This window comes from Stenotrophomonas sp. RG-453 (assembly GCF_033843685.1).
Lineage (GTDB): Bacteria > Pseudomonadota > Gammaproteobacteria > Xanthomonadales > Xanthomonadaceae > Stenotrophomonas > Stenotrophomonas bentonitica_A.
The window spans coordinates 227,686-341,059 of record NZ_JAMYED010000006.1 but is presented as its reverse complement, the minus strand read 5'-3'; the positions used below and the strand labels follow the sequence as shown (position 1 = coordinate 341,059).

103 protein-coding genes and 1 pseudogene (2 of these 104 running past the window's edge) are annotated in these 113,374 nt (G+C 68.2%); 59 read left to right on the top strand and 45 right to left on the bottom strand.

Going from position 1 to position 113,374, the window contains the following annotated elements:
* The 3 genes from NJD74_RS13950 to NJD74_RS13940 form a co-directional block, all read right to left on the bottom strand.
* A protein-coding gene (locus NJD74_RS13950) for a hypothetical protein (RefSeq protein ID WP_070470016.1) crosses the window boundary here: on the bottom strand, window positions 1-360 show its 5' portion. Its footprint begins 147 nt before the window's first position; the window shows 360 of its 507 coding nt (coding positions 1-360); it begins with the start codon at window positions 358-360; its stop codon lies off the left edge, out of view.
* Window positions 361-484: 124 nt separating this feature from the next.
* Entirely contained in the window at window positions 485-904 is a 420-nt protein-coding gene (locus NJD74_RS13945; RefSeq protein WP_083298665.1) for an NUDIX domain-containing protein, read from the bottom strand.
* 28 nt (window positions 905-932) lie between these two features.
* Window positions 933-3,299: a S9 family peptidase gene (locus NJD74_RS13940; protein ID WP_070470012.1), complete on the bottom strand. Its 2,367-nt coding sequence runs from the start codon at window positions 3,297-3,299 to the stop codon at window positions 933-935.
* Window positions 3,300-3,618: 319 nt separating this feature from the next.
* Here NJD74_RS13940 and NJD74_RS13935 point away from each other — a divergent pair, with 319 nt between their 5' ends.
* Together NJD74_RS13935 and cydB are read left to right on the top strand one after the other, a co-directional pair.
* Window positions 3,619-5,016, top strand: a complete 1,398-nt coding sequence (locus tag NJD74_RS13935; RefSeq protein ID WP_070470011.1) for a cytochrome ubiquinol oxidase subunit I — start codon at window positions 3,619-3,621, stop codon at window positions 5,014-5,016.
* A 1-nt stretch (window position 5,017) separates the two neighbouring features.
* A complete protein-coding gene (cydB, locus tag NJD74_RS13930; RefSeq protein WP_019185501.1) occupies window positions 5,018-6,031 on the top strand; it encodes a cytochrome d ubiquinol oxidase subunit II in 1,014 nt (337 codons plus the stop codon).
* Between the two features lie 192 nt (window positions 6,032-6,223).
* On the opposite strand, the gene NJD74_RS13925 is transcribed toward cydB, so the two are convergent.
* A complete protein-coding gene (locus NJD74_RS13925; protein WP_070470009.1) occupies window positions 6,224-7,246 on the bottom strand; it encodes a pteridine-dependent deoxygenase in 1,023 nt (340 codons plus the stop codon).
* 126 nt (window positions 7,247-7,372) lie between these two features.
* On the opposite strand from NJD74_RS13925, the gene NJD74_RS13920 reads away from it, so the two are divergent.
* From NJD74_RS13920 to NJD74_RS13820, 21 genes are all read left to right on the top strand, one after another.
* The gene (locus tag NJD74_RS13920; protein WP_070426212.1) at window positions 7,373-8,107 is read left to right on the top strand and encodes a beta-ketoacyl synthase chain length factor; all 735 of its coding nucleotides are present in this window, start codon (window positions 7,373-7,375) and stop codon (window positions 8,105-8,107) included.
* Complete coding sequence (locus NJD74_RS13915) at window positions 8,100-8,903, top strand: lysophospholipid acyltransferase family protein (protein WP_019185498.1); 804 nt, start codon at window positions 8,100-8,102, stop codon at window positions 8,901-8,903. Before NJD74_RS13920 ends, NJD74_RS13915 begins: the two co-directional genes overlap by 8 nt.
* Window positions 8,890-9,150: a phosphopantetheine-binding protein gene (locus tag NJD74_RS13910; protein WP_019185497.1), complete on the top strand. Its 261-nt coding sequence runs from the start codon at window positions 8,890-8,892 to the stop codon at window positions 9,148-9,150. Before NJD74_RS13915 ends, NJD74_RS13910 begins: the two co-directional genes overlap by 14 nt.
* A 20-nt stretch (window positions 9,151-9,170) precedes the next feature.
* Entirely contained in the window at window positions 9,171-9,428 is a 258-nt protein-coding gene (locus tag NJD74_RS13905; protein ID WP_019185496.1) for an acyl carrier protein, read from the top strand.
* A gap of 22 nt (window positions 9,429-9,450) precedes the next feature.
* Entirely contained in the window at window positions 9,451-10,002 is a 552-nt protein-coding gene (locus NJD74_RS13900) for a membrane protein (RefSeq protein WP_019185495.1), read from the top strand.
* A complete protein-coding gene (locus tag NJD74_RS13895) occupies window positions 9,995-11,680 on the top strand; it encodes an AMP-binding protein (protein ID WP_319624373.1) in 1,686 nt (561 codons plus the stop codon). Before NJD74_RS13900 ends, NJD74_RS13895 begins: the two co-directional genes overlap by 8 nt.
* A complete protein-coding gene (locus NJD74_RS13890) occupies window positions 11,673-12,458 on the top strand; it encodes a glycosyltransferase family 2 protein (RefSeq protein ID WP_070470007.1) in 786 nt (261 codons plus the stop codon). Before NJD74_RS13895 ends, NJD74_RS13890 begins: the two co-directional genes overlap by 8 nt.
* Window positions 12,455-13,402 (top strand): acyltransferase, encoded by a 948-nt coding sequence (locus NJD74_RS13885; RefSeq protein WP_319624372.1) that lies wholly within the window; start codon window positions 12,455-12,457, stop codon window positions 13,400-13,402. The genes NJD74_RS13890 and NJD74_RS13885 overlap by 4 nt, the downstream gene beginning before the upstream one ends.
* The gene (locus tag NJD74_RS13880) at window positions 13,392-14,948 is read left to right on the top strand and encodes an aromatic amino acid ammonia-lyase (RefSeq protein ID WP_070470005.1); all 1,557 of its coding nucleotides are present in this window, start codon (window positions 13,392-13,394) and stop codon (window positions 14,946-14,948) included. Before NJD74_RS13885 ends, NJD74_RS13880 begins: the two co-directional genes overlap by 11 nt.
* Window positions 14,935-15,357 carry a thioesterase family protein gene (locus NJD74_RS13875; protein WP_046272607.1) on the top strand — a complete coding sequence of 141 codons (423 nt, stop codon included), beginning with the start codon at window positions 14,935-14,937 and terminating at the stop codon, window positions 15,355-15,357. Before NJD74_RS13880 ends, NJD74_RS13875 begins: the two co-directional genes overlap by 14 nt.
* Complete coding sequence (locus NJD74_RS13870) at window positions 15,354-15,974, top strand: outer membrane lipoprotein carrier protein LolA (protein WP_102788691.1); 621 nt, start codon at window positions 15,354-15,356, stop codon at window positions 15,972-15,974. Before NJD74_RS13875 ends, NJD74_RS13870 begins: the two co-directional genes overlap by 4 nt.
* Window positions 15,967-18,312: an MMPL family transporter gene (locus tag NJD74_RS13865; protein ID WP_319624371.1), complete on the top strand. Its 2,346-nt coding sequence runs from the start codon at window positions 15,967-15,969 to the stop codon at window positions 18,310-18,312. The genes NJD74_RS13870 and NJD74_RS13865 overlap by 8 nt, the downstream gene beginning before the upstream one ends.
* A gap of 42 nt (window positions 18,313-18,354) precedes the next feature.
* Window positions 18,355-19,596, top strand: coding sequence for an NAD(P)/FAD-dependent oxidoreductase (locus tag NJD74_RS13860; RefSeq protein ID WP_070469998.1), 1,242 nt, complete (start codon window positions 18,355-18,357; stop codon window positions 19,594-19,596).
* Window positions 19,584-20,135 (top strand): DUF3261 domain-containing protein, encoded by a 552-nt coding sequence (locus tag NJD74_RS13855; protein WP_070469997.1) that lies wholly within the window; start codon window positions 19,584-19,586, stop codon window positions 20,133-20,135. Before NJD74_RS13860 ends, NJD74_RS13855 begins: the two co-directional genes overlap by 13 nt.
* Window positions 20,132-21,319 carry a beta-ketoacyl-[acyl-carrier-protein] synthase family protein gene (locus NJD74_RS13850; RefSeq protein WP_070469995.1) on the top strand — a complete coding sequence of 396 codons (1,188 nt, stop codon included), beginning with the start codon at window positions 20,132-20,134 and terminating at the stop codon, window positions 21,317-21,319. Before NJD74_RS13855 ends, NJD74_RS13850 begins: the two co-directional genes overlap by 4 nt.
* Window positions 21,316-21,777, top strand: a complete 462-nt coding sequence (locus NJD74_RS13845) for a hypothetical protein (RefSeq protein WP_019185484.1) — start codon at window positions 21,316-21,318, stop codon at window positions 21,775-21,777. The genes NJD74_RS13850 and NJD74_RS13845 overlap by 4 nt, the downstream gene beginning before the upstream one ends.
* Window positions 21,774-22,505, top strand: a complete 732-nt coding sequence (gene fabG / locus NJD74_RS13840) for a 3-oxoacyl-ACP reductase FabG (protein WP_284128624.1) — start codon at window positions 21,774-21,776, stop codon at window positions 22,503-22,505. The genes NJD74_RS13845 and fabG overlap by 4 nt, the downstream gene beginning before the upstream one ends.
* On the top strand, window positions 22,505-23,746 hold the full coding sequence (locus tag NJD74_RS13835; protein ID WP_070469991.1) for a beta-ketoacyl-ACP synthase: 1,242 nt from the start codon (window positions 22,505-22,507) through the stop codon (window positions 23,744-23,746). Before fabG ends, NJD74_RS13835 begins: the two co-directional genes overlap by 1 nt.
* A 75-nt stretch (window positions 23,747-23,821) precedes the next feature.
* Window positions 23,822-24,259, top strand: a complete 438-nt coding sequence (locus tag NJD74_RS13830) for an excinuclease ATPase subunit (RefSeq protein WP_319624370.1) — start codon at window positions 23,822-23,824, stop codon at window positions 24,257-24,259.
* Between the two features lie 261 nt (window positions 24,260-24,520).
* Window positions 24,521-24,787, top strand: coding sequence for a YcgL domain-containing protein (locus NJD74_RS13825; protein ID WP_102788687.1), 267 nt, complete (start codon window positions 24,521-24,523; stop codon window positions 24,785-24,787).
* Window positions 24,780-28,115: an ankyrin repeat domain-containing protein gene (locus NJD74_RS13820; RefSeq protein WP_319624369.1), complete on the top strand. Its 3,336-nt coding sequence runs from the start codon at window positions 24,780-24,782 to the stop codon at window positions 28,113-28,115. The genes NJD74_RS13825 and NJD74_RS13820 overlap by 8 nt, the downstream gene beginning before the upstream one ends.
* A gap of 74 nt (window positions 28,116-28,189) precedes the next feature.
* Here NJD74_RS13820 and NJD74_RS13815 read toward each other — a convergent pair whose 3' ends face one another.
* Complete coding sequence (locus NJD74_RS13815) at window positions 28,190-29,995, bottom strand: monovalent cation:proton antiporter-2 (CPA2) family protein (RefSeq protein WP_319624368.1); 1,806 nt, start codon at window positions 29,993-29,995, stop codon at window positions 28,190-28,192.
* Between the two features lie 345 nt (window positions 29,996-30,340).
* Here NJD74_RS13815 and mgtE point away from each other — a divergent pair, with 345 nt between their 5' ends.
* From mgtE to NJD74_RS13800, 3 genes are read left to right on the top strand one after another with little or no spacing between them, the layout of a single operon-like run.
* The gene (gene mgtE, locus NJD74_RS13810) at window positions 30,341-31,711 is read left to right on the top strand and encodes a magnesium transporter (RefSeq protein ID WP_019185477.1); all 1,371 of its coding nucleotides are present in this window, start codon (window positions 30,341-30,343) and stop codon (window positions 31,709-31,711) included.
* 52 nt (window positions 31,712-31,763) lie between these two features.
* Complete coding sequence (locus tag NJD74_RS13805) at window positions 31,764-34,493, top strand: bifunctional acetate--CoA ligase family protein/GNAT family N-acetyltransferase (protein WP_319624367.1); 2,730 nt, start codon at window positions 31,764-31,766, stop codon at window positions 34,491-34,493.
* Window positions 34,494-34,540: 47 nt separating this feature from the next.
* Window positions 34,541-35,236 (top strand): alpha/beta hydrolase, encoded by a 696-nt coding sequence (locus tag NJD74_RS13800; protein WP_070469979.1) that lies wholly within the window; start codon window positions 34,541-34,543, stop codon window positions 35,234-35,236.
* 127 nt (window positions 35,237-35,363) lie between these two features.
* Here the strand turns inward: NJD74_RS13800 and dkgB are convergent, their stop codons facing one another.
* The gene (gene dkgB / locus NJD74_RS13795; protein ID WP_070469978.1) at window positions 35,364-36,167 is read right to left on the bottom strand and encodes a 2,5-didehydrogluconate reductase DkgB; all 804 of its coding nucleotides are present in this window, start codon (window positions 36,165-36,167) and stop codon (window positions 35,364-35,366) included.
* A 164-nt stretch (window positions 36,168-36,331) separates the two neighbouring features.
* A pseudogene (locus NJD74_RS13790) lies at window positions 36,332-37,545 on the bottom strand (MFS transporter).
* Window positions 37,546-37,672: 127 nt separating this feature from the next.
* Between NJD74_RS13790 and NJD74_RS13785 the strand changes: the two are divergent.
* Entirely contained in the window at window positions 37,673-38,575 is a 903-nt protein-coding gene (locus NJD74_RS13785) for a LysR family transcriptional regulator (RefSeq protein ID WP_019185472.1), read from the top strand.
* Window positions 38,576-38,650: 75 nt separating this feature from the next.
* Here the strand turns inward: NJD74_RS13785 and NJD74_RS13780 are convergent, their stop codons facing one another.
* A complete protein-coding gene (locus tag NJD74_RS13780; protein ID WP_319624366.1) occupies window positions 38,651-40,783 on the bottom strand; it encodes a methyl-accepting chemotaxis protein in 2,133 nt (710 codons plus the stop codon).
* Between the two features lie 181 nt (window positions 40,784-40,964).
* Between NJD74_RS13780 and NJD74_RS13775 the strand changes: the two genes are divergently transcribed.
* Together NJD74_RS13775 and NJD74_RS13770 are read left to right on the top strand one after the other, a co-directional pair.
* Window positions 40,965-41,417 (top strand): Rrf2 family transcriptional regulator, encoded by a 453-nt coding sequence (locus tag NJD74_RS13775; protein WP_319624365.1) that lies wholly within the window; start codon window positions 40,965-40,967, stop codon window positions 41,415-41,417.
* Window positions 41,407-42,315: an NAD(P)/FAD-dependent oxidoreductase gene (locus tag NJD74_RS13770; RefSeq protein WP_313209457.1), complete on the top strand. Its 909-nt coding sequence runs from the start codon at window positions 41,407-41,409 to the stop codon at window positions 42,313-42,315. Before NJD74_RS13775 ends, NJD74_RS13770 begins: the two co-directional genes overlap by 11 nt.
* A gap of 93 nt (window positions 42,316-42,408) precedes the next feature.
* Here NJD74_RS13770 and NJD74_RS13765 read toward each other — a convergent pair whose 3' ends face one another.
* On the bottom strand, window positions 42,409-43,368 hold the full coding sequence (locus tag NJD74_RS13765) for an aldo/keto reductase (RefSeq protein ID WP_319624364.1): 960 nt from the start codon (window positions 43,366-43,368) through the stop codon (window positions 42,409-42,411).
* Between the two features lie 225 nt (window positions 43,369-43,593).
* Between NJD74_RS13765 and NJD74_RS13760 the strand changes: the two genes are divergently transcribed.
* The 3 genes from NJD74_RS13760 to NJD74_RS13750 all read left to right on the top strand — a co-directional run bounded on the left by NJD74_RS13760 (window position 43,594) and on the right by NJD74_RS13750 (window position 45,333).
* A complete protein-coding gene (locus NJD74_RS13760; RefSeq protein WP_313209539.1) occupies window positions 43,594-44,403 on the top strand; it encodes a methyltransferase in 810 nt (269 codons plus the stop codon).
* A gap of 56 nt (window positions 44,404-44,459) precedes the next feature.
* On the top strand, window positions 44,460-44,720 hold the full coding sequence (locus tag NJD74_RS13755) for a hypothetical protein (protein ID WP_319624363.1): 261 nt from the start codon (window positions 44,460-44,462) through the stop codon (window positions 44,718-44,720).
* Window positions 44,721-44,790: 70 nt separating this feature from the next.
* The gene (locus NJD74_RS13750; RefSeq protein ID WP_319624379.1) at window positions 44,791-45,333 is read left to right on the top strand and encodes a pseudouridine synthase; all 543 of its coding nucleotides are present in this window, start codon (window positions 44,791-44,793) and stop codon (window positions 45,331-45,333) included.
* 56 nt (window positions 45,334-45,389) lie between these two features.
* Here the strand turns inward: NJD74_RS13750 and NJD74_RS13745 are convergent, their stop codons facing one another.
* Both NJD74_RS13745 and hrpB read right to left on the bottom strand, forming a co-directional pair.
* Window positions 45,390-45,779: a hypothetical protein gene (locus NJD74_RS13745; protein WP_019185464.1), complete on the bottom strand. Its 390-nt coding sequence runs from the start codon at window positions 45,777-45,779 to the stop codon at window positions 45,390-45,392.
* A 180-nt stretch (window positions 45,780-45,959) separates the two neighbouring features.
* Window positions 45,960-48,479: an ATP-dependent helicase HrpB gene (hrpB, locus tag NJD74_RS13740; protein ID WP_319624362.1), complete on the bottom strand. Its 2,520-nt coding sequence runs from the start codon at window positions 48,477-48,479 to the stop codon at window positions 45,960-45,962.
* A 103-nt stretch (window positions 48,480-48,582) separates the two neighbouring features.
* Here hrpB and NJD74_RS13735 point away from each other — a divergent pair, with 103 nt between their 5' ends.
* Window positions 48,583-49,380, top strand: a complete 798-nt coding sequence (locus tag NJD74_RS13735; protein ID WP_070469963.1) for a TatD family hydrolase — start codon at window positions 48,583-48,585, stop codon at window positions 49,378-49,380.
* An 80-nt stretch (window positions 49,381-49,460) separates the two neighbouring features.
* On the opposite strand, the gene NJD74_RS13730 is transcribed toward NJD74_RS13735, so the two are convergent.
* The 5 genes from NJD74_RS13730 to NJD74_RS13710 form a co-directional block, all read right to left on the bottom strand.
* Window positions 49,461-50,357 carry an epimerase gene (locus NJD74_RS13730; protein ID WP_102788671.1) on the bottom strand — a complete coding sequence of 299 codons (897 nt, stop codon included), beginning with the start codon at window positions 50,355-50,357 and terminating at the stop codon, window positions 49,461-49,463.
* Between the two features lie 5 nt (window positions 50,358-50,362).
* Window positions 50,363-51,301 (bottom strand): 2-dehydropantoate 2-reductase, encoded by a 939-nt coding sequence (gene panE / locus NJD74_RS13725; RefSeq protein WP_019185460.1) that lies wholly within the window; start codon window positions 51,299-51,301, stop codon window positions 50,363-50,365.
* Between the two features lie 66 nt (window positions 51,302-51,367).
* Window positions 51,368-52,138 (bottom strand): hypothetical protein, encoded by a 771-nt coding sequence (locus NJD74_RS13720; RefSeq protein WP_319624361.1) that lies wholly within the window; start codon window positions 52,136-52,138, stop codon window positions 51,368-51,370.
* A 219-nt stretch (window positions 52,139-52,357) separates the two neighbouring features.
* Window positions 52,358-53,158: an ABC transporter permease gene (locus tag NJD74_RS13715; protein WP_019185458.1), complete on the bottom strand. Its 801-nt coding sequence runs from the start codon at window positions 53,156-53,158 to the stop codon at window positions 52,358-52,360.
* Complete coding sequence (locus NJD74_RS13710; RefSeq protein ID WP_319624360.1) at window positions 53,155-54,114, bottom strand: ABC transporter ATP-binding protein; 960 nt, start codon at window positions 54,112-54,114, stop codon at window positions 53,155-53,157. Before NJD74_RS13710 ends, NJD74_RS13715 begins: the two co-directional genes overlap by 4 nt.
* 104 nt (window positions 54,115-54,218) lie before the next feature.
* Here NJD74_RS13710 and NJD74_RS13705 point away from each other — a divergent pair, with 104 nt between their 5' ends.
* Entirely contained in the window at window positions 54,219-54,968 is a 750-nt protein-coding gene (locus tag NJD74_RS13705) for a ferredoxin--NADP reductase (RefSeq protein ID WP_319624359.1), read from the top strand.
* A gap of 85 nt (window positions 54,969-55,053) precedes the next feature.
* Here NJD74_RS13705 and NJD74_RS13700 read toward each other — a convergent pair whose 3' ends face one another.
* Window positions 55,054-56,220 carry a lytic polysaccharide monooxygenase gene (locus tag NJD74_RS13700; RefSeq protein ID WP_319624358.1) on the bottom strand — a complete coding sequence of 389 codons (1,167 nt, stop codon included), beginning with the start codon at window positions 56,218-56,220 and terminating at the stop codon, window positions 55,054-55,056.
* Window positions 56,221-56,485: 265 nt separating this feature from the next.
* Here NJD74_RS13700 and NJD74_RS13695 point away from each other — a divergent pair, with 265 nt between their 5' ends.
* Entirely contained in the window at window positions 56,486-57,655 is a 1,170-nt protein-coding gene (locus NJD74_RS13695; protein WP_319624357.1) for a GGDEF domain-containing protein, read from the top strand.
* A 67-nt stretch (window positions 57,656-57,722) separates the two neighbouring features.
* Here NJD74_RS13695 and NJD74_RS13690 read toward each other — a convergent pair whose 3' ends face one another.
* Complete coding sequence (locus NJD74_RS13690; RefSeq protein ID WP_319624356.1) at window positions 57,723-58,034, bottom strand: hypothetical protein; 312 nt, start codon at window positions 58,032-58,034, stop codon at window positions 57,723-57,725.
* 391 nt (window positions 58,035-58,425) lie between these two features.
* Here NJD74_RS13690 and NJD74_RS13685 point away from each other — a divergent pair, with 391 nt between their 5' ends.
* From NJD74_RS13685 to NJD74_RS13670, 4 genes are all read left to right on the top strand, one after another.
* Entirely contained in the window at window positions 58,426-59,934 is a 1,509-nt protein-coding gene (locus tag NJD74_RS13685; protein ID WP_319624355.1) for an alpha/beta hydrolase, read from the top strand.
* A gap of 34 nt (window positions 59,935-59,968) precedes the next feature.
* Window positions 59,969-60,715, top strand: coding sequence for an ATP-binding cassette domain-containing protein (locus NJD74_RS13680; protein WP_319624354.1), 747 nt, complete (start codon window positions 59,969-59,971; stop codon window positions 60,713-60,715).
* Window positions 60,712-61,896 carry an ABC transporter permease gene (locus NJD74_RS13675; RefSeq protein WP_319624353.1) on the top strand — a complete coding sequence of 395 codons (1,185 nt, stop codon included), beginning with the start codon at window positions 60,712-60,714 and terminating at the stop codon, window positions 61,894-61,896. The genes NJD74_RS13680 and NJD74_RS13675 overlap by 4 nt, the downstream gene beginning before the upstream one ends.
* 120 nt (window positions 61,897-62,016) lie before the next feature.
* The gene (locus tag NJD74_RS13670) at window positions 62,017-62,406 is read left to right on the top strand and encodes a hypothetical protein (RefSeq protein ID WP_319624352.1); all 390 of its coding nucleotides are present in this window, start codon (window positions 62,017-62,019) and stop codon (window positions 62,404-62,406) included.
* A 155-nt stretch (window positions 62,407-62,561) separates the two neighbouring features.
* Here NJD74_RS13670 and NJD74_RS13665 read toward each other — a convergent pair whose 3' ends face one another.
* From NJD74_RS13665 to NJD74_RS13655, 3 genes are all read right to left on the bottom strand, one after another.
* Window positions 62,562-63,794 (bottom strand): MFS transporter, encoded by a 1,233-nt coding sequence (locus NJD74_RS13665; protein ID WP_319624351.1) that lies wholly within the window; start codon window positions 63,792-63,794, stop codon window positions 62,562-62,564.
* A gap of 229 nt (window positions 63,795-64,023) precedes the next feature.
* Window positions 64,024-65,025, bottom strand: a complete 1,002-nt coding sequence (locus NJD74_RS13660; protein ID WP_019185449.1) for an energy transducer TonB — start codon at window positions 65,023-65,025, stop codon at window positions 64,024-64,026.
* Window positions 65,026-65,211: 186 nt separating this feature from the next.
* On the bottom strand, window positions 65,212-65,847 hold the full coding sequence (locus NJD74_RS13655; RefSeq protein ID WP_102788665.1) for a TIGR00645 family protein: 636 nt from the start codon (window positions 65,845-65,847) through the stop codon (window positions 65,212-65,214).
* A 106-nt stretch (window positions 65,848-65,953) separates the two neighbouring features.
* On the opposite strand from NJD74_RS13655, the gene NJD74_RS13650 reads away from it, so the two are divergent.
* The 4 genes from NJD74_RS13650 to NJD74_RS13635 all read left to right on the top strand — a co-directional run bounded on the left by NJD74_RS13650 (window position 65,954) and on the right by NJD74_RS13635 (window position 71,469).
* Entirely contained in the window at window positions 65,954-66,643 is a 690-nt protein-coding gene (locus NJD74_RS13650) for a glutathione S-transferase N-terminal domain-containing protein (protein ID WP_319624350.1), read from the top strand.
* A 159-nt stretch (window positions 66,644-66,802) separates the two neighbouring features.
* Entirely contained in the window at window positions 66,803-69,031 is a 2,229-nt protein-coding gene (locus NJD74_RS13645) for a S9 family peptidase (protein ID WP_019185446.1), read from the top strand.
* Between the two features lie 37 nt (window positions 69,032-69,068).
* Complete coding sequence (locus tag NJD74_RS13640) at window positions 69,069-69,578, top strand: cytochrome c oxidase assembly factor Coa1 family protein (protein ID WP_319624349.1); 510 nt, start codon at window positions 69,069-69,071, stop codon at window positions 69,576-69,578.
* 79 nt (window positions 69,579-69,657) lie between these two features.
* Window positions 69,658-71,469: a DUF885 domain-containing protein gene (locus NJD74_RS13635; protein ID WP_319624348.1), complete on the top strand. Its 1,812-nt coding sequence runs from the start codon at window positions 69,658-69,660 to the stop codon at window positions 71,467-71,469.
* Between the two features lie 104 nt (window positions 71,470-71,573).
* Here NJD74_RS13635 and NJD74_RS13630 read toward each other — a convergent pair whose 3' ends face one another.
* Complete coding sequence (locus NJD74_RS13630) at window positions 71,574-72,032, bottom strand: hypothetical protein (RefSeq protein WP_019185443.1); 459 nt, start codon at window positions 72,030-72,032, stop codon at window positions 71,574-71,576.
* Between the two features lie 181 nt (window positions 72,033-72,213).
* On the opposite strand from NJD74_RS13630, the gene NJD74_RS13625 reads away from it, so the two are divergent.
* The 4 genes from NJD74_RS13625 (at window position 72,214) to NJD74_RS13610 (ending at window position 74,824) form a co-directional block, all read left to right on the top strand.
* Window positions 72,214-72,462 carry a hypothetical protein gene (locus tag NJD74_RS13625; protein ID WP_019185442.1) on the top strand — a complete coding sequence of 83 codons (249 nt, stop codon included), beginning with the start codon at window positions 72,214-72,216 and terminating at the stop codon, window positions 72,460-72,462.
* 123 nt (window positions 72,463-72,585) lie between these two features.
* A complete protein-coding gene (locus NJD74_RS13620) occupies window positions 72,586-73,503 on the top strand; it encodes a bestrophin family protein (RefSeq protein WP_019185441.1) in 918 nt (305 codons plus the stop codon).
* A gap of 27 nt (window positions 73,504-73,530) precedes the next feature.
* A complete protein-coding gene (hemB, locus tag NJD74_RS13615) occupies window positions 73,531-74,520 on the top strand; it encodes a porphobilinogen synthase (RefSeq protein WP_046273034.1) in 990 nt (329 codons plus the stop codon).
* 34 nt (window positions 74,521-74,554) lie between these two features.
* Window positions 74,555-74,824 carry an SHOCT domain-containing protein gene (locus NJD74_RS13610; RefSeq protein ID WP_319624347.1) on the top strand — a complete coding sequence of 90 codons (270 nt, stop codon included), beginning with the start codon at window positions 74,555-74,557 and terminating at the stop codon, window positions 74,822-74,824.
* A gap of 66 nt (window positions 74,825-74,890) precedes the next feature.
* On the opposite strand, the gene NJD74_RS13605 is transcribed toward NJD74_RS13610, so the two are convergent.
* Complete coding sequence (locus NJD74_RS13605; protein WP_319624346.1) at window positions 74,891-75,766, bottom strand: TolB-like protein; 876 nt, start codon at window positions 75,764-75,766, stop codon at window positions 74,891-74,893.
* A gap of 53 nt (window positions 75,767-75,819) precedes the next feature.
* On the opposite strand from NJD74_RS13605, the gene aroE reads away from it, so the two are divergent.
* The 3 genes from aroE (at window position 75,820) to dinG (ending at window position 79,282) form a co-directional block, all read left to right on the top strand.
* Window positions 75,820-76,665, top strand: coding sequence for a shikimate dehydrogenase (gene aroE, locus NJD74_RS13600; protein ID WP_019185437.1), 846 nt, complete (start codon window positions 75,820-75,822; stop codon window positions 76,663-76,665).
* A gap of 10 nt (window positions 76,666-76,675) precedes the next feature.
* Window positions 76,676-77,038, top strand: a complete 363-nt coding sequence (locus NJD74_RS13595; RefSeq protein WP_019185436.1) for a hypothetical protein — start codon at window positions 76,676-76,678, stop codon at window positions 77,036-77,038.
* A gap of 141 nt (window positions 77,039-77,179) precedes the next feature.
* Complete coding sequence (dinG, locus tag NJD74_RS13590; protein WP_313219356.1) at window positions 77,180-79,282, top strand: ATP-dependent DNA helicase DinG; 2,103 nt, start codon at window positions 77,180-77,182, stop codon at window positions 79,280-79,282.
* A 25-nt stretch (window positions 79,283-79,307) separates the two neighbouring features.
* Here dinG and NJD74_RS13585 read toward each other — a convergent pair whose 3' ends face one another.
* Window positions 79,308-79,937, bottom strand: a complete 630-nt coding sequence (locus tag NJD74_RS13585) for a hypothetical protein (protein WP_319624345.1) — start codon at window positions 79,935-79,937, stop codon at window positions 79,308-79,310.
* A gap of 81 nt (window positions 79,938-80,018) precedes the next feature.
* Window positions 80,019-81,857, bottom strand: coding sequence for a dihydroxy-acid dehydratase (ilvD, locus tag NJD74_RS13580; RefSeq protein WP_319624344.1), 1,839 nt, complete (start codon window positions 81,855-81,857; stop codon window positions 80,019-80,021).
* Window positions 81,858-82,061: 204 nt separating this feature from the next.
* Here ilvD and NJD74_RS13575 point away from each other — a divergent pair, with 204 nt between their 5' ends.
* From NJD74_RS13575 to NJD74_RS13565, 3 genes are all read left to right on the top strand, one after another.
* Window positions 82,062-82,625: a DUF1190 domain-containing protein gene (locus tag NJD74_RS13575; RefSeq protein WP_319624343.1), complete on the top strand. Its 564-nt coding sequence runs from the start codon at window positions 82,062-82,064 to the stop codon at window positions 82,623-82,625.
* Between the two features lie 3 nt (window positions 82,626-82,628).
* Window positions 82,629-83,807 carry a glutathionylspermidine synthase family protein gene (locus NJD74_RS13570; protein ID WP_019185431.1) on the top strand — a complete coding sequence of 393 codons (1,179 nt, stop codon included), beginning with the start codon at window positions 82,629-82,631 and terminating at the stop codon, window positions 83,805-83,807.
* Between the two features lie 326 nt (window positions 83,808-84,133).
* The gene (locus NJD74_RS13565; protein WP_319624342.1) at window positions 84,134-84,469 is read left to right on the top strand and encodes a hypothetical protein; all 336 of its coding nucleotides are present in this window, start codon (window positions 84,134-84,136) and stop codon (window positions 84,467-84,469) included.
* 24 nt (window positions 84,470-84,493) lie between these two features.
* Here the strand turns inward: NJD74_RS13565 and NJD74_RS13560 are convergent, their stop codons facing one another.
* The 9 genes from NJD74_RS13560 to NJD74_RS13520 all read right to left on the bottom strand — a co-directional run bounded on the left by NJD74_RS13560 (window position 84,494) and on the right by NJD74_RS13520 (window position 95,258).
* Window positions 84,494-85,792: a DUF58 domain-containing protein gene (locus NJD74_RS13560; RefSeq protein ID WP_319624341.1), complete on the bottom strand. Its 1,299-nt coding sequence runs from the start codon at window positions 85,790-85,792 to the stop codon at window positions 84,494-84,496.
* A 31-nt stretch (window positions 85,793-85,823) separates the two neighbouring features.
* Window positions 85,824-86,831, bottom strand: a complete 1,008-nt coding sequence (locus NJD74_RS13555; protein ID WP_026070135.1) for a MoxR family ATPase — start codon at window positions 86,829-86,831, stop codon at window positions 85,824-85,826.
* Window positions 86,828-88,006, bottom strand: coding sequence for a DUF4350 domain-containing protein (locus tag NJD74_RS13550; protein ID WP_319624340.1), 1,179 nt, complete (start codon window positions 88,004-88,006; stop codon window positions 86,828-86,830). The genes NJD74_RS13555 and NJD74_RS13550 overlap by 4 nt, the downstream gene beginning before the upstream one ends.
* Complete coding sequence (locus tag NJD74_RS13545) at window positions 88,003-89,679, bottom strand: DUF4129 domain-containing protein (RefSeq protein ID WP_319624339.1); 1,677 nt, start codon at window positions 89,677-89,679, stop codon at window positions 88,003-88,005. The genes NJD74_RS13550 and NJD74_RS13545 overlap by 4 nt, the downstream gene beginning before the upstream one ends.
* Window positions 89,669-90,661, bottom strand: coding sequence for a stage II sporulation protein M (locus tag NJD74_RS13540; RefSeq protein ID WP_070426168.1), 993 nt, complete (start codon window positions 90,659-90,661; stop codon window positions 89,669-89,671). Before NJD74_RS13540 ends, NJD74_RS13545 begins: the two co-directional genes overlap by 11 nt.
* A complete protein-coding gene (locus tag NJD74_RS13535; RefSeq protein WP_019185424.1) occupies window positions 90,658-91,347 on the bottom strand; it encodes an RDD family protein in 690 nt (229 codons plus the stop codon). Before NJD74_RS13535 ends, NJD74_RS13540 begins: the two co-directional genes overlap by 4 nt.
* A 153-nt stretch (window positions 91,348-91,500) precedes the next feature.
* Window positions 91,501-92,031: a gamma carbonic anhydrase family protein gene (locus NJD74_RS13530; protein WP_019185423.1), complete on the bottom strand. Its 531-nt coding sequence runs from the start codon at window positions 92,029-92,031 to the stop codon at window positions 91,501-91,503.
* A gap of 322 nt (window positions 92,032-92,353) precedes the next feature.
* On the bottom strand, window positions 92,354-94,243 hold the full coding sequence (mnmG, locus tag NJD74_RS13525; protein WP_319624338.1) for a tRNA uridine-5-carboxymethylaminomethyl(34) synthesis enzyme MnmG: 1,890 nt from the start codon (window positions 94,241-94,243) through the stop codon (window positions 92,354-92,356).
* A 490-nt stretch (window positions 94,244-94,733) separates the two neighbouring features.
* Entirely contained in the window at window positions 94,734-95,258 is a 525-nt protein-coding gene (locus tag NJD74_RS13520) for a hypothetical protein (protein ID WP_070426164.1), read from the bottom strand.
* 147 nt (window positions 95,259-95,405) lie between these two features.
* Here NJD74_RS13520 and NJD74_RS13515 point away from each other — a divergent pair, with 147 nt between their 5' ends.
* Together NJD74_RS13515 and NJD74_RS13510 are read left to right on the top strand one after the other, a co-directional pair.
* Window positions 95,406-96,365, top strand: a complete 960-nt coding sequence (locus tag NJD74_RS13515) for a pyridoxal-phosphate dependent enzyme (RefSeq protein WP_319624337.1) — start codon at window positions 95,406-95,408, stop codon at window positions 96,363-96,365.
* Window positions 96,350-96,961 (top strand): YdcF family protein, encoded by a 612-nt coding sequence (locus NJD74_RS13510; protein WP_026070106.1) that lies wholly within the window; start codon window positions 96,350-96,352, stop codon window positions 96,959-96,961. The genes NJD74_RS13515 and NJD74_RS13510 overlap by 16 nt, the downstream gene beginning before the upstream one ends.
* A 120-nt stretch (window positions 96,962-97,081) precedes the next feature.
* Here the strand turns inward: NJD74_RS13510 and bioC are convergent, their stop codons facing one another.
* The 5 genes from bioC to bioB form a co-directional block, all read right to left on the bottom strand.
* On the bottom strand, window positions 97,082-97,966 hold the full coding sequence (gene bioC / locus NJD74_RS13505; protein ID WP_070472493.1) for a malonyl-ACP O-methyltransferase BioC: 885 nt from the start codon (window positions 97,964-97,966) through the stop codon (window positions 97,082-97,084).
* A gap of 37 nt (window positions 97,967-98,003) precedes the next feature.
* Window positions 98,004-98,786, bottom strand: a complete 783-nt coding sequence (locus tag NJD74_RS13500; protein ID WP_070472490.1) for an SDR family oxidoreductase — start codon at window positions 98,784-98,786, stop codon at window positions 98,004-98,006.
* A 59-nt stretch (window positions 98,787-98,845) separates the two neighbouring features.
* Window positions 98,846-99,607, bottom strand: coding sequence for a pimeloyl-ACP methyl ester esterase BioH (gene bioH, locus NJD74_RS13495; protein WP_319624336.1), 762 nt, complete (start codon window positions 99,605-99,607; stop codon window positions 98,846-98,848).
* Between the two features lie 16 nt (window positions 99,608-99,623).
* The gene (gene bioF, locus NJD74_RS13490) at window positions 99,624-100,835 is read right to left on the bottom strand and encodes an 8-amino-7-oxononanoate synthase (protein WP_070472484.1); all 1,212 of its coding nucleotides are present in this window, start codon (window positions 100,833-100,835) and stop codon (window positions 99,624-99,626) included.
* A 62-nt stretch (window positions 100,836-100,897) separates the two neighbouring features.
* A complete protein-coding gene (bioB, locus tag NJD74_RS13485; protein WP_319624335.1) occupies window positions 100,898-101,932 on the bottom strand; it encodes a biotin synthase BioB in 1,035 nt (344 codons plus the stop codon).
* 70 nt (window positions 101,933-102,002) lie between these two features.
* On the opposite strand from bioB, the gene NJD74_RS13480 reads away from it, so the two are divergent.
* From NJD74_RS13480 to NJD74_RS13470, 3 genes are all read left to right on the top strand, one after another.
* Complete coding sequence (locus NJD74_RS13480) at window positions 102,003-102,716, top strand: ComF family protein (RefSeq protein ID WP_070426156.1); 714 nt, start codon at window positions 102,003-102,005, stop codon at window positions 102,714-102,716.
* Between the two features lie 71 nt (window positions 102,717-102,787).
* Window positions 102,788-103,348 (top strand): HdeD family acid-resistance protein, encoded by a 561-nt coding sequence (locus tag NJD74_RS13475; RefSeq protein WP_070472478.1) that lies wholly within the window; start codon window positions 102,788-102,790, stop codon window positions 103,346-103,348.
* A gap of 47 nt (window positions 103,349-103,395) precedes the next feature.
* Entirely contained in the window at window positions 103,396-103,896 is a 501-nt protein-coding gene (locus NJD74_RS13470) for a hypothetical protein (RefSeq protein ID WP_070472475.1), read from the top strand.
* 24 nt (window positions 103,897-103,920) lie between these two features.
* Here NJD74_RS13470 and NJD74_RS13465 read toward each other — a convergent pair whose 3' ends face one another.
* Genes NJD74_RS13465 through NJD74_RS13440 form a run of 6 tightly spaced genes read right to left on the bottom strand, consistent with a single transcriptional unit; the run spans window position 103,921 to window position 111,145 of the window.
* Window positions 103,921-105,726: an MFS transporter gene (locus NJD74_RS13465; RefSeq protein ID WP_102788647.1), complete on the bottom strand. Its 1,806-nt coding sequence runs from the start codon at window positions 105,724-105,726 to the stop codon at window positions 103,921-103,923.
* A 53-nt stretch (window positions 105,727-105,779) separates the two neighbouring features.
* Complete coding sequence (gene nagA, locus NJD74_RS13460) at window positions 105,780-106,895, bottom strand: N-acetylglucosamine-6-phosphate deacetylase (RefSeq protein WP_070472469.1); 1,116 nt, start codon at window positions 106,893-106,895, stop codon at window positions 105,780-105,782.
* Entirely contained in the window at window positions 106,892-107,668 is a 777-nt protein-coding gene (locus NJD74_RS13455) for a DeoR family transcriptional regulator (RefSeq protein ID WP_019185238.1), read from the bottom strand. The genes nagA and NJD74_RS13455 overlap by 4 nt, the downstream gene beginning before the upstream one ends.
* A gap of 34 nt (window positions 107,669-107,702) precedes the next feature.
* Window positions 107,703-109,031 carry a D-tagatose-bisphosphate aldolase, class II, non-catalytic subunit gene (locus tag NJD74_RS13450; RefSeq protein ID WP_070472466.1) on the bottom strand — a complete coding sequence of 443 codons (1,329 nt, stop codon included), beginning with the start codon at window positions 109,029-109,031 and terminating at the stop codon, window positions 107,703-107,705.
* Between the two features lie 23 nt (window positions 109,032-109,054).
* Complete coding sequence (locus NJD74_RS13445; RefSeq protein WP_070472464.1) at window positions 109,055-109,981, bottom strand: ROK family protein; 927 nt, start codon at window positions 109,979-109,981, stop codon at window positions 109,055-109,057.
* Window positions 109,982-109,987: 6 nt separating this feature from the next.
* On the bottom strand, window positions 109,988-111,145 hold the full coding sequence (locus NJD74_RS13440) for an SIS domain-containing protein (protein WP_102788646.1): 1,158 nt from the start codon (window positions 111,143-111,145) through the stop codon (window positions 109,988-109,990).
* Between the two features lie 333 nt (window positions 111,146-111,478).
* Between NJD74_RS13440 and NJD74_RS13435 the strand changes: the two genes are divergently transcribed.
* Window positions 111,479-113,374, top strand: partial view of a TIM-barrel domain-containing protein gene (locus NJD74_RS13435; RefSeq protein WP_319624334.1) — the 5' portion only. 1,464 nt of this gene lie beyond the right edge of the window; only the first 1,896 of its 3,360 coding nucleotides appear in the window; the start codon lies at window positions 111,479-111,481; the stop codon falls past the right edge of the window.

The window sequence follows — 113,374 nt, the reverse complement described above, 5'->3', positions numbered from 1 at the left end:
TTCGATCGACAGGGTGTCATCGGGTATCTGCGCCAGCAGGTGGCGGAACGCATCGTCCAGCAGCCACGCGGCGACCACGTTGAGCACGGCGGTGACCGCCAGCAGCACGATGAACAGTGCCCATGCCCAGCGCCAGCGACGCAGCATGCCCCAGCATGCGGCAACGCCCAAGAGGCTCGACACGCACAGCAGCACGTTGGCCAGCACCGGGTGGGTGAGCAGCCAGCGCAGCGAGCCAGGCAGCCAGTGCAGGTCCTCATCGGCCAGCAGCGCCTGTAGCGCCTCCGAGCCTGACAGGGGGATCGCAATCAGGGCCAGTACCCCCCACATCGCGGCCGTGACCAGGCAGACCAGCAGCACGGACTTGAGCAGGGGGGCGAGAAACGCAGGCGCACCCTCCCTGCTGGGGCGGGGCGTGCAGGAAGGCAATTGCGGGGGAAGCGGGGCTGACATCCGGTGTCCTGGTTGGGCAGGCCGCAGACGTCTAGGTCCCAGCCACCGCGTTCGCGGCCGCGGGCAGGATATGGTCTGCGCTCAGCGGTGCCAAGCAAACGCCATGCGGCGGGCGCAGCGGCACCCAGGCCAGTTCGGCGATTTCCGCCTGTGCGCGGGGCGAACCGGTCACCGTCACCAGATAGGCGTGGGCCCGTACGCGGTGCCCGGCTTCGTGCACCGCCCAGGCCTCGAACCGGCCCAACAGCACGGCCCTGGCAAGGTCCACCGTGACCCCGAGTTCTTCTTCCAGCTCGCGCGCCAGCGCGGCCAAGGGTGCTTCGCCGGGCTCGGGTTTGCCGCCGGGCTGGATGAAGGTGTCCGAGCCGTGCTTGCGCACCACTAGTACGCGGCCGTCGGGATCGAAAACGACCGCGGCGACGATATCGATCGTCGCCGCGGCGTGCTGCACGTCAGTGGGCACCGACGTCATCGCTGGATTACTTCAGGTTCTCTTCGAACAGCTTGAGGATGCGCTTGTACTGGTCCAGCCAGGAATCGGCACGCACATAGCCGTGGCGTTCCAGCGGGTACGGCGCGATCGACCAGTTGTCCTTGTGCAGTTCGATCAGCTTCTGGGTGAGGTTGACCGAATCCTGGAAGAACACGTTGTCATCCATCATCCCGTGCGCGATCAGCAGGTGGTCCTGCAGCCCGTCGGCGTACTCGATCGGCGACGATTTGCGGTACGCCTCCGGGTCGATGTCCGGGGTATTGAGGATGTTGGCGGTGTAGCCGTGGTTGTACTGGTGCCAGTCGACCACCGGGCGCAGCGCGGCACCGGCCTTGAACGTGCCCGGCGAGCGGAACAGCGCCATGAAGGTCATGAAGCCGCCGTAGGAGCCGCCGTAGATGCCGGCGTGGTCGCGGTCGCCCTGCTTGGTGGCCACCAGCCAGTCCAGACCGTCCTTGTAGTCTTCCAGTTCCGGGTGGCCCATGTTGCGGTAGATCGCCGTGCGCCAGTCGCGGCCGTAGCCGGCGCTGCCGCGGTAATCCATGTCCAGCACCACGTAGCCCTTCTGCACCAGCAGGTTGTGGAACATCTGCTCACGGAAGTAGGCCGGGTACTGCTGGTGCACGTTCTGCAGATAGCCGGCGCCGTGCACGAACATGGCGATCGGGTACTGCTTGCCCGGCTCGAAGGTCTCCGGTCCGTAGTACTTGGCCCAGACCACGCCCGCGCCGTGCTTGGACGGCACCTGTACCAGCTTGGGCTGGATCCACTCGCGCGCCTTGAACTCGGCCGTGCGGGTGTCGGTCAGCACCTTGGCCTGGCCACCGGCAGCGGGCACCACGGCCAGCTGGGTCGGCAGGTAGGCGCCGGAGTAACGCACCAGCAGCTGCTGGCCATCCGGGGACAGCGAGAAGTCTTCCACGCCGTTGAGCGAGGTCAGCTCACGCACCTGCTTGCTGGCGGTGTCGACCGCGCACACTTCGTAGTCGCCCGGCGACTGCTGGTTGCACAGGAAGTAGAAGCCGCGGCCGTCGGCGCTGGGCACCGGCATCGAGCTTTCCCACTTGCCGCCGGTCAGTGCCTGAGGCTTGGCCGTGCCCTGCTGGGTATACAGGTGCGAATAGCCGGATTCTTCGGACAGCAGCCACAGCGTGCGGTTGTCGTTGGACCAGCCGAAATCGTTGAAGCTCCAGTTGATCCAGGCGCTGTCGGTCAGGCGATGACGCGTCTCCAGCTTGGCGCTGGCCGGGGTCACGCTGGCGATCCAGCGGTCCTTGTTGTCGTTGGCGCGCAGCATGATCGCGGCCTGCTGGCCATCGGCGCTCCAGCGGATGCCGGGCGCGCCGGGGCCACCGAGTACTTCCACCGGGCGGTTGCCCTTCAGGGCGTCCTTGCCGGCGGCCTTGCGCAGCGCGGCCAGCGGGTCGGTGCCGATGCCCGGCAGGCCGTCCAGCGACAGCGGCTTGACCGTGCCGGCGACGGCATCGACCAGCCACAGCGCGTTCGGCTCCGGGTCGTTGCGGCCCACGCGGGTGCGGGTCTCTTCGAATTCTTCGTAACCCGATTCGGTCACGTATTTGGGCATCTTGCCGCCGCGGCCTTCATCGAAGCTCTTCGGCTTGGTGACCACGATCAGGGTGCGCGCATCGGGCGAGAGCACGCTGTCGACGATCTCCACGTCGGCGCCCAGATACACCGGGCCCGGTGCACGGGTGCCGTCGGCACGGCGCCAGCTGGCTTCCTGCGCCTTGAGCGCCTCGCGCTGGGCGCGGTCGTTGCGCAGCGTGGCCAGGGTGCGCAGCTGCTGCTCACGCAGGGTGTCGGCCTTGGGCGCATCGTCCGGGTTCTTCTCGGCCTTCAGGCTGGCCACCTGCTGCACGCCGGCGGCGGCGGTCCAATGGAACCAGTTCTGGCCGGTACGCCAGATCACGCCGCCATCGCGGGCGAAATTGACCGCGCCGGACTTTTCCGTGCTGCGGGTCAGCTGGGTCAGCGCGCCACTGCGCAGGTCACGCACGAACACATCGCCATTGCGCACGAACGCCGAGCGCTGGCGCGCGCTGTCGTAGACCGGGCTGTCCACATCCAGGGTGCCACGCTGGTCATCGCCGACCTGCGCAGCCACGCCACCGGCGACCGGCTGGCGGAAGGTATCGCGCACCGGGCTGCCGGTGCGCTTGAGCTGGTACTCGACCTGCTGGCTGTTCCAGGACCACCACGCGCTTTCGACCGGGGGGCCGATCCAGTCCGGGTCGGCCATGGCCTGCTCGATGGTGATCGGCGTCGGCGCCGCATGGGCAGCGCCGCCAAGGGCGGCGAGCAGCAGCAGGGACAAAGGCAGCGTTCTGGGCATTGCGGGCGGCACCAATGAGGAAAACCCGCCAAGCGTAGCAGCCGCAAGGGCCGCGGGAAGGGGCCACAGGTCATGGGCGTGCGCTCATGAGCGACGGCCGGTGGGTCGGGCGCTGGGCCCCCATACCCGTTCCGGCGAATGTCCTCCGGCGTCGGCCTGCGGCCGCCCCCTCCCCCTTTATTTCGCCTCCAAGGGTATGGGGGCCCAGCGCCCGACCCACCTGCGACAAAGTGAAGCAGCGCGTCACCGGGTCGCATGTGCCTTTCACGGATACAGGCCCAGACTGGTGCGGATTCCAGAAGCCAGTCGGAGGCGTCTCTTGGACGCGTTGTTGTTGTCCCGGATCCAGTTCGGGTTCGTCATCAGTTTCCACGTGCTGTTCCCGGCCTTCACGATCGGCACGGCCAGCTGGCTGGCCTTTGTCGAATCGCGCTGGCTGCGCACCGGCAATCCGGTCTGGCGCGAGCTGTATTTCTTCTGGCAGAAGATCTTCGCCGTGTCCTTCGGCATGGGCGTGGTCAGCGGCATCGTCATGGCCTTCCAGTTCGGGACCAACTGGCCGCGGCTGAGCGAGGTCGCCGGTACCGTGATCGGGCCGCTGCTCACCTATGAAGTGCTCACCGCGTTCTTCCTGGAGGCCAGCTTCCTGGGCGTGATGATGTTCGGCTGGGGCAAGGTCTCGCCGCGGCTGCATTTCTTCTCCACCTGCATGGTGGCGCTGGGCACGCTGGTCTCCACGTTCTGGATCCTGTCCTCCAACAGTTGGCTGCAGACGCCGGCCGGCTACGACATCATCGACGGCATCGTGCACCCGCAGAACTGGTGGCAAGTGGTGTTCAATCCGTCCTTCCCCTACCGCTTGGCGCACATGGCGCTGGGCTCGTTCATCACCACCTGCTTCGTGATCGGCGGCGTGGGGGCGTGGTACCTGCGCAAGGACGTGCACCGCGAGGCCGGTCGCAAGATGCTGCTGGCCGCGGTGGGCTTCGCCGCGCTGACGGTGCCGGTACAGATCTTCGTCGGCGACATGCATGGCCTGAACACGTTGAAGCACCAGCCGATGAAGATCGCGGCGGTGGAAGCGCACTGGCATTCCGAAGGCGAGGGCAAGGGCGTGCCGCTGGTGGTGTTCGCCGTGCCCAACGAGAAGGCCGAGCGCAATGACTACGAGATCGCGATTCCGCGCCTGGGCAGCCTGATCCTCACCCATTCGCTGGACGGCACCTTCGATCCGCTGACCTCGGTGCCTGCCAGCGATCGGCCGCCGGTGGTGCCGGTGTTCTTCGCGTTCCGGGTGATGGTCGGGCTGGGCACGTTGATGCTGCTGCTGGCCTGGGTCTCGGCGTTCCAGTGGTGGCGCGGCAAACTGTTGCAGTCGCGCTGGTTGATCCGCGGCTGGAACTGGATGCTGCCCAGCGGCTTCATCGCGCTGATCTCCGGCTGGTTCGTGACCGAGATGGGCCGGCAACCGTGGGTGGTCTATGGCGTGCTGCGCACGGCCGATGCAGTCGGCCCGCAGAGTGCGTGGATGACGGCGTTGTCGCTCGGTGTGTACATCGTGGGCTATGCGTTCGTGTTCGGCTGGGGCATCTGGTACCTGGTGAAGATCATCCGCACCGGTCCCAAGCCGCATGAGCCGGCACCGAAGCTGGATGCCGGCAGCCACACCCCGGCGCGGCCGCTGTCCGGTGCCGATGAACCGCTGGAGGAGCGCTGAGATGGAGATGACCACCTGGTTGCCCGTGGCATGGTTCGCGGTGATCGGCTTCGGCGTGCTGATGTACGTGGTGCTGGATGGCTTCGTGCTCGGCATCGGCATCCTGGCGCCGATGGCCGAGGATGAAGAACAGCTCGACATCATGATGAACACCGCCGCGCCGATCTGGGACGGCAACGAAACCTGGCTGGTGCTGGGCGGGGCCGGGTTGATGGCGGCCTTCCCGAAGGCGTACGCCGCGCTGCTGTCCGCGCTGTACCTGCCGGTGCTGCTGCTGGTGGTGGCGCTGGTGTTCCGCGGCGTGGCCTTCGAATTCCGCTTCAAGGCACACCGCTCGCGCAAGCTGTGGAGCGTGGCGTTCGGCCTGGGTTCGCTGCTGGCCGCGTTCGCGCAGGGCGTGATCCTTGGCGCGCTCGTGCAGGGCCTTCAGGTCGTGGATGGCCGTTACGTGGGCGGCGCCTTCAGCTGGTTCAGCCCGTTCTCGATGCTGACCGGCGCTGCCGTGGTGTTCGGTTACGCGCTGCTGGGCAGCACCTGGCTGATCCTCAAGACCGAGGGCCGCGAGCAGACCTTCGCGCGCACCTTGACCCGCCCGCTGGTGGTCGCCGTGATCGTGTTCATGGGCCTGGTCAGCGCGTGGCTGCCGTTCCTGGATTCGCGCCTGATGGCGCGCTGGTTCAGCGATGGCAACTTCTGGTGGCTCTCGCCGGTGCCGTTGCTGACCTTGGCGGTCGCCACGGCGCTGTGGCGCAGCGCGATGCACCCCAAGCGCGATCTGCCGCCGTTCCTGTTGACGCTGGGCCTGTTCGTGCTGGGCTTCATCGGCCTGGTACTGGGCATGTGGCCGTACCTGCTGCCCCCCAGCATGACGTTGTGGCAGGCGGCCGCGCCGGCCTCGTCGCTGAGCTTCAGCCTGGTCGGGCTGGTGATCCTGCTGCCGGTGATCCTGGGCTATACGGCGTGGTCGTACCGGGTGTTCCGCGGCAAGGTGCGGGCGGATGTGGGGTATCACTAAGCGGCTGGCGCTTCCCTGCTGCGCGTGGGCGAGGGCGGTCAGACCCTGCCCGGACGCGACGTAAACCCATCCATGGGGGCTCGACGGGTGCGAGCGATGGCGAAGAGCAGCCGACCGACGGTCGGCTCTACGGGCAGCACGCCACCCACGCCGACCCCGATCAGGCACGACCGGCACATCACGGCGTTCGGCTCAGCCGTGCAGTCCCTCGATCTCCACCAGCAGCTCCGCGCGGCATACCTCCGCATGCAGCACCACGAACGGCGGTGCCGTCGGCAGCGCCGCCATCTGCACCGCCACCGGGCCCATATCCTCCGCCCGGCGCACATACACCTTGAGCACCGAGCCCGAACCCAGTACCGGTGACAACGACGGCCGCTGGCCGCGCGCCGTATCCACCAGGCTCTGCAGATTCGTCAGCGTCTCGCGCAACTGCTCATCCACCGCCCCCGTGTGCTGCGACACATGGCCCACGATCGCCGCCGTCCCCGACTGCAGCAGCGGCAGGCCCGTCGCCAGCGGCGGCAGCAGCGCACGCGAAAAACTGGGCGACTGCGGCCCGTACTGGCGCGGATACCGGAACGCGCTCACCTGGCGCGGATTCTCCAGCGGCTGGCCCGGTTCACGCGCGGCCAGCCAATACACCTGCAGACGGCGCTCGCCATCGAAACGGCCGATGCAGGTCGCCGCCGGCAGCGCGGCCTCGTCCAGCTCGCGCAGGCCACGGACGCGTCCCACGCAGAAGCGCCGATAACGTTCCTGGTCACCGTCGCCCTCGGTCACGGCATCAAGATAGTTCCAGGTCCGCAGCAGGTGCGGATAGCCGCACCGCGACAGGAACGCGCTCATCCGCGCGTAGGCCTCGGCCGCAGCCGATTCGATATCGCTGTCGGTCTCCTCGATCTCCAGCACCCCGAACAGCAGGCTGTCGTTGTGCGACCAGCGCACCCCGTCGGTGACCCCGTGTTCGACCGGCGTGCCGCTGCGCCAGACCTCGATCTGCGCCGGGCCCTGTTCGGCCAGCGGCACCTGCAGCCAGCGCGGGTCGTCCAGTGTGGCGCGGGGAAGGCCGAAGCCGAACACGGCCAGTGTGCGCGGGTCGGCCAGTGCCGCCTCGCGCTGCGTGGCCGGGACGTACGCGACACGGAACAACGCGGGTCCGGAGGAAGGGGAAGCGACTGCCGGGGCCGTTGCGTTGTCGATCGTGTTGCTCATTTCAGAATGTGAATGCAGCCAGTGCCGAGAGTGTCATGATAGCGTGCGCTCCTTTCCCGGCGCCGCCACCGGTGCCAGGCGATGTCGACGGCCTTCTCCTGGTACCCATCCATCATGTTGGCGGGAATGATTGAGTTTTCTGTAATCGATTGGGCGGCGTGGGCGCCGGGCATCACCACCCACGCGCAGTGGCAGGCGTGGGCGAAGGCCCCCTGGCTGCCCACCGGTGAGGACACCCCCGCGTTGTCCGAAGTGCCCGCCATGCAGCGACGTCGCATCGAGCGGCTCGGACGCATGGCGATCCAGACCGCCTGCTGGTGCGAGCAGCCCGACGACGGTGGCCGGGTGCCGCTGGTGTTCGCCTCGCGGCACGGCGACGTGGCCCGTTCGATGGAGCTGCTCAACACCCTGAGTGCGGACCAGCCGATGTCGCCGACCGGCTTCGGCCTGTCGGTGCACAACGCGATCGCCGCGCTGTACTCGATCGCCCGCGGCCAGCGGGGCAACTATCTGGCCCTCGCGGCCGGCCGGGCCACGGTGGAAACGGCCTGCGTGGAGGCCTTCGGGCTGCTCGCCGATGGTGCGCCGGAGGTGCGGCTGGTGGTGTACGAATCGCCGCTGCCGCCGATCTATGCCGGCTTCGCCGACGAGCCCGACCCTTTCTTCGCGTGGTGCTGGCGGCTCGGGCCGGCCAGCGGCCCGGGCACCCGACTGTCGCTGGGCTGGGGTGCCGGCGGCGGGGATCGTCCCTCCGACGGTCTGCCGCATGGCCTTGAAGCGCTGCGCTTCCTGCTGGCGGGGTCGCCTTCGCTGGGCCTGGAGGCCGACGGCCAGCACTGGAGCTGGCAACGCCATGGCTGAGCGCTGGCCGGCCCGGATCAACCGTGCTTGGCGGGTGCTGGGCACGGGGCTGAGCTTTGCCGCCTTCGGGATCGGCGGGCTGGTCCTGGGCGGGATGCTGTTCCTGTCCCTGTTGCTGGTCCGCGACCCGGTCCGCCGGCGCGTGCTGGCGCGGCGCCTGGTCCAAGCCGGTTTCGCCACCCACGTCGGCCTGATGCGCCGGCTGGGGCTGATGACCTACGAGATCCGCGGGGGCGAGCGCCTGCAGCGCAACGGCCTGCTGATCCTGGCCAACCATCCGACCCTGATCGATGTGGTGCTGCTGATCGCCCAGCTGCCCAATGCCGACTGCGTGGTCAAGCAGGCCGTGGCCCGCAACCCGTTCATGCGCGGCCCGGTGCGTGCCGCCGGTTATGTCTCCAATGATGATGGGGCCGGGCTGGTGGACGACTGCATCGCCGCGGTCCAGGCCGGCGGCAACCTGGTGATCTTCCCGGAAGGGACCCGCACCGTGCCCGGGCAGCCGCTGCGCCTGCAGCGTGGCGCGGCCAACATCGCGGTGCGGGGCCGGCTGGACATCACCCCGGTGCGGATCACCTGCACCCCGCCGACCCTGACCAAGGGCCAGAAATGGTATCGTGTGCCATCACGGCGATTTCACGTTCAGCTGGAAGTCGGGGAGGATCTCCCGATCGCCCCGTTTCTGAACGAGACCGGCGATGCGCCCAGGGGGGATGCCTTGGCGGCCAGGCGTGTGACCGATCATCTTGCCCATTACTTCGACTTCGCTGGAGACCCGACCCGTGCAGGCACTTGAGCACGAGATCAAGGAATTGATCATTTCATCGCTTTCACTGGAAGACATCACTCCCGAAGACATCGATTCCGCCGCCCCCCTGTTTGTCGAGGGGCTGGGCCTGGATTCGATCGACGCGCTGGAACTTGGATTGGCCCTGCAGAAAAAGTACGGTGTCAGCCTGTCAGCCGATTCGGAAGAGACCCGTCGCCATTTCTCCAGCGTGCGTGCCCTGAGCGAGTTTGTCGCCGCACGCCAGCCGTCCTAACGGCGCGTCAGGATTTACCCATGACCAAGAACGAACTTTTCGAGCGCATCGTCAAGATCCTCAAGGACAGCTTTGAGATCGAGCCGAGCCGCATCACGCCTGCCGCGCGGCTGTACGACGACCTGGACATCGACAGCATCGACGCGGTCGACCTGATCGTGCAGCTCAAGCCGCTGCTCGGCCGCAATCTGCAACCGGAAGCCTTCAAGCAGGTGCGTACCGTGCAGGACATCGTGGATGTGGTGCACGGGCTGTTGCCCGGTCAAGCGGCCGCCTGACGGCCATCGCTGAAGACTGACCATGGTCCGGGTACGCGTCGCGGCGTTTGCGTTGCTGTCGCTGGCATACCCGCTGGTGGTGTACCTGTCGCTGGGCCGGTTCGAGCCGCGCTGGTTGTCGCTGCTGCTGTTCACCCTGGCCGCGCTGCGCGCGCTGACCACCCGCCAGGCGGTGTGGTGGGTGGCCGCGCTCGGTACCGGCGTGCTCGCCCTGGTCGCCACGGCCTTCAACCAGGCGCTGCCGCTGAAGCTGTACCCGGCGCTGGTGAATGCGGTGATGCTGGTGATCTTCGCGACCAGCCTGCGCTTCGGCCCCAGCGCGGTGGAGCGCCTGGCGCGGCTGAGCGAGCCGGACCTGCCGCCGTTCGCCGTGATCTATACCCGCCGGGTCACCTGGATCTGGTGCGGCTTCTTTGTTCTCAACGGAAGTCTGGCCCTGGCCACGGCGCTGTGGGCGTCCAACCAGGTCTGGGCGTTCTACAACGGATTGTTGGCGTACGTGATGATGGGTGCTCTGTTTGGTGGGGAATGGCTGGTCCGGCGACGGGTCAAGGCGGCGCATGCGCATGGCTGAGTGGATCGCACTGGACCGGTTGGCGCTGGTGCCGCGCCCGGGCCGCATCGTCGGCATGGCCGGCGACACCGTGGTGGACCATCCGCAGTTCCGCACGCAGGTGCTGCGCTGGCAGCAGGCCTTCGCACGCGCGCCCGGCACCGACTGGGCGCTGTATTTCGATGACACGCTCACCTTCGCCGCCGCCCTGCTGGGGGCGTGGCATGCCGGCAAGCGCGTGTTCCTCGGAGGCGACAACCTGCCGGCCACGCTGGAAGGATTGAGCCCGCGCGTGGCCGGTTTTGCGGGTGACGTGCCGGCGCGCTATGCGCCGCTGCAGCCGGATCCGGAGGTCGATCCCGCCGTCGTGCTGCAACCGCTGGATGAAGCCGCACTGGCACTGGTGGTGTTCACCTCCGGCAGCACCGGTGCGCCGAGCGCGATCGTCAAACGCATGCGCCAGCTGACCCGCGAGGTGGATGCGTTGCAGGCCGCCTTCGGCGAGCAGATGGACGGCGCGCAGGTGCAGGGCACGGTCTCGCACCAGCACATCTACGGCCTGCTGTTCCGCGTGCTGTGGCCGCTGGTGGCCGGCCGCGCGATCCAGCCGCGCCGGTTTTTCCATGAGGATCTGGTCAGCGCGCTGGGCGGCCAGCCGTCGGTGCTGGTGGCGACCCCGGCCCACCTCAAACGGTTGCCCGAACAGCTGGACTGGTCCTCGCTGGGCGGCCAGCTGCGTGCGGTGTTCTCCTCCGGTGGCCCGCTGCCGACCGAGGCGGCGCTGCAGGTCCGCGCCCTGATGGGCGTGGCCCCGACCGAGGTCTTCGGCAGCAGCGAGACCGGTGGCGTGGCCTGGCGGCGCTGGAGTGCCGCCCAGCCGCAGTGGCATCCGTTGCCGGGCGTTGCCTGGCGGATCGAGGAAGGTTGCCTGGCGGTGCGTTCGCCGCACCTGGACAACGACGACTGGTGGCTGACCCAGGACCGCGCCGTCGCCGATGACGGCCACAGCTTCCGGCTGCTCGGCCGCGCCGACCGCATCGTCAAGATCGAAGAGCGCCGCGTCTCGCTGGACGCCCTCGAACAGCAGCTGCGTGCGCACCCGGCGGTGCAGGACGTGCGCGTGCTGGTGCTGCCGGGCGCGCGCGAACAGCTGGCCGCCGTGGTGGTGCCGCAGGCGGCGGGCGCCGCGAACTGGGACGATGCACAGCGCCGCCGCCAGGCGCAGCAGCTCGGCGCGCATCTGGCCCAAAGCCACGATGCCGTGACCCGGCCGCGCCGCTGGCGTTTCATCGACGAACTGCCGCTCAACGCGCAGGGCAAGGTTACTGCCGCGGCACTGGCGGCCCTGTTCCGGCCGCTGATGCCGACCCCCGAGTGGCAGCAGCGCGATGCCACCAGCGCCTCGCTGCAGCTCGTGCTGGATCCGGACCTGGTCGCATTCGACGGGCACTTCCCGCAGGCCAGGATCCTGCCCGGCGTGGTCCAGCTGGACTGGGCGATCCACTACGGCCGCAGCGCATTCACGATGCCGCCGCAGTTCCTGCGCATGGACGCGGTCAAGTTCCAGCACGTGGCCCGCCCGGGCGACTGCCTGCAGCTGAGCCTGGGCTGGGATGCGGCCAGGTCGGCGATGAGCTTCCGCTACGTCTCCGTCCATGGCGTGCACGCCAGCGGCCGGGTGGTGTTTGGTGATGCGTGATGACTCCGGTGACGGCATGAGCAGGTCGGCCTTCGCCCCGCTGGTGGTGATCCCGGTGTACGACCACGCGCATGCGATCGGTGCGGTGGTGCAGGGCGTGCTGGCCAGTGGGCAGCCGTGCCTGCTGGTCGACGATGGCTCGCACCGGGAGTGCGCGCAGGTGCTTGATGCGCTGGCCCGCGAGCACGCACCGCAGGTGACGCTGCTGCGGCTGGCGGTGAACCAGGGCAAGGGTGGCGCGATGCTGGCCGGCTTTGCCGAAGCCGCGCGCCTGGGCTACAGCCACGTGCTGCAGATAGATGCCGACGGCCAGCACGAGACTGCCGATATCCCCCGTTTCGTCGCGCTGTCGCAGGCGCAGCCGGAGGCGGTGATCTGTGGTATCCCGCGCTATGACGCCAGCGTGCCCAAGGCGCGCCTGTACGGTCGCTACGCCACGCATATCTGGGTCTGGATCAACACGCTGTCGCTGCAGATCCGCGACTCGATGTGTGGCTTCCGCCTGTATCCACTGGCCCCGGTGATCCGCCTGATGGGCGAGGAAACCATCGGCCGGCGCATGGATTTCGACAGTGAAATCCTGGTGCGGCTGTTCTGGCGTGGGGTGAAGGTGATCAGTGTGCCGACCGCCGTTACCTATCCCAGCGACGGCGTCTCGCACTTCGATGTGTGGCGCGACAACGTGCGCATCAGCCGCATGCACGCGCGCCTGTTCGTCGGAATGCTGTGGCGCGCGCCGCGGCTGCTGTGGCAGCGCATCGCAGGGCCCGGCGCATGACCACGCCCGCCCCCGGCATTGCCCCGCACTGGGCCGACATCGGCGAGTCCACCTCGGCCGCCGGCGTGCTGTTCCTGTGCTGGGTGCACCGCTGGTTCGGCCGCTGGCCGTTCCGGCTGTGCGTGTACCCGGTGGTGCTCTGCCACTGGTTGAGCAACCGGGTCGCGCGCGAATCGTCGCTGCAGTACCTGGAGCGGCTGCAGGCCCATACCGGCGTGTTCCCCTCGGCACCCGGGCGCTGGCAGAGCCTGAAGCACTTCGCGCTGTTTGCCGACACCATGCTCGACAAGCTGCTCGGCCTGGGCGGCCGCTATCCGCCCGAGCACATCCATCTGCAGCGCGACCTGGTGCTGGACAAGATCGCGCGCCGCGAAGGCGGGCTGATCCTAACTGCGCACATCGGCTGCCTGGAGCTGTGCCAGGTATTGGCCGAGCGGGTGCCGGGCTTCCACATCACCGTGCTGGTCCACACCGCGCACGCGCAGCGCTTCAACCGCCTGATGCAGCGGCTCGATCCGCTGGCCTCGGTGGAGCTGCTGCAGGTCACCGACATGGGCCCGGCCACCGCGGTCGAGCTGCAGCGCCGGGTCGAGGCGGGTGGTTTCGTGGCCATCGTCGGCGACCGCGTGCCGCTGCGTGGCGGGCGCACCGTGCCGGCCCCGTTCCTCGGCCACACCGCGCAGTTCCCGATCGGCGCCTATGTACTGGCCGCCGCGCTGGCCTGCCCGGTCTACACCATGGCCTGCCTGCATCACGGGCGTGGCTACCAGGTGCGCTTTGAACAGTTCACCGACCGCATCGTATTGCCGCGCGGTTCGCGTGACGCCGCGCTGACCGCGCAGGCGGAACATTTCGCCCGGTGGCTGGAAGTTCAGGTCACCCAGGCACCCTTGGACTGGTTCAATTTCTTCCCCTTCTGGGATCAGGCATCTCATGGCAAGTAAGGCCGATCAGGCACCCTCCGTCCGCTTCGGCGATGCGCCGCTGACCATCGAAGACGTGGTCGCGCTGTCACAGCGCCAGGCCCAGGCCGTGGTCACCGACGATGCCGCGTTCACCGCGCGCATCCAGCGCGGCGCGGACTTCCTCGATCGCCTGCTGCGCGAAGACGGCGTCATCTACGGGGTGACCACCGGCTACGGCGATTCGTGCACGGTCAACATTCCGCCGGCGCTGGTGGCCGAACTGCCGCACCACCTGTTCACCTATCACGGCTGTGGCCTGGGGCGTTTCCTGGACCCGCAGGAAACCCGTGCCGTGATCGCCGCGCGCCTGGCTTCGCTGGTGCGCGGCATGTCCGGGGTCAGCCACCCGCTGCTGCAGGGCCTGGCCACGCTGCTGCGGCATGACGTGCTGCCGCTGATCCCGGCCGAAGGCTCGGTCGGCGCCAGCGGCGACCTCACCCCGCTGTCCTACGTGGCCGCGGTGCTTTGCGGCGAGCGCGAGGTGATGTACCAGGGGTCGCGCCGCCCGGCGGCCGAGGTGCTGGCCGAGATAGGCATGGCGCCGCTGCGGCTGCGCCCCAAGGAAGGCCTGGCGATCATGAACGGCACCGCCGTGATGACGGCGCTGGCCTGCCTGGCGTACGACCGCGCCGACTACCTGACCAGGCTGGCCACGCGCCTGACCGCCTTCAACGTGCTGGCCAGCGACGGCAACGCGCACCATTTCGATGAAATGCTGTTCGCAGCCAAGCCGCACCCGGGGCAGACCCGGATCGCCGCGCGCCTGCGCCAGGACCTGCACAGCGACCGGCCGCCGCGCAACGAACAGCGCCTGCAGGACCGGTACTCGCTGCGCTGCGCCCCGCACGTGATCGGCGTGGTGCAGGACGCCCTGCCGTTCTTCCGCCAGCTGATCGAAACCGAACTCAACAGCGCCAACGACAACCCGCTGATCGATGTCGAGGGCGAGCGCATCCTGCATGGTGGCCACTTCTACGGCGGCCACATCGCCTTCGCGATGGACGCGCTGAAGAACACCATCGCCAATCTGGCCGACCTGCTCGACCGGCAGATGGCGCTGGTGGTGGATGCACGCTTCAACCATGGCTTGCCGGCCAACCTGTCGGCCGCCACCGGTGAGCGCGCGGCGATCAACCACGGTCTGAAGGCGCTGCAGATCAGTGTCTCGGCGTGGACCGCCGAAGCGCTCAAGCAGACCATGCCGGCCTCGGTGTTCTCGCGTTCCACCGAATGCCACAACCAGGACAAGGTCAGCATGGGCACCATCGCCGCGCGCGACTGCCTGCGTGTGATCGAGCTGACCGAGCAGGTCGTGGCGGCGCTGCTGATCACCGCCCGCCAAGGCGTGGCGCTGCGTGAGCGCGTCGGCATGAAGGCCACGCTGCACGGCGATCTGGCCGCGATGTACCAGGACCTGTCCGAGCGCATCGCCCTGATCGAGGAGGATCGCGCGCTGGATGGCGAGCTGCGCGCCCTGCTGGACGATATCCGCGCACGGCGCTGGGAGCTGTATGTCCACGAATGATCTGAGCTTCGAGGTCGCGCTGTCGCCGGCCTTCCATGACTGCGATGCGATGCAGGTGGTCTGGCACGGCAACTATTTCAAGTACTTCGAGATCGCGCGTTGCGCCCTGCTGCAGCGCCATGATTACGACTACCCGCAGATGCGCGATTCCGGTTACCTGTGGCCGGTGGTCGATGCGCGGGTGAAGTACATCCGCCCGCTGCTGTACGGCCAGGCACTGCGCGTGCGCGCCACGATCACCGAGTGGGAAAACCGCCTGAAGATCGCCTATGAAATCGTGGATGCGGACAGCGGTACTACGCTGACCCGCGCCCATACCATCCAGGTCGCGGTCGACGCGGCCACCAATGAAATGCTCTACCTGTGCCCGCCGGTGCTGTGGGAGCGTCTGGGAGTGCAACCGCAATGAACCGTTTCCTGAGCATGCTGTGCGTGCTGCTGATGCTGGCCATGGTCGCCCCGGCGTTCGCCGCCACCGATGTGGAGGCAGTCAAGCAGCGCGTGGCCAAGGTCGACGTGCTGCGCGGCGAGTTCACCCAGGAGAAACAGGTCGCCGGGTTCAAGAACCCGCTGCGCTCGCAGGGTCGCTTCGTGCTGGCCCAGGACCACGGGGTGGTCTGGACCACGCTCAAGCCGTTCCCCTCCGAGGTGGTGGTCACCCGCGACCGCATCCTCAGCCGGCAAAGCGATGGCAGCAGCCGGGTGGAACTGGATGGCCGCCAGCAGCCGGCGATGCGCTCGGTCAACGCGATCATGTTCGCGTTGATGAGCGGCGATGCGCAGGCGCTGTCCGCGCAGTTCACGGTCAAGGTCGAGGTGTTGCCCGGCAATGCCTGGCGCATGCAGCTGACGCCGCGCTCGGCGATGCTCGGCAAGGTGTTTGCGCAGCTCACTCTGAGCGGTGACCGCTACGTGCGCGAGGTGCAGATCAACGAGGCCAACCAGGATGTCACCCGCATCCACTTTGCCGGCATGAGCGATACGCCGGCGGCGTTGAGCGCCGACGAGGGCCGCAAGTTTGAATGACGTGCTGACGTCCAACGGCCGCCTGCAGCGCCTCTGGCGCTGGCTGGCCATTGCCTGGCTGCTGGTGCTGATCGGCCTGGGCGTGCAGCAATGGCAGTTGTGGAAGAGCGAATCGCGGATCGATACCGACATCCTCGCGCTGTTGCCGCAGGATGCGCACGACCGCCTGCTCTCCGATGTCACCCGCCGTATCGCCGATGCCAACGCGCGCCAGATCGTGGTGTTGCTGGGCAGTACCGATGCGGCGCAGACCAAGGCGGCCGAGGCCGCATTCCGCGATGCCATCAAGGTGGAGCGGGGCGCTGCCCCGCTGCTCCAGGAAAGCGGCTCGATCGAAGGCTGGTTCGATCAGGCACGGGCGTTCTACACACCGTATCGCGACCGCCTGCTGACCAGTGCACAGCGCGAGCGGCTGCAGAACGAACCCACCGATGGCCTGGCCGAATCGGCACTGGCGGCGCTGTACGGCCCGATGGGCGCGCCGCGCCTGACCGAGTGGCGCCAGGATCCGCTCTCGCTGTGGCCGCAGTGGTGGCAGGAGCGCGCGCTGGGTTCGGGCCTGCAGATGGGCGATGACGGCCTGCTGGAAGCCGATGGAAAGCATTGGTCGATCGTGCAGTACGACACGGTCGGCTCGGCGTTCCAGCTCGATGGCGAGCGCCATATCGACCTGCTGCTGGACACCGCCGCCGAGGCCGCCATGAAGCAGGCGCCGGGTCTGGAAGTGCTGCGTGCCGGCGTCCCGCTGCATGCGGAAGCCGCGGCCGTGCAGGCCAACTGGGAGATCAATACGATCGGCTGGGGGTCGCTGGCCGCGGTACTGCTGCTGGTATGGCTGGCGTTCCGTTCGCTGCGCCCGATCCTGCTGGTGGCCGCCTCGCTGCTGATCGGCTGTGGCGTCGCGCTGGCGGTGACGGTGCTGGTGTTCGGCAAGGTGCATGTGCTGACGCTGGTGTTTGGTGCGTCACTGGTCGGTGTTGCCGAGGACTACGGCATCCACTGGTTCGCCTCGCGCCAGGCGGAGCCGGCTGACCGTCGCTGGAAGCTGCTGCGGCATCTGCTGCCGGGCCTGTGGCTGGCGTTGCTGACCAGCGCGCTGGCGTATCTCGCGCTGGGGCTGGCCCCGTTCCCGGGGCTGCGCCAGATGGCGCTGTTCTCGGTGGTGGGCCTGGCCGCCGCCTTCCTGACCGTGATCTTCTGGTTCCCGTGGCTGGATGGCGGCGAAATCCGTCGTACCCGCTTCGCCCGCTGGCTCGGCGCCACGCTGGAGCGCTGGCCGCGCCTGCATGGGCGCAAGGCGGCGATGTTCCTGGGCGTGGTGACGCTGCTCTCGGCGATCGGCATCGCGCGCCTGCAGACCAACGATGACCTGCGCAGCCTGCAGTCGTCGCCACCGGAGCTGATCGCCCAGCAGATCCGCATCAGCCAGATGCTGGGCATGCCCAGCCCGGCGCAGTTCTATCTGGTCCAGGGTGATACCGCCGAGCAGGTGCTCGAGCGCGAAGAAGCGCTGATCGACCGCCTGCGCGTGCTGGAAGCAGACAAGCAGATCGGCGGCTACCGTGCGATCAGCGACTGGCTGCCCTCGCAGCAGCGCCAACATGCCGATGCGGCCCTGACCGCCAAGGTCGAGCCGCAGGTGCTGGCACGGGTCGGTGCGGCGGTGGGTGAGCCACTGCTGCGCCCGGCCTATGCTGCGCAGGACCTGCAGGCCGACGCCTTCCTTGCCTCGCCGGCAGCCATGCCGTTCCGACATCTGTGGCTGGGCGCGGTCGGGCAGGGCGTGGCGTCGGTGGTGATGGTCGATGACCTCTCGCGTGCCGATGCGCTGGCGCTGCTGGAAGCACAGGCCAAGGGCATCGATGGCGTGCGGTGGGTGGACCGTACCGCCGATTTCTCGCAGCTGCTCAAGCATTACCGCAAGCTGATGAGCGGGCTGCTGCTGATCGGCATCGCGCTGGTGTTTGCGGTGCTGTTCTGGCGCTACCGCGGCCAGGCCTGGCGCGTGCTCGCCCCGACCCTGATCGCCGGCGCACTGACACTGGCGCTGCTGGGGCTGTTCGGCCAGCCACTGCAACTGTTCAACGTCCTCGCGCTGATGCTGCTGCTCGGCATGGGCATCGACTACGGCATCTTCCTGATCGAACACCGCGGTGATGCCAGTGCCTGGCTCGCGGTCTGCGTGGGCGCGGCCAGCACCTGGTTGTCGTTCGGCCTGCTCGGGCTGTCGGCCACGCCGGCGCTGCGCGCCTTCGGCTTGACCCTGTTGTTCGGCATCGGCCTGGTCTGGCTGATCTCGCCGCTGTTCCGCCCGCCACCGCACGACGCACCGCACTGAGCGACCGCGTTTCCCTCTCATGATCTGATCAAGGATGTATCGATGAACCCGCAGGTGGAACGTACTGAAATCCTCGTCATTGGCGCCGGCCCGGCCGGCTCCGTGGCGGCGGCGATGCTGCGCCGGCAGGGGCGCCAGGTGCTGATCCTGGAGCGCCAGGCGTTCCCGCGGTTCTCGATCGGCGAGAGCCTGCTGCCGCAGAGCATGGAATACATCGAGGCGGCCGGGCTGCTGCAGGATGTGGTGCAGGCCGGGTTCCAGTACAAGAACGGTGCGGCGTTCGTGCGCGGCGAGGCGACCACCGAGTTTGATTTCCGCGACAAGTTCTCGCCGGGATGGGGCACCACCTACCAGGTGCAGCGCGCCGACTTCGATGACGTGCTGGCGCGCGGTGCCGAGCGCATGGGCGCTACGCTGCGCTTCGGTGATGAGGTGCTGTCCGTGCAGCCCGGGCGTCCGGCGCAGGTGCAGGTGCGCCGGCCCGATGGCAGCGAGTACACCATCGAGGCCGGTTTCATTCTCGACGCCAGCGGCTTCGCCCGGTTGCTGCCGCGCCTGCTGGACCTGGAGTCGCCGTCGAATTTCCCGGTGCGCGGTGCGATCTTTTGCCATGTGCGCGACCACATTCCGGCCGGCGCGGGCTTTGATCGCAACAAGATCCTGATCACCACCCATCCCGAGCACGTGGACGTGTGGTACTGGACGATTCCGTTCTCCAACGGCTGCTGTTCGCTGGGCGTGGTGGCCGAGCCGAGCTTCTTCGCGCGCTACCCGGGCACCGATCTGGAGAAGCTGCAGGCCATCGTCGGTGAGGATCCGAACCTGGCCCGCCTGCTCGGGAACGCCGAATGGGCGGTGCTGCCGGTGCGCACCATCACCGGGTACTCGGCCAATGTCTCCTCGTTGTGGGGCGAAGGCTATGCCCTGCTCGGCAACGCCGGCGAGTTCCTCGATCCGGTGTTTTCCTCGGGGGTGACTATCGCGTTCAAATCAGCCCAGCTGGCCAGCGATTGCCTGGCCCGCGAGCACGCCGGTGAAACGGTGGACTGGGAACAGGACTTCTCGGTGCCGCTGCGCGCCGGGGTGAAAACCTTCCGGCGCTTCGTCGAGGCCTGGTACGCCGGTGGCTTCCAGAAGATCATCTACCATCCCGATCCGCAGCCGGGGGTGCGCCGAATGATCTCCTCGATCCTGGCCGGCTATGCCTGGGATACCAACAATCCGTACGTTGCCGACGCCAGCGGTCGGCGCCTGCGCGTGCTGGAGGAACTGTGCAGCGCCTGATCCTGACCCTGTTGTTGAGCCTGCTGCTGGCCGCATGCGCCAGCACCCGCATGCCCACGCCGCTGGTACAGCTGCCCGTGCTGCAGCTGGCGCCCTCGGCATTGCCGCAGGCGGTGCAGCTGCAGCAGCGCCTGCAGTTCCGCTTCGGCAGCCACGAGCGTGAGCTGGATGCCCTGCTGGAGGTGGATGCCGAACAGGTGCGGCTGGCGGTGCAGGCGATGGGCCAGACCGGCGTGCGCATGGTCTGGGACGGGCAGCATCTGGAACAGACCCGGGCCCCGTGGCTGCCGCCGCAGGTGCGCGGCGAGCGCGTGCTCGACGACCTGCAGTTCGCGTTGTGGCCCGCCGCGGCGATCCGTGCCGCGCTGCCGGACGGCTGGAGCCTGCAGGAAACCGACGGCGTGCGCAGCCTGGTCCAGGGCGGCACACCCTGGCTGGTGCGCGAGACATTGCCCGATGGTCGCGTGCGGCTGCGCAACCTGGCCGAGGGCTACGAACTGGTGATCGAATCAATGGACATGGGGCAGGGCCGAGAGTGAGCAGCAGCGCGGTCTATCTGAACGAGCTGGGCGTGATCTGCGCACTGGGGGCCGACCGCGCCCAGGTGCGCGAGGGCCTGTTCGCGGCGCAGCCCGGCGGGCTGCACGACAACGACACCATCCTGCCCGGCCGCACGCTGGCGCTGGGCGAAGTGCAGGCGCCGCTGCCGGACCTGGCCGACCTGCCGGTCGCCCTGCGCGGCCGCAACAACGGCCTGCTGGACGCTGCGCTCGGCCAGATCCGCGAGGCCGTCGATGCCGCCGTCGCCCGTTTTGGTGCCGAGCGCGTGGCGGTGATCATCGGTACCAGCACCTCGGGCATCGGCGAGTCGGAGCACGCACTGCGCACCTATCACCGCGATGGCGTGTGGCCGGCGGATTTCCATTACGCCCAGCAGGAAATGGGCACCGCCGCGCGCTTCGTGCGTGAGCGGATCGGCAGCACCGGCCCGGCCTGGACGATCTCCACCGCGTGCTCGTCCAGCGCCAAGGCGCTGATGTCGGCCGCACGCCTGCTGCGCGCCGGCGTGGTCGATGCGGTGGTCGCCGGCGGGGCGGACTCGATGTGCCGCTTCACCGTGGCCGGGTTCAGCGCGCTGGAGTCGGTCTCGGCGGTGCGCTGCAATCCCTTCTCGGTAAACCGCAGCGGCATCAACATCGGCGAAGGCGCCGCGCTGTTCCTGATGACCCGCGAGCCGGGCCCGGTGCGCCTGTCCGGCTGGGGCGAATCGTCCGATGCCCACCACATGTCCGCGCCGGATCCGCAGGGACGTGGCGCGATCGATGCCATGCAGCAGGCCCTGGACCGGGCCGGGCTGGCGCCGGCGCAGATCGACTACGTGAACCTGCATGGCACCGCCACCGGTCACAACGATGCGATGGAAAGCCAGGCGGTCGCCGCGGTGCTGGGCACGCAGGTGCCGGCCAGCTCGACCAAGCCTCTGACCGGGCACACGCTCGGCGCCTCGGGCGCGATCGAAGCGGCGCTGTGCTGGATGACCCTGGCCGACAACCCGGACCAGCAGCTGCCCACCCACTGGTGGGACGGGCAGCCCGATGACGCCTTGCCGGCACTGGCGCTGGTGGCGCCCGGGACGCGTGCCGCGCAGCCGCTGCAGCACGTGCTCAGCCATTCGTTCGCCTTCGGCGGCAGCAACGCCGTGCTGGCCCTGGCGCGAGGATGAGCATGCCGCTGCCCGATGACATCGATGCGGTGCTGCCGCACCGCGACAGCATGCGCCTGATCCACCGCGTGGTGGCCTGGCAGGACGAGTCCATCGCCGTTGAGGTGGACGTGCCTGCGCAGGGGCTGTTCTGCACGCCTGATGGCGTGCCCGCCTGGGTCGGGGTGGAGTACATGGCGCAGGCGATCGCCGCCTGGGCCGGGTGCCGCGCACGCCACGCCGGCCGCGCGCCGTCGATCGGCTTCCTGCTTGGCACCCGCCGGTACACCGCCCACCAGCCGTTCTTTGCCGCCGGCAGCTGCCTGCGGGTGGAGGCGAACTGCGAGTTGTTGGGCGAGAATGGCCTGGGCATGTTCGCCTGCCGGATCCTGGCGGGCGATATCGAAATGGCGGTTGCCAACGTCTCCGTGTTTGAACCCACGGACGCGATGGCCTATCTGGAGAGTGGAGAGGCATGACAGGGAATCTGACCGTGCTGGTGACCGGCGCCAGCCGGGGCATCGGCCGTGCCGTGGCGCTGCGTTGCGCGCGCGACGGCTTCGATGTGGTGGTGCATTGCCGCAGCCGCATCGAGGAAGCACAGGCCGTGGTGGCCGAGATCCAGGCGCTGGGCCGACAGGCCCGGGTGCTCATGTTCGACGTCAGCGACCGCGATGCCGCGCGTACCGCGCTGGAAGCGGACATCGACGCGCACGGCACGTATTACGGGGTGGTCTGCAATGCCGGCATCGCCCGCGATGGCGCCTTCCCGGCGATGCCGGCCGAGGATTGGGATGCGGTCATCCACACCAACCTGGACAGCTTCTACAACGTGCTGCACCCGCTGGTGATGCCGCTGGTGCGCCGGCGCAAGCCCGGCCGCATCGTCACCTTGTCCTCGGTCTCCGGCCTGGTCGGCAACCGCGGCCAGACCAACTACAGCGCGGCCAAGGCCGGCATCATCGGCGCCACCAAGGCGCTGGCGCTGGAGCTGGCCAGCCGCGCGATCACGGTCAACTGCGTGGCCCCCGGGCTGATCGAGACCGAGATGGTCAATGAAGAAGTGGTCGAGCACGCGCTCAAGCTGATCCCGGCCAACCGCCTGGGCCAGCCGGAGGAGGTCGCTGCCGCGGTCTCGTTCCTGCTCTCCGAATCGGCCGGCTACATCACCCGCCAGGTGATCTCGGTGAACGGAGGGATGGTCTGATGGCCCGCCCCGATCGTCGCGTGGTGGTCACCGGCGCGGCTGCCATCAGCCCGCTCGGGCAGGACTGGGCGAGCATCCGTGCGCGCCTGCAGGCCAGGACCAATGCGGTGCGCTACATCCCCGAATGGGAGGTCTTCGATGGCCTCAACACCCGCCTGGCCGCACCGGCCGAAGATTTCGAGCTGCCGTCCAACTACAACCGCAAGACCACCCGCAGCATGGGCAAGGTGGCGGTGATGTCGGTGCGTGCCACCGAGCTGGCGCTGGAGGCGGCCGGCCTGCTCGGCCATCCGGTGCTTCGCAGTGGCATGGCCGGCGTGGCCTACGGCTCGTCCTCGGGCAGCCACGAGGCCACCGCCGAGTTCGGCCGGATGCTGCATGAGCACACCACCGAAGGCATCAGCGCCACCACCTACCTGAAGATGATGAGCCACACCTCGCCGGTGAACATCGGCGTGTTCTTCGGCTTGTCCGGGCGGGTCTACACCACCTCCAGCGCCTGCACCTCGGGCAGCCAGGGCGTGGGCTCGGGCTATGAAGCGATCCGCAGCGGCAAGCAGACCGTGATGGTCACCGGCGGTGCCGAGCAGCTCGACGCCACCGCCGCCGCCGTGTTCGACACCCTGTTCGCCACCAGCGTGCGCAACGATGCGCCGCAGACCACGCCCAGTCCGTTCGATGCCCACCGCGACGGCCTGGTGCTGGGCGAGGGCGCCTGCACGCTGATCCTGGAAGAGCTGGAGCATGCCCAGGCCCGCGGCGCCACGATCCTGGCCGAAGTGGTCGGCTACGGCACCAACAGCGACGGCCAGCACGTCACCCAGCCCAGCGCCGGGACCATGGCGCAGGCCATGCGGCTGGCGCTGGAGGATGCCGACCTGGCTGCCGACCGGATCGGTTACGTCAACGCGCACGGCACCGCCACCGAGCATGGCGACATCGCCGAAACCCAGGCCACCCACCAGGTGTTCGGCCCCGGCGTGCCGATCAGCTCGCTCAAGAGTTATGTGGGTCACATGCTCGGTGCCTGCGGCGCGTTCGAGGCCTGGCTGAGCATCGAGATGATGCGCGAGGGCTGGTTCGCCCCCACCCTGAACCTGCACGAGGTCGATCCCCGCTGCGGTGCGCTGGATTACATCCATGGCGACGGCCGTGCCTTGCAGACCGACTACGTCATGAGCAACAACTTCGCCTTCGGCGGCATCAACACCTCGTTGATCTTCCGCCGCTGGCAGGATTGACCGCAGTTTCCGGCCCGCGTCGCGGGCCGGCCGTTCCGTAGACCCCTCGCATCCCCCCAACAAGGAGAAAGTTGAATGCGTCGTTTTGCCCTGATCGCCGCCACCGCGCTGCTCGCCCTGGCCAGTACCGCCCAGGCCCGCGAAACCCGTGTCGAGCAGTCGCTGCATGAGCTGGTCAATTCCGCTGAAGCCCGCAACGTGGGCATCGACGGCAGCGTGAAGTTCTATCTGGCCGGTGAAAAGGTCAGCGTAGTGGAACGCCTGGGCGAGGACGTGACCAACAAGAAGACCAACGCCGCCAACAAGAGCGATGCCGAAGCCTGCCGCTGGGTGGCGCTGTCGGCGCTGCGCGCGCTGCAGGATGGGGCAAAGTCGCGCGGTGCCAATGCCGTGGTCGACCTCGTCAGCTACTACAAGAAGAACGAGTTCAAGAGCACCGCCAACTACGAATGCTACGCGGGCGCGATCCTGGCCGGAGTGGCGCTGAAGGGCACCTACGCCAAGGTGAAGTGAGCCCCCGGGCCACCGTCCCTGCCGGGGCGGTGGTCCATGCAGCGGCCAACGCAGGTACCGGCGGCATCGCCGCAGCGACGCATTCATCACAGCGGCATCGGCAGACTGCAGCGGCGCCCAGCTGAACGACATCACGACATTGATGAACCTGATGCTGTCGCGTGACGGAAAACCGACGGTAGACAGTGCACGTGGCTTTCACCTGTGCCGGCTTTCCTCCACAATCATTGTCATTCACTACCCTGGGCAACGCCCTGCGGCATGCAAGCCTACGTCTATAAAAGCCAACGCAAGCAGGACAGCTTCGTCTATCTCGCCGTTCGTGATGACTTCTCGGTCATCCCTGACGCGGTAAAGGCCTCGCTGGCGCCGTTCCAGTTCGTTCTCGAAGTGGCCCTGACTCCCGACCGTCGCCTCGCCCAGGTCGATGCCGCACAAGTGCGCCAGAACCTGACCAAGCGTGGATTCCATCTGCAGTTGCCGCCGCCTCCGTTGGCGCCGGTCAGGTTCCCGCGACGCAATGATTGAATCCCAACGCCCCCGCGCCGTCGCATCTGCTGCCGCCCTCGGTGCGCTGCTGGCCCTGGCTGCGGCCATCGGCGGCGTGCCCGGTGCCGTGTGCGCCGCATTGGCCCAGCCGGCGTTCGCGCTGGCGGTCTCGTGGTGGCGCCGCACCCGCTCGCTGCAGCCGCTGCCGCAGGTGGTCCGTCAGGATGCGCCTGCGCTGCTGGCGCTGTGGGGGCTGGGCCCGCTGCTGCTGACCCTGCTGGTGGCCTGGCCGCTGAGTGCCCTGCACGACAGCGGCAGCCTGGCCGCCGTGCTCGGCGTGAGCGTGGCAGTCAGCGCCGCGCTGCTCGGGGTCTGGCGGACCTGGCCGCTGTGGAATGACGTGGAACGCAGCGAAGGCAGCCTGGCCCGTCACTGGCAGACCCTGGCCGGACGCGACCTGACCGCCTGGCGCGGGCTGGCCGTTGCTGCGCTGGTGGTGCTGGTGTGCGCGCTGGTGGTGCTGCCGGCGTGGCCGGGCCTGGTTTCGGCGGCGCTGCACTGGCCGATCGCCGCTGCAGTGGTACTGCTGTCCCCGCTGGCGCACGTGCTGCTGCAGGCGATTGCCCCCGCATCGACCCTGAGCGCACCGGTACCGGCCGAGACCCGCGGTGACCGCGATGATCTGTTCGCCGACGCGTACGCCGAGCCCAAACCGCTGGAATCGATCAGCCTGCACGAACAGCAGCCGGCGCTGTATGACGCGGCGCGCAGCGGCCGGGTCGACCGTGCCCTGCAGTTGCTGCAGGCCGGCGCCGACCCGCACGGGCTGCCCGATCCAGCCTGGCGCGACCAGCGCAGCCTGGCCGTGCTGGCCGCGGTGCTGCCCGACCTGCGCCTGCTGCGCGAACTGATCGCGCGCGGCGTGGGCGTCAATGCCCCGCACCGTGGCATGACCCCGCTGCTGGCTGCTACCCGCGACAGTTGGCACGGTCGCCCCGAGGCGGTGATGACCCTGCTCGCCAATGGCGCCGACCCGCGCGCGGTGGACAGCGAGGGCAACACGCCGCTGCATCACGCGGCGCGCAGTTCCGATCCCGGTGTCGCCGCGCTGCTGCGCGATGCCGCCGCCGAAGTGGACGCGCTCAATGACGACGGCTGGTCGCCGCTGGCCGTGGCCTGCCAGGTCGGCAACTGGCGGCTGGCCAAGTTCCTGCTCGAACGCGGGGCCAAGACCGAGCCGGCCGAGGGCACGCCCGTGCTGCTGGCCGCGGCCGGCACTGAAGAAGACGACCCGGCCGGTGTGCAGCTGCTGCTCAAGCACAAGGCCCGCGCCGATGCGCGCGACCGCCAGCGCCGCAGTGCACTGCACGAAGCCGCGCTGGCCGGCCATGTCGACATCATCGACGTGCTGCTGGCCGCCGGCGCCAACCTGGAAGCACGCGATGCACTGGCGCGCACGCCGTGGCTGGAGGCCGCGCGCGGTGGCCGGGCCGGCGTGGTCGAACACCTGCTGCCGCACCATCCCGACCTTAACGCGGTGGATGGCGAAGGCCGCAACGCGGTGCTGCTGGCCTGCATGGCCGACAACGTCTCGCCGCTGCTGGTGCGCCGCCTGCGCGACCTCGGCATCGCCGCCGACGTGGCCGATCCGCAGGGCCGACGCGCGGTGGACATCGCCGCCGGTGCCGGGCGCTGGGCCATCGTGTCGCTGCTGGATCCGTCCTATCCGCTGCCCTCGGCGGTCAGCGATGGGCTGGTGATGTCCGGTGACAGCGATGCGGCTCCTGCGTCGCTGCCGGACCGCCCGCCACTGGAACTGCTGCGCGAAGCACTGAGCTTCGGCAACGTCGAGGGCATGGCGGCCCTGGCCCGCCTGTGCGCGCCCGAAGAACTCGGTGCGCTGCTGCACGATGCCGAACTGGCCCTGGACCCGCAGGCGCTGGACTGGCTGCTCGCGCATGGCGCGGCCCCGGAAGTGCTCGATGCCTGCGGTGATACCCCGATGTTCGCGCTGCTGGCGCGGGGCATCGACGCGGTGCCGGCCCTGCAGGTGCTGCTGCGCCGTGGCGTGTCCCCGGCCGGTCGCGGTGGCCTGGCGCGTCTGCTGAGCGCCTGCGCCCAGCACGACCACGCCTCACGCGGGCTGGAACAGCTTGCCCTTGAACTGCTGGAACGCGGCGCGGATCCGTTCGCGCCATCGCCGGCCGGCGATCCGCCGCTGTCGCTGGCCGTGCGGCTGGGCTGGCTGCGGCTGCAGCAGGCGCTGCTCACTCAAGGCGTGGACCGCGAAGCGCGCGACAGCCATGGCATGACCGCCCTGCATCTGGCCACGGCGCTCGCGCGCGAAGGCTCGATCAAACTGCTGGTGCAACAGGGCGCCTCACCCGAAGCCCGCGCCGCCGACGGCCAGACCCCGCTGGGCGTGGCATTGTCGATCGGCCGCCGCGACCTCGCCGACTGGCTGGACTGGCGGGTGTGGCCGTTGCCGCGCCGCGCGTTGCGCGACGGTGACCTGCCGGCCGCTGCGATGGCCGGCGATGCCGATGCCGTGCGTCGCCTGGTCGACCTGGGGTTCGGGGTCGATGCCGTCGACGCCCAGGGCTGCACCGCGCTGCTGCGCGCCGCTGGTGGCGGTCACCTGGCCGTGGTGGATCTGCTGCTGACCCGCGGTGCCAACCCGCAGCATGCCGCCGCCAGTGGCGCCACGCCGCTTTCGGCGGCAGTCAGCATGCGCCAGGTGGACATCGTCTCGGCGCTGCTCGATGCCGGTGCCGAACTCGAATACCGCCTGCCGGGCGGCGTCACCGTGCTGATGCTGGCCTCCGCGCTGGGCCTGCCGGACATCGTCTCGCGCCTGCTCACCGCCGGTGCCAACGTGCACGCCGGCGATGCCCAGCAACTGGGTCCGCTGCACTGCGCGGCGCTGTACGGCTTCAGCGCGCGGGACCGTGCGCGTCTGCTCGCCCTGCTCGACACCCTGCTGCTGGCCGGTGCCGAACCGGACCAGGCCGCCGCCGGCTCGGTCACGCCGTTGCTGCTGCTGCTCGGCGCACGCGCCGAGCCGGGCACCGCCTGCGACGAGCAGATCGTGCTCGCTGCGGTGGAGCGTCTGCTGGACGAAGAGGTCTCGCTGGACGTGCGTGATCCGCGCGGCTTCGGTCCACTGCATCTGGCGGCGCTGCACGGCCTGCCGCTGCTGGTGCAGCGCCTGCTGCGTGCCGGTGCCGATCCGGATGTACGCGACGCGCTCAACCGCAGCCCGCGCGAGATCGCGGTGATGCGCGGCTTCATCGACGTCGCTGGCGAATTCGAACCGCTGGTGCCGGGCGTCTCCTCGATGGCCCGGTTCCTGCGCGATAACGGCTGACTCCGCGGCGGGTAGTGCCGGCCGCTGGCCGGCAGCGGATCAATGATGCACGCGACGGTGCATCCGCAGGTTCATCAATGCTGCGGACGGTCGTCCGCGCCCTTCCCATCACTCTCCGCATCCGCCTCGAACAGATGCATCAGGTCCGCACGCGCATCGCGCGAGGTCTGGATCACCGCCGCTTCGTCGTCGTAGACCAGGTACTGATCGCGCAGGAGTTTTTCGTCGTGCTCGCGGAAGCGCTGCACATGGCTGCGTGCGGTCTCCACCGACATGCCCAGCGCGATCAGCATCCGTTCGCTCAGTTCCAGGCTGGTGCCGAACACCTCGCGGAACGGCTCGGCGGACATGTCCATCAGCCGCCACGCATGCTGGCGGTTGCGTGCGCGCACCAGCACCACCGCATCCGGATACATGCGCCGGATCAGCCGCGTGGCCCGCATGTTGGCGTCCGGATCATCCAGCGTGACCACGTACACGCGGATGTGTTCGCCACCTGCGGCGCGCAGCATCTCCGGTCGGGTCGGGTCGCCGTAATAGAGTTTGTTGCCGAACCGGCGCAGGTCCGAGACCGTGTCCGGGTTCGACTCCAGCGCCACGAAGGGAATCTTCTGCGCGGTCAGCAGGCGCGCCACCACCTGGCCGAAGCGGCCCATGCCGGCGATCATCACTTGCGGCTGTACATCGTTGATGTCGACCTTGTCAGCAGGCTGGACGGGGGCCTTGGGTCCCTCGTCGCGACCCAGCAGGCGGATCAGGACGATCATCAGCAGCGGTGTGATCGCCATCGACAGACCCACGATCGCCACCAGCCGATCATGGTTGGCGCTGCCCAGCAGATGCGCGCGCTGCGCCTCGTTGAACACCACGAAGGCGAACTCGCCGCCCAGCCACAGCACGCTGCCCAGCAGTACCGCATGGCGGGTACGCAGCTTGGCCAGCTTGCCGATCCCGAACAGCAGGCCGAACTTCACCACCAGCAGGATCGCCACGCCGGCGGCGATCATCATCGGCTCGGCGATGATGCGGTCCAGGTCGATGCCCATGCCCACCGCGATGAAGAACAGGCCGAGCAGCAGGCCCTTGAACGGCTCGATCTGCGATTCCAGTTCGTGCCGGAATTCCGAATCGGACAACAGCACGCCGGCCAGGAACGCGCCGAGGCTGGGGCTCAGGCCGGCCTCCTGCATGAACCACGCGGTGCCCAGCACCACCAGCAGCGCAGTGGCGGTGAATACTTCGGGGCTGCGTGTACGCGCGATGATGTTGAACAGCCGGCGCAGCACCGGCCGCCCGCACAGGATCACCACGGCCAGCGCGCCGAGGGCGATCGCCACGTCATTCCACTGCAGGGTGTCGTTGCGCGCGCCGCCCAGCAGCGGAATCGCGGCCAGCAACGGGATCGCGATCAGGTCCTGGAACAGCAGGATCGCAAACCCGAGCCGCCCGTAATCGCTGTTGATCGCCTTGTGCTCGGACAGCAGCTGCAGGCCGACCGCCGTGGAGGACAGCGCCAGCGCGATGCCGACGATCAACGCACTCTTCCACTGGAAATGATCGAGCATCAGCAGGCTGCCGAGCACGAGGGCGCTGAGCGCCACCTGCAGCGCGCCGGCCCCGAACACCGAGCGGCGCATCACCTTCAGGCGGGCGGGGGACAACTCCAGCCCGATCACGAACAGCAGCATCACCACGCCGATCTCGGCGGCGCTGAGGATGCGGTCGGCGTCCTGCACGAAGCCCAGCCCATCGGGGCCGAGCACCACGCCGGCGGCGAGGTAGCCGAGCACCGCGCCCAGGCCGAGCTTCTTGAACACCGGCACGGCGATCACCGCGGCCAGCAGCAGCACCAGGGCCAGCTCGAGCGCGCCGCTATGCATGGGGGAACCTGCTCATGGGATCGTGTGCCGTGCGGGTGGAAAGCCTCCCCGGGGCAGCCGGGGCCCGTGGCCGGGGCCACGCGCCATTATGCGGCCGCGATGCCGGCCGAAGGCCACTGTTACCCGAACGGCGCGCTCCCCAAGGGTTGACCTGCGTCACACCCGGGTCCAGACTGCCCGCCGCTGCTGGCGTCCGCCGTCGGCAGTAAACCCATCCGGAGTCCCCAACCCATGTCCAGCGACAGTAGAAGTCGACCTTGCTCGACGCCAGCGATGGCGACCGCCTGACACGGGTCGGTTCGCCAGCGTTGGCGTCGCGCAATGCGATACCCACAGGCGAATACGATGAACCAGAAAGACCTGCTGCGCCCGGTGGCCGATGCCGCCTCCTTGAGCGCACCCCTCGATAATTTCAACACCGCCGATGCGGTGGAATTCCTCAACACGCTGAGCCTGTCGCGCGCCGCCGATACGCTGGCCGCGCTGCCGTTGCCGCGCGCGGTGAAGATGCTCGAGCAGCCCGAGCTCAACCGCGGTGGCGATCTGGTGGCGGCCATGCCGGTCGCCCGCGCCGCCGCCCTGCTCGGCCTGATGGCCGATGACCGCGCCACCGATATCGTCCACGAGCTGGACGAGGACGAGCGCGCGCGTCTGATCCCGCTGCTCAGCCCCGAGGCCCGCAAGGCGATCCAGCAGCTGCTCAGCTACCCGGCCCACACCGCCGGCGCCCTGATGACCACCGAGTTCGTCAGCGTGCCCTCGGACTGGACGGTGGGCCGCACCCTGCAGCACATCCGCGAGGTGGAGCGCACCCGCGAGACCGTCTACGCGATCTACGTGCTGGACCCGCATACCCGTGCGCTGGTGCAGGTCGTCACCATGCGCCGGTTGATCACCGGGCTGCCCGAGGAGCCCATCCTCGACGTCGCCCAGGTCAATCCGCCGGTGACGGTGGATGTGCAGCTGGACCAGGAAGAAGTCGCGCAGCTGATCCGCCGCCACGACCTGCTCGCGATCCCGGTGGTGGATGCGCAGCACCATGTGCTGGGCATCGTCACGGTGGACGACATCCTCGATGCCCTGATCGAAGAATCCACCGAGGACGTGCACAAGTTCGGCGGCATGGAAGCACTGGAAAAACCGTACATGCAGATCGGCTTCTTCGAGATGCTGCGCAAGCGTGCCGGCTGGCTGAGCGTGCTGTTCCTGGGTGAGATGCTGACCGCCAGCGCGATGCAGCACTACGAAGACGAGCTGGCGCGCGCGGTGGTGCTGACGCTGTTCATCCCGCTGATCATGAGCTCGGGCGGCAACTCCGGCTCGCAGGCGACCTCGCTGCTGATCCGCAGCCTGGCCCTGCGCGAGCTGCGCCTGCGCGACTGGTGGAAGGTGGCGCTGCGCGAGGTGCCGACCGGCATCACCCTGGGCGCGATCCTGGGCGTGCTGGCGATCATCCGCATCGTCTCCTGGCAGCTGCTGGGCCTGCACGACTACGGCGATCACTGGCAGCTGCTGGCACTGACCATCGGCGCGGCCCTGGTCGGCATCGTCACCTTCGGCTCGCTGTCCGGCTCGATGCTGCCCTTCATCCTCAAGCGGCTGGGCTTCGACCCGGCCAGCGCCTCGGCCCCGTTCGTGGCCACGCTGGTGGACGTCACCGGCCTGGTCATCTACTTCAGCATCGCCGCGATGATCCTGCGCGGCACCCTGCTTTAACAGGGACGGGGGTGGTTAATAACCACCCCCGTCCCTGTTACTGTCTGGTCGCATGAGCACCTACCACCTGCAAGCCGTCTTCCGCCCGCAGTCGGTCGCCGTGATCGGCGGCAGCCCGCGTGAACGCTCCGCCGGCCGGGCGGTGATGCGCAACCTGCGCGGCACCGGCTTCCCCGGCAAGGTGGCCTGGATCAATCCGCGGTACAGCGAGATCGACGGCATCCGCACCGTGAAGCGGCTCAAGGACCTGGATTGGGTGCCCGAGCTGGTGGTGATCACCGCCCCGGCCAGCATCGTGCCGCAGGTGGTGGCCACCGCCGCCGAGCGCGGCGTCAGCGCGGCGATTATCCTCACTGCCAACCTGGGCGAGGGCCCGAGCTCGCTGGCCGCACAGGTGGAAGCGGCGGCACGGCCCAAGGGCCTGCGCATACTCGGCCCGCACTGCCTGGGCGTGATCGCCCCGCACGCGCGCTTGAACGCCAGCATCGCCGCGCATTTCCCGCAGGCCGGCGATCTGGCCCTGATCTCCGAATCCAGCGCGATCGCCGCGGCCCTGGTGGAGTGGGGCGTGGCACGCTCGGTCGGTTTTTCCGCCGTGGTCTCGCTGGGTGACACCCTCGATGTCGACTTCGGCGATCTGCTCGACTACTTCGCCACCGATTACCGCACCCGCGCGATCCTGCTCTACGTCGAGCACATCCGTGACGCGCGCAAGTTCATGTCGGCCGCGCGCGCCGCGGCGCGTGCCAAGCCGGTGGTGGTGGTCAAGTCCGGCCGTCATATCCGCATCAATCCCGATGCCGATACCCACGTACAGGCGCTGGCCAGTGCCGATGCGGTGTATGGCGCGGCGTTCAACCGCGCCGGCCTGCTGCGCGTCAGCGCGCTGGACGAACTGTTCACCGCGGCCGAAACGCTGGGCCGGCTCGGCACCTTTCCCGGGCGACGGCTGGCGATCCTGAGCAACGGCGGCGGGGTAGGGCGGCTGGCGGTGGATCAGCTGCTGGCCCTGCGCGGCAGCCTGGCCGAGCTGTCGCCGGCCACCGTCGCCCAGCTCGATGCGGTGCTGCCGCAGGGCTGGTCGCGCAGCAATCCGGTCGACATCGTGGTCGATGCCGACGGCGACCGCTACGCTGCGGCGATCGAAGCGCTGATGTCCGATACCGAGAACGACGCGGTACTGGTGGTCAACGTGCCGACCGCGTTCACCTCCTCGGCCGATGCCGCGCAGGCGCTGACCCGTACGCTGGGCCTGCGCCCGCGCCATCACCGCGACAAGCCGGTGTTCGCGGTGTGGCTGGGCAACGACGACCGCGCCACCGCCACGCTCAATGCCGCACGTGTGCCGACCTACCCGACCGAAGCCGAGGCCGTGCGCGGCTTCCAGCACCTGGTGCGCTACCGTGACGCGCAGGCCGCGTTGATGGAAACTCCGCCCAGCCTGCCCGAGGATTTCGTGGTCGATACCGCCGGCGCCCGCGCGCTGGTGGAGGCGGCGCTCGCCGCCGGCCAACAGTGGTTGGACCCGATCGCTACCCACCAGCTGCTGAGCGCCTATGGCATTCCGTCCGCACCGGTGATGCAGGCACGGGATGCGCACGAGGCGATGGACCTGGCCCAGCCGCTGCTGGAGCAGGGCGCCACGGTCGCGATCAAGGTGTTCTCGGCCGACATTCCGCACAAGTCCGATGTGGACGGGGTGCGCTTGAACCTCAGCACCCTGCAGTCGGTGCATGCGGCGGCCACCTCGATCATCGCGCGCGCGCACGAGAAGCGACCCGATGCGCGCATCGATGGCGTGCTGGTGCAGCCGACCATCGTGCGGCCCAAGGCGCGCGAGCTGATTGCCGGCATCGCCGATGACCCGACGTTCGGCCCGGTGATCGTGTTCGGTCGCGGCGGCACCGCGGTCGAAGTGATCGACGACAAGGCGATCGCCCTGCCGCCGCTGGACTTGCGCCTGTCGCATGAACTGATCGGCCGCACGCGGGTCTCACGCATCCTCAAGGCGTACCGCGATGTCCCGGCCGCCGACGAACGTGCAGTCGCGCTGATCCTGGTCAAGCTTGCCCAGCTTGCCGCCGACATTCCCGAGATCCGCACGCTCGACATCAATCCGCTGCTGGCTGACCGCGACGGCGTGATCGCACTCGATGCGCGCGTGGCGATCGAACCCTCGCGCAAACTGCACAAGGGCCGCGGCCATCCGCGCTTCGCGGTATTTCCGTACCCGAAGGAGTGGGAGCGCACCATTACCCTGTCCGACGGCGCGCCGGCGTTCGTACGTCCGGTCCGCCCCGAGGACGACGCGCTGTTCCGCGCGTTCTTCGCCCGCGTGACCGACGACGACCTGCGCCTGCGCTTCTTCCAGTCGGTGAAGCATTTCAGCCACGAGTTCATCGCACGCCTGACCCAGCTCGACTACGCGCGCTCCATCGCGCTGGTGGCGATCGACCCGCGCAGCGGCGACATGCTCGGCGCGGTGCGGCTGCACGCCGATGCGGACTACGACCGCGGCGAGTACGGCATCCTGATCCGCTCCGACCTCAAGGGCCACGGCATCGGCTGGCGGCTGATGGCGATCATGATCGAGTACGCCCAGTGGCTCGGCCTGAACATCATTGAAGGCCAGGTGCTGCGCGAAAACAGCACCATGCTGGCGATGTGCCAGAGCCTGGGCTTCAAGACGCGACTGGACCCGGACGATTCCACGGTGATGGTGGTGACCCTGCCTGTGCAGGACGTGCAGGTGCCGCAGGCGCCCGATCCTGCAACGCACTGAGCCGATCGCGGTACGACGTGTGCACGTTGGCGGAGCGACAATACGGCATGACCGATCGCCTCCCCCTGCTGCTGCTCCCCGGCCTGCTCAATGACGCTGAACTCTGGCGTGCGCAGATTGCCGACCTGTCCGATATCGCCGACTGCATCGTCGGCGACCAGACCCGTGGCGAGACGATGCAGGCGGTGGTCGATGACGTGCTGGCCCAGGCACCGGCGCGTTTCGCCCTGGCCGGTTTCTCGCTGGGTGGGTTCGTGGCGCAGGCGATCCTGCGCACCGCGCCGGAACGCGTTCTGCGGCTGGCCCTGATCGATACCTCGATCCATGCCGACTCGCCCGAGCGTGCCAGGCGACGCCAGACCCAGCAGGCCAGCGTGCGCCTGCCCGGAAAATTCCACGGCTTCGGCGATGCGTTGATGCGCAGCTACATCGACGCCTCGCGGCTGGATGACGATGTGCTGGTGCAGCGCATACGCGACATGACCGCGCGGCTGGGTGCGGAGGTGTTCCTGCGCCAGAGCGCCCTGGATCGGGTGGATGGCCACGACGTGCTGGCCGGGTACCGCGATCCACTGTTGATCGTGTGTGGTGCGAACGACCGCATCACCCCGCTGGCGATCAGCGAGGAGATGCATGCGCTGGTGCCGCACTCGCACCTGGTGGTGCTGCCCGACTGCGGGCATCTGGCCCCGATGGAGAAGCCGGACGAGGTCAGCGCCGCAATGCGGGACTGGTTGCGGTGATACCGGCCAGCGGCCGGCGCTTCCCGATGATGCCCACGTCGTTGATCAGGCGCTGGCTCTTCCGGTAGGTGCCGACCGTTGGTCGGCACGCACCACCCACGCCCGACCAACCCTCGGACCCTGCCGATCAATCCCAGGCTGGCGCGATCGCTTCCGGATTGGCCAGGCGATGCCCGCGATCCAGCGTGGCGATCTGCGCCATGTCCTCATTGCTCAAACGCAGGTCGGCCGCGAGCAGATTGCCGGCCAGGTTGTCGCGCTTGGTCGAGGACGGAATCACCGCAAAGCCCTGCTGCAACGCCCACGCCAGCGCGACCTGGGCCGGGGTGGCCTGGTGACGCTCGGCGATGGCCTGGATGACCGGGTCCTTGAGTACTTCGCCGTAGGCCAGGCTCATGTATGCGGTGACATGGATGCCCTGGTCCTTCAGGAACGCGATCATCGCGCGGTTCTGCAGGTACGGGTGGACTTCGATCTGGTTGGTGGCAATCGCCCCGGCCCCCAGGATCTCGATGGCCTGGCGGGTCTGGGCGATGGTGAAGTTGGAGATGCCGATCTGCCGGGTCAGGCCCTGCGACTTCGCCTCGGCCAATGCACCCAGATACTCGGCCATCGGCACGGCATCCTTCGGCGACGGCCAGTGGATCAGGGTCAGCTCGACATGGTCGGTGCGCAGCTTGCGCAGGCTCTCGCGCAGGCTGTCCAGCAGCGCGTCGTGGTGGAAGTTGGCGATCCAGATCTTGGTGGTGATGAACAGCTCATCGCGGGCCACGCCGGATTCGGCGATGGCCTGGCCGACCTCGGCCTCGTTCTCGTAGATCTGCGCGGTATCGATGGCGCGGTAGCCGACGTCCAGCGCGTTGCGCACCGAATCGATGACGGTCTGGCCTTTCAGGCGGAACGTGCCGAGACCGAATGCGGGAATGCTCATGGAAACTCCTTCATGGGGTGAGGTGCAGGCTACGCCGTGCACCGTAAAGCGACGGTAGAGCCGACCGTGGGTCGGCTGTGGTTGCATGGAACGAATCGTTGGTCGTCTGTCAGGTAGAGCCGACCGTTGGTCGGCTGCGGTCACGGGTCCGCGACCGGAATCCCTCAATGCGCACTCACGGCGATGCCTTCGGCACGGTCGGCCACCCCATCGCGGCGGTCCAGGCGCCGCTCAACGCGGTCAGGCCGAAGGCGCCCATCACCACCAGCGCGCCCAGCCACGGGGTGTGCATCAGGCCGAAGTGATCGACCACCAGGCCACCCAGCGAAGCACCGAGCGCGATGCCGATGTTGAAGGCGGCGATGTTCAGGCCCGACGCCACGTCGGCGGCCTGCGGGGCGAAACGCTGTGCCTGCTTGACCACGTACACCTGCAGCCCCGGCACGTTGCCGAACGCCACCGCGCCCAGCGCCAGGACGGTCAGCAGCACCAGCCAGGTGTTGTAGGCGGTGAAGGTGAGCACGAACAGCACGGCCGCGAGCAGGGCGAAGATCAGCTTCAGTGCCGGGATCGGACCGCGGCGGTCGGCCAGGCGGCCGCCCCACAGGTTGCCGATCGCCACCGACACGCCATAGACCAGCAGCACGCCGCTGACCGCATTGGCCGAGAAACTGGTGACGTCCTGCAGGATCGACGCCAGGTAGGTGAACGACAGGAAGGTGCCGCCGTAGCCGAGCGCGGTGATCGCATACACCAGCAGCAGGCGCGGCTGCGCCAGCACCGACAGCTGCTGGCCGAAGGTCGCCGGCGCGCTGCGCTGCAGGTTGCGTGGCACGAACAGCAGGCTGCCGACTAGCGCGATCACGCCCAGCGCGGCCACCGCCAGGAAGGTCGCACGCCAGCCCAGGTGCTGGCCGATGAAGGTGCCCAGCGGCACGCCGGTGACCAGGGCCACGGTGAGGCCGGTGAACATGATCGCGATCGCGCTGGCCGCTTTCTCCTTGGGCACGACCGAGGTGGCGATGATCGAGCCGATCGAGAAGAACACGCCGTGCGCCAGGCCGGTGAGCACGCGCGCGACGATCAGCGAGCCATAGCCCGGCGCCATCCAGGCGATCACGTTGCCGAGCGTGAACAGCAGCATCAGCGCGACCAGCAGGGTCTTGCGCGGCACCCGGCCGGTCAGCGCGGTGAGCACCGGGGCACCGACCGCCACGCCCAGTGCGTACAGCGACACCAGCAGGCCGGCCGAGGGCAGGGTGACGCCGAGGTCGGCGGCGATCGTCGGAATCAGGCCGACGATGACGAATTCAGTCGTGCCGATGGCGTACGCACCCAGCGTCAGCGCCAACAAGGCCAAAGGGATACCACGGGACATGGACGGATACCGGTGGGGAGTGAGGCTGCGCAGTCTGCGCGCCGCACTCTTGCGGAAAAAGCGGCCTTCACGCCAATCACTGTTGCTTCATGGTCAATAATGGGCGGTCTCCCGCCGTGTCACCGCCATGAAAACCACCCTTGATGAAATGCAGGCCTTCATCGCCGTGATCGACAGCGGGTCGATCACCGCTGCCGCCGAACAGCTGGGCCAGACCACCTCCGGTGTGAGCCGGGCGCTTGGCCGGCTGGAGGAGAAACTCGGTACCACGTTGTTGACCCGCACTACCCGTCGTCTGCAGCTGACCGAGGAGGGCGACGCTTTCCTGGCCCAGGCACGCGCGATCGTGGCCTCGGTGGAGGCGGCCGAAGAGCAGATCGCCGCACGCCGTGAGCGACCGGCCGGGCGCCTGCGCGTGGATGCGGCGATGCCGTTCGTCCTGCACGTGATCGCCCCACTGGTGGCCAGCTACCGCGCGCGCTATCCCGAGGTGGCGCTGGAGCTCAACAGCAGCGAGCGCTACATCGATCTGCTGGAGCGGCGCACCGATGTGGCGATCCGGATCGGGCCGCTGGCCGATTCCACCCTGCACGCGCGGCCGCTGGCCCACAGCCGGCTGCGCGTGATGGCCAGCCCGGCATATCTGGCGCAGCACGGTACCCCGCGCGACGTGGCGGCGCTGGCGGGGCACACCCTGCTCGGCTTCAACGAGCCTGACTCGCTCAATCACTGGCCGCTGCCCGGGGCGACCGACGCGCTGCTGCACGTGCGCCCGGCGGTGGCGGTCTCCAGCGGCGAAACGCTGCGCCGGCTGGCGCTGGAAGGGGTCGGGATCGTCAGCCTGTCTGATTTCATGACCCACCGCGACCGCGAGGCCGGCGCCCTGGTGCAGGTGCTGCCGGATATCACCGTGGAGGTCCGCCAGCCGATCCACGCCGTGTACTACCGCAACACGGCGGTCTCGGCGCGGATCAGCTCCTTCCTCGATCACCTGGCGCAGGCCATGGTCGGCACGCCCTACGTCCGGTAGTGCCGGCCGCTGGCCGGCTCCCCCGCGATGCCCACTGCGTGCGGTTGCCGGCCAGCGGCCGGCACGACGGCTGCATTACGCCGCCCGCGCCAATCCGCCCATCGCACCGCGCCCGGCATCCAGCACGAACACATCCACCGCCGCGTTCAGGGCCAGCGCCTGGTCTTCCATGCTGCGCGCCGCCGCCGAAGCTTCTTCCACCAGCGCTGCGTTCTGCTGCGTGGTCTCGTCCATCTGCACCACGGTCTGGTTGACCTGCTCGATCCCGGCGGACTGTTCCTGCGAGGCGGCTGCGATGTCGGCCATGATGTCGGTGACGCGCTGCACACTGCCGACGATCTCGCCCATGGTCTGCCCGGCCTGCTGCACCAGTGCGGCGCCGCTGTCGACATCGGTGACGGATTGATCGATCAGCCCCTTGATCTCCTTGGCCGCGCTGGCCGAGCGCTGCGCCAGCGTGCGCACTTCGCTGGCGACCACCGCAAAGCCGCGGCCCTGCTCGCCGGCGCGCGCCGCTTCCACCGCAGCGTTGAGCGCAAGGATGTTCGTCTGGAACGCGATGCCGTCGATGACGGTGATGATCTCGGCGATCTGCCGCGACGAGGCCTGGATCGCCCCCATCGTGGTGACCACCTGGCCGACCACCTCACCGCCTTGCGAAGCGACCGAGGCGGCGTTGATCGAAAGCTGGTTGGCCTGGCGCGCATGCTCGGCGTTCTGGCGCACGGTGGAGGTGAGTTCCTCCATCGAGGCGGCGGTTTCTTCCAGGTTGGCGGCCTGCTGTTCGGTGCGGCGCGACAGGTCGCTGTTGCCCGCGGCGATCTCGCCGGCGGCGGTCTGGATCGACTGCGCGGCGTGCTTGATGTCGCCAACGATGGTGGTCAGCTGACCGGTGGTACGCGCCATGTCATCTCGCATGCGCGCGAACACCCCGTGGAAGTCGCCGTGCATGCGCGCGCTCAGATCACCTCCGGCGATCGCCTGCAGCACGCGCGACACTTCGCCCAGATCCTGCTCGGTGGTCTGCATCAGGCGGTTGAGCCCGCCGACCATCTCGCCGAAGTCGTGCTGGTAGCGTGCCTCATCGCCGCGCTGGCTGAAATCGCCCACGGCCGCTGCCGCCGCCAATCGTTTGATCTCGGCATTGATGGCACCGAGGTTGGCCTTGGCGGTATCCAGCGCCTGGGTGATCACCGCCTTCTCGCCGGGCAGGCGTTCCATGTCCACCGATAGATCACCGACCGCGTAGTGGCCCATGATCTCGATCGCCCGCAGCTTCACCTGGATGTGGTTGGCGACCAGGGTGTTGGTGTCGCTGACCATCTGCCCATAGCCGCCCGGGAATGCCGTGGCGTCCATGCGGTAGCTGATCTCACCGGCGTCGTGGCGCTGCGCCATCGTCGCCTGCGCGGCCAGCACGCCCTTCAGGGTCTGGGTAACCTCGCGCATCGCGGTGCCAAGGCGACCGATCTCATCGCCGCTGCGCACCACCACCACATGCTCCAGATCGCCGCGTGCCACCGCGCGGGCTGCGGCTTCGACCGCGACCACCGGGGCGATCACCGCGCGCCGCAGCCACAGGGTGAGCACGGCCAGCAGCACCAGCGCCGCCAGCGCCGTGACCATGGCCGAGGCGACCAGCGCGGCGCGGGCGCGCTCGGCCGTTGCACCGGTCTCGTACTCGGCTCGTTCGCTGGCGCGCGCGGCCAAGGCATCCAGCGTGGCGCCCACGGCGCGGTCGGCGCCGCGCACCAGCGCGTCGCCGGCCTGGGTGTCATAGCCACTGGCCGCGAACGCCTCCAGCGCGCCGCGGTAGCGGGCCTCCAATGCGCGGTGCTCGGCCAGGAACCGGTTGGCCAGCGTGCGTGTCTGTTCATCGCGGCTGGTCGCCAGCGTGCCGGCGAGGGCTTCAATGCGGCGTCCTTCCGCATCGAACGCCGCCAGGTGGCGCTCGCGCAGCGCTTCATCGGCGCCGCGGATCAACACGTTCTTCCACTCCTGCACCTGCAGCCGGAACTCGCGCTGCAGCAGCTCGGCCTGCGCTTTGCGGGCGACCTCGACCGGCACCTCGGCCGACAGGTTCCGCCAGGCCGATCCCAGCCCGGCCAGGGCCGCCAGCACGATGATGACCAAGCCGAGCGACAGCGCGCCCAGCAGTTTGAATTGAAGACTCAGGGCGCGTGGACGCGCCGGTGCGGAGGACGTCATGGGAAATGAAAAGTGGGGAAGGGCAATGCGGTATCGGTCTGCCTAAAGCAAGCTGAAGTGCGACGCCAATCACGGTTACCGTTCCATTAAACGTTGTGACGATGGCGTGTAGATTAATTTTGGTCGCATATGGAACGAAACAGGACTGGACACGCAAATAATATGTAACTAATGTAGTTACATGAAATCCAGCAACCAGTTCTCAGACGCCTTGCACGTGATGGCCTATCTGGTCGGCCAGGACGGTCCGCGCACCTCCGAGCAGCTCGCCACCTGCCTGCCGACCCATCCCGTGGTGATCCGCCGTCTGCTGTCGGCCCTGAACAAAGGCGGCCTGGTGACTACCGTGCGTGGCCACGGGGGCGGCGCCCAACTCGCCCGGGAGCCGGCGCAGATCACCCTGCACGACGTGTATGTCGCCATCGGTGCGCCCGCCCTGCTGCACACCGGCGCGCGCGAGACCGGGCGCGGCTGCCCGGTGCAGCGCGTGGTCAACGAGGCGCTGGACGACAGTTACCGCCAGGCCCAGGCGCTGCTCGAGGCCCGCCTGCGTGACACCACCCTGGCCACGCTGGGCGAGGAATTCGCCCGCCACCTGGCCCACCATGCTGCAGGAGTTCCCCATGAGGTTTGATGCGATTGTCGTCGGCGGCAGCTTCGCCGGCCTGTCCGCTGCCCTGATCCTGGCGCGTGCGCGCCGCGAGATCCTGGTGATCGACAGCGGCCTGCCCCGCAACCGCTTCGCCGCCCATTCCCAGGGCGTGCTGGGCCAGGATGGCATCGCCGGTGCCGAGCTGCTGCGCAACGCCAAGGCGCAGCTGTTGGACTACCCGACGGTGCGCTGGGTCAACGATACGGTCAGCACGGCCGAGCCGACCGTGGATGGTTTCGTGGTCGGCACCGCGAACGGTGACACCTGGGCCACGCGCAAGCTGCTGCTGGCCACCGGCATCGCCGATGAACTGCCCGAACTGCCCGGCCTGGCCGAGCGCTGGGGCCACAGCGTGGTGCACTGCCCGTACTGCCATGGCTATGAAATCGGCGGCGGCGCGATCGGCCTGCTGGGCGGGCATGAGAAATCCGCGACGATGGCCGCGTTGCTCGCGGACTGGGGCAACGTCACCCTGTTCGCGCACGGCATGACACTGGCACCGGAAGAACGCGCTGCCCTGCAGCACCGCGGGGTCAGCATCGAGCACGAGGCCGTGATCGGTCTCGAAGGCGAGGCACCGGCGCTGAGCGCTGCCGTGCTCGCCGATGGCCGCCGGGTTGAACTGCGCGCGCTGTTCGTCACCGCGCGCCAGCACATGGCGACACCCCTGGTGGAACAGCTGGGCTGCGTGCTGGAGAACAGCCCGATCGGCGTGCTGGTCCAGGTCGACCCGGGCAAGCAGACCAGCGTGCCCGGCATCTACGCCGCAGGCGATGCAACGCTGGTCGGCAACATCAGCCTGGCCAGTGCCGAAGGCGTGCGCGCCGGCGTCAGCCTGCACCACGCGCTGGTCGCCGAAGACAGCCGGGCCAGCCGATAAGGCGAGGGCGCTCGGCCGGGCCGGAAACCGAGCGCCCACCCCACACGGAAACAGCCGCCCTGCGGCGGCTGTCCGTCATACATGGCGGTGGGCTCAGGCCTGTTCGCCGCTCGCCGCATCCAGCTGCTGCACATCCTGCGCCGACAGCGCGACCTTCGCGGCGGCCAGCACATCGTGCAACTGCTCGACACTGGTGGCGCTGACGATCGGCGCGGTGATGCCTGGACGGGCGATCAACCACGCGATCGCGATCTGCGACGGGCTCACGCCATGCGTGCTGGCGATGTCGTCCAGTGCGCCCAGGATGCGCAGGCCACGCGGATTGACGTACTTGTCCACCACGCTCTGGCCGCGCGCGCTGCTCTTGCCCGCATCGGCGGCACTGCGGTACTTGCCGCTGAGGAAGCCGCTGGCCAGCGAGTAGTAGCTGATCACGCCGAGCTGCGCTTCGCGCACTACCGCTTCCAGCCCGGCTTCGTAACCGGCGCGGTCGTACAGGTTGTACTCCGGCTGCAGCGTTTCATAGCGCGGCAGTTTGTAGTCGGCCGAGACCCTCAAGGCATCGCGCAGGCGCTCGGCGCTGTAGTTGGAGGCACCGATCGCGCGCACCTTGCCCTGTTCGATCAGGCGACCGAAGGCGGCCAGCGTGGATTCCAGCGGGGTGGATTCATCATCTTCGTGCGCCTGGTACAGATCGATCACGTCGGTCTGCAGGCGGCGCAGCGAATCCTCCACGGCGGCGGTGATGTTGTCGGCCGACAGGCCCGGGTGTTCGGACCACTTGGCCACCTTGGTCGCCAGCACCACCTTGTCACGCTTGCCGCTGTGCTTGAACCAGCGGCCCAGAATGGTTTCCGACTCGCCCCCCTGGTTACCGGGCACCCATGCCGAATAGACATCGGCAGTATCGACCAGGTTGAAGCCGGCCTCGACGAAGGCATCGAGCAGGGCGAAGGAGGTCTTCTCGTCCGCACTCCAGCCGAAGACATTGCCGCCGAAGGCGATGGGGGCGACATGGAGGCCGGAACGACCGAGTTCGCGCGTAGCAGTCATGGGTGATGTTCTCCCTGGGAATCGTTTCCACAGGATACGGCCGGGGGGGTGACAGCGTTGCGGCAGCAGGCACAAAACAGTGTTCTGGATTGCTGCGTCGCACTAACGCTTTGTGAACACCTGTGCACGCTTGGCTGCTAGTCTCGCCGCATCCCGTTACTGGAAGCCCCGCCGATGAAAGCCCGTTCGTTGACCTGTGCCTGCCTGTTCACTGTCTCCACCCTGATGCTTGCCGCGCCCGCGATGGCGATCAAGCCCGCCGGCCCGAACGCGCAGGTCGCGATCACCCCGGCCGTGCAGAAGGCCGTGCAGGACAATCGCCGCGATCCGGCCAACGTCAAACGCGATGCCTACCGCCATCCGGCGCAGACGCTGTCGTTCTTCGGTGTCGCGCCGGGCCAGACCGTCATCGAAGTCACTCCGGGCAGCGGCTGGTATTCGGAAATCCTGGCGCCGCTGCTGCACGACAAGGGCCAGTACGTGGCCGCCGTGGTCGACCCGATGGCCGTGGCGGAGGGACGTGGCCGCGACTACCAGCAGCGCAGCCGCGATGGGCTGGACAAGAAATTTGCCGGCAACGCTGCCGTGTTCGGCAAAAGCCGTGTGGTGGCTTACGACCCGAAGGCTCCGGTGTTCGGCCCGGCCAACTCGGCGGACGTGGTGCTGACCTTCCGCAACGTGCACAACTGGCGCAGCAGCGGCCAGGCTGAAGGCATGTTCAAGGGCTTCTTCTCGGTGCTCAAGCCGGGCGGCGTGCTCGGCGTGGTGGAGCACCGCGCCAAGGCCGATGTGCCAGCCGACGACAAGACCGGTTATGTCGGCCAGCAGCAGGTGATCGCGATGGCCAAGGCCGCCGGTTTCGAACTGGCCGGCAGCAGCGAGATCAACACCAACCCGCGCGACACCAAGGATTATCCGAACGGCGTGTGGACGCTGCCGCCGACCAACCAGCATGACGCGGCAGATGAAGCCAAGTACCAGGCGATCGGCGAAAGCGACCGCATGACGCTGCGCTTCGTGAAGCCCGGCAAGTAACACACCGCGCGCGGGCTATGGCCCGCGCGTTCCAGGGAAGGTAGAGGAAAGCACTTTTGAAGAAGCTGCTGTTGATCGCGTTGGCGGTGTTCACGCTGATCAAGATCGTTGATTTCGTGTTCTACGGCCGCAACGGCTACGACCTGATGGGGGCCGCCGGTTTCGGGCTCCTGCTCGCCGGTGCAGCCCTGGACGGGCGTCGCGCGTTCAATGCGCCCGCCACCGGGTCCCGGGCACGGCAAGCCCGCATCGCCACTGTCTGCGGCGTGGTGCTGGTGCTGGTCTACTTCCTGCTCAAAATGAAGATCATCGGATAACGTTCGCCGCGGATCGCGGCGTCGGCGTGGGGATGGGACAATGGACCACCCCACCGCCGCTGTCGCCCCGATGCTGATCGCCTTCAACAAACCGTTCAATGTGCTGTGCCAGTTCACCGACCGCAGCCAGCCGCCGCGCGCGACGCTGGCCGGTTTCGGTCTGCCACCGGCGGTGTATGCCGCCGGGCGGTTGGATTACGACAGCGAAGGCCTGCTGCTGCTCACCGACGATGGCGGCCTGGCCCACCAGTTGACCGATCCGCGGCACAAGGCCGACAAGACCTACTGGGTGCAGGTGGAAGGCACGGTGACCGACGAGCAGGTCCAGGCGTTGCGCCGAGGCGTGCTGCTCAACGATGGCCCCACATTGCCGGCCGGTGTCGAGCGCTTGGAGCCCGCACCTGTACTGTGGCCACGCATGCCGTCGGTCCGCTTCCGCAAGACGGTGCCCGACGCGTGGCTGGCGATCACGCTGCGCGAGGGCCGTAACCGGCAGGTTCGGCGGATGACCGCAGCGGTCGGCCTGCCGACGCTGCGCTTGGTCCGGGTTTCCATGGGCGCGCATGCGATCGGCGATCTGCAACCTGGGCAATGGCGGGAGATCGGACAATAAAAAACCGCCGGCTGAGGCCGGCGGTTTCCGTGCGGATCCGGTGAAGCGTCAGCCGATCAGGCGTCGCTGCCGATATCGCTGGTTTCATCCACCACGGTGTCGTTGCGGCGGTTGCGGGCGCTGATGCGCTGCGCCTGGCCGTTCACCACGCCGCCGTTGGCGAGCTTCTTCTTCTGCTGCTTGCGGTACAGCGCGTAGCCCAGCAGGCCGACGCCGACAGCGGCGGCGGCGATGGTCACGGCCGGATTGCGGCGCACCACCTTGGCGGCGACCTTGCTGCCGGTCTTGACTGCGCCCAGCGCCGCGCCGGTCTTGATCCAGTCGGTGGCCTGCGGGCCGAAGTGGCGCAGGTTGCTGCCGGCATGCTTGAGGCCGTCACCAGCGGTGCTGGCGATGTCCAGGGCGCGCTCGAGGGCGCGGTCGGTAATCACGGTCAATCTGCTCATGGGGGGTCCTTTGCCTCGGTTCTGATCCAGTGTCGCGCGATGGCCGTGTACGCGGTGTTATCCGCCGGAGACGGCCAGGTCATGACTGTAGCGTCTCGGTGCAGCCCGGTCAGCGGGGCGTGTGGTGCCGGTCAGGTAGCAGCCATGAATGGGGGCAACGCGATGGCGGCGGAGGCGCGCTCACGTCCCGCGTGGCTTGGCTCGGTGTGTGGCCGTGGCCGTCCACGGATCATCCGGCCACGGATGCTTGGGATAGCGGCCCTTCATTTCCTTCTTCACTTCGGCATAGGTGTTCGCCCAGAAATTGCGCAGGTCCTGGGTGACCTGCAGCGGCCGGCCGCCTGGGGAAAGCAGATGCAGCGTCAGCGGGATGCGGCCATCTGCGATGCGCGGGGTGTCGCTCAGGCCGAACAGTTCCTGCAGCTTGACCGCCAGCACCGGTGCCTGCGGCGTGACGCCATCGGCATCGAGCGCATAATGGATCGGGCGCTCCATCCCGGAAGGCACGGTGATGCGCACCGGGGCATGGCGATCGATCAGCTGGCGTTGCGCCCACGGCAGCGGTGATTTCAGCGCTTCACCCAAGGTGGATTCGTCGAGCGCGTCCAGGCGGGTCCTGCCGTTGAATGCGGGGGTCAGCCAGGTCGGCAGCGTCGCCAACAGCGCTGCGTCGGAGACATCCGGCAGTTCCAGCTCCGGCATCCATGCCCGCACCGCCAGTACACGTGCCTGCCACTGGCGCAGCCCCTCGGTCCACGGCAACGCATCCAGCCCAAGTTCGGCAACCGCTTCAGTCAGTGCCTGCGCGGCGTGTGCAGGATCCACGCGGCCGGCCGAGCGGCTGTCCAGCACGATGCGGTCGAAGCGGGTTTCCCGTCGCGCGACCAAGGCACGCTTTTCACCATCCCAGCGCACCACGTCTTCCTGTTTGAAGCGATCGGGAAAATCACGGCGCAGGCGGTTCTCGTCCACCGGCGCGGCGCGCAGCAGCAACGCGTCGCCTGCCTCGTAACGCAGCTCCACCGCGACCAGCCACGGTTCGCCACGCAGATCGCTGGGATCGAACAGGCGCGCGCTGCGGCCATTGGCCAGCAGATAGCGTAGCGGATCGGTCGGATGGCGGGCAGCGATCCGGTCCGGAAATGCATGGGCGAGCAGGTCACCGAGTTGATGCGCTTCGACTGAGGAAGGAGGCGCGGCATCACAGCGCAGGCGTCGCCGCCATTGTTTGCTGGCGGCATCGATGGTCGCCAGCCCGCCGCGGTTGGCATCGGGTGGCACGCGCCCCTGGCGGAACGCCGCCAGCGCACGCCACCGCGCGGCGAGTGCATCACCCCCTTGCCGCAGCGGATCGCGCGCTTCCACCAGCGCGGCCAGATCGCAGGCCAGGGCCTGTTCCACACCGGCACCTGCCGCCATCAGCATCGCCGCCAGCCGTGGATGCGTACCGAGGGTCAGCATGCGCCGGCCCAGCGGGGTCAGCGTGCCACTGTCGCTGAGCGCGCCCAGGCGCTGCAGCAGTTCACGGGCGGCGGCCAGGGCACCGGCCGGCGGTGTATCCACGAAGCGCAGGTCGTCGCTGCCCCAGGCGGCCAGTTCCAGTGCCAGCGAGGCCAGTTCCACCTGCGCGATCTCGGGCCGGCGCTGTGCCTCCAACCGCTGCGACTGCGGCCACAACCGCCACGCCCAGCCCTCGGCCACACGGCCTGCGCGGCCGGCACGCTGGTCCGCCGAGGCCTGCGCGATGTTCACCACATCCAGGCGCGCAAAGCCGCTGTTGGGGTCGTAGCGCGGCTCGCGTGCGAGACCGGCATCAATCACCACGCGCACGCCGGGCAGGGTCACCGAGGATTCGGCCACGTTGGTCGCCAGTACGACCCGGCGGCGACCGCCCGGGTCAGGCTGCAGGACCTGCGATTGCTGGTCCACCGGCAGCTCGCCGTGCAGCGGCAGCACCTGCACGGCCGGATCCAGCACGGCCGGATCCAGCACGGATTGCAGCGCTGTCTGCACGCGTGCGATTTCGCGCTGCCCGGGCAGGAACACCAGCACATCACCCGGATGCTCGGCCAGGGCCTGCTCCACCGCGCGCCGTGCCTGCGGCTCCAGCGCCTCGTCGCGACGTGCGGGAAAATGCGCGACCGTCACCGGGAAGCTGCGGCCTTCGCTGCTCAGGCGCGGCGCATCGAGGAACTGCGCCAGCCGCTCGCCATCCAGCGTGGCCGACATCACCACGATGCGCAGGTCCTCGCGCAGCTGCGACTGCACATCCAGTGCCAGTGCCAGGCCGAGATCGGCGGCCAGATGCCGCTCGTGGAATTCATCGAACAGCAGCGCCCCCACGCCCTCCAGCAGCGGGTCGTCCTGCAGCATCCGGGTCAGGATGCCTTCGGTCACCACCTCGATCCGGGTCCGCGCGGAGATCCTGTTTTCGAAACGGATGCGATAGCCGACGGTGTCCCCGACGTCTTCGCCGCGTTGCCGCGCCATGAACTGCGCGGCGCTGCGCGCGGCCACGCGACGCGGCTCCAGCATGATGATCTTCCGGCCTTCCAGCCACGGTGCATCCAGCAGCGCCAGCGGCACCTGGGTGGTCTTGCCGGCGCCGGGCGGTGCTTCCAGCACCAGCCGGGTGCCGTGCTCCAGCGTGGTCAGGATCTGCGGTAGCAGTGTGGAAATCGGGAACATCGGGGTGGTCATGCGGCAAGGATACGGGGCCCAGGCGGGGGCGGCGAGACGCGCGCGCCGGGGCATCGCGGGGAGCACGGTAGAATGCCCGGGTTCACCCGTCCTGTAGCCCCACATGCAACTGATCGATATCGGCGCCAACCTCACCCATGACTCTTTCGATCGCGACCGCGACGCCGTGCTGGCGCGTGCGCGCGAGGCCGGGGTGGTGCAGATGGTGATCACCGGGGCCAGCCGCGAGCATTCGCCGATGGCGCTGGCGCTGGCCCGCCAGCACCCGGGGTTCCTGTATGCGACCGCTGGCGTGCATCCGCACCATGCGGTGGAATACACCGACGAGTGCGACGCGGAAATGCGCGCGCTGCACGCGCATGCCGAGGTGGTGGCGGTAGGTGAGTGCGGGCTGGATTACTTCCGCGATTTCTCGCCGCGCCCGGCGCAGCACCGCGCCTTCGAGCGCCAGCTGCAGCTCGCCGCCGAAAACGGCAAGCCGCTGTTCCTGCACCAGCGCGACGCGCATGCCGATTTCATGGCGCAGATGAAGAATTTCGAGGGCAAGCTCGGCCCGGCAGTGGTGCACTGCTTCACCGGCGAGCGCCAGGAACTGTTCGATTACCTGGACCAGGACTGGTACATCGGCATCACCGGCTGGTTGTGCGATGAACGCCGTGGCGCCCACCTGCGCGAGCTGGTCAAGCACATCCCGGCCGACCGCCTGATGATCGAGACCGACGCGCCCTACCTGCTGCCGCGCACGCTCAAGCCCCTGCCGAAAGACCGTCGCAACGAGCCGATGTACCTGTCGCACATCATCGAGGAGCTGGCGCGCGACCGCGGGGAGGACGTGGAGATCACGGCCGCCCACGCGACGGCGGCTACGCGCACGTTCTTCCGGCTCCCTGACGCGGCTTGAGAAGGTAGGTACCGACCGTTGGTCGGTACGCGTGTCGGACCCCGCATGGGTACGCCGCACCCACGACCGACGGTCGTGGGCTAGCGCAGGGCAGGGCGTCCGTCGCCGTGCGCCCACGCATCGTCCAGTCCTTCGCGGTACGTGGTGAAGCGTGGCTGCCACTGCAATGCCGCGCGCGTGGCGCGGCCGTCGATGCGCTTGTTGCTGGCGTAGAAGCGGCGCAGTGAGGCGGCCACCTCGGGTGCGTCCCACGCCTGCACGACGGGCAGCGGCATTCCACTCAGCGCCGCGGCGTAGGCCACCACGTCCTGTGGCGGCGCCGGTTCGTCATCGCTCAGCAGATGCAGCGCATCGCGTGCAGGCCGCTGCATCGCAGCCTGCACGCCGCTGGCCAGGTCCGCCACGTGCAGCCGGTTGAATACCAGCCCCGGCCGCACCACCTGCCTCGCCTTGCCCTGCGCCAACTGCACCAGCGCATTGCGCCCGCGCCCATACAGGCCCGGCAGCCGGAACACTGCCGAGGCAATGCCACGCGCCTGCGCGAATGCCTGCCACTGCTGTTCCGCGCGCAGGCGCTTCAGGGCGGTCTCATCGGTCGCATCGGCGGCAGACGTTTCGTTGACCCAACCGCCATCGCGGTCGGCGTAGACCGCGGTGGAGGAGAGATAGCCGACCCAGCGCAGCGCAGGGCTGTCGCCCAGCGCATCGATGAGCAGGCGCAAGGCCGGGTCGCCGTCTGCATCCGGTGGCACGGAGCAGACGATGGCCTCGGCCGTGCGGATCGCCTCGCGCAGGCCCGCGCTGATCGGTTCGCCTGCAACCAGACGGTGGCGGAGCAGCCCATCCGCCGGCGCACTGGCGGGATCGCGTACGGTGCCGCTGCAGGCCACCCCGTTCGAGTGCAGCAGCGCGGCCAGATGCCGCCCGCCATAGCCCAGGCCCAGCACCAGCACGTGGGACGGCAGCGCGGCAGGCATGGCGCTCAGGCGCTGCGCTGCTGCTGGTAGGCCTGCAGGTGCGCATAGGCCACGGCCAGCAGCGGTGCGGCCTGGCCGGCCGCCCGTGCCCGTACCAGCATGTCGCCGACGATATGCTCGGCCTCGACCTGTTGGCCGGCCTCCAGATCGCGCAGCATCGACGCCTTCAACGCCGAGCCGGACTGGGTGGTCGCGGCCAGTGCGATCTCCCGCGCCTTGGCCGGGATCGGCTCGCCGGCCGCCTCGGCCACCGCCAGGCATTCCTCGTACAGGCCCCGCACGATCGCCGCACCGTCATCGGTGGCCACGATCGTGCCGACATCGGCGCGCATCAGGCAGGTCGCCGCCGCCAGCGTGGTCAGGAAGGTGTACTTGATCCACTGCTCCTGCCCGATCGCATCGGTGGCGACGTGGTCCACGCCCGCCTGCACGCAGGCCGCCGCCAGCGCCAGCACGCGCGCGCTGCTGCCGGTGCCGTCGCGCTCGCCGAAGGTCAGCTTGGCCGCCGGCGCCAGATGCACCACCGCGCCGTCGCTGGCCTTGGTCGCGCTGATGAAGCACAGTCCGCCCAGCACGGCGTCGCGGCCGAAGCGTGCGTCGAGATCGGCGTAATGCCGCAGCCCGTTGAGGATCGGCAGCACCGTGGTACGCGGGCCCATCGCCGGGGCGATCGCCTCGATCGAGCTGGCCAGGTCGTAGGCCTTGCAGCTCAGGATCACCAGGTCGAAGGGCTCAGCGCTCGCCAGCGCAGGCAGCGCCTCGGCGGTGACGTGCTTGACCGGGAAGGTCGCATCGCCCAGCGGGCTGCGGATCACCAGCCCTTCGCCCGCCAGCTGGGCCGCACGCGCCGGGCGGACGAGGAAGGTGACGTCCACGCCGGCCTGGGCCAGGCGACCACCGAAGTACCCGCCGGTCCCGCCGGCGCCGAGGATCAGGATGCGCATGACAATCTCACTGCTGATGGATGGCTCAATAACCAATTGTGCCGAATTCACTGCACCGATCGAATGCTAAACCCTGAAATCTTCCGTGTACCCAAGCAACAGTGTGGTGCGAAGCCGTAGAACGTCGCTTAGCGCGGACCATGCCTCTGTTGACCCCTGTGAACCATAGACCGCCTGCAGGTCGCTGATCAGCTCAAGGATATCGTCGCTCGCCAGCAGGTCGTCCCGCTGGAACCCCAACCAGGACGCGCCAATCCCAATCAGCCGATAGCTGTATCTGTCGCGGAGATGCCTGGTCAGCGCATGGTTCTGGAAGATGTTCCAATCTGCCTCAAAGTAGCCGTTGGGTAGTGCGGCAATCAGCAGATCCTCTCTCATGACAGGCACGCGCTGAATGCACACCACTTCGTCAAGAATCGAATCGGGATCGTCATTGACTTCGCTCAGCGCCCAAATGTCCTGATCCGAGCAGCGTAGGGATACGGTCAGTGCCGACCACTCGACGCGATGCTCAGAGGACTCAAGCCGTTCAATCACATGCGTCAGCACAGTGCATCGTGCAGCCAAGGCCTCTGCGGGTGATGACATATCCTCGCCAACATCGGCATCCAGGGCGATGCGCTCGTCGTCCGACGAGGCGTGCATGCTTGTGTAGCAACATTGGTTCAGGTCGTCGAGCGTGCAAAGAAATCGATCCGATGGAAAGGCCGCACGCTGCTCATCCAGGCAGCCGAGAATTTCCTGCATGCGTGGAAATGGGCTTAAAACCATATGGCTGAATGCGTCAATTGGTCCGTCGGACACAGCTTGATCCAGAGGAATCTGAACAATCTTCATAGTCGGTGTGGCCGAAAAACACATTGATTCTGCGAAGGTCTCTCGCAAGGTTCAGGCGGTCGGCCCAATTCTTGGGTGGGAGGGTGTTGTTACGATGCACCAGGTACCGTCCGGCGTCGAATGTAATCGCCCTCACAAAGCAAAAGGCCCCGGCGAATCCGCCGAGGCCCAGTGCCGACCGGGAATCCCCGATCCATCACAGATACTACGCGCGCAGCATCAGCTGCGCATCCCCACGCCCCGCTTCAGCAGCCACAGCGCCAGCGCCGTCAGCGCCACCACGAAGCCGATCATCAGCGCGTAGGCCACCCACAGCGGCACATCGCTGGTGCCCAGCAGGCCGTAGCGGAACGCGTTGACCATGTAGAAGATCGGATTGGCATGCGTGGCCGCTTCGGCCCAGGTCGGCAGCAGCTTCACCGAATAGAACACGCCGCCCAGGTAGGTCAGCGGGGTCAGGATGAAGGTCGGCACGATCGCCACGTCATCGAACTTCTTGGCGTACACCGCGTTGATGAAGCCGGCCAGCGAGAAGATCGTCGCGCCCAGCAGCACCGTGGTCAGCGTCACCAGCGGGTGCGGGATGCGCACCGGGGTGAAGAACATGGCGATGATCAACACGATCACGCCGACCATCAGGCCGCGCAGCACCGCGCCGGACACATAGCCCCACAGGATCACCCAGTTGGGCATCGGGCTGACCAGCAGCTCTTCCACGTGGCGGCCGAACTTGGCGCCGAAGAACGACGAGCTGATGTTGCCGTAGCTGTTCTGGATCACGCTCATCATCACCAGGCCCGGCACGATGAACTGCATGTAGCTGTAGCCGCCCATCTCGCCCACGCGCGAGCCGATCAGGCCGCCGAAGATCAGGAAGTACAGGGTCATGGTGATCGCCGGCGGCACCAGGGTCTGGCCCCAGATGCGCAGGATGCGCGCCACTTCGCGGCGCACGATGGTCATCAGTGCGATGCGGTTGCGCTGGCCGTCGGTCAGGACCGGCGTCGGGGTGCTGCTCATGCCACATTCTCCTGGTTGCCGGTGAGGCGCACGAACAGCTCCTCCAGGCGGTTGCTCTTGGTGCGCATCGAACGCACGCGGATGCCAGCGGCGTTCAAGGCGTCGAACACACGGTTGAGGTCCATCGCGCGCGGCATGTCCACGTCCAGCGTGTGGCTGTCGGTGGCGATCAGGATCGCGCCTTCGATCTCCGGCAGCTGGGCCGGCAGGCTGCCGTCGATGTCGAACAGGAAGCCCTCCACGTCCAGCTTGGCCAGCAGTTCGCGCATCGGGCCCTGGGTGACGATCTGGCCGTGGTTGATGATGGCCAGGTTCCGGCACAGGTGCTCGGCTTCTTCCAGGTAATGCGTGGTGAGGATGATCGTGGTGCCGGCGGCGTTGATCTCCTTGAGCACGCGCCACATGTCGCGGCGGATTTCGATGTCCACCCCGGCGGTCGGTTCATCCAGGATCAGCAGGCGCGGGCGGGTCATCATCGCGCGGGCGATCATCAGGCGGCGCTTCATGCCGCCGGACAGGGTGCGGCTCATCACCTGCGCCTTGTCCCACAGGTGGGCGCGCTTGAGTTCTTCTTCGGCCATCTTCTCGGCCTCGGCACACGCCACGCCATAGAAGCCGGCGTAGTTGACCAGGATGTCGAAGGGCTTTTCGAACAGGTTGAAGTTGATTTCCTGGGGGACCAGGCCGATCAGGCGCATGGTGGCGCTGCGGTGGCGCACCAGGTCGCTGCCGAAGACCTCGACCTGGCCTTCGCTGAGGTTCACCAGCGAGCTGATGATGCCGATCAGGGTCGACTTGCCGGCGCCGTTGGGGCCCAGCAGGGCGAAGAAGTCGCCCGGGGCCACGTCCAGCGAGACGCCCTTCAGCGCCTGGGTGCCGTTGTCATAGGTTTTGCGGAGGTCACGCACCCGCAGGGCGGGCACGGCGGTGGGCGCGGGAGTGTTCTGGGAAGCCAAGCTCTTGCCTTCGCGCCTATGGGCTGGCGCTGGATAGGGGCGGGGAGCGGCTATTATAGAAGACCCCGAGGGCTTGCCCCGGCTACACACTGTCCCGAAAAGTCGTGCCTGCTCAATTCCCCCTCAAATTGGTCGACCGGCGCATGCTGGCGCCCACCATCGGCCATTACCAGTTCCTGCGTGATGACGGCCAGCCGCTGGATTTCCAGCCCGGCCAGTTCATCCAGGTCCATTTCGAGTACGCCGACGGCACCGCTACCAAGCGCAGCTATTCACTGGCGACCATTCATGATCACGCCCTCGGCGCAGGCGATGCGGTCGATATCGCGGTCAGTTTCGTCCCCGGCGGTGCAGCCACGGCCCTGTTCGAGGGCCTGGACATCGGCGGCCACGTTAGTGCCAGCGGCCCGTTCGGACGGTTCTGCCTGCAGCCGGGCGACCACAATGCGCGTTACCTGCTGATCGCCACCGGCACCGGGGTCACCCCATACAGGTCGATGCTGCCGCTGCTGGCGACCGCGATGGCCGAGCGCGGGGTGGAGGTGGTCCTGCTGCAGGGCGCCCGCACGCCGGCGGAACTGCTCTACAGCGAGGACTTCTATGCTTTCGCGGCCGCCCATCCGGGTTTCCGCTACGTGCCGTGCCTGTCCCGCGAGCTGCCGGAGAACCCGCATCCGGATGTGCGTCACGGCTACGTGCAGCAGCACCTGGCCGAGTTCGCCCCGAGCGCGGCCACCGACATCGCCTACCTGTGTGGCAACCCGGACATGGTCGATGCCACCTTCGAGGCGCTGAAAGACGCCGGGCTCCCCACGCCGCAGGTGCGGCGCGAGAAGTACGTCAGCAGCAAATGACCGCGCTGGCCGCCGCATCGCATGGCGCGGGGGCCCAACGCAGCCCAGGGTGAGGGCAGTGCCCTCACCCCGTTGCCGTCCTGGCTCAGTAGGAAATCCAGGCATCGCGCCAGGCCGAGCCGGTGCCCGGGCGGTAGGCGTCCGCATTGATGTTGCACCAGGCGCCTTCCGGGAACGGACGGCAGGCATAGAGCTTGCCGTCCGTGCCCTTCACCACGGTCTGGCCCGGGATGTAGCTGCCGATGCCGGCCGGGTAGACGTGGTCGTAATCACCGACCGGCGGCGGATCGACGTCCGGCAGCCGCACATCGAGCTGGTGGCTCAGCCCGCGCTGCAGGTACACGCGGTTGGCGGTGGCCGAGGCGACCGGGGTGATCACCCCGTTGCGCATCACACCGATCCGGGCCTGGCTGGCGCTGGCGTTGACCCGGCGGGCCAGCTGCAGCGGCCACTGCGCCGCGGCGGTCTGGCCGGCGGCCAGGGTGGTCTTGACCCGCTCGGCATCGCTGCCGTTGGCCTTGAACACACGCAGTTCCAGCTCACTGCCGACCGGCAGGTCACCACGGGCGGTCAGCGCGCCGGCATCCAGCCAGACCGGCGGGATGCCGCCGCCGCCCTCGAACTTCACGTCCATGCAGGTGTAGAAGGCTTCCTGCGAATCCGACCGCTGCCAGGTGTTGTAGATGATGTGCGGGCCGGTGCGCTTGGGCAGCGGGCAGTCCAGCTTGTAGGTGCCATCGGCCGACAGCGGCGTGTTGCCCAGGGTGCAGAACGCTTCCAGGTCGCCCCAGCGCAGTGCGGTACCCGGCTGCCAGCCCTCGCGGGTGACGTAGAACTTCCATTCGCGGGTGGCGTGCGGGGCCGGCGCCTTGAACTCGAAGGTGTAGCGGCCGTTGGCATCGCCGTGGATCGGGGTGGCCTGCCAGTCGTCGCGGGCAAGGTCCAGGCCGCGGAAGGTCGGGTTGTTGCCGCTGCACAGCTTGCCATCGGGCACCACGGCCTGGTGGTTGCCGTTGGCGGCGGCCTGGTTGATGCCCATCCAGTCGTAGAACGCCTGCGGGCCGGCAACCGCCTTGGCGGCGGCGCAGGCCGGGTTGGTCGGGTTCTCGGGATTGCCCTGGAAGCAGGTATAGACGCGGCTCTGCGGGGTGACCATGGTGCCGTGTGCCAAGGCGGCGCCGGAGACGGTCAGGCCGCCCAGGGCGAGCGACAGCGCCAGCAGCATGTGGGGATGACGAGGGTGGTGGGACATGTGGATTCCATGAAAAAGGGCAGGCGTACTCCGGCCCGCGGCAGTGCGGACGCGTGACCACGGTTTCCAGGCAGGGGGCGGAAGCAGCCGGGTCAGTCTCCGGACGCGAGGGGCAGACCGGAATGCAACGAATCTGAAAATTAGCGGGCGTCTGCGCGCTGCGTCCGGCAGACCGTCGCACGTGTGCACCCGCCAGTGTCGGGCCGGGCAGCGCCACGGCGCGACGGGCGGTAAGATGCGCCGCGCCACTCCAGTCGATAGACCGATGCCCCTGGATTTCCCCACCATCGCCGTGCTCGGCTTCCTGCTGTGCCTGGGCATCGCCATGGGCTTTTCACTGCTGTTGCTGGTGCTGCGGCGGCAGCCAGCGCTGCGCCTGTGGACGGCCAGCCTATGGCTGTTGTCGGTCAGCCTCACCCTGATCGCGCTGCGGCCCCACCTGCCGCCGATCTCCAGCATCCTGGCCAGCAATGCCGCGGTGGCGTTGTCCGGCGTGTTGATGCTGTATGGCGTCGCCCGCCATCTGGGCCATCGCCTGCCGGCCTGGAAGCCGGTGGCGCTGTCGATCATCTATCTGGGCGCGATCGCATTTTTTCTACTGGTCCACCCCAGCCTGGTCATCCGGCTGGATGTCTTCAGCGTGTTCGCGGTGCTGCTCAACGGTTGGATGACGTGGATGCTCCTGCGCCATGCGCCGCCTGCCCAGCGCACCAGTTGCCGGTTGGCGGCGGCCGTGTTCGGCGCGCAGACGCTGCTGTATCTGGTCCGGCTGTTTCTGCCGGTGGCGCCGGATGCGGGCGAGGACATCATGCGTGCCGGTTCGCCGGTATTCGCCACGTATCTGGCCGGCCTGATCCTGGAGCTTGCCCGGTGTTTCGCCTTGGTGCTGCTGCTGGTGGAACGGATGCTGGTCGATCTGCAGCGGCTGGCGCGCACCGACGTATTGACCGGCCTGCTTAACCGCGGTGCCGTGCTCGCCGATGGGGCGAACCTCTTGCAGGCGGTGCGCCGCACGCCGCGGCCGCTGGCCCTTCTGCTGTTGGACGTGGACCACTTCAAGCAGATCAATGATCGCTGGGGACACCTTGCGGGCGATGCGGTGCTGCGGCACGTTGCTGATGTGCTGGCCGGCTGCGTGGTCGACCGTGAGCATCTGCTCGGCCGCTACGGCGGCGAGGAGTTCGTTCTGTTGTTGCCGGACACGGACGCCGCGCAGGCGCTGCAGTGCGCAGACCGCATCCGGGGTGCGCTGCGCGGATCACCGGCCCGCGTGGACGGCATCCAGGTAGCGGTGACCGCCAGCATCGGCTTGGTCATTGATGCCGGCCGCGAGGATATGGCGCGTCTGCTGGGTGATGCCGATACCGCGCTGTACCGCGCCAAGGCCGAGGGCCGCGATCGCACCATCAGCGCAGCGGCGGTGCCGATCACCTGAGCCCGCGCCACTGATATCGCGGCGCGGGCGTGGGTGACAGGTAGGTCCCCGGTGGAGCGCAGAGGACTCAGCAGTTGGTGCCGAGCCGACCCGAGCAGTTCTTCAGACGGCCCAGTTCCCACTTGTCGCTTACGGTGACGCCGCTGGTGATCCATTGGCCGTTGAAGGGGCAGTTGGCGGTGACGCTGCAACCGTCCGCTCCCACCGGAATGATCGACTGGGCCGCACAGCGCTGGCTGGAGGTGGCCGGTGAGATGTTCCAGTAGGCCCGGCATTCCTGGGCGGTGGCGCGCGCGGATTCCTGTGGCGCGGCCGAGGTGATCGGGCTGGCAAAGAGCGTGGCCAGCACCAAGGGCAGAGCAAGCATCATCTTTTTCATCATCGATGTCCTGTTTGGAGACGGTCTGCAGCGCGCTCCTGCCGGCGTGCGCAGTGCACGCAGCTGACCGCGCCTGCAGGGCGGACTATCCGAAGCGGCTTGCCTGCACAACAAGCCAACGCCAGCCCAGAATGACGCGGATGCGGCGAACTGTGATCCGTGGAATCGCGGCGCCTTCGGCACGGTCACAGTTTCATGTGACAGATCGACTGCCCGTTGCCGGTTGTGCGATGGCCGCCAGCACCGAAGCGGTGGCAAACACGACACTTTGCGCAGCCCAAGTGCCGGAGCCGGATCCTGAGAGGGGCACTGCGAACCCGTCGCTGGTCACATCCGCACCGGGCAGTCGTCATGGCATGCTGAGACCCTTCACTCCAGGACGAGATCGACCATGCGACTTCCCTGCCGTCCCCTGGCCACCGCAGCGGTTCTGCTGCTGTCGGCCTGCCAGGCTGCCCCGGAGGCGACGCCCAAAGCGGCAGAGCGCCTGTACGGGACGCTGGCCTTCCAGCCCTGCACCCTCACCAGCGCACAGGCCAGCGCGAATGTCGAAGCCCAGTGCGCCACGCTGCAGGTGCCGGAGAACCCGGCGGCACCGGACGGTCGCAAGATCGGTTTGAACATCGCCTGGCTGGGCGCCGGCAATGATGGCGCGGGCAAAGGCGACCCCGTCTTCTTCCTCGCCGGTGGCCCGGGCCAGGCCGCAACCGAGGTTGCCGGACCGGTCAACATGGCACTTCGCGACGTGCGCAAGCAGCGCGATATCTTCCTGATCGACCAGCGCGGTACCGGCAAGTCCAATCCGCTTACCTGCCTGGATGCACAGGGCAAGGAACTGCCGCTGGACGAGAACGCGGCACCCAGCACCACACTGATCGAAGACTATGCCCGCCAGTGCGCGCAGTCGCTGACCGGCCGTGCCGACACCCCCTTCTACACCACCACCGAAGCCATCGCTGATCTGGATACGGTGCGCAAGGCACTGGGCGTGGACAAGGTCAACCTGGTTGGTGGTTCCTACGGCACCCGCGTGGCGCAGCAGTATGCCGCGCGCTATCCACAGCACACCCGCACGGTCGTGATCGATGGCGTGGTGCCCAACGATCTGGTGGTCGGCGGTGATTTCGCCAACACGTTTGAAGATGCAATCACCCTGCAGTCGGCGCAGTGCCGCCAGGATCCGGTCTGCGCCAAACGCTTCCCGGTGGATACCCGCACCCAGCTGCGCAACGTCATGGCGACCCTGGCCAAGGCGCCGGTGGAGGTCGACTACCGCAACCCGGGCACCGGTCAGGCAGAGCATGGCGTGCTGACCGCCGATTCGGTTACCGCCCTGGCTTTCATGTTCTCGTACATGCCCGAGCTGTCCTCGCTGCTGCCGGTGATGCTGGATGAAGCTGCACAAGGACGCTACGCGCCGCTGATGTCGCTGAGCAAGATGGCCAGCCGCACCCTCGGCGTACAGATGAACCGTGGCATGCAATGGTCGGTGCAGTGCGCCGAGGATGCCGACCGCTATCAGGAAAGTGCGCAGGGTGACCGCGTGCTGGGCCCGGAAGTGGCGCGCATGTTCTTCGCGGCGTGCCCGGCGTGGAACGCCGGTTCGCGGCCGAAGGATTTCACCACGCCGTTCGCTTCGTCGCTGCCGGTGCTGCTGCTGTCGGGCCAGTTCGATCCGGTCACGCCGCCGCGCTATGCCGAGCAGGTCGTCAAGCAGCTGCCGAACGGGCGACACCTCCTGGCCAAGGGTCAGGGCCACGGCACGATCAACGCCGGCTGCATGCCGCGCATCCTCGGTCAGTTCATCGACACCGCCGATGCCAAGTCGCTCGATGCCACCTGCCTGGACACCCTCAGCCCGGTGCCGGCGTTCACCTCGTTCAACGGATGGGCCCCATGAACCGTTCCTCCCACCGCACCGGGGAGGTGCGCGCATGATCGTCGCCGAGAACCTGCATAAAGCGTTCAAGACCAAGACCGGCCTGATCCACGCCGTCCAGAACGTCGGCTTCCAGGCCGAAGACGGCCGCATCACCGGCCTGCTCGGGCCGAACGGTGCCGGCAAGACCACCACCATGCGCATGCTGTACACGCTGATGAAGCCCGACCAGGGCCGCGTGCTGGTGGATGGCATCGACGCGGCGGTAGACCCGATCGCCGTGCGCCGCCAGTTGGCGGTGCTCCCCGATGCCCGTGGTGTCTACAAGCGCCTGACCGCGCGCGAGAACATCGCCTACTTCGGCCAGCTGCACGGCCTGAGTGCCGCGCGGATCCGCGAGCGCACCAAGGTGTTGTCCACGGCGCTGGAGATGGAGGACATCCTCGACCGCCAGACCGAAGGCTTCTCGCAGGGCCAGCGCACCAAGACCGCGATCGCCCGCGCCCTGGTGCACGACCCGCGCAACGTGATCCTGGATGAGCCCACCAACGGGCTGGACGTGATGACCACGCGCGCGCTGCGCGGCTTCCTGCGCGGGCTGCGCGACGAGGGGCGCTGCGTGATCTTCTCCAGCCACATCATGCAGGAGGTGGCCGCACTGTGCGACCACGTGGTGATCATCGCGCAGGGCACGGTGATGGCCGCCGGCAGCGCCCATGAGCTGCGCGCACAGACCGGGGAAAGCAACCTGGAAGATGCCTTCGTCAAGGCGATCGGTACCGAAGAAGGATTGCACGCATGAGTTCGTTCGCCACGCTGTTGACCGTGATGCGCAAGGAACTGCGCGATCTCTCCCGCGACCGCCGCACCCTCGCGCTGACCCTGCTGCTGGGACCGCTGCTGTATCCCGTGCTGATTCTCGGCATGAGCAAGCTGGCCGAAAGCCGGGTCAAGACGCAGATCGAGCAGCCGCTGGAAATACCGATGATCGGCGGCGAGCATGCCCCCAATCTGGTGCGTTTCCTGGCATCGCAGGGTCTCAATGCGACCGAGGCACCGAAGGACCTCACCGAAGCGATCCGAAGCCAGCGCATTGATGTGGCGCTGCGCATCAGCCCGGACTTCGGCAAGGACTGGGCCGACGGCCGCCCGGCGCTGGTGGAGATCATCAAGGACAGCACCCGCCGCGCTGCCGATATTCCCAGCAGCCGTCTGGAAGCGGCATTGGGTGGCTACAGCCAGCAGGTCGGTGCCCTGCGCCTGCTGGCGCGCGGGATCGATGCACAGGTGGCGCGCCCGCTGGACGTCGCCGCACAGGACCTCGCGACCGCCGAAGCCAAGCGCGGGATGATGCTCTCGGTGCTGTTGCCGATTCTGCTCACCATCACCTCGTTCCTGGGCGGTGCCTACCTGGTGATGGATACCACGGCCGGCGAACGTGAGCGGCAATCGCTGGAGCCGCTGCTCGCCACCCCCGCACCGCGCAGCGCGATCGTCAGCGGCAAGATCGCTGCGGCCTGCGCCGTGGGTGTCGCATCGCTGCTGCTGACCCTGGCGGCCTTCAAGATCAGCGCGCAGCTATCCTCCGGCGGGGTAGGCCGGCAGCTCAACATGGGCTTCCTGCCGATGCTGCAGATGCTGCTGATCATGCTGCCGATGCTGTTCATCGGTACCTCGCTGCTGACCTTCCTGTCGGCGGCGGCCAAGAGCATGAAAGAAGCCCAGAGCCACATGACCTGGCTGATGCTGCTGCCGATGCTGCCGGGTTACGCGCTGATGGTGTACCCGATCAAGAGTGAGCTGTGGCAGTTTGCGGTGCCGTTCCTGGCGCAGAACCAGATGCTGCTGAAGATCATCCGCCACGAAACGATCAGCCCGCAGATGTGGGCGGTGTATCTGGGCGCGGGCTTCGGTCTGGCGGCGCTGTTCTGGTATGCCGCGGTGCGCCGCTACCATCAGGAACGGTTGGCGATTTCGGGCTGACGGCAGGCGGGCAGGACGCCTAAAGGCGTTCTGCCTGATGAGGTTGAAGGCGACAGGATCGCGTTGACATGCGTTGCCAGAATTAATGAGACTGAGCTGGAGATCCAGTGAGTTCAAAAAATGCGAGACATAAAGGCCGGAAGAGATATCCGGGTTCAAGGTGATCTGAACGTAACTTCGAATCGCGTCACGCGAATATGCGACCTTGACGACGACGGTCTCATCGCCGAGAAGGTGCATCGCAAAGAACTTCTCGCGGAGGAGACAAGATCGAAGTGGAAGCGCATTTCATTCGCGTGGCTCGGTTTTGTAGTGATCATCATTGCCGTCGCAATGTACCTTCGCTTTACCGGAAAGCCCGAGCTGGGAAATCTTGTTCTCTCCGTTGGAGGGGTGGTAGCTACCCTTTCATCATTGAAGTACATGGTCACGCCCAACGAGTTTGAGGCTCGACAACAGGCGACACTCAAGGAGATCAAGACAATGCTCCGGGAGAGACGGGTCGAGTAGAGCTTCACCACCGATTGGCATCACCCTTGGCACCAGTAAGTGGGAGACAGTTCATCAAGGACAAGGCCCGGACTTCTCCGGGCCTTTCGCCATCCAGCGTAACGTCATGCCGCGATGAACCGCTTCCCTGCACGAAGAGGAGCGCGGGGCTCCGCTCAGGGGTCAGGACGTTCCGCTCGATCCGGCGAGACAAAATAGATCCAACAGGTAATCAGGCAGGCCGTGGCGGAGAACGCCATGACCGAGACGTAGCTCCAGCGGATGGAGATGTACGGCGCTGCCGCACCCAGCAGAAGATAGGTCGCCAGGATCAACACGCTGGAGGCGGCATTTCCGGCTGCTTGAACACGCCCCTGCATGGCGGGGTCGGTCAGCTCCTGGGCAGCCGTTGTCACCACCGGCCAGGTGGCCAGTCCACCCCCGATGAGGAAGTACAGGAGCAGGGCACTGACGAAGGACTCCGCCATCGCGAACAGCGCAAAACAGATGGTCATCGCCAACGTGGCCATGACCAGTGCCGTACCGTAGCCCCAACGTTGCGCCGAGGCCGGAAGAATCAACGCGCCCACCACAACGCCCAGGGACAGTGCCGCTTCGATGGCACCAAACTCGCCGGCGCTGAGATTCAGGACCACCTTGGCGAACGGGGCCAGCAGAATACTCGTCGTCATCAACGTGACGTACATCAGCGCCTGCACGCTGTACATGAGCAGCAGGCGACGATGGCTGAGGAGATAGCGCAGCCCCTGCACAAATGCGGCGTGCCGCGTCACGTCACGGGTCGGGCTGATCCCGGCGTCATCGCCCAGCCTGACGCCGATCAGGCACATCAACGCCAATCCAAAGAGGCCCGCAGTCACCACCAGCACCACGGGAAGCGGCGCCAGCATCAGCAGCGCTCCGCTGACCGGCATGCCGATGATGAAGCCGATTTCGAAGGCCACATCCACCGCTGCATTGGCGTCCAACAGATGCTTGGCAGGCACGAGGTCGCGCACCATCGCCAGCAGCGCCGGTGTATAGAGCGCGGCGCAGGTCCCCATGCAGAAACCGAGCACAAGCAGCGCGGGTATACCGGGGTAGCGTGCATAAATGACTGCGGCCACCAGCAGCACCACGATCCGCACGGCCTTGGTGATCATGACCACGTACCGTCGATCGTATCGATCCACCCATGCACCAATGGCCGGTGCGAAGATGAGCGAGGGAATCCAGTAGCAGGTCATCAGCCATGCCAGTGCGGACACCGAGGCCTGTTGACCCACGACCATCCAGGACATGGCAAGCAGGATCATGCCTGCGCCGATGTTGGCAAGCAGGCAGCTCAGCACCACGCGCCGCACCGAAGGGATCTTCAGCAGCTCAAGGCGCCGGGCCAAGTGACTCACGTGGGTGGCCTGTGGGCTGCCGCGGCGTGTATGGCCCCGGTTTTTTCAAGAACAGCGATGTCCATGCGAGGACATGCTGCTACAGATTGTTCACGCCGTTAAGAGGCATTGCTGACAGCCTCTCTGAACAACATGTCGTGAGCCATGAGCGGAAGGCAATACTGCGCGCGGTGTAAAGCAAAAGGCCCGGATCACTCCGGGCCTTTCGTCCTCCCACCTTACGCTGCGATCAACCGCCTTCCGGCGCGAAGGCAAGCGTGCGGCGCGTGGTGACCGGGGCGCCGACCGGCTCGAACTTCCAACGCTTGACGGCGTTGAGCGCTTCGCGGTCGAACACGCGCGCCGGGGTGGCGCGCAGCACGCGGGCGGCGGTCACCGAACCGTCGGTGCCGACGGTGAGCTCGACCAGCACTTCGCCGGAGGTGCCCGAACGCAGCGCGTCGGCCGGGTAACGCGGGGCCGGGGTGCTGACCGGGCGCAGGCTCGGCGCCGCGGCGGCCTGGCGGGTGGCCGCGGCCTGCTGGGCGGCGGCCTGCTGCTGGCGCTGTTCGGCCTCGCGGCGGGCGGTGGCCTGACGCTCGGCATCCTGGCGGTCGGTGTCGCGGCGCGCGGCTTCCTGCTGCGCGGCGATCTGCCGCGCGGCCTCGGCTTCGGTGCTCTGCTGCTGTGCCAGGCGCTGCTGTTCAACCAGCTGCTTGGCGCGGGTCTCGGCGTCTTTCTTGACCTTGTCGGTCTCTTCCTGGGTGCGCTTGAGCGCAGTCTGCATGCTGCCGCTGATGCCTTGTTTCAGGCGCGGCAGTGCGGGGGCGGCCGGGTCAACCTTTTCGATCAGCGCAACCAGGCGCTGGGTTTCGGCGAAATCCTCGCGGCCCAGGTTCTGCTCGGCGGCGATCAGGGTATAGGGCAGCAGATCGGTCAGCGCGCTTTTGACCGAGGCGTCATCCGGGGTCTTGTCGCGCAGCGCCAGGTAGTACTCGATGGCGTTGTCGCCGGCCGGGGCGTACATGCGGTTTTCGCGCAGGGCCTTGCTGGCCAGCTCACGCAGTTCCTCGGTACCCAGCGACTGGACCTTGGCCGAGACCGCCGGTGCGGCCGGCGCAGCAGTGGGGGTGGCGGGTGCCGCAGGCGCGGCCGGTGCGGTGTCGTCCTTGCCCGAGCAGGCGGACAGGGCGACCAGCAGGATCATCGGCGCGAACAGGCGCGCCGGGCCATGAGTCTTGACGTGCGACATCCAACTCCCCTTTGAAGACGACGATACGTAGGGCCTGATGCGGTCAGGCCGACCGAAGGCCATGGACGTTTCCCGACGTCCATGGCGGACCCGCAGGTGTGCAATCTAGCATCACCCCGCCCGGCCCGGGGGCCAGGCGGTCAGGACAGGGGCATCCTCACCGATGCCGCCGCTGCCGGGCAAGTGTCAGTGCGACAGCGTCTTGCTCGGCGTGCCGTTCATCAGCTTGTCGGTGTAGGCGATGCCGATTGCCGAGAGGATGAAGGCGGCATGGATGATGGTCTGCCACATCACCCCGGTCGAGGTCATGGCCGAGCACTTGAAAGCTACGGCGGCCGTGGGGCCGGCGGCTGCAACTGCGGCCGAAACGGCTTGCAAGTAAGCGTCGCTGTTGCACGACGGCAGCCCATCCAGATTGCCCGCCGCAATGAACGTCTTCAGCAGGTGGATCGAGGAGATACCGATGATCGACAGCGCCAGCTTCACCTTCAGCACGCTCGCGTTGACGTGGCTCAGCCATTCCGGCTGGTCGGGGTGGTTTTCCAGGCGCAGGCGCGATACGAAGGTCTCATAGCCGCCCACGATCACCATCACCAGCAGGTTGGAGATCATCACCACGTCGATCAGGCCCAGCACCAGCAGCATGATCTCCTGCTCGCCCATGGTGTTGGCCTTGTGCAGCAGGTGCCACAACTCCTTGCCGAACAGGAACACATAAACGCATTGGGCCAGGATCAGGCCCAGGTACAGCGGCAGCTGCAGCCAGCGCGAGGCGAAGATCAGGGAGGACAGGGGACTGATGGGAGTCTGGGTCGAGCTCATGCTGGGATGCTGCGTTGCGGGGACGGCGCAGCGTAACGGTCCGGCTTGACCCTGCCAAGCCGAATGACGGACTAGACTCGGTATTCCCAATCCGCGAGCCGTCGCCATGATCGACCTGTACTACTGGCCCACCCCGAATGGCCACAAAGTCACGCTGATGCTGGAGGAGACCGGCCTGCCATACCGGATCCAGCCGGTGAACATCGGCGCCGGGGACCAGTTCACGCCCGCCTTCCTGGCGATCTCGCCCAACAACAAGATGCCAGCGCTGGTCGACCACCAGCCCACCGACGGCGGCGCCCCGCAGAGCGTGTTCGAGTCCGGCGCGATCCTGCTGTACCTGGCCGAGAAGGCCGGCCGCTTTCTGCCGGCCGACAGCCGCGGCCGGGTGGCGGTGCTGGAATGGCTGTTCTGGCAGATGGCCGGGCTGGGCCCGATGAGCGGCCAGATGGGCCATTTCAACGTCTACGCGCCCGAAAAGATTCCCTATGCGATCGAGCGCTACGACAACGAAGTGCGCCGCCTGCACGGCGTGATGGACAAGCGCCTGGCGCAGACCGCCTATCTCGGCGGTGAGGCGTACAGCATCGCCGACATGGCCAGCTACCCCTGGATCGGGGCCTACGACAAGCTTCCGGTCGATTTCAGCGCCTTCCCGAACCTCAAGCGCTGGCATGACGTGATCGCTGCGCGCCCGGCCACCCAGCGGGCCTACGCCCTGCGCGAGAAGGTGAACCCGCAGGCCGGCAAGCCACTCAGCGAAGAAGAGCGCAAGCACCTGTTCGGCCAGCGCTGAGCAGCGGCGTAGTGCCGGCCGCTGGCCGGCTCCCCGGAACACTCGGCGCGGCCGGATGCCCGCCATCTCCGGCACGACCGGAACGGTTTTGGTTAGGATGAAGCGTTCCCCGGGCCGCCGCGGTGGCCGGGGACTGCCCAGACGCTGCCGGAATCCTTCATGCGCCACCTGTTTGCTTCGCTCGCCCTGATGCTCGCCTCGACCTCGATCGCCCACGCTGAAAAACTGACCCTGGATGCCATCACCGGCCCGCTGCCGTTGTCCGGCCCGACCCTGATGAAGCCCAAGGTGGCCCCGGATGGCTCGCAGGTCAGCTTCCTGCGCGGCAAGGATGCGGATCGCAACCAGCTGGACCTGTGGGCGTACGACATCGCCAGTGGGCAGACCCATCTGCTGGTCGATTCCAAGGTGGTGCTGCCGGGCGAAGAGACCCTGAGCGATGCCGAGAAGGCCCGCCGCGAGCGCCAGCGCATCGCCGCGATGACCGGCATCGTCGATTACCAGTGGTCACCGGATGCACGCACCCTGCTGTTCCCGCTCGGCGGCGAGCTGTACCTGTACGACCTGAGCAAGCAGGGCAAGGCCGCGGTGCGCCAGCTCACCCACGGCGAAGGCTTCGCCACCGATGCCAAGCTCTCGCCGAAGGGCGGCTTCGTCAGCTTCGTGCGCGCCCGCAACCTGTGGGTGATCGACCTGGCCAGCGGCCAGCAGATCCAGCTCACCGGCGATGGCAGCGACACCATCGGCAACGGCGTGGCCGAGTTCGTGGCCGATGAGGAAATGGACCGCCACACCGGCTACTGGTGGGCGCCGGACGACTCGGCGATCGCCTTCGCCCGCATCGATGAGTCCCCGGTGCCGGTGCAGAAGCGCTACGAGATGTATGCCGACCGCACCGAGATGATCGAGCAGCGCTACCCGGCCGCCGGCGACCACAACGTCACCGTGAAGCTGGCGGTGATCGCGCCGCGCCGGAACGCCGCGCCGCGCTGGATCGACCTGGGCCGCAACCCCGACATCTATCTGGCCCGCGTCGATTGGCGCGACCCGAAACACCTGACCTTCCAGCGCCAGTCGCGCGACCAGAAGACACTCGAACTGGTCCAGACCGAGCTGGCCAGCGGCCAGCAGCGCACGCTGGTGACCGAGACCTCGCCGACCTGGGTGCCGCTGCACAACAGCCTGCGCTTCCTCAAGCAGGGCGGTTTTGTGTGGTCGTCCGAGCGCAGTGGCTTCGAGCACCTGTACCGCATCTCCGACGACGGCAAGACCGTCACCCCGCTGACCGCCGGCACCTGGCCGGTGGACGAACTGCTCGCCGTGGACGAAGACGCCGGCAAGGTCTACTTCCGCGCCGGCATGGACAGCCCGCGCGAAAGCCAGCTGTATGCCGTGTCGCTGCAGGGTGGCACGCCGCAGCGCCTCTCACAGGCACCGGGCATGCACACCGCCAGCTTCGCGCGCAACGCCAGCGTCTACGTGGACAGCTGGTCCAACACCACCACGCCGCCGCAGATCGCACTGCACCGTGCCAACGGCGAGAAGATCGCGACCCTGGTCGAGAACAATCTTGACGACCCGGCGCATCCGTACGCGCGCTATCTCGATGCGCAGCGCCCGGTAGAGTTCGGCACCCTGACCGCCGCCGATGGCAGGACCGAACTGCACTACAGCCTGATCAAACCGACCGGTTTCGATCCGGCCAAGCGCTACCCGGTGGTGGTGTACGTCTACGGCGGCCCGGCCTCGCAGACGGTCACCAACAGCTGGCCCGGCCGTGGCGATCATCTGTTCAACCAGTACCTGGCGCAGCAGGGCTACGTGGTGTTCTCGCTGGACAACCGTGGCACCCCGCGTCGCGGCCGCGATTTCGGTGGCGCGCTGTATGGCGTGCAGGGCACGGTGGAAGTGGCCGACCAGCTGCGCGGCGTGGCCTGGCTGAAGCAGCAGGCCTGGGTCGACCCGGCGCGCATCGGCGTGCAGGGCTGGTCCAACGGCGGTTACATGACCCTGATGCTGCTGGCCAAGGCCTCCGACAGCTACGCCTGCGGCGTGGCCGGTGCACCGGTGACCGACTGGGGCCTGTATGACACCCACTACACCGAGCGCTACATGAACCTGCCGGGCAACAACCCGAAGGGCTACGAAGAAGCGCGCGTGCTGGCGCACATCGACGGCCTGCGCTCGCGCCTGCTGCTGATCCACGGCATGGCCGATGACAACGTGCTGTTCACCAACTCCACCGTGTTGATGAGCGCTCTGCAGAAGCGCGGCCAGCCGTTCGAGCTGATGACCTATCCGGGCGCCAAACATGGTTTGTCGGGCAGCAATGCGCTGCACCGCTACCGTCTTGCCGAGGACTTCCTGGGGCGCTGCCTGGCGCCCTGATCCCGCTCCTGCCACCGGCCCGACAAGGAGTTTGCCGATGACATTGCCGCCCGCGCTTCCTGGTTCGACCGTACCCACCGGCTGGTGGCGTCGCCACTGGCGCTGGGCGATGCCGGTGGCGGTGGTGGTCGGTATGGCGGCGGCAGCGGGCGCGGTAGGGTTCGCGCTGTCCCAGTGGGCGTACTGGAGCAAGTCCAGCACGCCCTACCAGGAAGCCATGCGCCGCGCGCGCTGCAACATCGAACTGGTGGCGGCCCTGGGTGAGCCGCTGCGCGATGGCTACCTGCCGGCCGGCTCGATGCATTCCAACGGGCAGAGCCAGTTCGTGATCGCGGTGTCCGGCCCGCAGGGCAACGGCCGCATCTTCCTCAATGCCAAGCGCGCCGGCGAGCACTGGGATTACCCGATGCTGTACGTGGTGACCGACGGCAAGGAGGCGATCGATCTGGCCGCCCTGGACGACCTCGAAGCCGCGGACAGTTGCGCGCTCGAAGAGTGCCGGGCGAAGGGGGACTGCCCGCCGGCACCGGAGGCCTTGCAGATCTGAGCGGCGCATGACCTCCGGCCAATTGCCCCGGACCCGCCAAGTGCGTAGGGTCGCAGGCATCCTGCCCTGGAGTTCCTGCATGAAGCCGCTTGTCCTCGCCGTTGCGCTTGCGCTGTCCGTTCCCGCCGTGCTGTCGGCTCCCCCGGCCTTGGCCGCAGCAACAGCCGCCAAGCCCGCCGCCTCGCCGGCCTGGGTGACCCGCAGCAATCAGCTGGCGCAGATCCTGCTGGATGCGCAGGGCCCGTTCCAGCCGGAAGAAACCGGCTTCTTCGGCGTGCCGGGCTACGACGACAAGGTGGCCGACTTCGGCCCGGACAACGGCGCCCGCTACCGCGCGGCGATGGCCAAGTCGCGCAGCGAGCTGCAGGCCAAGCTCGCCACCGAGCGCGATCCCAACGTCCGCCAGGACCTTGCGATCATGATCGCCGCCGCCGACCAGAACATCGAAGGCAGCGAACTCAACGAGAAGTACCTGCTGCCGTGGAGCGATACCCCGCAGACCGTGTTCAGCGGCCTCAATCTGCTGCTGTCCGACCAGGTGCCCGCCGAACGCCGCGCCAAGGCGCTGGACCGCCTGAAGGCCTACGCCGGGCTTGCCCCGGGCACGCAGCCGGTGACCACGCTGTCGCGCCAGCGCTACGAAGAGCGCCTGGGCGACAAGAGCCTGCTGCAGCCGACGAAGATCGAAGTCGAGCAGTCGCTGGCCAATGTGGATACCTACATCAGCGGCATCGAGCAGTTGTTCGGCAAGTACAAGGTCGCCGGTGCCGAGCAGGCGCTGCAGACCATCGCCAGCCAGCTGCGCGAGTACCGCGACTGGACGCGCCACGAAGTGCTGCCCAAGGCCCGCACCGATGCGCGCCTGCCCGAGCCGCTGTATGCGTACCAGCTCAAGCGCGTGGGCATCGACATCGCGCCGGCGCTGCTGATGCAGCGGGCCCAGCTGGAATTCATGGAAACCCGCTCGGCGATGCGCCAGCTGGCACCGCTGGTGGTGCAGGCCAAGGGCCTGAAGGTCACCGACACCACCGACCCGGTAGCGGTGGTGCGTGCGCTCAAGGGCGACAAGATTCCTGACGACCAGCTTGAGCACCACTACCGTGGCGTGATCGATGCGATCGACCCGATCATCCGCAAGGAAAAGATCGTCGATGTGCCGCAGCGCCCGATGCAGATGCGGCTGGGCTCGGCTGCCGAAAGTGCCGCCTCGCCGGCCCCGCATTTCCTGCCGGCCCCGCTGGTCGGCAACACCGGGCAGCAGGGCACCTTCGTGCTGCCGCTGGGCAATCCGGCCGCCGGCGACAAGGCCGCGCAGTACGACGATTTCAACTTCGGCTCGGCCGCCTGGACGCTGAGCGCGCATGAAGGCCGCCCGGGCCACGAGCTGCAGTTCACCGCGATGGTCGAGCGCGGCATCTCGCTGGCGCGCACCATGTTCGCCTTCAACTCGGTCAACGTGGAAGGCTGGGCGTTGTATGCCGAAGCGGAGATGGTGCCGTACGAGCCGCTGGACGGGCAGCTGATCGCGCTGCAGTTCCGCCTGCTGCGTGCCGCGCGCGCAATGCTGGACCCGATGCTCAACCTGGGCCAGATCGACCGTGCCAACGCCGAGCGCGTGCTGATCGACGAAGTCGGCCTGTCCAAGGCGATGGCCACCCAGGAACTGGACCGCTACATGGTGCGCATGCCCGGCCAGGCCGGCAGCTACTTCTACGGTTACACCCGCATCCTTGAGCTGCGCATGCAGACCGAGCTGGCGCTGGGCGATCGCTTCGACCGGCTGGCGTTCAACAACTTCCTGCTGGACCAGGGCCTGCTGCCGCCGGACCAGCTGGCCAAGGCAGTGAACGAGGTGTTCGTGCCGAAGTACAACAGCGCGGCCAAGCGCTGACACGGTTCCGGTAGGTGCGGGGCGTTTCCCGGTAGGCACCGACCGTTGGTCGGTGCGCTGGCCCGGCCGCCACGACCAACGGTCGTGGCCTACCGCGGCGCCGGTTAGCGCTGCGGCGTGATCGTCTGCGTGGGCAGGCGCGGCGCCGGCGGCGGGTTGGGTACCCAGATGGCCACGCCGGCCGCGCGCTTCTGCGTGGTCGGGATGCCGATGCCGACGCCACCGCCCACGTGCGAGCCATAGCTGCCCGCACCGACGGACATGCCCACCGGCGAACCGCTGGAGCCGACGCCCATCAGGATCACGCCATTGGCACCGAGGGCGGCCGCTTCACGCTTGAGCCGCATCACGGCCGCATCGGTCTGGCCCTGCGTGCCGAAGCCGACCGCACTGGCCGATTCGAGCTGGGCGATTTCCTGTGAGCCGGCCGGCGGCGTGGAGTAGATCTGGACCGTGGCCGGATCGACCGGCGCACGTGCCTGGCCGAGCATGACCTTGGAGGTGCTGGCACAGCCAGCGCTGAGCAGCGCCAGGCCCAGCAATGCGGCGCATCGGATGTTCATGGCGTTACCCCTGTGTGTGATGGCTGGGATGATCGGCGCTGGCGACTGAATCGGTGCCAACCCCTGCCAGTGCACCCTAGCACCGCCGCGGTGAGGCCCCCGCCAACGGCGTCTCGCTGCCGCTTGCGCCTGCGCCCGGAACCGCTATGGTGGGCCACGCATTCACCTCAAGGAGCCGGGCATGGGATTGATCAGTCTGTTGTGGGGCATCGTGGCGCTGCTCTGGATGATTGTGGCCCTGATCCCGCTGCTGGGCTGGGGCAACTGGTTCCTGATCCCGTTCGCCGCCGTGGGCGCGGTCATCGCCGCCATCGGCATCCTGTTCACCCACGCCAGCAAGCGCGGCCGGGCCTGGACCGGGCTGGTGCTCAACGGCATCGTGGTGGTGGTCGGCATCGTCCGGCTCGGGCTGGGCGGCGGCATCATCTGAGCCGTGCGGGTGCGACCGACCGTCGCAGCTCACGGGCGCCCGGCACCATCGGCGTAGAATGACCGGCTGCCGCATCCGGCTCCGCCGGCGGTCCACGCCCGTCCGGGCGCTCTCCCTGCACCGATGATCATTCGTCCTCGTCCCCACGGTTGGCAACTGCTCTACATCCTGCGCGGCTCCATCGTTCCGGCGGTGGCCCCGAAAGTCGTGGCGATCCTGCTGCTGTCCATTGCCGTCGCCGCCCTGGCCGAGCTGTGGCACCCGCCGGGCATCGAGCGCGTCTCGGTAGCGCCGTTCACGCTGCTGGGCCTGGTGCTGTCGATCTTCCTCAGCTTCCGCAACAACGCCTGTTTCGAGCGCTGGTGGGAAGGCCGCAAGCTGTGGGGCCAGCTGATCTATGAATCGCGCAGCCTGGCGCGGCTGTGCCAGGCCGTGCTGGTCGACGATGCGGCGCTGCGTGACCGCGTGTGCCGGCTGTGCATCGGCTTCGCGCATGCCCTGGCCGCCCGCCTGCGCGGCCGCGACGTGGCGTTGGCGGCGCTGCCGTGGGTGGCCGAGGCCGACCGCGTGCGTTTCGGCCAGCGCCGCAATGTGCCGGATCAACTGCTGGCGATGATCGCCTCCGATCTGGCCCAGGCGCTGCGCGCCGGTCAGCTCGATCCCTACCTGTACACCCAGTTCGAAACACGCCTGCATGCGCTCTCCAGCATCCAGGCCGGTTGCGAGCGCATCCTGACCACCCCGCTGCCGTTCGCCTACACGCTGCTGCTGCACCGCTGCGCGTGGCTGTTCTGCGTGCTGCTGCCGTTCGGCCTGGCCAGCTCGCTGGGCTGGGCCACGCCGGTGGTCTCGGCCGTGTTGGCGTATGCGTTCTTCGGCCTGGACCAGCTTGGCGAGGAGATGGAAGAGCCGTTCGGGCTGGAATCCAACGACCTGCCGCTGGATGCGATGGTGCGCACCATCGAAATCGATCTGCTCGACAGCCTGGGCGTCCAGCCGCTGCCCGAGCCCCTGCAACCGCGGCAGTACCTGCTGCAGTAATTCCTGCCTTCCGTTCCGGAGCACCTCATGGCACACCCCGACTATCGCCCCCGCCGCATGCGTCACGACGAGTTCTCGCGCCGCCTCATGCGCGAAAACACCCTGACCACCGACGACCTGATCTATCCGGTGTTCGTGCACGAGCTGGCCGGCCGCGCGCCGATCGCCTCGATGCCGGGCGTGGAACGGCTCTCGATCGACGAGCTGCTCAAGGTGGCCGAAGAGGCGCTGGAACTGGGCATCCCGGTGATCGACCTGTTCCCGGTGATCGATCCGGCCGGCAAGAGTCTGGACGCGGCGGCGGCGTGGGACGGGAACGGGCTGGCGCAGCGCGCCGTGCGTGCACTCAAGTCGCGCTTCCCCGAGCTGGGCGTGATGACCGATGTCGCGCTGGATCCGTACACCACGCATGGTCAGGACGGCATCATCGATGACGCCGGCTACGTGCTCAACGACATCACGGTCGAGGCGCTGGTCAAGCAGTCGCTCTCGCATGCAGACGCCGGTGTGGACATCATTTCGCCCTCGGACATGATGGACGGCCGCATCGGTGCGATCCGCCGCGCGCTGGATGCCGCGGGCCACGTCAACGTGCGCATCATGGCCTACTCGGCCAAGTACGCCTCGGCGTTCTACGGTCCGTTCCGCGATGCGGTGGGCAGCTCGGCCGGCCTCGGCAAGGCGGACAAGAAGACCTACCAGATGGACCCGGCCAACGGCGATGAGGCCATGCGCGAGATCGCGCTGGACCTGGAAGAAGGTGCGGACATGGTCATGGTCAAGCCGGGCATGCCCTACCTGGACCTGGTGCGCCGGGTGAAGCAGCAGTTCGGCGTGCCGACCTTCGCGTATCAGGTCAGTGGCGAGTACGCGATGATGAAGGCGGCCTTCGCCAATGGCTGGCTGGACGAGCGGGCGTGCGTGATGGAGTCGCTGATCGGCTTCAAGCGTGCCGGCGCCGATGGCGTGCTGACCTATTTCGCCCCGCAGGTGGCGCGTTGGCTGCGCGAACGCTGACAATACGCGCCCACCCCGATACAGGACGACGATGATGCAGACGATGGGATGGCTACAGTGGGTGACCTGGACGGCTGGCGTGCTGGCCTTTGCCGTGGTCATCGGGCTGGTGATCCGTGGCGTGCGCCGCGCCGCGCGGCAGGCGCCGGAGCAGCCCTCCGCCGCTGCCCGCATCGCCCGTGAGGCGCAGCTGTCGCCGGCATTGCAGGCGCAGCTGGCGGCGTTGAACCAGCGCAAGGATCACGGCGAGATCAGCGAAGCGCAGTACGAACAGCAACGAGCGGCGCTGCTGCAGGGCCATTGACGCGGGGCGACGCCGCCTCCACGGGTAGAGCGACGCCAAGCGTCGCTGCCCTTCGGCCCCGCAACATCAACCGCAGCCCATACCCCGCGGCGCTGCCGGCGCCTTGATCCGGTACAGATCCAGCCCGCCGGCACGCGGTGCGCGTGCCATGCCAGCCAGCACCATCTCCGTGGGCTTGGACGCGTCCACCACCGGCGCGCCGGTCTGGCCGTCGGCGGTGTTGAACGACAACGTCAACGGCACCGCCGCCTGGCGGTGATCGCAGCCCGCCAGCAGGACCTGCGAATGTCCGTCGCTCGCGCGGGTGAAGGCCAGTGCACCCTCGTTATCCAGCCAGGCCGCCCCGAGCTCGTCGGCGGCCGTGTTGAGCGGGGCGGGCAGGGCCTGCGCGGTGCCGAATCCCTCGCCCTGCACGGGCGCCAGGTACAGATCGAAGCCGCCCTGGGTGTGTTTGCCGTTGCGCGAGAACAGCAGCATGCGGCCGTCCGGGCGCAGCGCGGGGGCCCGTTCGTCCGCGCGCGTGTTGAGCGCCCCCGGCAGGGTCTGCGCGGGCCCGACGCTGCCATCGGCGGCCATCGGGGCGCGGTACAGGTCGAATCCGCCCTGGCCGCCGGGTCGGTTGGAGGCGAAGTACAGCCAGCGTCCATCATGGCTGAAGTAGGGGTCGCGCTCATCGCTGGCGCTGTTGAGCGCGAGCGGGGCAGGGTCCTGCCAGCGGCCATCGCGCAGCACCGCCTGCCACAGGTCCCAGCCGCCCTGGCCACCGGCGCGGTCGCTGGCCCACACGATGCGCTGGCCGTCCGGCGCGATCGTGGCCTGGGCTTCGTTGGCCTTGGTCGAGACCACGCCCATGCCCTCGATGCCGAATTCGGAAAGCGCCATCGCGGCGGGCGTGCAGAGTAAACTGGCGCTCAGCGCGAGCAGAGACAATGGAATGCGCATCATCGCGTCCGTTGGGGTTTGCGTTCCATTCTAGGCCCGGAGCAGGACAACCCATGACCGACCGTTACGCCGTATTCGGCCAGCCCATCGCGCATTCGCAGTCGCCGCACATCCACGCCACGTTCGGCCGGCAGGAAGGCCTGGCGCTGGACTACCGTGCGATCGAAGCGTCGCCGGCCGAATTCCTGGCAGCGCTGGAGGCCTTCGCCGCCGAGGGCGGCGTGGGCGCCAACATCACCGCGCCGCACAAGGAAGCCGCCTTCGCACTGTGCACCACGCTGACCTCGCGCGCGCGCCGCGCCGGTGCGGTCAACACGCTGCTGCGCAAGGGCGACCGCTGGCATGGCGACACCACCGATGGCATCGGCCTGGTCCGTGACCTTACCGACCGCCACGGCCTGGACCTGCGTGGCCGCCGCACCCTGCTGATCGGCGCCGGTGGCTCGGCCCGCAGCGTGGCCCCGGCCCTGCTGGATGCCGGCATCCTGGAGCTGGTGGTGGTCAACCGCACCCCGGAGCGCGCCGACGCGCTGATCGATGCGATGGGCGAGCCGGGCCGCGCGATCACCCGCTACTGGGAAGACATCCGCGAGCTGGGCGATTTCGAGTTGATCGTCAACGCCACCTCGGCCGGCCGCGACCGCACCGCGGAATTCAAGCTGCCGCTCTCGCTCGTCAACAGCATGACCACCGCCGTGGACCTCAACTACGGCGAGGCCGCGATCGCCTTCACCGCGTGGGCGCGCTCGGCCGGCTGCCGCAACATCGTCGATGGCCTGGGCATGCTGGTCGAACAGGCCGCCGAGAGCTTCCTGCAGTGGCACGCGGTGCGCCCGCAGACCGACGCGGTCTACACCGAGCTGCGGAACCGGCTGGCGCCGCTGGCCGGCGAGGACTGAGCCGGTGGACATGGACCTGCTGGTCTCGATGCTGACCATGGTGGGCGTGCGCCTGCCGGTACTGATCGCGCTGGCGGTCGCGGTGGTCTGGGTGGTGGACACCCCGCGCGGGGCGATCCGCAGTGTTGCCCTGGGCGCGCTGGGCCTGCTGGCGCTGACCACGCTGGCCGGCCTGGTGCTCAACCTGGTGCCGATGTGGATGGTGCAGCAGGGCAACTACGAAAACCTGCAGCTGATGTCCAAGCTGCTGGGCGCTGGCCACTTCGCGCTCAACCTGTTCGAGGCGCTCGCGCTGGTCCTGCTGGTCTGGGCGATGACCCGCGCGCTGCGCAGCCGCGCCGTTCCGCCCGCTGCGCCGCTGCCGCCGCGCTGAGCGGATGCAGCAGGCTGTCGCGGTCCACAGTGTTGGCGTGGGTCGCGTCACGGATATGAACCGGCGCGGAAAATGGCGCCGGTCACGACCGCCGGGTCGTGAGAAAATGGGGACCGTGATCCAGTCAGGCAGTCCTCCGGCGTGACCGAAAAAGTTGAAGCTCCCCGCGCCCTGAACGACGAGCTCAAGGCCGGCATCCGCGACGCCTACGCCAAGCTGCAGGCCAATACGCCCGGCTTCAGTACCCGGCGCTCGCAGAGCCAGATGATCGGCGTGGTGTCGCGTGCGCTCTCGCACAGCGGCGGCGTCGGCGTGGTCGAAGCACCCACCGGCGTCGGCAAGTCGCTGGGCTACCTGACCGCCGGCGTGCCGATCGCGCTGGCGACCAAGAAGAAACTGGTGATCAGCACCGGCACCGTGGCGCTGCAGTCGCAGCTGGTCGAGCGCGACATCCCCAATTTCCTCAAGGCCACCGGCATCGAAGCCACCGTGGCGCTGGCCAAGGGCCGCACCCGTTACCTGTGCACCCGCAACGCGGCCGAAGCGCATGGCGATGGCGCGCAGGAAGGCATGTTCGACGACGAACAGCCGTTGTTCGACCGGCCGTTGGCGCCGATCGAGATGGACCTGGCGCAGTCGCTGAGCAAGGCCTTCCTGGAAGGCCGCTGGAACGGTGACCTGGACAACGCGCCGGAAACGATCAGCAACACCCTGCGCTCGCGCATCACCACGCCGGCCTCCGGCTGCGCCGGGCGCAAGTGCGCCTACTCGGCGCAGTGCGCGGTGCTGCGCTCGCGCAACACCGTGCGCGAGGCGCAGATCGTGGTGACCAATCACGCGCTGCTGTTGTCGGCGCTGTCGATCGGCGAGAGCGACAACGGCCAGCCGCTGATCGCGCCGCCCTCGGACATGCTGCTGGTGCTTGATGAAGGGCATCACATCGGCAACGTCGCCATCGACCAGGGCGCGGCCAGCCTCGCGCTGGACGAAATGGCCAAGCGCACCGGCCGTCTGCAGGTGCTGATCGCCGCGTCCTACCGCGCGGTGGACAAGGACAAGCTGGGCAACCTGCTGCCCAACGAGGCGATCGAGGCCGCCGCCAAGGTCAGCAAGCAGCTCAAGGCCTTCCGCGATGTGATCGACCGCAGCTGGCGGCCGGATCCTTCCGCGCAGGAGCCGATGTGGCGCGCTCCGAATGGCCGCTTGCCGGACATCTGGATGCCGGAGATCGAGGCCATCGCCGACGACACCCGCGCGCTGTTCAACTGGGCGCACGCCGCGCTGACGCAGGTGGCCAAAGGCAAGCCCGAGGATGCCGCGCGCGAGCGTCTGCAGCGCAACCTCGGCATGGCGCTGGAGATGATCGAGCAGCAGCACAACCTGTGGACCGGCTGGCGTCGCGAGGACAAGGAGGGCCAGCCGCCGACCGCGCGCTGGATCACCCTCTCGCGCGATGGCGATCTGATTCTGCATGGCTCACCGGTCTCGGCCGCGAACGTGCTGCGCAAGCTGCTCTGGGACGAAGTGGACTCGGTGGTGATGACCTCGGCCACGCTCACCGGCGGTGGCGATTTCCAGGCGCTGGCGATCGACAACGGCATTCCGGCCGAGGCCGAGATGGTCTCGCTGGCCTCGCCGTTCGATCTGCCGAACCAAGCGCAGCTGATCGTGCCGGCATTCCCGGTCACCCCGGATGACAAGGAAGGTCACCCCAAGGAAATCGCGAAGTACCTGGTCAAGGAGCTGGACTGGGGCAAGGGCAGCATCGTGCTGTTCACCTCGCGCTGGAAAATGGAAAAGGTGGCCGAGCTGATGCCGGCCGCGCAGCGCAAGCAGGTGCTGGTGCAGGGCGAAACGGCCAAGCAGAAGATGATCGATGAGCACCTGCGGCGCACCTCGGCCGGGGAGGGCTCGGTGCTGTTCGGGCTCAATTCCTTCGGCGAGGGCCTCGATCTGCCCGGCGAAGCCTGCACCACGGTGGTGATCACCCAGGTGCCGTTCGCGGTGCCGACCGATCCGCAGACCTCCACCCTGAGCGAGTGGTTCGAAAGCCGCGGCCTGAATGCCTTCAACCTGATCGCGATCCCGCATGCGCTGCGCACGCTGACCCAGTTCTCCGGCCGGTTGATCCGCACCTCCACCGATACCGGCCGCGTGATCATCCTCGACTCGCGGCTGCTGACCCGCCGCTATGGCAAGCGCATCATCGATTCACTGCCGCCGTTCAAGCGGGTGATCGGGTAGGCCCTGGCGCTGCGGGGCCGCTGCATCAGGGGGTGTCGCGCTGGGGCGCGGCCATCGTGTCGGGATGGCGGCAACGCTGGCTCGAATACGCCTGCCGGTAGCTCTGGCCGAAGCAGCGGACAAATGCGTCGACCACATCGAGGTTGGGCGGCCAGGCGACCTGCACCACCTCCCCGTTCGGCATCGCGAAACTGAAAAATCCGTCCTTGACGTTGGTCTCCGGCGGCGCAGGCAGGGCTGCCAGCGCCGCGCGGGCGGCGACCAGAGCCGGCCGGTCCTTCTCGATGAGAGCGATGCTGGCATCCACATACGGATTCCAGCCACCGGCATCGGGTGCGGGTTTGTAGGTCTGGCGCATGAGCGCCACCGCGCGCGCATCCTGCCCAGCCTCCGCGCGCAGCTGCGCTTCATGCCAGATCATCGTGGTGTTGCCGGCGGCCTTGGGCTGTGCACGATAGGCCGCGATGAGATCGGCAGCAGCCAACTGGCAGTCGGCTATTTCCGCCATCGGCCGCCAGCCGCCCTGCAGATCCTGATCGAATTGATCCGGGGTCAAGGCCAGCATCGCGGCGCGATCAACGGTGCATTCGTCGGCAAAGGCCGGCAATGCGGCCGCCGACAAGGCCAGTATCAGCAGGGAACGCTTGCCGTGCATCGTCACATCCTTGTGCAGAGGTCTGACCGGAGTGTTTGCCCGTGCTGCACTCAGGTCAAGCCGGGAGGTCGCGCTGGCGCGTCAGTCTTCCAGCTTCGCCAAGTCCCGCACCGCACCCTTGTCGGCACTGGTGGCCAGCAACGCGTAGGCCTTCAGCGCGCCGGTGACCTTGCGCGGGCGCACCTCGCGCGGCTTCCAGCCCAGTGCATCCTGCTCGGCGCGGCGTGCGGCCAGCGTGGCGTCATCCAACAGCAGATCGATGCGCCGTGCGGGAATGTCGATGCGGATGCGGTCGCCGTTGCGCACCAGGCCAATGGTGCCGCCCGAGGCCGCTTCCGGCGAGGCATGCCCGATCGACAGGCCCGAGGTGCCGCCGGAGAAACGGCCGTCGGTGAGCAGGGCGCAGTGCTTGCCCAACCCCTTGGATTTCAGATAACTGGTCGGGTACAGCATCTCCTGCATGCCCGGGCCACCGCGCGGGCCTTCATAGCGGATCACCACCACGTCGCCGGCCACCACGTCATCGGCGAGGATGCCGGCCACGGCGGCGTCCTGGCTCTCGAACACCCGCGCGTTGCCTTCGAACACATGGATGGATTCATCCACGCCGGCGGTCTTCACCACGCAGCCATCAACGGCCAGGTTGCCACGCAGCACGGCCAGTCCACCTTCTGCGGAGTACGCATGGGCGACATCGCGTATGCAGCCTTCGGCGCGGTCCACGTCCAGCGTCGGCCAGCGCGTGGCCTGGCTGAACGCGATCTGGGTCGGGATGCCTGCCGGCCCGGCGCGGAAGAAATCGTGCACCTTCTCATCGGTGCTCACCGCGACATCCCAGCGTGCGATCGCCTCGGCCAGGGTGCGGCTGTGCACGGTCGGCACGTCGGTGTGCAGCAGGCCGCCACGCGCAAGTTCACCGAGGATGCCGAACACGCCGCCGGCGCGATGCACGTCCTCCATGTGGTACTTCGGCGTGTTCGGGGCGACCTTGCACAGCTGCGGCACACGGCGCGAGAGCGCGTCGATGGCATGCAGGTCGAAGTCCACTTCCGCCTCCTGCGCCGCCGCCAACAGGTGCAGGATGGTGTTGGTCGAGCCGCCCATCGCGATATCCAGCGTCATCGCGTTCTCGAACGCCTGGCGGGTGGCGATGCCGCGGGGCAGCGCACCGATCTCTTCGCCGCCATACCAGCGGTGGCACAGTTCCACGATCAGGCGGCCGGCACGGCGGAACAGCTGCTCGCGGTCGGCGTGCGTGGCCAGGGTGGAGCCGTTGCCCGGCAGCGACAGGCCCAGTGCCTCGGTCAGGCAGTTCATCGAGTTTGCGGTGAACATGCCCGAGCACGAGCCGCAGGTGGGGCAGGCGCTGCGCTCGTATTCGGCGACCTTCTCATCGCTGGCGCTTTCATCGGCGGCGATCACCATGGCATCGACCAGGTCCAGCTTGTGCTCGGACAGGCGCGTCTTGCCCGCTTCCATCGGCCCGCCGGAGACGAACACCACCGGGATGTTCAGGCGCAGCGCGGCCATCAGCATGCCGGGGGTGATCTTGTCGCAGTTGGAGATGCACACCAGCGCATCGGCGCAGTGTGCGTTGGCCATGTACTCCACCGAGTCGGCGATGATCTCGCGGCTGGGCAGCGAATACAGCATGCCGTCGTGGCCCATGGCGATGCCGTCATCCACCGCGATGGTGTTGAATTCCTTCGCCACGCCGCCGACCTGCTCGATCTCGCGCGCCACGAGCTGGCCCAGGTCCTTGAGGTGCACGTGGCCGGGCACGAACTGGGTGAACGAGTTGGCGACGGCGATGATCGGCTTGTGGAAGTCGCCATCGGTCATCCCGGTGGCGCGCCACAGGGCGCGTGCGCCAGCCATGTTGCGGCCGGCGGTGGAGGTGCGGGAGCGGTATTCAGGCATGGTGGCTGGCAGGATCTGGCGGGCCGTGGGGGCGCGTTTCGCCTCGATTCTGCCGAAAAATTCCGGTTGCGTTTGCAACCGTTGCCACCGGTGTTTTCCGGGCAAAACCTGAAACCGCGTTCAGCTGGGCGACTTTGCCGGTTTTGGTTGTTCGCCCCGATCAGGCATGATTGGGGAGATAACCGTACTAGGGGGCATGACGCCATGAAACGTTCCAGGACCACTGCGCTGCTGCTGATGAGCGCCGCGCCGCTGCTGTTCACCGCCTGCCAGAAGAACGAGGCCGTGCAGGTGCAGGAAGGGCTCTACACCTCGGTGCAGGCCTGTACCGAAGCCACCGGCGATCCGTCCAGCTGCCGCAATGCCTTTGCCGAAGCGCAGAAGCAGTCGGCCGATGCCGCCCCCAAGTACGCCACGCGCGAAGCCTGTGAGGCCGAGTACAACGCCGAGCAGTGCGTGGAACAGAAGACCTCCACCGGCCACTCGTTCATCGGCCCGATGATGATGGGCTTCTTCATGTCGCAGATGCTCAGCAACCGCGGAGGCGCGGGTCTGGCCCAGCAGCCGGCCGCGGCGCCGGCTTACCAGGACAAGGCCAAGGGCTGGGCCCGTCCGGGCCCGTCCACCGGTGGGATGAACACCGCCAGCGGCATCGGCGCCGGCAAGGCCGGCCTGGCCCCGGTCACCGCCACCCCGAACCGGGCGGTCACCGCCAGCCGCGGTGGCTTCGGCAACACCAGCAGCAACCGCAGCAGCGTCGGCGGCTGATCGATGCAGCGCGTGCGTATCGCCGAGCGCAGCCAGTGGCGCGCCCGGGCCGAAGAGTCGGGGTTCCGTTTCCACACCATCGATGGCCTGCCGTACTGGGATGAAACCGCGTATTACGCCTTCACCCTGCGTCAGATCGAGCAGGACATCGAAGATCCCAGCGCCGAGCTGCATGCCATGGCGATGGACCTGGTGGACGAGGTGGTGGGCAGCCAGCAGCTGATGGACCAGCTGGCGATCCCGCCGCAGTTCCGCGACTGGATCGCCGACAGCTGGCGCCGCCGCGAGCCGCACCTGTACGGGCGGCTGGATTTCGCCTACGACGGCAGCGGCCCGGCCAAGCTGTACGAGCTCAATTACGACACGCCCACCTCGCTGTTCGAAGCCTCGTTCTTCCAGTGGCAATGGCTGGAGGACCAGCGCAACCAGAACCGGTTGCCGCCGCACGCCGACCAGTTCAACGCGATCCATGAAGCACTGGTCGAACGGTTCGGTGAACTGGCCGCGCAGCTGCCGCCGCCGCTGTATTTCAGCGCGGTGGGTGCGTCGGAAGAAGACCAGGGCACGGTCGCCTATCTGCGCGACTGTGCCGCCCAGGCCGGCCTGCGCGGCGAAGCGATCGCGATCGAAGATATCGGCCTGTCCGAAGACGGGCGCTTCACCGCGCTCGACGACACCGTGATCGGCAGCCTGTTCAAGCTGTACCCGCTGGAAGACCTGATGACCGAGTCGTTCGGCCAGGCGTTGCCTGCCTCGGGCGTGCAGCTGCTGGAACCGGCCTGGAAGGCGATCCTCAGCAACAAGGGCGTGCTGCCGCTGCTATGGCAGCGCCACCGGGGCCACCCGAACCTGCTCGCCGCCGAGTTCGACGATGGCAGCGAGCTGCCGCGTGGCTGGGTGCGCAAGCCGCTGTTCTCGCGCGAGGGCGCCAACGTGGCCATGCACCTGGCCGATGGCAGCTGGCAGGAAAGCGAAGGCCCGTATACCGGCCCGGCAATCCGCCAGGCCGCGCATCCGCTTACCGCGTTCGATGGCGGGTATCCGCTGATCGGCAGCTGGGTGGTGGGCGATCAGGCCTGTGGCATGGGCATCCGCGAAGACAACAGCCGGATTACCCGCGACAGCGCCCGCTTCGTACCGCACGCGATCATCGACGAAGCGCCGACGCGCATCTACGTCTGATGGCCATGATGTACCGTCGCGAGCTGCGCGGCCGCCCGTTGGCCGGCCGGCATCTGGATGATGGGCATGGTCTGTGGCGGTACGCGGATCGGGTAGCGGTACGCTGCCACCGCTGCCAATCGCCTGGATGGGTGATCAAACAGGAGAAAGCCGCCAGCTTTCGGTGCCTGAACTGCAGCGTTGCGCTGGACGGTGGCTGCGGTTGCAGCCGCTGCGGGCCTGGCGACTGGGTGGGGCCGGTGCGTTACAGCGGCCGGCGTCCCTGTGGCTACTGTGGTCATCAGTGGGTCAGTGCCGCAGCGACACGCAAAGTGGCCTCGCCGCCCATGAAATCCCTTGCGGCGAACTGCGCCCAATGTGGTCGCAGCAGCGATGTGGCCGTCAGCGTAGTGCAGGTCCGCGGCACCGAAGCAGTTGACCCGCATTTCGGCATGTCGCTGCTGTTGGTTGAGAAAACGGCCGCCGGCGTGCTGTGGGCCTACAACACGGCTCACCTCCAGGCACTGCACGACTACGCTACTGCGTCGCTGCGCGAGAGCACCGGTATCGCCAATGGGTCAATGTTCTCGCGCCTGCCGCAGTGGATGAAACTGGCACGCAACCGCGTGCTGCTGCAGAAGGCCACCGCTCGTCTGATCGCCAAGGCCAACGCCATCCGCTAGGTACCGACCGTTGGTCGGTACGCGTTACAACAACCCGTCGCGCTTGACCGCCAGGTAACGCTCCACCAGCGCGCCGGGCAGAGCCTCGGCGGTGACATCGAGCACCATCACCCGATGGCTGCGCAGCGCATCATGCGCATCGCTGCGCTGCTGCAGGTAACGGGCGATCGCGCCGGCCTGGGCAGCGTCCTGCAGGGTTTCCACCGGCTGGGACAGCGCATCATCCAGCGCGCGTTCGCGCAGGCTGGCCACGCACACCAGGTGCTGGCGTTGCAGCAGGCGCACTGCGGCGAGCAGGTCTTCGATGTCCTCGTCACGCACGTTGGTGACCAGCATCACCAGCGAGCGCCGGCGCTGACGCAGCGACAACTCGGTGGCAGCGGCGAGGTAATCGGTGGCCACCGGCTGCGCCTGCAGATCGTAGCTGGCGCGCAGCAGGGTATCGATGGTGCCCATGCCGCGTCTGGGCGCGACCCAGCGGCTGTCGCCCCCGGCCGCAAACAGGCCCACGCCGTCGCCCTGGCGCAGCGCAAGGTAGGACACCACCAGCGCCGCGTTGAGCACATGATCGAAGTGCGACAGGCCGCCTTCGCTGGCCATCATGCGCCGGCCGGTGTCGATCATCAGCACCAGCTGCTGGTTCTTCTCGTCCTGGTACTCACGCGACACCAGCTTGCGCGCACGTGCGGTGGCCTTCCAGTCGATCTGGCGCAGGCTGTCGCCGACGCGGTACTCGCGCATCTGGTGGAAGTCGGTGCCTTCGCCGCGGCGGCGCTTGAGGTGCGCACCGACCAGGCGCGAGGCCTGTTCGGCACTGAACAAGGCGAAGCGCGTCAGCGGGGCGAAGTTCGGGTACACGCGCACCGCCAGCGAAGGCGACAGCTGCCGCCGTTGATGCCACAGCCGCCACGCGCTGTGCATGCGCAGGTGCACGCCCTCGAAGACGAAACGGCCACGCGCGGTCGGGGTCAGCCGGTACGCCACGCTGCTGGTCACCATCGGCTTGAGGGCCAGCCTGCGCGGCAGACCCTGCAGGCTCCACCCACCGGGAACCAGATCAAACACCTCCACACGCTGGTGGCGGCTCGACTCCAGACGCAGCGTGGCCTCACGCTCGACGTTCAACGCCAGCGACTCGGGCAGTTCGCGATGCACGCTGGGCGAGGGCTGGGCACGCAGGCGCAGCAGGTCCACCAGCGCAATCAGCGCCACGCCGCCACCGATCGCCCACCAGACTGCGTGCGGCCAGGCACCGAGTACCACCGGCACGCCGAGCAGGCCCCAGCCGGCCAGCAGCGCCAGCAGCAGTAGGCCCGGCCTCATGCCGCCTGCCCGCGATGGAAAACGCGCCCCCTCATTTGCGCGGTGCGTCCACCTTGGCCAGCAGCGCGGTCAAGGCATCGTCGGCGCTTTGTCCTTCGATCTGCAGTTCCGGTGCCAAGGCGATGCGGTGGCGCAGCGCCGGCCTGGCGATGTCGCGCACGTCATCGGGGGTGACGAAATCACGGCCGGACAGCACCGCCTGCGCACGCGCCGCACGCACCAGCGCGATGCTGCCGCGCGGGCCGGCACCGAGCGCGATGCCCGGCCACTGCCGCGTGGCGGCGACGATCCGCACCGCGTAGTCGATCACTTCCGGATCGACCGTGATCGCCGCGGTCGCCTGCTGCAGCGCGACCACCTCGGCCCCGCTCAGTACGCGCGGCACCTGCGAGAGATCGAAGTCGGCCGCGCTGCGGCCGGTGGTGATCGCATCGACCATGCGTTTCTCGTCTTCCAGCGCCGGGTAGTCGATCAGCACCTTGAGCAGGAAGCGGTCCAGCTGCGCTTCCGGCAGCGGGTAGGTGCCTTCCTGCTCGACCGGGTTCTGGGTGGCGAGGGTCAAGAACGGCGGGGTCAGCGCGAACGCCTTGCCTTCGATGGTGACCTGGCCTTCCTGCATCACTTCCAGCAGGGCCGACTGGGTCTTGGCCGGCGCCCGGTTGATCTCATCGGCGAGCAGCAGGTTGGTGAACACCGGGCCGCGGCGGATCTTGAAGCTCTCCGTCTTCGGGTCGTACACCGCATGGCCGCTGACATCGCTGGGCATCAGGTCCGGGGTGAACTGCACGCGGCCGTAGTCCAGCTCCAGGGCCTGGGCGAGGGCGCGCACCAGCAGGGTCTTGCCCAGCCCGGGGACGCCTTCGATCAGCACATGGCCGCCGGCCAGCAGCGCGATCAGGATCTGGTCGAGTACCTCGGGCTGGCCGATGAAGGCACGGCCCACGGCCTCGCGCACGGCATCGACGCGCTCGGACAACGGCGACGGTGAAGGCGTCACGGCAGGAGGGGACAGCGGCGGCGGAAGCGTCGGCTCGGTCATAGCAGGTTTCTCATCTGGATCAGCAGGCGGATGCGGTCGCGCAGGCCGGCGACGTCGTGGGAAGCGGGTGGGGTCAACGCGGTCTGCACGCGCTCGTGCGACCACTGCAGCAAGGTGGCGACGGCCTGCACCCGGGCCTCGCCGGTCAGCGCGGCCGCACTCGGCGAACGCCGCCGCAGGCGGGCCAGGAACGCGCGCCGGACCGCGTCGTACAGCAGCGGCGCTTTGCCGAAGCGCAGCAGGTGTTCGCCGCTGGCGCGGATGTGTTCGAGCAGGGAACGGCGTTCGGCCGGCGGCGAAGGCAGTTCGCTGCCCAGGCGCTGCGCGCGCTGCCAGAGCCAGCCGAGCAGGGCCAGCAGCAACGGCGCCCACACCGGCCAGCCGTGGTAGAACACGCGGTTCCACAACGACGGCGGGCGCGAGGCGTAGACCAGCCACATCGTGCCCTTGCCGTAGTTGGGTGAGAGCACGTAGCGGGTCAGGTCGCGATGGGCCTTGTCGTGCAGGCCGTCGATGGCGGCGTTGGCAGCGTTCTGCGCAACGGTCGGATTGGGCCGGCCCTTGCCGTCCATGAAGGCCATGTCCGCCAGCACATCGATGCGGCCCTGGCCGTGGCGCAGGCGGGCGAACACCAGATCGCCCGTGTCGCCCCACTGGCGCTCGACCGCCACGCCCTTGGGCGGTTGGACCGCGAAGCGGCGCCCGTTGCAGAACTCGACGTGCTGCGGATCATCGCGAACGTGGAACGGCTGGCAGTCGTTTCCGTAGTCCTCGCTGTCCACGCCGAGCGCGTCCAGCAGCGGACCATTGCGCGCGGTCTCCTTGCCCACCGGTGGCGTGCGCACGATCAGATGGCCGCCACGCGCCACCCAGGCCATCAGCGCGGTGGCGGCAGGCGTGGGCACTTCCGCGCTGTCCTGCAGCAGCACCAGCGTGTCGCCCGGTTGCAACGGCATCCGGGCCAGGTCCAGGCGCGGTTGCGACTGCGCGGTAAGCCCGTCCGCGCGCAGTGCCTGACCGAGCACATACAACGGGTTGTAGCTGGCTTCACCCTGCGGCGGCAGGTGCTCGAGCTGGGTCACCCGCTCGTGCGTGCGCAGGAACAGGATCGCCAGCGGCACCCCGATCACCAGCAGTACAAGGCCGACCAGCAGCCAGCGCAGACGGGTGCTCATGCGCGCCACCCGAACTGGCGCTGCAGGGTGGTGGCCAGCGCTTCGAAATCATCATCGGCCGGCAGCCGGCCGGCATACGCAGCGTACTGCCAGACCCGCACGATGCGTTCGAACAGGCGGCGGTCGGCCTCGACCGGCATCCGTCGCGAGGCCCGCAGGCACTGCGCTTCGGTGGCGCCCGGCGGCAGGCTGATCTGCGCGCGCTCGCTCATGGACTCCACGCTGGCCCGATACAGCAGCGCCAGCGCCTGCCGTGGGCGGCCCTCCTGCCACAGTGCACGCGCACGCGCGGCGGGATCGGGCGGTGCCACGTCGGGTACCCGGATCGGCTCTTCCACGACTGCCACAGCCTTGGCCCGGCGGCGCTGGCCGGAGCCACGCAGCCACGGCAGCCAGCGCGGCGCGGTGATCAGCAGCAGCACCACCAGGACGCCGACCACGGCCCACAGCGCCCACTCGGCGATCTGTGCCGGCAGCAATGGGCCCTTGTTACCGCGTTGCCGGGATGCCTTGGCGGCGGCCTCGCGTTTTGCCTTCTCGGCTTCGGCCGCCTCGCCGTCCGTGCGCTTCCACTCGGTGACCTCGCGGGTCGGGCTCTGCAGCGGGTCTTCATACGCGCGCTGCACCGCCTGACGGAAGCCGGCGGTGTCCACCGCCTCGTTGCCGAAGACGCCGACCACAGTGTTGTCCGGATCGTTGTCGAACGTCCGGGTGGGAGCGTCCGGCGCCTCGTCTTCGGCGTCTTCATCCTCAGGCGCATCGGACCCCGCGTCGGCCGCGGGCGCCAGACCGTCCTCCAGCGACGGCGCGGCAGCCGGTGCAGCCACCGCCCCCTTGCTGTTGGATGTCTGCTGGGCGTGCAGCGCCGCGCTCGGCCAGATCAGCACCAGGGCCAGCACCAGCAGCGGCGCGGCCTGCTGCAGCCGGGCGTGCAGGCGGCGGAAGGCGATCTCCAGATCCCACGCTTCCATCTGCGTGCGCCGGTCCAGGTACAGGCCGAAGCCGGCGCCGACGTAGAACGGACCGATCAACGTCGCAGCGGCCCAGAACAGCAGGTTCACGCCCAGCTGCATCCACGCCGGCATGTCCTGCTTGGCCAGCTCCCACGCCGCGCGCCAGGACTCGGACAACAGGTCCACCGGGATGAACAGGAACACCGCCGCGATGCCGCCGACCACCAGCACGATCTCGAAGACCATGCACACCAGCGTCAGCAGCAGCGCGTGACCGACCGCGCCGCCGGCGATCGCACGCCGACGCTGGCGGCGATGCGCAGCGTCCGTGCCCTCGAGCAGATTCACCGGCAGCAGCACCGGGCGCAGCGGGCTCAGGCGCCGCCAGCCGAGGTAGCCCCAGAAGCCCTGCCAGCCCCACGTGCGCTGCGCGCGCAGTGTCTGCGTGGTCGTCGAGGCATCGCCGAACACCCCGCGCGAGATCACGTACAACGCGATGCGTTCGAACAATGGCTTGAGCCACCACATCGCCAACCAGGCCCAGCCGAAGCTGTCCGTCCACCAGGCCAGCGCGTTGAGCAGCACGAACACCGGCAGCGACACGCTCACCCACGGCGCCCAGATCGCCGCGGCGTGCCGTCGCACCAGGGCCATCCCCAGCTCCATGGCCTCCCAGCCCGAGCGCGCGCGCAGCACGATGTTGAGCCGATCAATCTGCATCGGCCGCTCCGCGCCCGCCACGCCACAACCACACGAACACCGCGGTCCACAGCACCGCGGCCACGCTGTATTTGCCCCACGCCGGGATCGCGGCGATCGAGGACCAGAACGCTTCGATGAAGGCGGCCACCAGCAGCATCGCGGCAACGCCCACGCACAGCTTGGCCCCGATCACACCGCCCTCGACCAGCGCATCGATGCGCCGCCGGCGACCGGGCGCAAGCAGTTTCATGCCCAGCTGCAGCCCAGCGCCGCCGGCGATCACGATCGCGGTCAGCTCGAATGCACCATGGCCGGCCACGAAGCGCCAGAACGGATCGCCGTGGCCGATATGCTGCAGATGCCCGGCCACCGATCCGATGCCGACGCCGTTGAACAGCATCACGAACACGGTGCCGACACCGGCGATCAGCCCGAAGGCGAACGTGCGCAGGCCGATGCTGATGTTGTTCATGATGTAGTAGCCGAACATCGTCCAGTTGGTGCCGCTGTCGCGGCCCAGGTTCGGCGAGGCCGGATCGTACATGCGCTCGAACTCGGCGATGCGCGCGTTGTCCAGCAGCAGGTGGATCAGCTCGGGGCGCCACAGGATCAGCGCGAAACTGCCCACCAGCGGCACCACGAACAACGCCGCAGCGACCCACATGCTGCGGGCCTGGCTGCGCACCAGCTGCGGGAAATCGGCGAACAGGAAGGCGAGTGCGCGCTGCCACTGCGGGCGCGGGGTGCGGTACAGCAGGGTATGGCCCTGCTGCATCAGCTGCTGCAGCCGCGCCACCAGCTGCGGGCTGTAACCGCGCCGGCGCGCCAGCGCGAGCTGCTGGCACAGGCGGCGGTAACGCTGCGGGAAGTCGCCATCGTCCAGGCCCTCGTGTGCTGGCTGCCGGCGCGCCTGCCGCGGGTGCTCACCGCGCTGGGCCAGCCAGTGCTCCAGCGCCTGCCATTCGGCCTGGTAGCGGGCGACGAACTGTTCCTGCCTCATCGCCGCCCCAACAGCCAGTTGGCCATCGCATACAGGCGCAGCACGCCGACCTGGCCGTGGCTTCCGGTGAGCGGCGCGGCGATATCGGCCAGTTCCTGCTGGCGTGGCGCCGACAGCCGCGGCGCACGCTCGGCGAAAGCGACCACAGCGGCCTGTTCGGCCGGCTGCAGCGGTTGCGGTGGTACCAGCACACTGCCGACCGGCACCGTGCCGCCCAGCGGCGCGGCGCCCTGATGGATCACCACGGTGCCGGCGACCAGATCGCCGAGGCGGCGGCCATGCGCATCGAACAGGCTCGACAGCAGCCCCAGCGCATAGCCGAACGGCAGCATGTCCACGGTGCGCAGCAGGTTGCGGGTGATCGCGCTCATCCAGCCGATCGGCCCACCATCGCGCGCGACCACGCGCAGGCCCATCGCGCGCTTGCCCAGGGTGCGGCCCCAGCACGCCTCCTGGACGATCGTGTAGGCCCACATCAGCAGGAACATCAGGCCGAGGTAGAGCCCTTGGCCGAACCCGCCGAGGAAGGCCAGCGGAATACTCAGCATCATCAGTGCGCCGACCCGGATCACGAAGTCGATCGCCCACGCCAGCGCACGCGGCAACGGACCAGCGACGGGCAGGTGCAGGGGCACGCCTTCGGGGGTGATGACCTCCCGGTAGGTATCCAGCATGGGCGCGCTCATGGGCGGCGCGTCACGGTGGGCCGTAGGGAAGGCCACAGGGGATGCCGGATTCCTCTCCGGGCTGCCAGCGGGGGCATGCGGGTCTCGACTGCTTCCTGGTCGGCTGAGGACTTTACCGCGCACCGATCCCGATGCCCAGCGGCGCGGCCACCATCACCCCCGGTACTGGTCCTTCAGGCGCACGTAGTGATCGGCCGAGTAATGCAGCGATTCGATCTCTTTGTCGCTGAGCGTGCGCGCCAGCCGTGCGGGGTTGCCCAGCCACAGCTCGCCCTCGCCGACCACCTTGCCCGGGCCGAGCACCGCGCCGGCGCCCAGGAACCCGTGCGTGTTCACCTGCGCACCATCGAGGATGCAGGCGCCCATGCCGATCAGACAGTAATCGCCGATCGTGCAGGCATGGATGATGGTGCCGTGGCCGACCGTGACGCCCTCGCCGATGATGGTGGGGTAGCCGCCCTTGTTGAAGGGGCTGTGGTGGCTGACGTGGATGATGGTGCCGTCCTGGATGTTGCTGCGCGCACCGATCCGCACGTGGTTCACATCCCCGCGGATCACCGTCCCCGGCCAGACCGAGACGTCATCGCCCAGCACCACATCGCCGATGATGGTGCAGGCCGGATCGATGTAGACGCGTTCGCCGAGCACCGGCAGCTTGTCGAGGAAGGGGCGGATCGGGGACATGCATGAACTCCGGCAACGCAGGGACTGGGACGCCGCCTGCCGCGTTGTCCCGGCCCCCGATGATAACGCGGGTGTGCCCGCCAACCGCCGCTGGCGCGCAGACCATCGACTGCACAACTGCACAACTGCACAACGGCGCGACCGCACGCCATCGACGGTAGAGCCGACCGTTGGTCGGCTGCCCGGAATCCCCGGGCGGCGGCTGTGCAGCCGACCAACGGTCGGCTCTACCCGGGGTTGTCGTGCAGCCGACCAACGGTCGGCTCTACCGGGGGTTGTCGTGCAACCGACCAACGGTCGGCTCTACCGGGGGCATGCCGCGTTACGCGGCGCGGATGCGGCGCGCGCGTTCCAGATGGACCAGCAGCAGCGAGATTGCCGCCGGGGTCATGCCGGGGATGCGCTGGGCCTGGCCGATGGTCTGCGGCCGCACGCGCTCGAGCTTCTGCTGCACTTCGGCCGAGAGACCGCGCACGCTGGCGTAATCGAAATCGGCGGCGATGGCGGTGTTTTCATGCCGCTGCTGGCGTTCGATCTCGTCGCGCTGGCGGTCGAGGTAGCCGGCGTACTTCACGCCGATCTCGACCTGTTCGGCCACCTTGGCGTCGGCCACGGCGGGGCCGAGCGACGGCACCTGCATCAGCTTGGCGTAGTCCAGTTCCGGGCGCTTGATCAGGTCCAGCACGTTGGTTTCGCGGCTGACCGCCACTCCCAGCGTGGCTTCCACCTCGCGGCCGAGTGCATTGCCCGGCGTGGCCCACAGGGCGCGCAGCCGCGCGGTCTCCTGCGCCACCGCGTCCTGTTTGGTCTGGAATGCGCTCCAGCGGCGGTCATCGACCAGCCCCAGTTCGCGGCCGAGGCCGGTCAGGCGCACGTCGGCATTGTCCTCGCGCAGCTGCAGGCGGTACTCGGCGCGGCTGGTGAACATGCGGTACGGCTCATTGGTGCCGTGGGTGATCAGGTCGTCGACCAGTACGCCCAGATAGGCCTCGTCGCGGCGCGGGCACCAGCCGGCGTCGTCACGGGTGAAGCGGGCGGCGTTGAGGCCGGCCAGCAGACCCTGCGCGGCGGCTTCTTCATAGCCGGTGGTGCCGTTGATCTGGCCGGCGAAGAACAGGCCGCTGACGGTCTTGGTCTCCAGCGTGTTCTTCAGCCCGCGCGGATCAAAGAAGTCGTATTCGATCGCATAGCCGGGGCGGGTGATGTGCGCGTTCTCGAAGCCACGCATGCTGCGCACCAGCGCCAGCTGCACATCGAATGGCAGCGAGGTGGAGATGCCGTTGGGATAGATCTCGACCACGTCCAGCCCCTCGGGCTCGACGAAGATCTGGTGGCTGGCTTTTTCGGCGAAGCGCACCACCTTGTCCTCGATGGAGGGGCAGTAGCGCGGGCCGATGCCTTCGATCTGGCCGCTGTACAGCGGCGAGCGGTGCAGCGCGTTGCGGATGATCTCGTGGGTGCGCTCGCTGGTGTGGGTGATCCAGCAGCTGACCTGCGCCGGATGCTCGTTCACGCTGCCCAGGAAGGACATCACCGGGCGCGGGTCGTCGCCGGGCTGTTCTTCCATCAGGCGGTAATCCAGCGAGCGGCCATCGATGCGCGGCGGCGTGCCGGTCTTCAGGCGGTCGATCACGAACGGGCGCTCGCGCAGGCGCGCGGCCAGCGTGGTCGCCGGCGGGTCGCCCATGCGGCCGGCCGCGTACTGGGTCTCACCGACGTGGATCTTGCCGGCCAGGAAGGTGCCGGCGGTCAGCACCACGGCGGTCGCGCTGAAGCGCAGGCCGGTCTGGGTGATCGCGCCACGCACGGCATCGCCCTCGATGACCAGGTCATCGACCGCCGCCTGGAACACGGTCAGGTTGGGCTGGGCCTCGACGATCTGGCGGATCGCCATGCGGTAGAGGTTGCGGTCGGCCTGGCAGCGCGTGGCGCGCACGGCCGGGCCCTTGGAGGCATTGAGCGTGCGCCACTGGATGCCGGCGCGGTCGGCGGCATGCGCCATTGCGCCGCCCAGGGCGTCGATCTCCTTGACCAGGTGGCCCTTGCCGATGCCGCCGATGGCCGGGTTGCAGCTCATCGCACCGATGGTTTCGACGTTGTGGGTCAGCAGCAGGGTGCGCGCACCGCTGCGTGCGGCCGCCAGCGCGGCTTCGGTGCCGGCGTGGCCGCCGCCGATGACGATCACGTCGTAGCGGTAGAAGGAGTCAGTCATGGCGGAGGAGCTCGGGACGGGGCCGGGCGGCCCGGATCAGCCCTGGAGGCAGGGCGCGGGTGGCGATTTTAGCGCCATTCGTCGGGGGCCATGAAATCCACCCTCAAGTTGGCACGTTTTCTGCAGATAACCCAATAGCACCCAGGATGGCATGCGCCTTGTGCGCAACGGACCGGAATTGGAACAGGGGCCGGTCCAAGCGCATCGTGGGGAAGCAGAGGGGCCGGCAGTCGGGGGACTGTCGGCCCTGTTTTTTGCCGGTTCCAGCGCGAACGCGCCGCCCAAATACAGAAGGCCCCGCCAGTAGCGGGGCCTTCTGCGTTTAAGGTGCCGACATCCGACAGGGCCGGAACAGGGGGGATCCAGATGTTCCTGGCGGATATCGACATAGAGCCGAATGTGACGCCACTTGTCGCTTTTGGCACTTTGTGACCGTGGCTGTCACCGCCCGGCTAGAGTGAACTGCCGGGCGCGTGAAAATCAAGCCATCTCAGGGCTCAACTGTGCGTTGGTTCGCATTGTTGAGATTCCGCCACGGGGAACCGTTCATCCTCGGCGAAGACGGACGCGGCGCCTGGGCCGGGCGTGCCTGCGGCGGCGACGGACGCTGCTGTTGCTGCCGTTGCTGCTGCGGCGGCCGGCGCGGCCCACCGAGCGAATCCATGTTCCGCCACGGCGAGCCGCCGTTGTTCGGCCGCGGGCGATCCGGCGGACGGGTCGGGTTGCCGTTGCCGTTGCCATGGCCGGGGCGCGGCGGTGGGCGGTGATTGTGCGGCGGGCGATAGTTCGGATACGGGCGATACACCGGATAGCCGTAGCCACCGCCATAGCCGTAATACCCGCCACCGTAGTAGCCGCTGCCGTACCCATAGGGGTATCCGGCCGGGTAGCGATACTCGACCGACGGTGCGCCGTGGTAGTAGCCGCTGCCGCCGCCACCGCCGACATAGTCGTACGTCGCGCAGCCGGACAGGGCCAACAACAGGCCACCGGCAAGAACAAGGCGCATTTTCATGATGGGTCCCCCCAACGGGCTGTAGGGCCAGCTTCGGCCCAAGGCATTGAATCAGCCCTTAACTCGGCCCGATCCGAATGAATGGTTGCCATGCTGACACGTTCATCAAGTCGGATGTGGGAAGGGGGCATACGTTAATCTTGCGTCATGAGCGATTCACCCTTGCCCTGTGTTGACGACGTGCTGGCGGCGGCGGCGCGCATTGCCGCGCACGCCTGCGTGACCCCGGTGTTGCGCTCGCGCACCCTGGATGCGCTGACCGGCGCCACTGTGGTCTTCAAGGCCGAACACCTACAGCGCAGCGGCGCCTTCAAGTTCCGCGGTGCCTGCAATGCCGTGTGGGCGCTGACCGAGGCGCAGGCCCGGCGCGGGGTGGTCACCCACTCCTCGGGCAACCATGGCGCCGCCCTGGCGCTGGCCGCACGTACCCGTGGGATTGCCTGTCACGTGGTCGTGCCCGAGGGCGCGGTGGCGGCGAAACTGGCCAACATCGGCCGCCACGGGGCCACGTTGTGGCGCTGCGATGCCTCGATCGCCGCGCGCGAAGCCATGTGCGCCCAGGTCCAGGCCGAAACCGGGGCGATCCTGGTCCATCCCTATACCGACCCGTGCGTCATTGCCGGCCAGGGTACGGCCGCGCTGGAACTGCTGCATGCCAGCGAAGGGCTGGAGATGATGGTGGTGCCGGTGGGCGGCGGTGGCCTGGCCGCGGGCACGCGGCTGGCACTGCAGGCCGGCGCCCCGCTGGCCGAGCTGGTCCTGGCCGAGCCGCTGGGCGCGGACGATACCGCGCGCTCGCTGGCCGCTGGCGAGCGCCGCATCGATTTCACCCCCCACACCGTCTGCGATGGCCTGCGCGGGACGCTCGGCGCGCCCAACTTCGCGCTGCTGCAGGGCGCGGCCGAGGTCATCACCGTCGCCGATGAGGCGACCGTCGCTGCGATGCGGCTGATCTGGCAGGTGCTCAAGCAGGTGGTGGAACCGTCCTCGGCGATCGCCCTGGCGGCGATCCTCGCCGAACCGGCACGCTTTGCCGGCAAACGGGTGGGCGTGGTGCTTTCCGGGGGCAATGTGGATCTGGATGCGCTGCCGTGGGGCGCGGTATGAGCCGACGCACCGGAGTGGGCGTGTTCGGGTGGCTGTGGCGGCTGTGCATCGTGCTGGCCGTGTGGCTGCTCGGGGTCACGGCGTGGATCGTCTGGATCGGCGAGCGCGACCAGGCGCAGAAGGCCGACGCGATCATCGTGCTCGGCGCGGCAGCCTATGACGCCAAGCCTTCGCCGGTGTTCGAAGAGCGCATCCGCCACGGGCTGGATCTCTACCAGCAGGGCTATGCGCCGCTGCTGATCTTCACCGGTGGCTATGGCGGCACCGGCGCGCGTTTTTCCGAGTCGCAGGTGGCACGTCGCTACGCGCTCAAGCAGGGCGTGCCCGATGACGCGATCCTGATCGAGACCGCCTCACGCACCACGCGGCAGAACCTGATCGAGGCGCGGCGCTTGATGGAGCAGCGCAAGCTGCACCGCGTGATCATCGTCAGCGACCCGCTGCACATGGCGCGCGCGCTGCGCCTGTGCCGCGAACTGGGCATCGATGCGCTGGCCTCGTCCACGCCGAGCACGCGCTTCCGCAGCTTCCACACCAGCTGGCGGTTCCTGGCGCAGGAAATCTATTTCTTCCACCGCGACCTGTTCCCGTCGTAGCGCCGACCGTTGGTCGGCTGGCCCGCCGGGCCGCCGTGCGGCCAGCCGACCAACGGTCGGCTCTACGGGATCACCGTGATCACCGCGGCCGGCGCGATCACCTCGATCAGCGCGATCGGCTCAGGGCGTTCTGCGGCGGATCGGAATCGCCGACACCGGCACCGTGGCGACATCGTGCCCGCGCTCGCGGATCGGTGCGCCACCTTCCGGTGCCCAGGCGTGTGCGTAGATCACTTCCCAGCTGCTGGGCAGCTTGCCGTCCTCGCGTCGCAGCGGCTCGTAGGCGGCACGCGCGGCATCGAAACGCCCGCGCCCGGTCAGTGTGTGGCGGCGGTCCTGGCGCGCGTTGGTGGCGCCGATCGCCTGCAGCTCGCGCATCAGCGCGGTCAGGTCGTCGTAGGTCAGGGTGAACAGGTCGCGGTCCAGCACCGGGTCGCGGAAGCCGGACATCATCAGCGCATCGCCGAACTGCGCGATCGGGGCGAAACGACTGACATGCGGCACCTCGTCGGCGGCGGCGAACGCATCGCGCAGTTCGATCAGCGTCTCCGGCCCGAACGTGGAGACCAGCAGCAGGCCGCCCGGCTTGAGCGCACGACGGAACCCGGCGAACACCGCCGGAAGATCCTCGACCCACTGCAGGCACAGGTTGCTGAAGATCACATCCACGCTCTGGTCCAGCACCGGCAATGCCTGCGCGTCGCCGCACACGCGCGAGAACGGCTTCCACCAGCCGGCCTGCTTCTTTGCTTCGCGCAGCATCGGCTGGGCCAGGTCCAGCGCGATCACCTGCGCCTTGGGCCAGCGCTTCTTCATCAGCGCGCTGGCGTGGCCGGTGCCGCTGCCGACATCGAGCACCACCTGGGGCTGGCGGTTTTCCAGGTAGTCCAGCGATTCGAGCAGGCGCTTCTCCACCTCGCGCTGCAGCGCGGCGGCGGCGTCGTAACTGCGGGCGGCGCGCGAGAAGGCGCGGCGGACGTGATGCGGATCGAAGCTGGACGTCATGGGGTACTCACGGCTCAAAACGGTGGTGCGGGTGGAATCAGAAGGTGCCCGGGTAGGCGCCGCCATCAATCAGCAGGTTCTGCCCGGTGATGTAGCCGGCCTGCGCGCTGCACAGGAAGGCGCAGGCGGCGCCGAACTCGTCAGCGGTGCCGAAACGGCCCGCGGGAATGTGGGTGCGTTTGCGTTCGGCCAGCTGGCCGGCGTCGATGCCCTGCTGCTGCGCCAGGTAGGCGAAGTTGCCGCGCAGGCGGTCGGTATCGAACTGGCCCGGCAGCAGATTGTTGAGGGTGACATTGTGCGCGACGGTCTTGCGGGCCAGTCCGGCCACGAACCCGGTCAGTCCGGAGCGTGCGCCGTTGGAGAGCCCGAGGATGTCGATCGGGGCCTTCACCGACGAGGAGGTGATGTTGACCACGCGGCCGAAGCCGCGCTCGATCATGCCGTCCACGGTGGCGCGGATCAGCTCGATCGGGGCCAGCATGTTGGCATCCAGCGCGGCGATCCAGTCTTCGCGGCTGAACTGGCGGAAATCGCCTGCCGGCGGGCCCCCCGCGTTGTTGACCAGGATGTCGACCTGCGGACAGGCGGCCAACGCAGCGTCGCGGCCTTGGGTGGTGGCGATGTCGGCGACAACCCCGATCACCCGGCGCGCACCCGGCAGGGCCTGCAGTTCGAGCACGGCGCGGTCCAGGGCCGCTTCACCGCGCGCGGCGATGACCACGTTGACGCCTTCGCGTGCCAGTGCGCGCGCGCAGCCCAGCCCGAGGCCTTTGCTGGCGGCGCAGACCAGGGCCCAGCGGCCGGCGATTCCAAGATCCATGGGTCAGTCCTGTGGGGAGAGGCAGGCGTACATGATCGGCGATGCGTGGCCGGAACAGGTCAAGACAGTGCGGCAACGAAGTGTTGCAGCTGCGTGGCGACCTCGTCGGTATGGCCCAGGAACGGCGCGTGCCCGCCCTGGGCGACCACGTGGGCCTGCGCGCCCGGCACCCGTGCCGCGGCGGCCTGCATGGCCCGCGCCGAGACCAGGCGGTCGCGCTGGCCGGCCAGCCACAGGCTCGGTTTGCCCAAGGTGGCCAGGGCGCCGCGCAGGTCGGTGTTCTCCAGCAGGCGCAGGCCTTCCTGCAATGCGCGCGGGGCCGGTTCACCGCGGGCGACCAGCATTTCGCGCAGCGTGCGCAGTTCCTGCCGCGCGTGCTCCGAGCCCATCGCATCCAGCGCCAGGAAGCGCTCCAGCGTGCCGCGGTAGTCCTGCGCGAGATCCTGGCCGAACTGCTCGAACACCGCCGGCTCCACCGCGTGCGGCCAGTCATCGCCGCGCACGAAACGCGGCGTGGCCGCGATCATCGCCAGGCCGCGTACCTGCGGCAGCGTCGCGGCGGCATGCAGGGCGAACAGGCCACCGAGCGACCAGCCGCACCAGACCGCCGGTGGCGTGGCGGCGGCGATGGCATTGACCACGTAGGGCAGGCGCAGCGGCGTGGTGTCGTCACGGCTGGCGCCGTGGCCGGGCAGATCCACCAGGTGCAGCTGGACGTGCGCGGACAGGCGCTCCACCAGCGGCGCGAACACACCGCCACGCAGCGCCCAGCCGTGGATGAGGACCAGTGCCGGGCCCTGGCCGATGACCTCGATATGCATGCTCAACGCTGCGGCATCACGCGGTCAGGGCATTCAGTGCGTGCTGCTGGACCGCGGTGTCGCGTGCGTGTGCGATCGCATCGACCAGCGCGTGGACCTGCGCCGGCGCATGCAGCGCGGACAAGGTCACGCGCAGGCGCGCCTTGCCCTCGGGGACGGTCGGCGGGCGGATCGCGCTCACCAGGAAACCGGCTGCTTCCAGCGCGGCCGACATCGCCATCACGGTGGACTCGGCGCCGCACAGCAGGGGTTGGATCGGGGTCTCGGATGGCATCAGTTCCAGACCGTGCTGGCGGGCGCCGGTGCGGAAAAGGCCGATCAGTTCGGTGAGCTTCTCGCGGCGCCAGTCATCGCGGCGCGCCAGCTTCACCGCGGCCAACGCGGCGGCGGCCTGGGCCGGCGGCACGGCGGTGGTGTAGATGTAGGGGCGTGCCGTTTCGGCCAGGTGCTGGATCATCGCCTCATCGCCGAGCACGACCGCACCACTGCCGCCCAGTGCCTTGCCGAGTGTCGCCAGCTGCAGCGGCACATCGTTGACGCCCAGGCCGGCCTCGGCCACGCAGCCGCGGCCGTGTTCACCGACCACGCCGATGCCATGCGCGTCATCGACGTACAGCAGCGCTTCCTGCATGCGCGCCACCAGCGACAACGACCGCAGCGGCGCGATGTCGCCGTCCATGCTGAAGACGCCGTCGGTGGCCAGCATCGCCGCGCCGCTGGGCGCGTGCTTGAGCTGGCGCAGTGCGCCTTCGGTATCCAGATGCGGGTAGCGGCGCAGGCGGCAACCGGCCAGGCGCGAGGCATCAAGCAGGCTGGCGTGGTTGAGCCGGTCCTGCACGCAGACATCGTCCTCCTCGCTGAGCAGTGCCTGTTGCACGGCGAGATTGGCGGCGAAACCACTGCCGAACAGCAGGGCCCGCGGATAGCCGAGCCAGTCGGCCATCTCCCGTTCGAGCGCGTCATGCAGCGCGTGGTGGCCGCAGATCAGGTGCGAGGCGGTCGCGCCGGCGCCTTCGCGTGCGGCGGCATCCTGCAATGCGCTGACCACGCCGAACTGCTGCGACAGACCCAGGTAGTCATTGCTGCAGAAGTTGGTCAGCCATTGACCGTCCACTTCCAGCTGCACGCCATCGCGCCGGCTCACCACGCGGCGCACCCGCAGGCGCCCCTGCGCGTCGCGGAGCTTGCGCTGGGCCTGGATGCGGTCGTGCAGGTCAGGACGGGCCATGGTCGTCAGGGGGTCCGGGTGGGCTGTTAGCGTACCCGGTTGCCGGGCCCGCTGCTCGGGGCTCAGGCCGCGCGCCCGCAGGGGCCGCCGGCAGTGATGTCGGCATGGACCGTACCCGGGTGGTCGTGCCCGGTGGCATCCACCGTGACCGCCATCGGGCGCAGGCCCAGCCGCGTGAACAGGGCCAGGTCGTGCGCGGTGTCCGGGTTGCCGGTGGTCAGCAGCTTTTCGCCATGGAAGATGGAATTGGCCCCGGCCAGGAAGCACAGCGCCTGCAGCTCATCGCTCATCGCCTCGCGCCCGGCCGAGAGCCGCACCATCGAACGTGGCATGACGATGCGGGCCACTGCGATCATCCGCACGAACTCGAACGGGTCCAGTTCCGCGGTGCCGTGCAGGGGCGTGCCGGCGACCTGCACCAGCCGGTTGATCGGCACCGAATCGGGGTGGGCCGGCAGGTTGGCCAGCGCCAGCAGCAGCCCGACGCGGTGCTCGCGGGTTTCGCCCATGCCCACGATGCCGCCGCAGCAGGTCTTCAAGCCGGCGTCGCGCACGTGGCCCAGCGTGTCCAGGCGGTCCTGGTACTGGCGGGTGTGGATGATCGAATCGTAATAGTCCGGTGCGGTGTCCAGGTTGTGGTTGTAGTAGTCCAGCCCGGCCTCACGCAGCGCGGTGGCCTGCTCGCCGCTGAGCATGCCCAGCGTGGCGCAGGTCTCCAGGCCGAGTGCCTTCACCTCGCGGATCATTGCCGCCACCTTGGGGATGTCGCGGTCCTTGGGCGAGCGCCACGCCGCGCCCATGCAGAACCGCGAGGCGCCAGCCGCCTTGGCCTGGCGCGCCTTGGCGACCACCTCGTCGGTGGCCATCAGCTTCTGTGCGTCCACGCCGGTGCTGTAGCGCTGCGCCTGCGGGCAGTACGCGCAGTCTTCCGGGCAGCCGCCGGTCTTGACCGAGAGCAGGGTCGAGATCTGGACGTCCGCCGGGTCGAACTGCTCGCGGTGCACGCTGGCCGCGCGATGCAGCAGGACCGGGAAGGGCAGCGCGAACAGGGCCAGTACCTCTTCGCGGTGCCAGTCGTGGCGGATGACAGAAGCCATGGGAGTGTCCTGACAGATAGTGGAACGAAAGGGCGGCAGTCTGGTGAGGCTGTCACCATCTGTCAACCATATGATCTTATCTAAAGTTTACGGTGCGCTGGGCTGGCTGGGCTGGCAGATCCTGCCGTTGCGCTGCCTGGTCTGCGATTGTCCCGGCGAGGACGGCATGGACCTGTGCCGCGCCTGCCATCGGGCGCTGCCGTGGAACGACCGTGCCTGCCGGCGTTGCGCCCTGCCGCTGGCGGTGGACGACCCCGGGGACGCCGACGGCGATCACTGCGAGCGATGTGTGGACGACTGTCCCCGCCAGGCGGCGGCCAGTGCCGCGTTCCTGTACGCGCCGCCGATCGACAGGCTGCTCATCCGGTTCAAGTTCCACCAGGATCTGGCCGCGGGACGGTTGCTCTCGCAGCTCATGCTGCAGCGCGTGCCGTCGTTTCTGGCCGGGCCGCTGCAACCGATGCCACTGCACCGCCGCCGCCTGCGCCAGCGGGGTTACAACCAGGCGCTGGAACTGAGCAAGCCACTGGCACGCGGGCTGTGCTGCCCGCTCTGGAACGGGCTGCAGCGCACCCGCCAGACCGCCGCGCAATCGACGCTGGATGCGGACGCCCGGCGCTGCAACCTGCGCGATGCTTTCGCCGTGCGTGGGCATCCGCCCGCCGGGCTGACCATCGTCGATGATGTGATGACCACCGGGGCGACCACCGATGCCGCGTTGCGCGCGCTGCAGTATGCCGGCGCCGGGCCGATGCAGGTCTGGGTCTGCGCGCGGGTGCCGTAAGCCCCGTTGCCGCGCCCTGCACGGCGCGAGGTCGTACCATCGGCCCGTCATCATCCCCGCAAGGACGTCACATGAACCTGCCGCCGGATTCGCGCACCTCACCTCTTCTCACTGCCATCGGCCGCAGCTGGTGGGTGCTGATGCTGTACGGCGTAGTTGCCGTGGTCTTCGGGCTGATCGCGATCACGCGGCCCCTGTCGGCCGCCACCGCGCTGGCCTGGGCGATTGGCGTGATGGCCCTCGTGGAAGGCCTGATCAGTCTGTTCGCGCTGTTCGGCCGCAGTGGCGTGCCGCGTGGCTGGCTGCTGGTCTATGCGCTGGCTTCGCTGGTGTTCGGCGCGTTGGCTGTGCTCAACCCACTGGCCACGGCCAGCGTGCTGATCCTGCTGCTGGCGGCCTGGCTGATCGTCGCCGGCATCTACCGCATCGTGTTCGCGGTCCGGGTGCGCAAGGAAATCCAGGGCGAGTGGCTGCTGATCCTCAGCGGCGTGCTGGCCATCGTGCTCGGCGCGATGATGGTGGCCAACCCGATGGCGGGCATTGCCGTCACCACGCTGTGGATAGGGATCGGCAGCCTGCTCTATGGCGTACTGCAGATCGTGGTGGCCTGGCGCATCCGCCGCCTGCGCTGAGCACGCGCAGCGGCGATACTCGTGTCCCCACACAAGGAGAAACAGGCATGCGCAGTTGTCTGCTGATCGCCACCATGATGCTGGGTGCCGGACTGAGCGCCTGCACCCAGGCACCTCCTGCGCCGGCGGCGATCGAGACACCGGCGGGCGTCGCACCGCTGGCGAACGCACGCATCCAGATGCGTGAGGTGGCCGAGGATGCCCGCCACCCCGGCGTCACCACGCTCAAGGACCGCGACGGCAACGTGCTGCCCCTGATCGAGCCGGCCTTCATCACCACGGCCGACATCGCCTCGGTGGCCGTGGGCAGCGACGGGACCACCGGACACGGGACGCTGATCCTGCGCTTCACGGATGCCGCGGCGCCGCGGATCCTCGCCGCGACGGAAGCGCGCGTCGCCAAGCGTGTGGCGTTTACCGTTGGCGATCAGGTCCTCAATGTCGCCGTCATCGCCGGCCCCTTCGCGCAGTCCATGCAGGTGAGCGGACTGGACAGCAACGAGGAAGCCCACCGGCTGTATACCGAGATCACCGGCAAGGCGCCCTGAGCACCTCGCGATCCGCGGAGGCGCTCAGCGGAAATTCGCCTCGATCTGCTCCAGCGATTTGCCTTTGGTCTCCGGCAGCCAGAATGCGGCGATGAGGAAGTACAGCAGCGTACAACCGGCCCAGAAGAAGAACATGCTGGCGTAGCCGTGGTGGCCGACCGTGGGCAGGAAGATCGCGGCGATCACGGTGGAAACGAACTGGTTGATCAACAGCGCGATGCTCATGCCGTTGGAGCGGATGCGGGTGGGCATCAGCTCGGACAGCGCGAGCCACACGCACACGCCCGGGCCCACCGCGAAGAACGCCACGAACAGCAGGATGCAGCCGGCGACCAGCCAGCCGTGGGTGGGCGAGGGCACCGGGCCGATCACCGCACGTTCGATCACCAGCGGCGCGTTCGCGGCCTGCGCCGGGTCCGGGAACGGGTTGAGATGCAGCGTGCGGAAGAAGCGGCCGATCACGCTGTCGGCGGAGACCGCATCTTCGCGGCGGATCTGCAGCGTGGCGTCAATCGGGTTGTCGCTGCGCAGTGAGCGCACGTTGCTGAAGCCGCCGTAGGCGTAGGACACGGTCAGCTGCTGGGGCGCGGTGCCGGCGTTGCCGTCCAGGCGCTGCCATTGCGCGGCGTCCAGCGGCAGCGACAAGGTGGTGCCGCTCACCTGCTGCTGCAGCGCGGCCTGCACATCCAGCCGCCCGCGTTCGCTCTGCACGAACAGCAGCGCCGCAGCCAGCAGCGACAGCGTGATGCCGCCACTGCCCAGCATCAGCAGGAACTTGCGGCCTTTGCGGTCCACCAGCAGCAGCGCGACCACCGTCATCACGGCATTGAGCAGCTTGATCGCCACATCGGCGCCATTGGCCACCGAGCCAGGCAGGCCGGCCTGGTTGAGGATGTTGACCGCGTAGGCCAGCACCGAATTGATGCCGGTGGCCTGGGTGAAGGCCAGCACCAGGCAGGCCAGCACGAACGGCCACACGTAGCGGCGGCTGAGCAGCGGGTCGCGCTTGCCGTTGCGGCCGGTCTGCATCTCTTCGGGCGCCTGCATGCGCTGCAGGGTCGGCTCCACCTCATCCGCGGCGACGGTACGCTGCAGGGCACGGCGCGCCTTGTCGATGCGGCCACGGCGCACGAGCCAGCGGGGGGATTCACTGATCAGCAGCACGCCCCCGGTGAACACCAGCCCAGGCAGCAGGCAGCTCCAGAAAATGGTGCGCCAGGCGTGATCCTTGACGTCGAACAGCAGGCGCTGCTGCTCGGCACCGGGCAGATGGCGCACCGCGGCCGTCGCCGCATCCACTGCATGCGCGTGGTACAGCCCGATCACGGCCGCCAGCACCAGGCCGATGGTCAGCAGCAACTGGAACATCGCCGCGCCACGCCCACGTCGTTCCGGGCTGAGCACTTCGGCCAGGTAGAGCGGCACGACGACACCGATCAGGCCGCCACTGATGCCCTGCAGCAGGCGCCCCATCAACAGCGCGCCATAGCCATCGGACAATGCCATCACCGGAATGCTCGCGGTGAACAGCACGCCGGCCAGCAGCATCGCGCCACGGCGGCCGATCAGGTCGGCGACCATCCCGGCGAACAGCGAGGACAGCACACTGCCCAACAGCACCGCGGCGACCACGAAACCCAGCTGCTGGCTGGTCAGGTGCCAGCTCGCGGTGGCGGTGGCCTCCAGATAGGGCAGGGCGCCGGCGATGATGCCGATGTCGATGCCGTAGAGCAGCCCGCCCATGCCACCGATGAACAACAGATAGCGTACCGGCCAGCGTGGCGCGGAAGCGCCGGCGTGCACGGGCATGGCTGCGGAAACGTCGTTCATCGTGCCGGTCCTGTCTGCTGCTGCGTGCGCCATGGCGGCGCGGGAGTCCACGCTCAGTCGAGCGCGATGTCGTCGCCTTCCACCACCACGCCGCGCACGCGCAGGTCGTGGTCGAGCACCACCAGGTCCGCCCAGGCACCGGTCGCGATACGGCCGCGGTCATCGATGCCAAGGTAGTCGGCCGGGTAGCGCGACAGCCGGTGGGAGGCATCGGCGATGTCCAGGCCGAGCGAGACCAGGTTGCGCAGCGCCTGGTCCATGGTCAGTGCGCTGCCGGCCAGCGAGCCGCTCGACAGCCGCACGCAGCCCAGGCACTTGTGCACGCGCTGTACGCCGAGCGCGTATTCGCCATCGGGCATGCCGGTAGCGGCGGTCGCATCAGTGACGCAGTACAGGCGCGGAATCGCGCGCAGCGCGGTGTGGATCGCGCCGGGATGCACGTGCTGCAGATCGGGAATGAGTTCGGCGTACTGCGCATGCGCGAGTGCGGCGGTGGCGATGCCCGGGTGGTAGTGGTCCACACCGGTCATGCCATTGAACAGATGGGTGAAGCCGGCCGCACCGGCGTTCAATGCGGCCACGCCGTCATCATAGCTGCCGGCGCTGTGGCCGAGCTGCACGCGGATACCGAGCGCGCTCAGGGCAGGAATCAGCGCGAGGTGCTGGCCGATTTCCGGGGCGAGGGTCAGCACCTTGATCGGGGCGATCGCGTGCAGGCGCTGCACGTCGGCCAGGGTGGCCTCGACCACCAATGGTGGCTGCGCGCCGAGGCGCTGCGCGCTGATGAAGGGGCCTTCCAGGTGGACGCCGAGCACGCGCGCCATGCCGGGTTCGCGCGTGGCGATCGCAGCGGACAGGCCTTCAAGCGCCCGCGTGATGTCGTCTTCCTGCGCGGTCATGGTGGTGCCCAGCAGCGCGGTGGTGCCGTGCCGGGCGTGCGCGCGGGCCACCGTCTGCGCGGTCGTGCCGCCCTGCATGATGTCCACCCCGGCCCCGCCATGCACATGCAGGTCGATGAAGCCGGGCAGGATCAGCGGCACCTCCGCATCGTCGCGCGGGTCGGCGTGCGCGGTGTCGATGGCAGTGATGCGCTGGTCGAAATGGAGATCGCCGCGGACCCAACCGGTGTCGGTGAGCAGGCGGCCGTGCAGGGAGCGGGACTCGGTCAAGGCGGGGACTCGGCGATGATCACTTCGACGCCCAGCCGCTGCAGCCCTTCCAGGTACTCGGGCTCGATGCTGGCGTCGGTGATGATGGTATGGACCTGGTCCAGCCGCGCGATGCGGTGCAGGCTGACCCGGCCGAACTTGGAGGCATCGGTCAGCACCACGATGCGGCGCGCGCGCTCGACCATGCGGTGGTTGAGGCTGGCTTCGGCCTCATGGTGGGTGGTCAGGCCGAACTGCAGGTCCAGGCCGTCCACACCGAGGAACAACGTGTCGAAGCTGTAGGTGTTGAGGCTGGCTTCGGCCTGGCTGCCATGCAGCGACAGCGACTGCTTGCGCAGCAGCCCGCCGGTGAGCAGCAGCTCCACGCCGGGCGCATTGGCCAGCTCCCAGGCGATGTTGAGCCCGTTGGTCATCACCGTGACATCGCGATGCCCGCGCAGGTGCCGCGCCAGGGTCATCGTGGTCGAGCCGGAATCGATGATGATGTTGTCGCCGGCTTTGACCAGCTTGGCCGCCTCGATACCGATGCGGTCCTTCATCGGCAGGTTCAGCGCATCCTTCTCGTGGATGTCCTGTTCCTGCGGCGGCGTGCGCACCAGCGTGGCGCCCCCGTGGGTGCGCGTGGCCAGCCCCTGCGACTCGATGTGGGTCAGGTCGGCGCGGATCGTCACTGCCGACACCGCAAAGCGCTCCACCAGCTCGCTGACCTGCACGTTGCCGTGCTCGACCAGGGTCTGGAGGATCTGTTGGCGGCGCTGCCGGGTGTTTCGCATGGGGGCGATTCCGTTCGAAAGGGAAAGCCGAAGCTTACCGTTCCGAAAGCTCCTTGGCCTGCCGGGTTTCGTTATGCGCGCCCGAGACGTTGCGATTGCAGGCCCGGGCGTACTCGGCCAGGCGCAGCGCCACCTTGTGCTGGATCAGCGCCAGCGGTTCGGGCTGCAGCTCGTCGGCTTCGATCGCCTTGAGCTGTTCGGGCATGAACTGGCCGAGCAGCATCTGCGGCGGCGCGTGCGCGGTGAGATTGGCGACCAGCGTGTCCAGCGCCGCCTGCACCGCCGGCTCGCCCCAGTAATAGCGGCTGCGGTCGCTGAGCGAATACGCGCGCAGCAGGCGCAGTTCGTGTTCGTCGCCCTGGTAGTAGCTGCGCCAGCTGCCGGGTTTGTCGACCATGCAGCGGTCCAGCACCTCGATCAGCTGCGAGTGCTGCGTGGCCGGCAGCAGCTCGCGCTCGATCATCGCCAGCGCGAACACCGCTTCGCGGAAGGCATAGGTTGCCGCCGGGCCGACTTTCAGGATTGCGAAGTGATCGCGGACCAGCGCGTGCAGGCCAGCTTCGGTCTGGTAATCGGTGGAGTGCGCTTCGAACACGATGCGCGGCTGCTGTTCGACGAAGGCCGACAGGTCCGCGGCGGCGGCAGGGTCGTAGTAGTGCACGCTGCTGTGGTCGAAATCCACGCCGGGCTGCACCACCATCGCGATCACGCGCTCCCAGGCCGGCAGCAGGTCCGGGGCGGAAAATGCTTCGCGGTGGATGGCCAGGGTGGTGGCCGCGGCCGCCGGCGTCGTCACCTGCAGGCCACCGGCCAGCGAGGCCTCACCGCCGGGAATCGGCACTTCGGTGCCGATCACGTAGACCGGCGGCGGCAGCCCGTGCTCGGCAGCGGTGCGCTCGGCAATCCGCGCCAGTTCGGCCGAGCGCGCCGCGACGATGGCGTCCGGCAACGGCGTGGGGTCATCGGCGCAGGACATGCTGCAGTCCAGGTGGATCTTGTGGAAACCGGCGGCCACATAGGCGGCGATCAGCTCGCGGGCGTTGGCCATTGCGGCCGCTGTGGGGCCTTTCTGCCAGGCATTCGGACCGAGGTGGTCGCCGCCGAGCACCAGCCGCTCGGCCGGGAAGCCCGCATCGCGCGCCAGCTGCAGCACGTAGTCGCGGTACTGCGGTGGGGTCATACCGGTATAGCCGCCGAACTGATCGACCTGGTTGGAGGTTGCCTCGATCAGCAGCAGGGTGTCGTAACGCTGCGCCACCTGCATCGCCGCCAGCAACACCTGCGCGTTGCTGCAGCAGACGCTGTACAGCCCGACGGGGGCGCCCTGGCGATGGGTGGCGATCAACGATTGGACGGCGGACATGGCAACTCCAGTAACAGCGGTGTTCAGGGGGAGGGATGGTGCTGACGTGCGAGCAGGGCGGCGCCCCGCGCACCGCCGGCATCGCCGAAGGTGGGCGGCAGGATCGGCGGCACGCGCACGCCGGTGAACAGGTACGGCGCGATCGCGGCCGGCAGATCGCGATACAGCTGCTCCAGCTTGGACAGCCCACCGCCGAGCACGATCACGTGCGGATCGAGCGCGAGAATCAGGCTGGCGAAGCTGTAGCCGAGCAGGTCGCGGTGGATGTCCAGCGCCTGCTGCGCGATCGCATCGCCGGCCTGCGCGCGTGCGACCACCTCGGCAGCATCCAGCGCTGTACCACCGCGCCGCGCATGGATCATCGCCAGGCCGCTGCCGGACACGTACCGCTCCAGGCAGCCGCGCAGGCCGCAGCCGCAGTCCAGCAGCGGCAGATCGTGGCGCTGCTGCAGTGTGGCGGGCAGGCTCCAGTGGCCCCATTCGCCGGCGATGCCGTTGTGCCCGGCGATCAGCCGGCCACCGACGCAGAAGCCACCGCCCGCACCGGTGCCGAGGATCACCCCGAACATGCTGGGATACCCGGCGGCGGTGCCGTCATGCGCTTCGGACAAGGCGAAACACTGCAGATCGTTGCCCAGTTCCAGCGGGCGCTGCAGGCGAGCCTGCAGGTCCGCCCCGACTGTGTGACCGGTCAGGCTGGGCACATTGGCACTGAGCTGGCGGCCGCTGGCGCGATCACGCACGCCGGGCAGGCCAAGGCCGACGGCGACCCCGCGCTGGCCGAGCGCGGCATCCGCCGCATCGACCAGATCGACGATCGCCTGCAGGAACGCAGCGTAGTCCCGGGTCGGCGTCGGTACGCGCTGGCGATGATGCACCGCCAGCGCGGCGTCGCACGCGACCAGCTCGATCTTGGTGCCGCCGATGTCGATGCCGTACCAGGTCTGCATGCGTGCTCAGCCGTGGGGGTGGATGGTCACGCCCTGCACCACACGGTTGACCGTGCCGTCGGGGAAGGGATTGTCGGGCGTCATGCCGAGCGCGGCCGAACGCTGCAGCGCATAGCACTGCGGCACCAGCAACCACAGCGGGGCCAGCCACGGATCGGGCAGTGCAGGTGCGGCGAGGACGAAGTCGCCGTCGGCGCGGTCCGCGTCATCCGGCCCGATCGACAACACACGCCCGGCGATGCCGTCGCGGCGCAGTTCGTTCAACAGGTCCTGCTCGTAGCGGCGGGCCAGCGGCTGTGCGCTGCGCAGCATCACCACCAGCGTTTCACCGTTGAGGGTGGACTTGGGCCCATGGCGGAACCCCAGCGGGGTATTGGCCAGCGCCAGCACCTGGCCGGCGGTGAGTTCGAGCACCTTCAGCGCGGCCTCGCGGGCGACCGCTTCCAGTGGCCCACTGCCGAGATAGATGACGCGCGAGTATGGCGCCTGGGCCAGCGCGGCCACCGCCGCATCCCAGGCATCCAGTGCGCGTTCGCCGTGGTTGGCCAGGCTGTGCAGACGTTCCAGGCGCTGCGCCCACGGGGCGCTGTCGAACGCACTCAGCGCGGCCAGCAGCATGCAGCTCAGGCTGCTGGTCATCGCGAAGGCGCGGTCGCAGCTGGCCGCCGGCATCAGCAGCGACAGCGTATCGCTGCGGCCGTGACCACGCTTGGCAAGTTCGCCTTCGGCATTGCAGGTGATATCCACGAAGCGTGCGCGGTCGACCTGGTCGCGGACCAGATCCACCGCCGCTACGCTTTCCGGGCTGGAGCCGCTGCGCCCGAACGAGACCAGCAGGGTCGGGCGGTCGCGGCGCAGGTACAGCGCCGGATGGGTCAGCAGGCTGGTGGTATGCACGGCGCGGACCTCGGCAGGCCACTGCGCATTGATCTGGTCGGCCACCATCTCGGCAATGAACCCCGAGCTGCCGGCGCCGGTGAAGATCACCAACTGGCCGGGATCGCGCAGGGCTTCCCCGAGGAAGTCATCGATGCGCGCCTGCGCTGCGACCAGAAGGCCGGCCAGCGCGGCCCACAGCCGGGGCTGCTGGGCGATTTCTTCGGCGGTATAGGCGCCACCGAGGCGCTGCCACGTGGGCAAATCAGGGAGCAGAGAAGCGTCCATTCGCAATTCCTGTTGGGCGACCGCACCTTCTGCGTTTTCTTTCGAAATGTCAAATATCGAAAGATAAAGAAAAGGTAGTTCGGTCACAGTTTTCGTCGTCTTCTTCGCGGGCTACCGTCAGCACTTCGACGGAATGCCGCGCCGCAGCAAGGTTTCGGGCGGTCGAAAACGCGTATTCAGGCGCCGTTTGGAAAGAAGGACGGCACAGTATCTTTCGGTTTATATAAATTATCCTTCCTTTTTCTTTGCAATTTGTTGACATCTTTCGAGACCCTGCCCTAGAGTCGGCCGCACTGGTTTCAGTTTCCCGCTCACCGCGGGCTTGGGGGCAAGGTGGACTTCCGGTTACGACGCACTGGTCTGACGATTGCACTGCTTGCGGCAGTGGCGCTGGGCGGCACCGCCAGTGCCGCGCCGGTGGGTAACCTGCGTGCGATCAGTGCCACCCCCGCCAACGACGGCACCCCCGGTTGGACGCTCAGCACCGATACCGGCGCCACGGTGCGCGTGGACCTGTTGCGCGATGACGTCCTGCGCGTGCGCGCCGGCCGCAACGGCACGCTCACCGGTGCCGGCGACAAGGCCGCCCCGATCGTGCTGCCGCAGCCGGCCGCGAAGGTTGCCGTCCAACTGGAAGAGGATGCCAACGAGGTGCGCATCCGCACCGATGCGCTGGTCCTGCACATCCAGCGCCAGCCACTGCGCCTGGCGCTGGTCCGCCGCGAGGGTGACCGCGATGTCGCGCTGTGGCGCGAACTGCAGCCGCTGGACCTGGACAAGGATCAGAGCGTGCAGGTGCTCTCCAGCGAAAGCGATGAGCACTTCTACGGCGGTGGCCAGCAGAACGGCCGCTTCGAGTTCAAGGGCCGCGAACTGGAGGTGTCGTACTCCGGTGGCTGGGAAGAAGGCGATCGCCCCAACCCGGCGCCGATGCTGTTGAGCTCGCGGGGCTGGGGCATGCTGCGCAACACGTGGAGCGACGGCACCTACGATCTGCGCCAGGCCGACCAGGCCACGCTGCTGCACCGCGAGGACCGCTTCGATGCGTACTACTTCGTCGGGCCGAGCCTGCATACGCTGCTGGACCGTTACACCACGCTGACCGGCCGCGCCGGCCTGCTGCCGCGTTGGGCGTTCTCCTATGGCGACGCCGACTGCTACAACGATGGCAACAACATCAAGAAGCCGGGCAGCGTGCCCGACGGCTGGAGCGACGGCCCGACCGGCACCACGTCCGACGTGGTCGACAGCGTGGCCAGGCAGTACCGCGAGCACGACATGCCCGGCGGCTGGATCCTCCCCAACGATGGTTACGGCTGCGGCTACAAAAAGCTGCCCGAGACCGTGCAGGGGCTGGCGAAGTACGGCTTCAGGACCGGCCTGTGGACCGAGAACGGCGTCGACAAGATCGCCTGGGAAGTCGGTACCGCCGGCAGCCGCGTGCAGAAGCTGGACGTGGCCTGGACCGGCAAGGGCTACCAGTTCGCGATGGATGCCAACCAGTCCGCGTTCAACGGCATCATGGACAACTCAGATTCGCGCCCGTTCCTGTGGACGGTGATGGGCTGGGGCGGCATCCAGCGCTATGCGGTGGCCTGGACCGGCGACCAGAGCAGCAGCTGGGATTACATCCGCTGGCACATTCCGACCCTGATCGGCTCGGGCCTGTCCGGCATGGCCTACGCCAGTGGCGACGTGGACGCGATCTTTGGCGGCAGCGCCGAGACCTTCACCCGCGACCTGCAGTGGAAGAGCTTCACCCCTGTGCTGATGGGCATGTCCGGCTGGTCGGGCAATGCGCGCAAGCACCCGTGGTGGTTCGATGAGCCCTACCGCAGCGTCAACCGCGACTACCTCAAGCTGAAGATGCGCATGACCCCGTACATGTACGGGCTGGCACACGATGCAGCGACCAGCGGTGCACCGCTGCTGCGCGCGCTGATGTGGGACTACCCCCAGGACCCGCAGGCCTACACCGAAGCGCACAAGTACCAGTTCCTGCTCGGCCGCGAGCTGTTGATCGCACCGGTGTACCGCAGCCAGGCCGCAAGCCGTGGCTGGCGCCGCGACATCCACCTGCCGCAGGGCCGCTGGATCGACTACTGGGATGGCCGCCAGCTGCAGGCCGGCGCCGAGGGGCGCTCGCTGGATCGTCCGGTCGATCTGGCCACGATCCCGGTGTTCGTGCGCGCCGGCGCCATCATCCCGATGTACCCGGCGATGCTCTAC

Coding starts and splice junctions, on each gene's coding strand:
- NJD74_RS13875 (WP_046272607.1), top strand. CDS start 14,935: ATGTCCACGAATGATCTGAGCTTCGAGGTCGCGCTGTCGCCGGCCTTC.
- NJD74_RS13610 (WP_319624347.1), top strand. CDS start 74,555: ATGCAGACGATGGGATGGCTACAGTGGGTGACCTGGACGGCTGGCGTG.
- NJD74_RS13660 (WP_019185449.1), bottom strand. CDS start 65,025: ATGTCGCACGTCAAGACTCATGGCCCGGCGCGCCTGTTCGCGCCGATG.
- NJD74_RS13920 (WP_070426212.1), top strand. CDS start 7,373: ATGATTGAGTTTTCTGTAATCGATTGGGCGGCGTGGGCGCCGGGCATC.
- NJD74_RS13670 (WP_319624352.1), top strand. CDS start 62,017: ATGCGAGACATAAAGGCCGGAAGAGATATCCGGGTTCAAGGTGATCTG.
- NJD74_RS13550 (WP_319624340.1), bottom strand. CDS start 88,006: ATGAGCACCCGTCTGCGCTGGCTGCTGGTCGGCCTTGTACTGCTGGTG.
- NJD74_RS13560 (WP_319624341.1), bottom strand. CDS start 85,792: ATGAGGCCGGGCCTACTGCTGCTGGCGCTGCTGGCCGGCTGGGGCCTG.
- NJD74_RS13915 (WP_019185498.1), top strand. CDS start 8,100: ATGGCTGAGCGCTGGCCGGCCCGGATCAACCGTGCTTGGCGGGTGCTG.
- NJD74_RS13835 (WP_070469991.1), top strand. CDS start 22,505: ATGGCCCGCCCCGATCGTCGCGTGGTGGTCACCGGCGCGGCTGCCATC.
- NJD74_RS13535 (WP_019185424.1), bottom strand. CDS start 91,347: ATGAGCGCGCCCATGCTGGATACCTACCGGGAGGTCATCACCCCCGAA.
- NJD74_RS13760 (WP_313209539.1), top strand. CDS start 43,594: ATGCTTGCCGCGCCCGCGATGGCGATCAAGCCCGCCGGCCCGAACGCG.
- NJD74_RS13545 (WP_319624339.1), bottom strand. CDS start 89,679: ATGCAGATTGATCGGCTCAACATCGTGCTGCGCGCGCGCTCGGGCTGG.
- NJD74_RS13455 (WP_019185238.1), bottom strand. CDS start 107,668: ATGCGAAACACCCGGCAGCGCCGCCAACAGATCCTCCAGACCCTGGTC.
- NJD74_RS13735 (WP_070469963.1), top strand. CDS start 48,583: ATGCAACTGATCGATATCGGCGCCAACCTCACCCATGACTCTTTCGAT.
- NJD74_RS13880 (WP_070470005.1), top strand. CDS start 13,392: ATGGCAAGTAAGGCCGATCAGGCACCCTCCGTCCGCTTCGGCGATGCG.
- NJD74_RS13700 (WP_319624358.1), bottom strand. CDS start 56,220: ATGTCCCACCACCCTCGTCATCCCCACATGCTGCTGGCGCTGTCGCTC.
- NJD74_RS13675 (WP_319624353.1), top strand. CDS start 60,712: ATGAGTTCGTTCGCCACGCTGTTGACCGTGATGCGCAAGGAACTGCGC.
- bioC (WP_070472493.1), bottom strand. CDS start 97,966: ATGACGTCCAGCTTCGATCCGCATCACGTCCGCCGCGCCTTCTCGCGC.
- NJD74_RS13630 (WP_019185443.1), bottom strand. CDS start 72,032: ATGAACATCCGATGCGCCGCATTGCTGGGCCTGGCGCTGCTCAGCGCT.
- NJD74_RS13480 (WP_070426156.1), top strand. CDS start 102,003: ATGATCTTATCTAAAGTTTACGGTGCGCTGGGCTGGCTGGGCTGGCAG.
- NJD74_RS13940 (WP_070470012.1), bottom strand. CDS start 3,299: ATGCCCAGAACGCTGCCTTTGTCCCTGCTGCTGCTCGCCGCCCTTGGC.
- hrpB (WP_319624362.1), bottom strand. CDS start 48,479: ATGACCACCCCGATGTTCCCGATTTCCACACTGCTACCGCAGATCCTG.
- NJD74_RS13585 (WP_319624345.1), bottom strand. CDS start 79,937: ATGCACGGCAAGCGTTCCCTGCTGATACTGGCCTTGTCGGCGGCCGCA.
- NJD74_RS13625 (WP_019185442.1), top strand. CDS start 72,214: ATGGGATTGATCAGTCTGTTGTGGGGCATCGTGGCGCTGCTCTGGATG.
- NJD74_RS13595 (WP_019185436.1), top strand. CDS start 76,676: ATGGACCTGCTGGTCTCGATGCTGACCATGGTGGGCGTGCGCCTGCCG.
- NJD74_RS13775 (WP_319624365.1), top strand. CDS start 40,965: ATGAAATCCAGCAACCAGTTCTCAGACGCCTTGCACGTGATGGCCTAT.
- NJD74_RS13540 (WP_070426168.1), bottom strand. CDS start 90,661: ATGAGGCAGGAACAGTTCGTCGCCCGCTACCAGGCCGAATGGCAGGCG.
- NJD74_RS13475 (WP_070472478.1), top strand. CDS start 102,788: ATGAACCTGCCGCCGGATTCGCGCACCTCACCTCTTCTCACTGCCATC.
- NJD74_RS13645 (WP_019185446.1), top strand. CDS start 66,803: ATGCGCCACCTGTTTGCTTCGCTCGCCCTGATGCTCGCCTCGACCTCG.
- NJD74_RS13635 (WP_319624348.1), top strand. CDS start 69,658: ATGAAGCCGCTTGTCCTCGCCGTTGCGCTTGCGCTGTCCGTTCCCGCC.
- NJD74_RS13780 (WP_319624366.1), bottom strand. CDS start 40,783: ATGACGTCCTCCGCACCGGCGCGTCCACGCGCCCTGAGTCTTCAATTC.
- NJD74_RS13685 (WP_319624355.1), top strand. CDS start 58,426: ATGCGACTTCCCTGCCGTCCCCTGGCCACCGCAGCGGTTCTGCTGCTG.
- NJD74_RS13570 (WP_019185431.1), top strand. CDS start 82,629: ATGCAGCGCGTGCGTATCGCCGAGCGCAGCCAGTGGCGCGCCCGGGCC.
- ilvD (WP_319624344.1), bottom strand. CDS start 81,857: ATGCCTGAATACCGCTCCCGCACCTCCACCGCCGGCCGCAACATGGCT.
- NJD74_RS13750 (WP_319624379.1), top strand. CDS start 44,791: ATGCTGATCGCCTTCAACAAACCGTTCAATGTGCTGTGCCAGTTCACC.
- bioF (WP_070472484.1), bottom strand. CDS start 100,835: ATGGCCCGTCCTGACCTGCACGACCGCATCCAGGCCCAGCGCAAGCTC.
- NJD74_RS13555 (WP_026070135.1), bottom strand. CDS start 86,831: ATGACCGAGCCGACGCTTCCGCCGCCGCTGTCCCCTCCTGCCGTGACG.
- NJD74_RS13765 (WP_319624364.1), bottom strand. CDS start 43,368: ATGACTGCTACGCGCGAACTCGGTCGTTCCGGCCTCCATGTCGCCCCC.
- NJD74_RS13815 (WP_319624368.1), bottom strand. CDS start 29,995: ATGCATAGCGGCGCGCTCGAGCTGGCCCTGGTGCTGCTGCTGGCCGCG.
- NJD74_RS13440 (WP_102788646.1), bottom strand. CDS start 111,145: ATGGACGCTTCTCTGCTCCCTGATTTGCCCACGTGGCAGCGCCTCGGT.
- NJD74_RS13470 (WP_070472475.1), top strand. CDS start 103,396: ATGCGCAGTTGTCTGCTGATCGCCACCATGATGCTGGGTGCCGGACTG.
- NJD74_RS13885 (WP_319624372.1), top strand. CDS start 12,455: ATGACCACGCCCGCCCCCGGCATTGCCCCGCACTGGGCCGACATCGGC.
- NJD74_RS13770 (WP_313209457.1), top strand. CDS start 41,407: ATGAGGTTTGATGCGATTGTCGTCGGCGGCAGCTTCGCCGGCCTGTCC.
- NJD74_RS13450 (WP_070472466.1), bottom strand. CDS start 109,031: ATGTCCGCCGTCCAATCGTTGATCGCCACCCATCGCCAGGGCGCCCCC.
- NJD74_RS13605 (WP_319624346.1), bottom strand. CDS start 75,766: ATGCGCATTCCATTGTCTCTGCTCGCGCTGAGCGCCAGTTTACTCTGC.
- NJD74_RS13465 (WP_102788647.1), bottom strand. CDS start 105,726: ATGAACGACGTTTCCGCAGCCATGCCCGTGCACGCCGGCGCTTCCGCG.
- NJD74_RS13825 (WP_102788687.1), top strand. CDS start 24,521: ATGCAAGCCTACGTCTATAAAAGCCAACGCAAGCAGGACAGCTTCGTC.
- NJD74_RS13500 (WP_070472490.1), bottom strand. CDS start 98,786: ATGGATCTTGGAATCGCCGGCCGCTGGGCCCTGGTCTGCGCCGCCAGC.
- NJD74_RS13650 (WP_319624350.1), top strand. CDS start 65,954: ATGATCGACCTGTACTACTGGCCCACCCCGAATGGCCACAAAGTCACG.
- NJD74_RS13745 (WP_019185464.1), bottom strand. CDS start 45,779: ATGAGCAGATTGACCGTGATTACCGACCGCGCCCTCGAGCGCGCCCTG.
- NJD74_RS13860 (WP_070469998.1), top strand. CDS start 18,355: ATGAACCCGCAGGTGGAACGTACTGAAATCCTCGTCATTGGCGCCGGC.
- panE (WP_019185460.1), bottom strand. CDS start 51,301: ATGCGCATCCTGATCCTCGGCGCCGGCGGGACCGGCGGGTACTTCGGT.
- dkgB (WP_070469978.1), bottom strand. CDS start 36,167: ATGAGCATTCCCGCATTCGGTCTCGGCACGTTCCGCCTGAAAGGCCAG.
- bioB (WP_319624335.1), bottom strand. CDS start 101,932: ATGGCTTCTGTCATCCGCCACGACTGGCACCGCGAAGAGGTACTGGCC.
- cydB (WP_019185501.1), top strand. CDS start 5,018: ATGGAGATGACCACCTGGTTGCCCGTGGCATGGTTCGCGGTGATCGGC.
- NJD74_RS13445 (WP_070472464.1), bottom strand. CDS start 109,981: ATGCAGACCTGGTACGGCATCGACATCGGCGGCACCAAGATCGAGCTG.
- bioH (WP_319624336.1), bottom strand. CDS start 99,607: ATGCATATCGAGGTCATCGGCCAGGGCCCGGCACTGGTCCTCATCCAC.
- NJD74_RS13520 (WP_070426164.1), bottom strand. CDS start 95,258: ATGAAAATGCGCCTTGTTCTTGCCGGTGGCCTGTTGTTGGCCCTGTCC.
- NJD74_RS13620 (WP_019185441.1), top strand. CDS start 72,586: ATGATCATTCGTCCTCGTCCCCACGGTTGGCAACTGCTCTACATCCTG.
- NJD74_RS13895 (WP_319624373.1), top strand. CDS start 9,995: ATGGCTGAGTGGATCGCACTGGACCGGTTGGCGCTGGTGCCGCGCCCG.
- NJD74_RS13640 (WP_319624349.1), top strand. CDS start 69,069: ATGACATTGCCGCCCGCGCTTCCTGGTTCGACCGTACCCACCGGCTGG.
- NJD74_RS13845 (WP_019185484.1), top strand. CDS start 21,316: ATGAGCATGCCGCTGCCCGATGACATCGATGCGGTGCTGCCGCACCGC.
- fabG (WP_284128624.1), top strand. CDS start 21,774: ATGACAGGGAATCTGACCGTGCTGGTGACCGGCGCCAGCCGGGGCATC.
- NJD74_RS13925 (WP_070470009.1), bottom strand. CDS start 7,246: ATGAGCAACACGATCGACAACGCAACGGCCCCGGCAGTCGCTTCCCCT.
- NJD74_RS13695 (WP_319624357.1), top strand. CDS start 56,486: ATGCCCCTGGATTTCCCCACCATCGCCGTGCTCGGCTTCCTGCTGTGC.
- NJD74_RS13800 (WP_070469979.1), top strand. CDS start 34,541: ATGACCGATCGCCTCCCCCTGCTGCTGCTCCCCGGCCTGCTCAATGAC.
- hemB (WP_046273034.1), top strand. CDS start 73,531: ATGGCACACCCCGACTATCGCCCCCGCCGCATGCGTCACGACGAGTTC.
- NJD74_RS13870 (WP_102788691.1), top strand. CDS start 15,354: ATGAACCGTTTCCTGAGCATGCTGTGCGTGCTGCTGATGCTGGCCATG.
- NJD74_RS13900 (WP_019185495.1), top strand. CDS start 9,451: ATGGTCCGGGTACGCGTCGCGGCGTTTGCGTTGCTGTCGCTGGCATAC.
- NJD74_RS13715 (WP_019185458.1), bottom strand. CDS start 53,158: ATGAGCAGCACCCCGACGCCGGTCCTGACCGACGGCCAGCGCAACCGC.
- NJD74_RS13575 (WP_319624343.1), top strand. CDS start 82,062: ATGAAACGTTCCAGGACCACTGCGCTGCTGCTGATGAGCGCCGCGCCG.
- NJD74_RS13785 (WP_019185472.1), top strand. CDS start 37,673: ATGAAAACCACCCTTGATGAAATGCAGGCCTTCATCGCCGTGATCGAC.
- NJD74_RS13830 (WP_319624370.1), top strand. CDS start 23,822: ATGCGTCGTTTTGCCCTGATCGCCGCCACCGCGCTGCTCGCCCTGGCC.
- mgtE (WP_019185477.1), top strand. CDS start 30,341: ATGAACCAGAAAGACCTGCTGCGCCCGGTGGCCGATGCCGCCTCCTTG.
- NJD74_RS13820 (WP_319624369.1), top strand. CDS start 24,780: ATGATTGAATCCCAACGCCCCCGCGCCGTCGCATCTGCTGCCGCCCTC.
- NJD74_RS13905 (WP_019185496.1), top strand. CDS start 9,171: ATGACCAAGAACGAACTTTTCGAGCGCATCGTCAAGATCCTCAAGGAC.
- NJD74_RS13720 (WP_319624361.1), bottom strand. CDS start 52,138: ATGAAGATTGTTCAGATTCCTCTGGATCAAGCTGTGTCCGACGGACCA.
- NJD74_RS13530 (WP_019185423.1), bottom strand. CDS start 92,031: ATGTCCCCGATCCGCCCCTTCCTCGACAAGCTGCCGGTGCTCGGCGAA.
- NJD74_RS13655 (WP_102788665.1), bottom strand. CDS start 65,847: ATGAGCTCGACCCAGACTCCCATCAGTCCCCTGTCCTCCCTGATCTTC.
- aroE (WP_019185437.1), top strand. CDS start 75,820: ATGACCGACCGTTACGCCGTATTCGGCCAGCCCATCGCGCATTCGCAG.
- NJD74_RS13805 (WP_319624367.1), top strand. CDS start 31,764: ATGAGCACCTACCACCTGCAAGCCGTCTTCCGCCCGCAGTCGGTCGCC.
- NJD74_RS13680 (WP_319624354.1), top strand. CDS start 59,969: ATGATCGTCGCCGAGAACCTGCATAAAGCGTTCAAGACCAAGACCGGC.
- mnmG (WP_319624338.1), bottom strand. CDS start 94,243: ATGACTGACTCCTTCTACCGCTACGACGTGATCGTCATCGGCGGCGGC.
- NJD74_RS13690 (WP_319624356.1), bottom strand. CDS start 58,034: ATGAAAAAGATGATGCTTGCTCTGCCCTTGGTGCTGGCCACGCTCTTT.
- NJD74_RS13730 (WP_102788671.1), bottom strand. CDS start 50,357: ATGCCTGCCGCGCTGCCGTCCCACGTGCTGGTGCTGGGCCTGGGCTAT.
- NJD74_RS13565 (WP_319624342.1), top strand. CDS start 84,134: ATGAAATCCCTTGCGGCGAACTGCGCCCAATGTGGTCGCAGCAGCGAT.
- NJD74_RS13515 (WP_319624337.1), top strand. CDS start 95,406: ATGAGCGATTCACCCTTGCCCTGTGTTGACGACGTGCTGGCGGCGGCG.
- NJD74_RS13890 (WP_070470007.1), top strand. CDS start 11,673: ATGCGTGATGACTCCGGTGACGGCATGAGCAGGTCGGCCTTCGCCCCG.